Origin of the sequence: Arthrobacter sp. ZGTC131, from assembly GCF_002929275.1 — a bacterium.
GTDB lineage: Bacteria > Actinomycetota > Actinomycetes > Actinomycetales > Micrococcaceae > Arthrobacter.
Map to the genome: position 1 here is coordinate 1 of NZ_PJIK01000013.1, position 115,343 is coordinate 115,343.

The 115,343-nt window shown below is 66.6% G+C and carries 94 protein-coding genes, 1 tRNA gene, 1 other RNA gene and 2 pseudogenes (1 of these 98 running past the window's edge); 57 read left to right on the forward strand and 41 right to left on the reverse strand.

Annotation, left to right across the window (positions count from 1 at the left end):
• The 3 genes from CXQ90_RS15730 to CXQ90_RS15740 form a co-directional block, all read right to left on the reverse strand.
• A partial coding sequence (locus tag CXQ90_RS15730) for an efflux RND transporter permease subunit (protein ID WP_146068913.1) occupies positions 1 to 911 on the reverse strand: 911 nt, incomplete at its 3' end.
• Between the two features lies 1 nt (position 912).
• The gene (locus tag CXQ90_RS15735) at positions 913 to 1,254 is read right to left on the reverse strand and encodes a hypothetical protein (protein ID WP_258064554.1); all 342 of its coding nucleotides are present in this window, start codon (positions 1,252 to 1,254) and stop codon (positions 913 to 915) included.
• A 98-nt stretch (positions 1,255 to 1,352) separates the two neighbouring features.
• On the reverse strand, positions 1,353 to 4,523 hold the full coding sequence (locus CXQ90_RS15740; protein WP_308470556.1) for an efflux RND transporter permease subunit: 3,171 nt from the start codon (positions 4,521 to 4,523) through the stop codon (positions 1,353 to 1,355).
• Positions 4,524 to 4,989: 466 nt separating this feature from the next.
• On the opposite strand from CXQ90_RS15740, the gene CXQ90_RS22435 reads away from it, so the two are divergent.
• The 4 genes from CXQ90_RS22435 (at position 4,990) to CXQ90_RS15760 (ending at position 13,386) form a co-directional block, all read left to right on the forward strand.
• On the forward strand, positions 4,990 to 5,670 hold the full coding sequence (locus CXQ90_RS22435) for a DUF4232 domain-containing protein (RefSeq protein ID WP_181038586.1): 681 nt from the start codon (positions 4,990 to 4,992) through the stop codon (positions 5,668 to 5,670).
• A 157-nt stretch (positions 5,671 to 5,827) separates the two neighbouring features.
• Entirely contained in the window at positions 5,828 to 7,324 is a 1,497-nt protein-coding gene (locus CXQ90_RS15750; protein WP_104140429.1) for an FAD-dependent oxidoreductase, read from the forward strand.
• Between the two features lie 145 nt (positions 7,325 to 7,469).
• Positions 7,470 to 12,521 (forward strand): DEAD/DEAH box helicase, encoded by a 5,052-nt coding sequence (locus tag CXQ90_RS15755; RefSeq protein WP_104140325.1) that lies wholly within the window; start codon positions 7,470 to 7,472, stop codon positions 12,519 to 12,521.
• Positions 12,514 to 13,386 carry a DNA-formamidopyrimidine glycosylase family protein gene (locus tag CXQ90_RS15760; protein WP_104140326.1) on the forward strand — a complete coding sequence of 291 codons (873 nt, stop codon included), beginning with the start codon at positions 12,514 to 12,516 and terminating at the stop codon, positions 13,384 to 13,386. Before CXQ90_RS15755 ends, CXQ90_RS15760 begins: the two co-directional genes overlap by 8 nt.
• A gap of 61 nt (positions 13,387 to 13,447) precedes the next feature.
• Here CXQ90_RS15760 and CXQ90_RS15765 read toward each other — a convergent pair whose 3' ends face one another.
• A complete protein-coding gene (locus CXQ90_RS15765) occupies positions 13,448 to 14,116 on the reverse strand; it encodes a YitT family protein (RefSeq protein WP_258064555.1) in 669 nt (222 codons plus the stop codon).
• 60 nt (positions 14,117 to 14,176) lie between these two features.
• Here CXQ90_RS15765 and CXQ90_RS15770 point away from each other — a divergent pair, with 60 nt between their 5' ends.
• Positions 14,177 to 15,661: a PLP-dependent aminotransferase family protein gene (locus tag CXQ90_RS15770; protein ID WP_104140327.1), complete on the forward strand. Its 1,485-nt coding sequence runs from the start codon at positions 14,177 to 14,179 to the stop codon at positions 15,659 to 15,661.
• Between the two features lie 146 nt (positions 15,662 to 15,807).
• Here the strand turns inward: CXQ90_RS15770 and CXQ90_RS15775 are convergent, their stop codons facing one another.
• Together CXQ90_RS15775 and CXQ90_RS15780 are read right to left on the reverse strand one after the other, a co-directional pair.
• A complete protein-coding gene (locus CXQ90_RS15775; protein ID WP_104140328.1) occupies positions 15,808 to 16,500 on the reverse strand; it encodes an SRPBCC domain-containing protein in 693 nt (230 codons plus the stop codon).
• The gene (locus CXQ90_RS15780) at positions 16,493 to 17,170 is read right to left on the reverse strand and encodes a helix-turn-helix domain-containing protein (protein WP_104140329.1); all 678 of its coding nucleotides are present in this window, start codon (positions 17,168 to 17,170) and stop codon (positions 16,493 to 16,495) included. Before CXQ90_RS15780 ends, CXQ90_RS15775 begins: the two co-directional genes overlap by 8 nt.
• Before the next feature lie 160 nt (positions 17,171 to 17,330).
• On the opposite strand from CXQ90_RS15780, the gene CXQ90_RS15785 reads away from it, so the two are divergent.
• Positions 17,331 to 18,311 (forward strand): pseudouridine synthase, encoded by a 981-nt coding sequence (locus CXQ90_RS15785; RefSeq protein ID WP_104140330.1) that lies wholly within the window; start codon positions 17,331 to 17,333, stop codon positions 18,309 to 18,311.
• A 22-nt stretch (positions 18,312 to 18,333) separates the two neighbouring features.
• Here CXQ90_RS15785 and CXQ90_RS15790 read toward each other — a convergent pair whose 3' ends face one another.
• Positions 18,334 to 18,933, reverse strand: coding sequence for an O-acetyl-ADP-ribose deacetylase (locus CXQ90_RS15790; protein WP_104140331.1), 600 nt, complete (start codon positions 18,931 to 18,933; stop codon positions 18,334 to 18,336).
• Between the two features lie 78 nt (positions 18,934 to 19,011).
• On the opposite strand from CXQ90_RS15790, the gene CXQ90_RS15795 reads away from it, so the two are divergent.
• Positions 19,012 to 19,641, forward strand: a complete 630-nt coding sequence (locus CXQ90_RS15795; RefSeq protein WP_104140332.1) for a DedA family protein — start codon at positions 19,012 to 19,014, stop codon at positions 19,639 to 19,641.
• A gap of 42 nt (positions 19,642 to 19,683) precedes the next feature.
• Here CXQ90_RS15795 and CXQ90_RS15800 read toward each other — a convergent pair whose 3' ends face one another.
• The gene (locus CXQ90_RS15800; protein ID WP_104140333.1) at positions 19,684 to 19,989 is read right to left on the reverse strand and encodes a hypothetical protein; all 306 of its coding nucleotides are present in this window, start codon (positions 19,987 to 19,989) and stop codon (positions 19,684 to 19,686) included.
• A 235-nt stretch (positions 19,990 to 20,224) separates the two neighbouring features.
• Here CXQ90_RS15800 and CXQ90_RS15805 point away from each other — a divergent pair, with 235 nt between their 5' ends.
• From CXQ90_RS15805 to CXQ90_RS15855, 11 genes are all read left to right on the forward strand, one after another.
• Positions 20,225 to 20,554: a hydrogenase maturation nickel metallochaperone HypA gene (locus CXQ90_RS15805; RefSeq protein WP_104140334.1), complete on the forward strand. Its 330-nt coding sequence runs from the start codon at positions 20,225 to 20,227 to the stop codon at positions 20,552 to 20,554.
• A gap of 72 nt (positions 20,555 to 20,626) precedes the next feature.
• Complete coding sequence (gene hypB / locus CXQ90_RS15810) at positions 20,627 to 21,442, forward strand: hydrogenase nickel incorporation protein HypB (RefSeq protein WP_258064556.1); 816 nt, start codon at positions 20,627 to 20,629, stop codon at positions 21,440 to 21,442.
• A gap of 31 nt (positions 21,443 to 21,473) precedes the next feature.
• Positions 21,474 to 22,532 (forward strand): hydrogenase expression protein HypE, encoded by a 1,059-nt coding sequence (locus CXQ90_RS15815; RefSeq protein WP_104140336.1) that lies wholly within the window; start codon positions 21,474 to 21,476, stop codon positions 22,530 to 22,532.
• Between the two features lie 28 nt (positions 22,533 to 22,560).
• A complete protein-coding gene (locus CXQ90_RS15820) occupies positions 22,561 to 24,354 on the forward strand; it encodes a nickel-dependent hydrogenase large subunit (RefSeq protein WP_104140337.1) in 1,794 nt (597 codons plus the stop codon).
• Positions 24,355 to 24,359: 5 nt separating this feature from the next.
• A complete protein-coding gene (locus CXQ90_RS15825) occupies positions 24,360 to 25,385 on the forward strand; it encodes a NifU family protein (protein WP_104140338.1) in 1,026 nt (341 codons plus the stop codon).
• Positions 25,382 to 26,077 carry a DUF5947 family protein gene (locus CXQ90_RS15830; RefSeq protein ID WP_104140339.1) on the forward strand — a complete coding sequence of 232 codons (696 nt, stop codon included), beginning with the start codon at positions 25,382 to 25,384 and terminating at the stop codon, positions 26,075 to 26,077. The genes CXQ90_RS15825 and CXQ90_RS15830 overlap by 4 nt, the downstream gene beginning before the upstream one ends.
• On the forward strand, positions 26,074 to 26,730 hold the full coding sequence (locus CXQ90_RS15835) for a DUF6084 family protein (RefSeq protein WP_104140340.1): 657 nt from the start codon (positions 26,074 to 26,076) through the stop codon (positions 26,728 to 26,730). Before CXQ90_RS15830 ends, CXQ90_RS15835 begins: the two co-directional genes overlap by 4 nt.
• On the forward strand, positions 26,727 to 28,199 hold the full coding sequence (locus CXQ90_RS15840) for a hypothetical protein (protein WP_104140341.1): 1,473 nt from the start codon (positions 26,727 to 26,729) through the stop codon (positions 28,197 to 28,199). Before CXQ90_RS15835 ends, CXQ90_RS15840 begins: the two co-directional genes overlap by 4 nt.
• Before the next feature lie 112 nt (positions 28,200 to 28,311).
• The gene (locus tag CXQ90_RS15845) at positions 28,312 to 28,869 is read left to right on the forward strand and encodes a hydrogenase maturation protease (protein ID WP_104140342.1); all 558 of its coding nucleotides are present in this window, start codon (positions 28,312 to 28,314) and stop codon (positions 28,867 to 28,869) included.
• A 13-nt stretch (positions 28,870 to 28,882) separates the two neighbouring features.
• Positions 28,883 to 29,152, forward strand: coding sequence for a HypC/HybG/HupF family hydrogenase formation chaperone (locus CXQ90_RS15850; RefSeq protein WP_104140343.1), 270 nt, complete (start codon positions 28,883 to 28,885; stop codon positions 29,150 to 29,152).
• A 35-nt stretch (positions 29,153 to 29,187) separates the two neighbouring features.
• Complete coding sequence (locus tag CXQ90_RS15855) at positions 29,188 to 29,526, forward strand: hypothetical protein (protein ID WP_104140344.1); 339 nt, start codon at positions 29,188 to 29,190, stop codon at positions 29,524 to 29,526.
• Positions 29,527 to 29,537: 11 nt separating this feature from the next.
• Here CXQ90_RS15855 and CXQ90_RS15860 read toward each other — a convergent pair whose 3' ends face one another.
• Positions 29,538 to 30,311 (reverse strand): DUF6390 family protein, encoded by a 774-nt coding sequence (locus CXQ90_RS15860; protein ID WP_104140345.1) that lies wholly within the window; start codon positions 30,309 to 30,311, stop codon positions 29,538 to 29,540.
• 142 nt (positions 30,312 to 30,453) lie between these two features.
• Between CXQ90_RS15860 and CXQ90_RS15865 the strand changes: the two genes are divergently transcribed.
• Genes CXQ90_RS15865 through CXQ90_RS15875 form a run of 3 tightly spaced genes read left to right on the forward strand, consistent with a single transcriptional unit; the run spans position 30,454 to position 33,455 of the window.
• A complete protein-coding gene (locus CXQ90_RS15865; protein ID WP_104140346.1) occupies positions 30,454 to 31,602 on the forward strand; it encodes an ABC transporter substrate-binding protein in 1,149 nt (382 codons plus the stop codon).
• Between the two features lie 16 nt (positions 31,603 to 31,618).
• On the forward strand, positions 31,619 to 32,701 hold the full coding sequence (locus tag CXQ90_RS15870) for an iron ABC transporter permease (protein WP_258064557.1): 1,083 nt from the start codon (positions 31,619 to 31,621) through the stop codon (positions 32,699 to 32,701).
• Positions 32,694 to 33,455: an ABC transporter ATP-binding protein gene (locus CXQ90_RS15875; RefSeq protein ID WP_104140348.1), complete on the forward strand. Its 762-nt coding sequence runs from the start codon at positions 32,694 to 32,696 to the stop codon at positions 33,453 to 33,455. Before CXQ90_RS15870 ends, CXQ90_RS15875 begins: the two co-directional genes overlap by 8 nt.
• Before the next feature lie 219 nt (positions 33,456 to 33,674).
• Here the strand turns inward: CXQ90_RS15875 and ppc are convergent, their stop codons facing one another.
• The gene (ppc, locus tag CXQ90_RS15880) at positions 33,675 to 36,491 is read right to left on the reverse strand and encodes a phosphoenolpyruvate carboxylase (RefSeq protein ID WP_104140349.1); all 2,817 of its coding nucleotides are present in this window, start codon (positions 36,489 to 36,491) and stop codon (positions 33,675 to 33,677) included.
• Positions 36,492 to 36,817: 326 nt separating this feature from the next.
• Here ppc and CXQ90_RS15885 point away from each other — a divergent pair, with 326 nt between their 5' ends.
• The gene (locus tag CXQ90_RS15885) at positions 36,818 to 37,642 is read left to right on the forward strand and encodes a DUF1684 domain-containing protein (protein ID WP_104140350.1); all 825 of its coding nucleotides are present in this window, start codon (positions 36,818 to 36,820) and stop codon (positions 37,640 to 37,642) included.
• Between the two features lie 120 nt (positions 37,643 to 37,762).
• On the opposite strand, the gene CXQ90_RS15890 is transcribed toward CXQ90_RS15885, so the two are convergent.
• Both CXQ90_RS15890 and CXQ90_RS15895 read right to left on the reverse strand, forming a co-directional pair.
• Positions 37,763 to 38,971 carry an acyl-CoA dehydrogenase family protein gene (locus CXQ90_RS15890; protein ID WP_104140351.1) on the reverse strand — a complete coding sequence of 403 codons (1,209 nt, stop codon included), beginning with the start codon at positions 38,969 to 38,971 and terminating at the stop codon, positions 37,763 to 37,765.
• Entirely contained in the window at positions 38,968 to 39,837 is an 870-nt protein-coding gene (locus tag CXQ90_RS15895; RefSeq protein ID WP_104140352.1) for an SDR family NAD(P)-dependent oxidoreductase, read from the reverse strand. Before CXQ90_RS15895 ends, CXQ90_RS15890 begins: the two co-directional genes overlap by 4 nt.
• A 119-nt stretch (positions 39,838 to 39,956) precedes the next feature.
• Between CXQ90_RS15895 and CXQ90_RS15900 the strand changes: the two genes are divergently transcribed.
• The 5 genes from CXQ90_RS15900 (at position 39,957) to CXQ90_RS15920 (ending at position 47,390) form a co-directional block, all read left to right on the forward strand.
• Positions 39,957 to 41,417 (forward strand): glycoside hydrolase family 76 protein, encoded by a 1,461-nt coding sequence (locus tag CXQ90_RS15900; protein ID WP_104140353.1) that lies wholly within the window; start codon positions 39,957 to 39,959, stop codon positions 41,415 to 41,417.
• Between the two features lie 223 nt (positions 41,418 to 41,640).
• Positions 41,641 to 42,687, forward strand: a complete 1,047-nt coding sequence (locus tag CXQ90_RS15905; protein ID WP_104140354.1) for an iron ABC transporter substrate-binding protein — start codon at positions 41,641 to 41,643, stop codon at positions 42,685 to 42,687.
• Positions 42,688 to 42,691: 4 nt separating this feature from the next.
• On the forward strand, positions 42,692 to 44,284 hold the full coding sequence (locus tag CXQ90_RS15910) for an iron ABC transporter permease (protein WP_104140355.1): 1,593 nt from the start codon (positions 42,692 to 42,694) through the stop codon (positions 44,282 to 44,284).
• Complete coding sequence (locus CXQ90_RS15915) at positions 44,281 to 45,444, forward strand: ABC transporter ATP-binding protein (RefSeq protein WP_181038587.1); 1,164 nt, start codon at positions 44,281 to 44,283, stop codon at positions 45,442 to 45,444. The genes CXQ90_RS15910 and CXQ90_RS15915 overlap by 4 nt, the downstream gene beginning before the upstream one ends.
• Positions 45,445 to 45,509: 65 nt before the next feature.
• Entirely contained in the window at positions 45,510 to 47,390 is a 1,881-nt protein-coding gene (locus CXQ90_RS15920) for a glycogen debranching N-terminal domain-containing protein (RefSeq protein WP_104140356.1), read from the forward strand.
• Positions 47,391 to 47,475: 85 nt separating this feature from the next.
• Here the strand turns inward: CXQ90_RS15920 and CXQ90_RS15925 are convergent, their stop codons facing one another.
• Complete coding sequence (locus CXQ90_RS15925) at positions 47,476 to 49,137, reverse strand: glycoside hydrolase family 32 protein (protein ID WP_104140357.1); 1,662 nt, start codon at positions 49,135 to 49,137, stop codon at positions 47,476 to 47,478.
• A gap of 66 nt (positions 49,138 to 49,203) precedes the next feature.
• The gene (locus tag CXQ90_RS15930; protein WP_104140358.1) at positions 49,204 to 49,812 is read right to left on the reverse strand and encodes a YdeI family protein; all 609 of its coding nucleotides are present in this window, start codon (positions 49,810 to 49,812) and stop codon (positions 49,204 to 49,206) included.
• 85 nt (positions 49,813 to 49,897) lie between these two features.
• Between CXQ90_RS15930 and CXQ90_RS15935 the strand changes: the two genes are divergently transcribed.
• The 3 genes and pseudogenes from CXQ90_RS15935 to CXQ90_RS15945 all read left to right on the forward strand — a co-directional run bounded on the left by CXQ90_RS15935 (position 49,898) and on the right by CXQ90_RS15945 (position 53,289).
• A complete protein-coding gene (locus CXQ90_RS15935) occupies positions 49,898 to 50,638 on the forward strand; it encodes a hypothetical protein (protein WP_104140359.1) in 741 nt (246 codons plus the stop codon).
• Between the two features lie 67 nt (positions 50,639 to 50,705).
• A pseudogene (locus CXQ90_RS15940) lies at positions 50,706 to 50,795 on the forward strand (pyridoxal 5'-phosphate synthase lyase subunit PdxS); the annotation flags it as partial.
• 337 nt (positions 50,796 to 51,132) lie between these two features.
• Entirely contained in the window at positions 51,133 to 53,289 is a 2,157-nt protein-coding gene (locus CXQ90_RS15945) for a glycogen debranching N-terminal domain-containing protein (RefSeq protein WP_104140360.1), read from the forward strand.
• Positions 53,290 to 53,571: 282 nt separating this feature from the next.
• Here the strand turns inward: CXQ90_RS15945 and CXQ90_RS15950 are convergent, their stop codons facing one another.
• From CXQ90_RS15950 to CXQ90_RS15960, 3 genes and pseudogenes are all read right to left on the reverse strand, one after another.
• A complete protein-coding gene (locus CXQ90_RS15950; RefSeq protein WP_104140361.1) occupies positions 53,572 to 55,731 on the reverse strand; it encodes a glycogen debranching N-terminal domain-containing protein in 2,160 nt (719 codons plus the stop codon).
• Positions 55,732 to 55,782: 51 nt separating this feature from the next.
• On the reverse strand, positions 55,783 to 57,204 hold the full coding sequence (locus CXQ90_RS15955) for an MFS transporter (RefSeq protein ID WP_104140362.1): 1,422 nt from the start codon (positions 57,202 to 57,204) through the stop codon (positions 55,783 to 55,785).
• Positions 57,205 to 57,374: 170 nt separating this feature from the next.
• Positions 57,375 to 57,714: pseudogene (locus tag CXQ90_RS15960) on the reverse strand (RpiB/LacA/LacB family sugar-phosphate isomerase); the annotation flags it as partial.
• 276 nt (positions 57,715 to 57,990) lie between these two features.
• Between CXQ90_RS15960 and CXQ90_RS15965 the strand changes: the two are divergent.
• The 5 genes from CXQ90_RS15965 to tgt all read left to right on the forward strand — a co-directional run bounded on the left by CXQ90_RS15965 (position 57,991) and on the right by tgt (position 62,183).
• On the forward strand, positions 57,991 to 58,188 hold the full coding sequence (locus CXQ90_RS15965) for a hypothetical protein (RefSeq protein WP_104140363.1): 198 nt from the start codon (positions 57,991 to 57,993) through the stop codon (positions 58,186 to 58,188).
• 129 nt (positions 58,189 to 58,317) lie between these two features.
• Positions 58,318 to 58,857 (forward strand): NUDIX hydrolase family protein, encoded by a 540-nt coding sequence (locus CXQ90_RS15970; protein WP_104140364.1) that lies wholly within the window; start codon positions 58,318 to 58,320, stop codon positions 58,855 to 58,857.
• Positions 58,858 to 58,942: 85 nt separating this feature from the next.
• Positions 58,943 to 60,016, forward strand: a complete 1,074-nt coding sequence (locus tag CXQ90_RS15975; RefSeq protein ID WP_104140365.1) for a DUF6707 family protein — start codon at positions 58,943 to 58,945, stop codon at positions 60,014 to 60,016.
• A gap of 121 nt (positions 60,017 to 60,137) precedes the next feature.
• Positions 60,138 to 60,863: a hypothetical protein gene (locus CXQ90_RS15980; protein WP_104140366.1), complete on the forward strand. Its 726-nt coding sequence runs from the start codon at positions 60,138 to 60,140 to the stop codon at positions 60,861 to 60,863.
• Positions 60,864 to 60,896: 33 nt separating this feature from the next.
• On the forward strand, positions 60,897 to 62,183 hold the full coding sequence (gene tgt, locus CXQ90_RS15985; RefSeq protein WP_104140367.1) for a tRNA guanosine(34) transglycosylase Tgt: 1,287 nt from the start codon (positions 60,897 to 60,899) through the stop codon (positions 62,181 to 62,183).
• A gap of 136 nt (positions 62,184 to 62,319) precedes the next feature.
• Here tgt and CXQ90_RS15990 read toward each other — a convergent pair whose 3' ends face one another.
• Positions 62,320 to 63,030 carry a queuosine precursor transporter gene (locus tag CXQ90_RS15990; protein ID WP_104140368.1) on the reverse strand — a complete coding sequence of 237 codons (711 nt, stop codon included), beginning with the start codon at positions 63,028 to 63,030 and terminating at the stop codon, positions 62,320 to 62,322.
• Between the two features lie 375 nt (positions 63,031 to 63,405).
• The gene (locus tag CXQ90_RS15995) at positions 63,406 to 64,818 is read right to left on the reverse strand and encodes an MFS transporter (RefSeq protein WP_104140369.1); all 1,413 of its coding nucleotides are present in this window, start codon (positions 64,816 to 64,818) and stop codon (positions 63,406 to 63,408) included.
• 142 nt (positions 64,819 to 64,960) lie between these two features.
• Between CXQ90_RS15995 and CXQ90_RS16000 the strand changes: the two genes are divergently transcribed.
• On the forward strand, positions 64,961 to 65,818 hold the full coding sequence (locus tag CXQ90_RS16000) for a hydroxymethylpyrimidine/phosphomethylpyrimidine kinase (protein ID WP_104140431.1): 858 nt from the start codon (positions 64,961 to 64,963) through the stop codon (positions 65,816 to 65,818).
• An 81-nt stretch (positions 65,819 to 65,899) separates the two neighbouring features.
• Here the strand turns inward: CXQ90_RS16000 and CXQ90_RS16005 are convergent, their stop codons facing one another.
• Positions 65,900 to 67,204 (reverse strand): serpin family protein, encoded by a 1,305-nt coding sequence (locus tag CXQ90_RS16005; protein WP_104140370.1) that lies wholly within the window; start codon positions 67,202 to 67,204, stop codon positions 65,900 to 65,902.
• Positions 67,205 to 67,446: 242 nt separating this feature from the next.
• Here CXQ90_RS16005 and CXQ90_RS16010 point away from each other — a divergent pair, with 242 nt between their 5' ends.
• The gene (locus CXQ90_RS16010; RefSeq protein WP_104140371.1) at positions 67,447 to 67,806 is read left to right on the forward strand and encodes an iron chaperone; all 360 of its coding nucleotides are present in this window, start codon (positions 67,447 to 67,449) and stop codon (positions 67,804 to 67,806) included.
• A 120-nt stretch (positions 67,807 to 67,926) separates the two neighbouring features.
• Here CXQ90_RS16010 and CXQ90_RS16015 read toward each other — a convergent pair whose 3' ends face one another.
• Complete coding sequence (locus CXQ90_RS16015; RefSeq protein WP_104140372.1) at positions 67,927 to 69,675, reverse strand: pyruvate dehydrogenase; 1,749 nt, start codon at positions 69,673 to 69,675, stop codon at positions 67,927 to 67,929.
• 302 nt (positions 69,676 to 69,977) lie between these two features.
• Entirely contained in the window at positions 69,978 to 71,465 is a 1,488-nt protein-coding gene (locus CXQ90_RS16020) for a helix-turn-helix transcriptional regulator (protein WP_104140373.1), read from the reverse strand.
• Between the two features lie 179 nt (positions 71,466 to 71,644).
• Between CXQ90_RS16020 and aceA the strand changes: the two genes are divergently transcribed.
• Both aceA and aceB read left to right on the forward strand, forming a co-directional pair.
• Complete coding sequence (gene aceA, locus CXQ90_RS16025; RefSeq protein WP_104140374.1) at positions 71,645 to 72,976, forward strand: isocitrate lyase; 1,332 nt, start codon at positions 71,645 to 71,647, stop codon at positions 72,974 to 72,976.
• A 225-nt stretch (positions 72,977 to 73,201) separates the two neighbouring features.
• On the forward strand, positions 73,202 to 74,872 hold the full coding sequence (gene aceB / locus CXQ90_RS16030; RefSeq protein WP_104140375.1) for a malate synthase A: 1,671 nt from the start codon (positions 73,202 to 73,204) through the stop codon (positions 74,870 to 74,872).
• Positions 74,873 to 75,070: 198 nt separating this feature from the next.
• On the opposite strand, the gene CXQ90_RS16035 is transcribed toward aceB, so the two are convergent.
• The 7 genes from CXQ90_RS16035 to CXQ90_RS16065 form a co-directional block, all read right to left on the reverse strand.
• Entirely contained in the window at positions 75,071 to 76,264 is a 1,194-nt protein-coding gene (locus CXQ90_RS16035; RefSeq protein WP_104140376.1) for a CynX/NimT family MFS transporter, read from the reverse strand.
• Between the two features lie 161 nt (positions 76,265 to 76,425).
• A complete protein-coding gene (locus CXQ90_RS16040; protein WP_104140377.1) occupies positions 76,426 to 77,169 on the reverse strand; it encodes a ThuA domain-containing protein in 744 nt (247 codons plus the stop codon).
• Between the two features lies 1 nt (position 77,170).
• Positions 77,171 to 78,271: a Gfo/Idh/MocA family protein gene (locus CXQ90_RS16045; RefSeq protein ID WP_104140378.1), complete on the reverse strand. Its 1,101-nt coding sequence runs from the start codon at positions 78,269 to 78,271 to the stop codon at positions 77,171 to 77,173.
• A 54-nt stretch (positions 78,272 to 78,325) separates the two neighbouring features.
• Positions 78,326 to 79,102 (reverse strand): carbohydrate ABC transporter permease, encoded by a 777-nt coding sequence (locus tag CXQ90_RS16050; RefSeq protein WP_258064561.1) that lies wholly within the window; start codon positions 79,100 to 79,102, stop codon positions 78,326 to 78,328.
• Between the two features lie 125 nt (positions 79,103 to 79,227).
• Entirely contained in the window at positions 79,228 to 80,163 is a 936-nt protein-coding gene (locus tag CXQ90_RS16055) for a carbohydrate ABC transporter permease (protein WP_104140380.1), read from the reverse strand.
• Positions 80,164 to 80,165: 2 nt separating this feature from the next.
• Positions 80,166 to 81,461 carry an ABC transporter substrate-binding protein gene (locus CXQ90_RS16060; protein ID WP_258064558.1) on the reverse strand — a complete coding sequence of 432 codons (1,296 nt, stop codon included), beginning with the start codon at positions 81,459 to 81,461 and terminating at the stop codon, positions 80,166 to 80,168.
• Between the two features lie 404 nt (positions 81,462 to 81,865).
• Complete coding sequence (locus tag CXQ90_RS16065; RefSeq protein ID WP_104140381.1) at positions 81,866 to 83,080, reverse strand: ROK family transcriptional regulator; 1,215 nt, start codon at positions 83,078 to 83,080, stop codon at positions 81,866 to 81,868.
• 211 nt (positions 83,081 to 83,291) lie between these two features.
• Between CXQ90_RS16065 and CXQ90_RS16070 the strand changes: the two genes are divergently transcribed.
• The 4 genes from CXQ90_RS16070 (at position 83,292) to CXQ90_RS16085 (ending at position 87,218) form a co-directional block, all read left to right on the forward strand.
• The gene (locus CXQ90_RS16070) at positions 83,292 to 84,419 is read left to right on the forward strand and encodes a Gfo/Idh/MocA family protein (protein WP_104140433.1); all 1,128 of its coding nucleotides are present in this window, start codon (positions 83,292 to 83,294) and stop codon (positions 84,417 to 84,419) included.
• 1 nt (position 84,420) lies between these two features.
• Complete coding sequence (locus tag CXQ90_RS16075; RefSeq protein WP_104140382.1) at positions 84,421 to 85,422, forward strand: sugar phosphate isomerase/epimerase; 1,002 nt, start codon at positions 84,421 to 84,423, stop codon at positions 85,420 to 85,422.
• Positions 85,423 to 85,474: 52 nt separating this feature from the next.
• On the forward strand, positions 85,475 to 86,596 hold the full coding sequence (locus tag CXQ90_RS16080; protein ID WP_104140383.1) for a LacI family DNA-binding transcriptional regulator: 1,122 nt from the start codon (positions 85,475 to 85,477) through the stop codon (positions 86,594 to 86,596).
• Between the two features lie 88 nt (positions 86,597 to 86,684).
• Positions 86,685 to 87,218 carry a GNAT family N-acetyltransferase gene (locus CXQ90_RS16085; RefSeq protein ID WP_104140384.1) on the forward strand — a complete coding sequence of 178 codons (534 nt, stop codon included), beginning with the start codon at positions 86,685 to 86,687 and terminating at the stop codon, positions 87,216 to 87,218.
• Here the strand turns inward: CXQ90_RS16085 and CXQ90_RS16090 are convergent, their stop codons facing one another.
• Together CXQ90_RS16090 and CXQ90_RS16095 are read right to left on the reverse strand one after the other, a co-directional pair.
• Complete coding sequence (locus CXQ90_RS16090) at positions 87,219 to 89,351, reverse strand: glycogen debranching N-terminal domain-containing protein (protein ID WP_104140385.1); 2,133 nt, start codon at positions 89,349 to 89,351, stop codon at positions 87,219 to 87,221.
• Between the two features lie 44 nt (positions 89,352 to 89,395).
• Positions 89,396 to 90,484 carry a glycosyltransferase family 4 protein gene (locus CXQ90_RS16095; protein ID WP_104140386.1) on the reverse strand — a complete coding sequence of 363 codons (1,089 nt, stop codon included), beginning with the start codon at positions 90,482 to 90,484 and terminating at the stop codon, positions 89,396 to 89,398.
• 239 nt (positions 90,485 to 90,723) lie between these two features.
• Between CXQ90_RS16095 and CXQ90_RS16100 the strand changes: the two genes are divergently transcribed.
• Positions 90,724 to 91,443, forward strand: coding sequence for a DsbA family oxidoreductase (locus CXQ90_RS16100; protein ID WP_104140434.1), 720 nt, complete (start codon positions 90,724 to 90,726; stop codon positions 91,441 to 91,443).
• A 64-nt stretch (positions 91,444 to 91,507) separates the two neighbouring features.
• Positions 91,508 to 92,158, forward strand: a complete 651-nt coding sequence (locus tag CXQ90_RS16105; RefSeq protein WP_104140387.1) for a TetR/AcrR family transcriptional regulator — start codon at positions 91,508 to 91,510, stop codon at positions 92,156 to 92,158.
• A 3-nt stretch (positions 92,159 to 92,161) separates the two neighbouring features.
• Here CXQ90_RS16105 and CXQ90_RS16110 read toward each other — a convergent pair whose 3' ends face one another.
• Together CXQ90_RS16110 and CXQ90_RS16115 are read right to left on the reverse strand one after the other, a co-directional pair.
• Positions 92,162 to 92,836, reverse strand: a complete 675-nt coding sequence (locus CXQ90_RS16110) for a LytR C-terminal domain-containing protein (RefSeq protein WP_104140388.1) — start codon at positions 92,834 to 92,836, stop codon at positions 92,162 to 92,164.
• On the reverse strand, positions 92,829 to 93,128 hold the full coding sequence (locus CXQ90_RS16115) for a type II toxin-antitoxin system VapB family antitoxin (protein ID WP_104140389.1): 300 nt from the start codon (positions 93,126 to 93,128) through the stop codon (positions 92,829 to 92,831). The genes CXQ90_RS16110 and CXQ90_RS16115 overlap by 8 nt, the downstream gene beginning before the upstream one ends.
• A gap of 147 nt (positions 93,129 to 93,275) precedes the next feature.
• Between CXQ90_RS16115 and CXQ90_RS16120 the strand changes: the two genes are divergently transcribed.
• Both CXQ90_RS16120 and CXQ90_RS16125 read left to right on the forward strand, forming a co-directional pair.
• The gene (locus CXQ90_RS16120) at positions 93,276 to 94,208 is read left to right on the forward strand and encodes a hypothetical protein (RefSeq protein WP_104140390.1); all 933 of its coding nucleotides are present in this window, start codon (positions 93,276 to 93,278) and stop codon (positions 94,206 to 94,208) included.
• A 225-nt stretch (positions 94,209 to 94,433) separates the two neighbouring features.
• The gene (locus CXQ90_RS16125) at positions 94,434 to 95,909 is read left to right on the forward strand and encodes a stealth family protein (protein WP_258064562.1); all 1,476 of its coding nucleotides are present in this window, start codon (positions 94,434 to 94,436) and stop codon (positions 95,907 to 95,909) included.
• Between the two features lie 60 nt (positions 95,910 to 95,969).
• Here CXQ90_RS16125 and CXQ90_RS16130 read toward each other — a convergent pair whose 3' ends face one another.
• From CXQ90_RS16130 to CXQ90_RS23175, 3 genes are all read right to left on the reverse strand, one after another.
• The gene (locus CXQ90_RS16130) at positions 95,970 to 96,881 is read right to left on the reverse strand and encodes a phosphodiesterase (RefSeq protein ID WP_104140391.1); all 912 of its coding nucleotides are present in this window, start codon (positions 96,879 to 96,881) and stop codon (positions 95,970 to 95,972) included.
• Between the two features lie 174 nt (positions 96,882 to 97,055).
• A complete protein-coding gene (locus CXQ90_RS16135; protein ID WP_104140436.1) occupies positions 97,056 to 97,541 on the reverse strand; it encodes a glutathione peroxidase in 486 nt (161 codons plus the stop codon).
• 125 nt (positions 97,542 to 97,666) lie between these two features.
• A complete protein-coding gene (locus CXQ90_RS23175; RefSeq protein WP_308470557.1) occupies positions 97,667 to 98,986 on the reverse strand; it encodes a peptidoglycan DD-metalloendopeptidase family protein in 1,320 nt (439 codons plus the stop codon).
• 295 nt (positions 98,987 to 99,281) lie between these two features.
• Between CXQ90_RS23175 and CXQ90_RS16145 the strand changes: the two genes are divergently transcribed.
• The gene (locus CXQ90_RS16145; RefSeq protein WP_104140393.1) at positions 99,282 to 100,190 is read left to right on the forward strand and encodes an oxygenase MpaB family protein; all 909 of its coding nucleotides are present in this window, start codon (positions 99,282 to 99,284) and stop codon (positions 100,188 to 100,190) included.
• Positions 100,191 to 100,236: 46 nt separating this feature from the next.
• Here the strand turns inward: CXQ90_RS16145 and CXQ90_RS16150 are convergent.
• Positions 100,237 to 100,324, reverse strand: a tRNA-Ser gene (locus CXQ90_RS16150).
• 165 nt (positions 100,325 to 100,489) lie between these two features.
• Between CXQ90_RS16150 and CXQ90_RS16155 the strand changes: the two genes are divergently transcribed.
• From CXQ90_RS16155 to CXQ90_RS16175, 5 genes are all read left to right on the forward strand, one after another.
• The gene (locus tag CXQ90_RS16155; RefSeq protein ID WP_104140394.1) at positions 100,490 to 100,813 is read left to right on the forward strand and encodes a hypothetical protein; all 324 of its coding nucleotides are present in this window, start codon (positions 100,490 to 100,492) and stop codon (positions 100,811 to 100,813) included.
• 74 nt (positions 100,814 to 100,887) lie between these two features.
• An RNA gene (gene ffs / locus CXQ90_RS16160) (signal recognition particle sRNA small type) lies at positions 100,888 to 100,984 on the forward strand.
• Positions 100,983 to 104,576, forward strand: a complete 3,594-nt coding sequence (locus CXQ90_RS16165) for a DNA polymerase III subunit gamma and tau (RefSeq protein ID WP_104140395.1) — start codon at positions 100,983 to 100,985, stop codon at positions 104,574 to 104,576. Before ffs ends, CXQ90_RS16165 begins: the two co-directional genes overlap by 2 nt.
• Positions 104,577 to 104,677: 101 nt before the next feature.
• A complete protein-coding gene (gene recR / locus CXQ90_RS16170) occupies positions 104,678 to 105,277 on the forward strand; it encodes a recombination mediator RecR (RefSeq protein ID WP_056631186.1) in 600 nt (199 codons plus the stop codon).
• Positions 105,278 to 105,401: 124 nt separating this feature from the next.
• Positions 105,402 to 106,760, forward strand: coding sequence for an aspartate kinase (locus CXQ90_RS16175; RefSeq protein WP_104140396.1), 1,359 nt, complete (start codon positions 105,402 to 105,404; stop codon positions 106,758 to 106,760).
• Between the two features lie 16 nt (positions 106,761 to 106,776).
• Here the strand turns inward: CXQ90_RS16175 and CXQ90_RS16180 are convergent, their stop codons facing one another.
• Together CXQ90_RS16180 and CXQ90_RS16185 are read right to left on the reverse strand one after the other, a co-directional pair.
• Positions 106,777 to 106,983, reverse strand: coding sequence for a hypothetical protein (locus CXQ90_RS16180; protein ID WP_104140397.1), 207 nt, complete (start codon positions 106,981 to 106,983; stop codon positions 106,777 to 106,779).
• Between the two features lie 144 nt (positions 106,984 to 107,127).
• Entirely contained in the window at positions 107,128 to 107,352 is a 225-nt protein-coding gene (locus tag CXQ90_RS16185) for a hypothetical protein (protein ID WP_104140437.1), read from the reverse strand.
• An 82-nt stretch (positions 107,353 to 107,434) separates the two neighbouring features.
• On the opposite strand from CXQ90_RS16185, the gene CXQ90_RS16190 reads away from it, so the two are divergent.
• Positions 107,435 to 107,938: a MarR family winged helix-turn-helix transcriptional regulator gene (locus tag CXQ90_RS16190; protein ID WP_104140398.1), complete on the forward strand. Its 504-nt coding sequence runs from the start codon at positions 107,435 to 107,437 to the stop codon at positions 107,936 to 107,938.
• Positions 107,939 to 108,080: 142 nt separating this feature from the next.
• Here the strand turns inward: CXQ90_RS16190 and CXQ90_RS16195 are convergent, their stop codons facing one another.
• The gene (locus CXQ90_RS16195) at positions 108,081 to 110,522 is read right to left on the reverse strand and encodes a S8 family serine peptidase (RefSeq protein ID WP_104140399.1); all 2,442 of its coding nucleotides are present in this window, start codon (positions 110,520 to 110,522) and stop codon (positions 108,081 to 108,083) included.
• Positions 110,523 to 110,766: 244 nt separating this feature from the next.
• Here CXQ90_RS16195 and CXQ90_RS16200 point away from each other — a divergent pair, with 244 nt between their 5' ends.
• The 3 genes from CXQ90_RS16200 to CXQ90_RS16210 all read left to right on the forward strand — a co-directional run bounded on the left by CXQ90_RS16200 (position 110,767) and on the right by CXQ90_RS16210 (position 112,761).
• Positions 110,767 to 111,378: an SSI family serine proteinase inhibitor gene (locus CXQ90_RS16200; protein WP_104140400.1), complete on the forward strand. Its 612-nt coding sequence runs from the start codon at positions 110,767 to 110,769 to the stop codon at positions 111,376 to 111,378.
• 97 nt (positions 111,379 to 111,475) lie between these two features.
• Positions 111,476 to 112,396 carry a 3-methyladenine DNA glycosylase gene (locus CXQ90_RS16205; protein ID WP_104140438.1) on the forward strand — a complete coding sequence of 307 codons (921 nt, stop codon included), beginning with the start codon at positions 111,476 to 111,478 and terminating at the stop codon, positions 112,394 to 112,396.
• On the forward strand, positions 112,393 to 112,761 hold the full coding sequence (locus CXQ90_RS16210) for a serine protease inhibitor (RefSeq protein ID WP_104140401.1): 369 nt from the start codon (positions 112,393 to 112,395) through the stop codon (positions 112,759 to 112,761). The genes CXQ90_RS16205 and CXQ90_RS16210 overlap by 4 nt, the downstream gene beginning before the upstream one ends.
• 153 nt (positions 112,762 to 112,914) lie before the next feature.
• Here the strand turns inward: CXQ90_RS16210 and CXQ90_RS16215 are convergent, their stop codons facing one another.
• Positions 112,915 to 115,343: the 3' portion of a S8 family serine peptidase gene (locus tag CXQ90_RS16215; RefSeq protein ID WP_104140439.1), read on the reverse strand. Its footprint extends 667 nt past the window's final position; 2,429 of the gene's 3,096 nt are visible here — the last part of the coding sequence; its start codon lies beyond the right edge, outside the window; it ends in the stop codon at positions 112,915 to 112,917.

Consider the following 115,343-nt stretch of genomic DNA (forward strand, 5'->3'; position numbering starts at 1 on the left):
GTGTTGCCCCAGGGAAGTTTCTCAACAATAAGCATCAGCCCTGGACCCTGATTGATCACGGCGTCACCAATGAGCGGTTGATGATCTTCAACCACGTTGGCCACGTCACCCAAGCGGAGCGGCTTCCCGTTCCGTTCCTCGATCGTGATCTGCGCGAGATCCTCAGGGGTGGCGATGGGCAGCACGTGCTGGATGCTGAGCCGCTGGTTCGGCGTCTCAACGTGGCCGCCGGTGCCGATGACGGCCCCGGGCGTGTACTGCAGCAGGCCGGCATCCAGCGCATTGGCTGTGACATCCATGACCTGGTTCAGGGTGACGTCGTTAGCCTTTAGCTTCTCCGGGACCGCCTGCACCTGAAGCATTTGCAGACGTTCGCCCCAGATGGCGACGTTGGCCACGCCCGGGACACGCAGCAGGTGCTGCCGGATCTTCCAGTAGGAGATCATGGACATTTCAATCAGCGAGCGTTCATCCGACGTCAGGCCGATTTTCATGACCCGACTGGTGGATGACAGCGGCTGCAGCATCATCGGCGGCGACGCCCAGGTGGGCAACGACGGCGTGACGGTGGCGATGCGCTCCGAGACGAGCTGGCGGGCCTTGAGCAGGTCCGCCCCCGGAGCGAAAATCAGCACGATCGAGGACAGCTGTTCCACCGATTTGGAGCGGATCTCGTCCAGCCCTTCGACGCCGTTGAGGGCGTCTTCGAGCGGAACGCTCACCAGCTGTTCCACCTCGGCAGCGGTCAGACCAATGGCGATGGTCTGGATCTCCACCTTCGGCGGCGCAAACTCGGGAAAGACATCCACAGAGGCCGTGCTGAGCTGAACGCCGCCGAACGCCATCATTGCCACCGCGATGGCCACCACCAAGGCGCGGAATTTCAGGCTGAATCCGACAATCCGGCGCATGTCAGTGGCCCTTCGTGCCGAATTCGGCCCCGAACAGTTCCGCAGCACCCACGGTGACAACATCGGTTCCGGCCGGCGGACCGGACCGGAGCTGGACGTTGTCGGCGGCGATCCTGTCCACCGTCACTGCCGCCCGGATGTAAGTCCTTGGCTCCGGATTGGTGTAGACCCAGGTCTTGCCGGCGCCGTCATATATCAATGCCCCGTAGGGGACTTCCAGGGCACTGCCTTTGGTGACCTTCGCCGTGGTCAACCCGAGCCTCTCGACTGCCTTGTCCGTCAGTGTCAGCCGGTTCAGGTCCCCCACCTTCTCCATGCTGGCCGGAGCTTCCCCGGTGGGCACAGCAGCAGGTTTCACTGCCGCACAGCCGGAGAGGCCAATTGATGCTGCGCAGGCAAGCATGAGAACAGAACGCCAGCCCCCAAAACCACTATTGCTTTTCATGACACTTCCGACCTCTCTGGCAGAACCTGTCCGTTGTTAACCAATGAGCTCCCCCAGTCCGTGTTGGCAGCCGGCCCAAAACGCAGGAAGAGGACCGGCAGGACGTACAAGGTGAGCAGGGCCGACGTGATCAAGCCGCCCCACACAATCAGAGCCAGCGGCAGCAGCATGCCGGAGCCGACAGACCCGCCGAGCAGCACCAGCGGCACCAGCGCCAAGCCCGTTATGACTGCCGACAACACCGTCGGCTGAAGGCGTTCCGAAGCCGCCTGTTTCATCAGCACTCCCGAAGCCTCCGTTGGCGCCTGCCGTTGCAGGGACTGGTAGGTTCCCATCAACATGACAGTGTCTCTGACGGCGAAGGCCAGTACGGCAGCCAGGGCGACGAGGACGTAGAGCGATCCGAAGCCCCCAGTCAGCCAGGCTGCAATGATGCCTCCCAGCAATGCCACCGGCAGGAGCACAAACACGAGTGCTGCGAGGCGCCAGCTGCCGAGAACCGTCAGCAGCAGCACCAGGATGCCTGCTGCCGCCGCCGCCGCTAGCCACCCGATCAGTGAGCCGGCTGCCTGCTGCTCGCCGTACTGCTTGGGAATCTCGGCGTGGTACTCGACCGGGAACTGCATTCCCTTGATGGCCGCCTGAACGTCGGCAGTTACGTCTGCCAAGCTCCGGCCCTGGATGTCCGCCACAACATCGATGCGCCGGGACGTATCGTCGTGGTGGATCACCGTTTGGTTGGGGCTCAGCCTGACGCTGGCAACGTCACCGAGGCGTACCTGTCCGCCTCCGGGCTTGTCGACCAGCATGTTCTGGACACTGGTCAGGCTGTGGCGTGTTTCCGCCGTGCCCTTGACGATTACCTGGAACACCTTCTGCTGCTCGAACAGGTACCCGACCTCGATGCCCTGTAGAACAGTGGCCGCGGCACGCCGCACGTCGCCGGGCTTGACCCCTTCGCGCTGAGCCTTCGCAAGATCAACCTCGATCTCGGCGACGGGCTGTTCAGAAGTGGCTTCCACGGTTGGACTCACCACGCCACCCGTGCGGGACAGGACGTCTCGGATTTCGTTGGCCTTCTCACGCAGGATGGCCAAATCAACCCCGTACACGCGCACCCGGAACTGACGCTCGTCATGAGCCTTGGCCAAGGAAACTTGCTGCTCAGGGTAGGTGGTGACGTTTGCGTTCAGCCCAGGGTATCCCGCCACGATCGACTGGACATTGGCCCGGACATCGCCGATGTTGGCACCCTCGTCCATGGTGACCCAAAGTTCGCCGGCACTGACATTGGAGGACTGGTCCGAGGTGATGGCCCGGCCCGTATGGCCGCCGACTTTCGCCACGCCTTCTACAGCGCTAAGCTCCTCGCCGGCTGTGGTCATCAGGCGGTTCATGACGTCCGGCCCGGTCCCTGCCGCCGCATTCCACTCAACCAGCAGAGTGCGGTCGGGAACCGAGCCCACGACGGGCAGTTCCCTGGTCAATCCCGGCACTAGCGCCACCGCAACAATGGCCAGTACTGCCGCGACGGAAGCAACCAGAACGGCGCTCTTCTTGGCAAAGGATCCCGATGACCGGCGGTAGCGCTGTCCCAGCTTCTCCACCAGGGGGATGCTCCGCCGTGGCCGGCGGCTGGCCCGCAGCAGCAGGCTCCCCAGCGCCGGCGTGACTGTCAGGGCCACCAGCATTGCCACCGCCGTTGCCAGCAGATACGACAACACCAGAGGCTTCAGGAAGGCTCCGTCAACACCTGGAACGAACAACGCCGGCGCCACTGCCAGCAGCGCCACAAGGCCTGCAAACAGGACTGGCACCCGCGAACGCTGCAGCCCGTGGTGGAGCAGATCTTCGCGGGACATCTTCTCGTCCGAAGCGCCACTGCGGAAACTGTGCAGATCCGTGACGATGTCACCAATGACCACCACCAGCGCCAGGATCAGGCCGGCGAACGCCATGGTATTCAGGACGGCCCCTTGGAACTGCAGCACGAGGGCGGCAGCCATGGCAGCCACAGAAATGGCAACAAAGGCCAGCAGCGCGTACCGCCAAGACCGGAACGCCAGCCCGATGGCGGCCGTCACCACCAGCAAGCTCACGAGCAATGCCACACCCAGTCCGCTTGCAGCCGACTCCAGGAAGGATGCCGGACGGAACACGGTCGAATCGACGGTGATCCCTGACAGGCCGGGTCGCAGGCCGTCCAGAACTTCCTCAACGCCTGCGGTCACCTCCGCGACGCTGGTATCCGGGAATTTCTCGATCACCAACAGCAGTCCCGGGGTCTTGCCAGTGACGGCATCGCCGATCAGAGGCTGATGATCCTCGACCAAGCTGGTCACGTCGGACAGTTTCAGGGACTTGTTAGTGCTTCCCTCAACGCTGACCTTCCCCAGATCAGCCGGAGTACGGATGGGAAGAACATGCTGGATGCCGATGCGCTGGTTTGCGGATTCCAGGAACCCGCCGGTACCCGGGGTTGACGCCTCAAGGAAGCTCAGCGGTGAAACCCAGACTGCATTGCCCGCTGTCTCCACAACATCGTTCAGGGTCACGCCCTCCGCACGGAGCTTCGCAGGGTCGACCTGGACCTGCAACTGCTGCTCGCGCTGGCCGTATATGGAAACGTTGGCCACACCGGGAACACCCATAAGTGCGGGTTTGATGTCCCAGCGGGCCAGGACCGACATGTCGATCGGCGAGACGTCCTCGGAAGTCATCTGGACCATCATCACCCGGCTGGTCGAGGACAGCGGCTGCATCAGGACCGGTGGGGTGGAGACATTCGGCAGGGCAAACGCCTGCGTCAGGCGTTCAGCCACCAGCTGACGGGCACGCAGTATGTCCGTCCCGGGCTCAAAGACCATCTCAATGGACGACAGGCCGGGAACGGACACGGAACGGATTTCATCGAGCCAGGCGACCCCATTCAGCAGGTCCGCCTCCATGGGCGACGTAATGAGCTGCTCGACCTCCACGGCCGACAACCCAAGTGCTTCAGTTTGAATTTCCACATGCGGTGGAGAAAATTCAGGAAGATTATCCATTGGCATGGACGGCAGGCTCGTTAGTCCGAACCCTAGGATGCCGGCCGCAACGGCCAAAACGATCAAACGAAACTTAAGACTCCAGCGGACAAGCCAACCGGTCATAACCTCAGCCCCCATCGTTATTGGCTCGGGCTGCGTTGCCGGGGCCAATTACTGATGCGCCTATTCAGGATCGCCCGCAGCGGCGTTGCCGCGGACGAATGCCGAGCTGCCTCCCTACAACCCTGCGTGCCCCGGTATTAGAGGGCACTGCCGGCGGCGGCTGCTACGTTGCTGCCGGGCCGGACTATGAGCTATTAGCACCTGTTCGAATTAAAATTCATCCAAGTGATGGACAAGCGAGACCAAGTTCATTCTGGCACAGCGAAATCGCCTTATCAACGCAAAATTGCCCCGGAATTCCGCTATTTCTGGGGCCTAACGAAGGTTTATCGTTGCATCAACCGCACGAAATTATCGCCGCCGCCGAAAGCAGTTTCAACGGTCCGGTTTCGGCGGCCCGGACGTCACGATCCGGGCAACAAATTCGCGCGGCCGCCGTGCCTTCGTTGACTCCGGCAGGAACGGCCGTAAAGGTAAAGCCATGAGGCTTCAGCGAATCACCAACGGACTGACATGCACGACGGCGGCTGCCGCACTCGCGCTCCTGCTGACTGCCTGCGGGCCCAGCCAGCCGGCCGGGCAAGGGAGCGCGGAACCTGGTACGGGCTCCCCCAGCGCCAGCGGCAGCCAGCCTGCCCTCGAAACTTCAGCCCCGTCGTCGTCCTCTTCTTCTTCTTCGGTGGCACCATCCAGCCCTTCAGCGACCCCCCTCTCTGAAGCGCCCCAGGCCACCGCCGCCGCCGCCCAACTGTGCAAGGCCGGCGCGCTGAAAGCCACGACGGATGCCACCGGCGGCGGCGCGGCCGGCAGCGTCTACATGGAGCTGATTCTGACCAACACCGGCCAGGCCTCCTGCCAACTCAAGGGTTTCGCCGGCGTCTCGCTGACCAGTGGCCCCAACGGCCAGCCGATCGGGGCGCCGGCGCAGCGCGAAACATCGGTTCCCGTCGGCGACGTGCTGCTGGCACCCGGTAAATCGGGAACGGCCGTGCTCCGCTACACGCAGGCGGGCAACTACCCCGACTGCGTCAAGGCGCCTGCGGCGGGGTTCCGGGTTTACCCACCCGAGGACACGGCGTCGCTGTTCGTGGCACGTCCTTCGGATGCCTGCAGCAACGCCTCCATTGAGCTCCTGAGCATCGGGGCGTTCCAGGCCCGCTAGGTTTATGCACCGCACCGTTTGACTGTTCTGGCCCAGAGCCTGTTCCGGCCCCGAATCCGTAAGTACACTTGCGGATACTCAGGGTCTTGGTGTCCGCACCGGGCCGGCGCGGGATTGCCTCGCGGACTGGGCACGGGCCGAAGGCGGGTTGATATACGTGACGTCACTCTGGTTGGACCGCACCGATACTTTCACGGGCGACGAATTCAGCCAGGGGGAGGCCTACGACACCGTTGTCGTCGGCGCCGGCCTGACCGGGCTGGTCACGGCGCTGCTGCTGGCACGCTCGGGGCAGAACGTCCTGGTCCTCGAGGCGAGAAGCCCCGGAGCCGTGGCCACGGGCAACACCACCGCCAAAGTCACCCTGCTGCAAGGCACTGTCCTGTCCGGCCTCCGGCGTCAATACTCCGCCAAAATCGTTGACGCCTACGTGGCAGCCAACCGCGAAGGGCAGGCCTGGCTGCTGCGCTATCTGGAAACCCGCAGGGTGCCGTTCCAAAAGCGCGACGCATACACCTACGCCACTACGCCAAAGGGGACAGAGAAGCTTCGCGAAGAGCTTGCCGTGGCCTTGGCGGCGGGCCTGGAAGTGGACTTTGTCCGCGACGCCGGGCTGCCTTTCCCGGTGCATGGGTCCCTGCGCCTTGGCGGACAGGCACAGATAAATCCAATGGACGTCCTCCTTGCCTTGGCTGAGGACGTCCGCTCGCACGGCGGCACCATCGTCTCCGGCGTCCGCGTCCAGAACGTCAGCGGAACGAACCCTGCGAAAGTTGAGACCGACCACGGAACGGTGCATGCCAACGAAGTGGTGCTGGCCACCGGCACGCCCATCCTGAACCGCGGCCTGTACTTCGCCAAGCTCAAGCCCAACCGCTCGTACGCCGCGGCACTGGAATTGTCCGGCGACGCCGTGCCGCCGGACGGCATGTACCTGTCAGTAGAGCAGCCCGTCCGGTCGTTGCGGGACTATCCCGCCGACGGGCGGCGCCTGCTGCTGGTGGGCGGCAACGGACATCCCGTGGGAAAGGCGCGATCCGAACAGGCGCACCTGGACGAGGTGCTGGCCTGGGCGGCCTCACATTTTCCGGACGCGACGGTGACCCACACCTGGTCCGCGCAGGACTACCAGGCCACCAACCTCATGCCGTTCTTCGGCAAACTCCCCCGCGGACGGGGCCGAATCTACTTTGCCACGGGGTACAACAAGTGGGGCATGACCAATGCGGTGGCCGCATCCCTTGGCATCGCCGCGGACATCCTGGGAGGCCAATTGCCCTGGGCCAACACCATTCACCGCCGTGTGACGTCCCCTCCGGGTGCGGCATCCGCCGTGGCCCTCAACGCGGACGTTGCCGCCACGCTCGCCAAGGACTGGGGGCAGGCCGGGCTCAAGAAACTGCCTGCGGAATCCAGCACACCGCCGGCGGAGGGGACGGGAGCCTTGGCCCTGCGCGGCCGCAAGCCCGTCGCAACGTCAACCGTGAACGGAACCACGTGCACCCTGTCTGCCGTCTGCACCCACCTCGGCGGGGTACTCCACTGGAACGACAACGAAAAATCCTGGGACTGCCCGCTACACGGCTCCCGGTTCAGCCACGAGGGAAAGGTCCTCGAGGGACCGGCCACGCACGATCTTCCTGCCGCCGAGTGAACCGTCGGGCCTGACGCCGTTCCGAGCGGAGGCCGTGCGCCGTGCGGCGTGGGCCGTGCGCCGGGCCGAGGCCGCAGGCGTGGGCCGCGCGCTGCGGGCGGAGGCCGCAGGCATTACTGTCGGTGCCTTAGGGCATGATGGAGGCATGCAGTCGCAGGAGCCCGCCGGCACATCCGGCGGCACATCTACGGTGGACTCGATGGGCCAGTTCAGCCGGCCCACCCGGGAGTGGTTCCTGGGTGCCTTCTCCGAGCCCACGCCCGCCCAGCAGGGCGCCTGGGCGGCCATCTCCTCCGGTTCGCACGCCCTCGTGGTGGCACCCACGGGGTCTGGTAAAACCCTGGCGGCATTCCTCTGGGCGCTGGACCGGCTGCTGGTGTCCGGAGCGGCAATCCCCACGGAGCTGCCGGGCCTGGAGGAACCTCCCGCCGGAGTCGCGGGCGGCTCCCGGGCGGCCAAACAGCCCCGGGCCAGGAAGCCCAAGCGGAAAACCCGCGTGCTGTACATTTCACCGCTCAAGGCGCTTGGCGTCGACGTCGAACGCAACCTCCGCTCGCCCCTCATCGGCATCACGCAGACGGCCAAGCGGCTGGACCTGCCCGCCCCGCTGATCACCGTCGGCGTCAGGTCCGGCGATACACCGGCCTCGGACCGCCGCGCCCTGCTCAGCAACCCGCCGGACATTCTCATCACCACCCCGGAGTCCCTGTTCCTCATGCTGACGTCCAGAGCCCGGGAGACTCTGAGCGAGGTGGACACCGTCATCGTCGATGAGGTCCATGCCGTGGCCGGCACCAAGCGCGGGGCACACCTCGCGGTCTCGCTGGAGCGCCTCGATGCCCTGCTGCCCAAGCCCGCCCAGCGGATCGGCCTGTCCGCCACGGTGGAGCCGCGGGAGCTCGTGGCGCAGTTCCTGGCCGGTTCTGCTCCGGTCCAGATCGTGGCGCCGCCCTCCCGCAAGAACTGGGATCTTACCGTGTCCGTTCCCGTGGAGGACATGTCCGATCTTCAGGGCGCCGCCGGCGCCTTCGATTCCGGCCCCGCCTCAGGGCTACAGCCGCAGGCTTCGATCTGGCCCCACGTGGAGGAAAAGATCGTGGACCTGGTGCTGGCGAACCAGTCCACCATCGTCTTCGCCAACTCACGGCGCCTGGCGGAACGGCTGACGGCGCGGCTGAACGAGATCCACGCCGAACGGCAGCTCATGACGGTCGGCGGCGGCTGGGAGGACCCGTCACCGTCCGCGGCCGGGATCCTGCCGACGTCCACGGCCACACCCGCACATATGATGGCCCAGGCCGGGAGCACGGCAGGCGCCGATCCCCTGCTCGCCAGGGCCCACCACGGCTCGGTGTCCAAGGACCAGCGGGCGATGATCGAGGACGACCTCAAATCCGGGCGCCTGCGCTGCGTCGTGGCCACGTCCTCCCTGGAACTCGGCATCGACATGGGCGCGGTGGACCTGGTGGTGCAGGTGGAATCGCCGCCCTCGGTGGCCAGCGGACTGCAGCGGGTGGGCCGTGCCGGCCACCAGGTGGGCGAAGTCTCGCAGGGATATCTCTTCCCCAAGCACCGCGCCGACCTCGTCCACACGGCCATCACGGTGGAACGCATGCTGGACGGCAAAATCGAGCGCCTCAGCGTTCCGGCCAACCCCCTCGACATCCTGGCCCAGCAGACCGTCGCCGCGACGGCCCTCGGCAGCATCGACGTGGAGGAGTGGTTTTCCACTGTGCGGCGGTCCGCACCCTTTGCCACGCTCCCCCGCTCCGCCTTCGAAGCCACCCTGGACCTGCTCGCCGGACGCTACCCCTCGGACGAATTCGCCGAGCTCCGTCCGCGCATCATCTGGGACCGCAACGCCGGCACCATCGAAGGAAGGCCGGGGGCGCAGCGCCTCGCCGTCACCTCCGGCGGAACCATCCCGGACCGCGGCCTGTTCGGCGTCTACATCATCGGCACCGAAGCGGAAGGGGCGGCCTCCCCCGGCGGAGCAGCAGGGGACGGCAAGGCCTCCGGTACCGCGTCGCCGGCAAAAGGCGGCCGGCGCGTCGGCGAACTCGATGAGGAGATGGTCTACGAATCCCGCGTGGGCGACATCTTCGCCCTCGGGGCCACGAGCTGGAAAATCGAGGACATCACCCACGACCGCGTGCTCGTCTCGCCCGCCTTCGGCCAGCCCGGAAAGCTCCCCTTCTGGAAAGGCGACTCGCTGGGACGGCCGGTTGACCTGGGCCGCGCCCTCGGCGCGTTCGTCCGCGAACTGTCAGCGTCCGACGTCGGCCCCGCCACCGAACGCTGCAAGGCCAGCGGTTTGGACGACTTCGCCGCCAACAACCTGCTGCAGTACCTCAACGAACAAAAGCTGGCCACCGAGGTGGTCCCCAGCGATACGACCCTCGTGGTGGAACGCTTCCACGACGAACTCGGCGACTGGCGGGTCATCCTCCACAGCCCGTTCGGCATGCCGGTCCACGCGCCGTGGGCTCTTGCGGTGGGCCAGCGCCTGCACCAGCGCTACGGCCTGGACGGGTCCGCCATGGCGGCCGACGACGGCATTGTGCTCCGCGTCCCCATGATGGAGGACGAACCGCCGGGCGCCGAGCTGTTCCTGTTCGACCCCGAGGAGCTGGAGCAGATCGTCACGGCCGAGGTGGGCGGCAGTGCCCTCTTCGCCTCCCGTTTCCGCGAGTGCGCGGCCCGGGCCCTGCTGCTGCCGCGGCAGACGCCCGGAAAACGGCAGCCGCTGTGGCAGCAGCGCCAGCGGTCCGCCCAGCTGCTGGATGTCGCGCGAAAGTACCCTTCCTTCCCCATCGTGCTGGAAACCGTTCGGGAATGCCTGCAGGATGTGTACGATCTTCCGGCCCTGAAAGAAATCGCGGCATCCGTGGAACGCCGGGAACTGCGGATCGTGCAGACAACCACGCAGCAGCCGTCGCCGTTCGCGAAGTCGCTGCTCTTCGGTTACGTGGCGCAGTTCCTTTACGAGGGCGACTCCCCGCTGGCCGAGCGCCGTGCCGCCGCGCTGGCCCTGGACTCCACCCTGCTCAACGAACTCCTGGGCCGCGTGGAGCTGCGAGAACTCCTGGACGCCAGGGTCATCGAAGCCACCGAGCGCGAACTGCAGCGCCTCGCTCCAGACCGTAAAGTCCGCGGCGTCGAGGGCGTGGCCGACCTGCTGCGGCTCCTCGGTCCGCTGGCCCCGGAGGAAGTGGCCGCCAGGCTCACGCCGCTGACGGTTGAGCCTGCCGAAGCCGAGCGACCGCCGGTTGAGCCTGCCGAAGCCGAGCCTGCCGAAGCCGTGCCTGACGAGACCGTCGTCGCGGACGCCGTCGCACACCTCGCCGCGCTGCAGCGGGCCAACCGGGCCATCAAGGTCTCCATCGGCGGCGTCGAGCGGTTTGCGGCGGTTGAAGATGCCGCAAGGCTGCGCGACGCCATCGGGGTCCCGCTTCCCATGGGCGTGCCCCTGGCTTTCATCGAGCCGGTGGCGGATCCCCTGGGCGACCTCGTCTCGCGCTATGCGCGAACCCACGGACCCTTCACGGCAACGGAAGCCGCGGCCAGGCTGGGACTTGGCGTGGCCGTCGTCGGTACGGCCCTGAAGCGGCTCGCGGCGGACGGCCGAGTGGTGGAGGGCGAGTTCCGGCCCCACACCGAGCCAGCAGCCAACCAGACTGCCACGGCCCCAACTGCATCCGCACCCGCGCCTGACGCCCCTGCGCCCGCGTCCGCCACCACCGCCGCCGCCGGCAGCGAGTGGTGCGACGCCGAAGTCCTGCGCAAACTGCGGCGCCGTTCCCTGGCCGCACTTCGTGCCGAAGTGGAACCGGTGGATGCCACAGCCTACGGGCGGTTCCTGCCCGCCTGGCAGAACGTCCGCACCCCGGGAACCGGCCGCGGTCAGCCGGCGCTGCGCGGGCTGGACGGGATAGTGACGGCCATCGATCAGTTGTCCGGAGTGCCTGTTCCGGCGTCGGCGTGGGAACCCCTGGTGCTGGCCAGCCGGATATCGAACTATCAGCCGGCCATGCTGGACGAACTGATGGCAGCCGGCGAGGTTCTCTGGTCCGGTGCCGGCTCCCTGCCCGGCAATGACGGCTGGATCAGCCTGCATCTGGCGGACTCGGCTGAACTGACCCTGAACCCGGCGGTCGACTTCGAACCCGGGGACTCCCAGCAACGGTTGCTGGATTACCTCCAGACCAACGGCGGTGGCTACTTCTTCCGCCAACTGACGGAAGTGGCCGGCGGAATGGACTTGGTCCTCAGCGACCAGGAAGTGGTGTCCGCGCTGTGGGACCTCGCCTGGGCCGGCCGGGTAACCGGAGACACGTTCGCCCCCGTCCGGGCCTTGATCGCCGGCGGACACACCGCCCACCGGCAGGTTGCCCGGGCACCGCGCGCCCGTGCCCCGCGGATGAGCCGGCTGGGGCGCTCGCACGGAACCGGGCTGCTCGGTTCCCCCGGGCTCAGCGGTGGACGGTACGGATCAGTCACCGGTTCTGCCCCCACACCCCCGCTGGCGGCCGGGCGCTGGTCGGCGCTCCCGGCGCCTGAGCTCGACGCCACTATCCACGCCCGCGCCACTGCCGAGCTGCTCCTCGACCGTTACGGCGTGGTCACGCGCGGCTCAGTCATGGCCGAAAACATCCTGGGCGGGTTCGGGCTCATGTACAAGGTGCTGGCCCGGCTCGAGGAGGCCGGACGCTGCCGGCGCGGGTACTTCATCGAGCACCTCGGGGCGGCCCAGTTCGCAGTGCCCGCCACGGTGGACCGCCTGCGTTCCTATTCGGAGGACACCCAGCTGGCCAAACCGGAACCCGTGGCCCTGGCCCTCGCCGCCACCGATCCCGCTAACCCGTACGGCGCCGCCCTGCCGTGGCCCGCCCTCAGCGTCGAGGCCGGCAGCGGCCACCGGCCCGGGCGGAAGGCGGGGGCGCTTGTGGTGATGGTCGACGGCGCGCTGGTGCTCTACGTGGAACGCGGCGGAAAAACCCTGCTCGTCTTCACCGAGGACCAGCCCGTTCTCGCCGCCGCCGGCGCCGCCCTCGTGGACGTGGTGAAGCGGGGCGCCGTGGACAAACTCGTCATGGAGAAGGTCAACGGCCACGGCATCCTGGACACCCCGGTGGCATCCGCCCTGACCCACGCCGGGGCCTACTCCACTCCGAAAGGACTGAGAATCCGTGCCTGAGGGCGATTCCGTCTGGCGTGCGGCGAACCAGCTGCACGCGGCCCTTGCCGGGCAAATACTGCTGGCCTCCGACTTCCGCGTTCCCCGCTTCGCGACGCTGAACCTCCGGGACTGGACTGTCCAGGAAGTGGTGCCGCGCGGAAAGCACCTGCTCATGCGCCTGGTGGGTCCGGCCGACGACCGGCTGACCATCCATTCGCACCTCAAGATGGAAGGCAGCTGGCAGGTCTACCCGCCAGGCGGCCGGTGGCGCAAGCCGGGCTTCACGGCAAGATGCGTCCTCCGCACGGCGGCGGCAGACGCCGTCGGGTTCTCGCTAGGCATGCTCGAGGTCATCAAGACAGCAGACGAGGACAAGGCCGTCGGATTTCTCGGCCCCGACCTGCTCGGTCCGGACTGGGACCCTGCCGAGGCCGAACGACGCGTGGCGGCGGCGCCTGACGTTCCGGTCGGAGTTGCCCTGCTGGATCAAAGCAACCTTGCAGGCATCGGCAACATCTACCGCTGCGAGGTGTGCTTCCTGGCCGGGGTCCACCCGGCGTCCCCCGTCGCCGCCGTGACGGATCTGCCCGCCATGTTCGCGGATGCCAAGCAGCTCCTCGAGGCCAACCTTGGACCCGGCCGGCGCACCACACTGCTCAACGCGCGTGGCACTCCCGTGGGCCGCGCGGCCGGCCGGCCCGGTTACTGGGTCTACCGGCGTGAGCACCAGCCCTGCCTGCGCTGCCGGACCCCCATCCGACGCAGCGTGCTGGGCAAGACGCTGCCCGCGGGATCGGCGAGATCGGTGGATCTGGTCACCGAGGAGCGGGACATATACTTCTGCCCCAAATGCCAGCCGCTGATCGGTGTCGGCCAGCCCTGACGCACCGCTCACCATGTCCCGTAGGCCCGTCTCTTGCGCCGGGGGATGACGAGGTTGCGGCTCAGGAAGTGGCCACCGTTTCCCCGGCCTCTTCCGCAGCATTCTCCGTACGGGCCTGACCGGGGACCTGGGCGGGGGCCTGGGAAGGGATGGCCGCCGGGACCATGAAGCGCGGCAGCAGGAGCTGGACCAAGGGACCGATGGCCAGCGCATAGACGACGGTGCCCACCCCCACCGAACCGCCCAGCAGCCAGCCCGCGGCGAGGACCACCACTTCAATCAGTGTCCGGGACACCCGGACGGACCATCCCGTGCGCCGTGCCAGGCCGGTCATGAGTCCGTCGCGGGCACCCGGGCCGAAGCGTGCGCCGATGTAGCAGGCTGAAGCAATCGCGTTGAGCACCACGGCGCCTCCCAGCAGGGCAATCTGCCCGCCGAGGTGGGAGAAGGACGGGATCATCGCCAGGCCGACATCGGCGAACACCCCTACCAGCACGGCGTTGCAGAGTGTGCCGAACCCCGGCCACTGACGCAGTGGAATCCACAGCAGCAACACGAGGAAGCTGACGATGATCACCACTGCACCGATGCTCAGCCCGGTGCGTCCAGCCACGCCCTGGTGAAACACGTCCCAGGGGTCCAGGCCGAGTCCGGCACGGATGAACATGGCCAAGGAAATGCCGTACATGGCGAGGCCGGTGAAGAGCTGTACGAGTCTGCGAGTCATCATTGAACCATCCTGAAGGACAACTGGCCTTGTTTTCCATGGCCAGTTTGAGATACTGGCCTGATGACCAGCTCCCTGACTCCCACCGCCCTCGCACGGCTGCTCGGCCAGTGGCACCTCGGCGCCGGGCCCGCCTACCGCGAGCTGGCCGACGTCGTCCGCCTTCTGGTCCTGGACGGCCGCATCCCCCTGGGCACCGCACTCCCCAGCGAGCGGACCCTGTCCGCCACGCTCGCGGTCAGCCGCACTACAGTGACGGCAGCCTATGCCAGCCTGCGCGACCAGGGTTTCCTGAGCAGCGGCCAAGGCACGCGCGGCCGCACCTGCCTGCCCCGGACCGCAGGGCAGTCCACAGGACCAAGGGGTGAGGCGGGCGCAGGGCTGTCCGGGGCGCCGGGACTCGCGGTTCCGGACGGCGTCATCGACCTCGCCTATGCTTCCCTCCCGGCCAGCGGCGAAGCCGTGCACCGGGCGTTCGCCGCAGCCCTGACGGAACTGCCTGCCCTGTTGCCTGGATTCGGCTACGACGCCCTCGGCGTTCCGGCCCTCCGCGAAGCAATTGCCGGGAGGTACACCGCCGTCGGAGTCCCCACCTCGGCGGCGCAGATTTTGGTGACCTCGGGCGCCCAGCATGCGCTGAACATCGTGCTGCGCACACTCGTCGGCCGGCAGGACCGGGTCCTGGTGGAGCACCCCACGTACCCGAATGCGCTGGATGCCATCCGCGCCGCTGGCGGCAGGATGGTGCCGGTGGCGCTGCCGCCTGCACCCGAGACCGGCTGGGACATCGCCGCCACGGAAGCGGCACTGATGCAGCAGCGGCCCAAAATGGCCTACATGGTGCCAGACTTCCACAACCCCACGGGCCGACTGATGCCTGATTCCCAGCGCCGCCGGCTGGTCCGGGCAGCCGCTGCGGCAGGCACCATCCTGGTGGCGGATGAAACCCTTCGCGAGCTGAACCTCGACGGCGGCACCGCGGCGCCGATGGCCTCCTTCAGTCCGGCGGTGGTGTCCATCGGATCACTGAGCAAGTCCCACTGGGCCGGCATGCGCACGGGTTGGATCCGCGCCTCCGAAGGCATGATCCAGCGCTTCGCCGCCATCCGCACCACCATGGATCTCGGCGGGCCCGTGGTGGAGCAGCTCGCGGCCGCGCACCTGGTGCGCAATCTGGCGGAGCCGCTGCCCGGCCGGCTGGCCGCGCTGCGGAAGAACCGCTCGGCGCTGCTGGAACTGCTGCGCGGCCATTTGCCGCAGTGGCAGCCCGAACGGCCCGACGGCGGCCTGGCCGTCTGGTGCCGGCTCCCCGCTCCCAGCAGCACGGCCCTGACCGTGATCGCCCCGGAGCTTGGCATCCGCCTTGCGGCGGGCCCGCGCTTCGGCGTGGGCGGCGTCTTCGAAAACCATCTCCGCATCCCCTTCACGCTGCCGCCGGACCAGCTGGAAACGGCGGTCCTGGCCCTGCGCTCGGCCCAGGACAGGCTGGACGCCGCCCCGCAACTGCGCCGGACGCTCCGGAACTCCCCCGCCGTCGCCATCGCCTGACGCCGGAGTTGTCTGACGCCGGAATTGCCTGGTGACGCGCAAAATGCCCGGGACGCCGTAATTCCGTTGTCGCCAGGCATTTTGCGCGTCTTGGGATCGGTTGCGCGTCGCAGGGCAGGCTCGCCGTGTTCTGCCGTCGTGAAGTGCTACGCGTAGACCTTCGCGAGGAAGCCGCCCCAGGCCGTGGCCGTAGCCGATGAATCCCGGGTGCCGCCGAAGTCGTGCACGGTCATGCCCACCGGGGCGCCGAAGGAGTTGCGGCCAAAGAACCGGTACAGCGCATCCCCGGTCCGCAGGCCCAGGAAGTGCTCGTTGGAGAAGTCCACCTCCCCTGAAAGCCGCCCGACGCCGTCGAGCTCCACGTCTACGGCGTGGCCCGCCGACGCGCCTTCCACGCCGAGCGCCATCTTGAGCCGCACGAAGCCGTCCGGCGACTGGGACGTCGGCGGCGCCTGCACGTCCGTGAACACCACAGGCCTGCCGTCGAAGTGCCTGAGGTATTGGCCCAGGGTATGCAGGTAAAATTCGGTGTGCTTGCTGGCGCCGTCGTACTGCCCGTCCCAGTTGTCCACGAAGATGCCGCTGTGGACGTAGTGGAGTTTGGCGCGGCCGCCGTCGAGCGGTTCAAGGACATGCTCCAGCTGGTTGAACCAGCCGTCCGGCCCGTCCATGCGGGTCACCAGATGACGCGGGTACTCCTCCACCGTCTTCACTGCAGGCCACTGGTCCGTGGGGAACATCCACGCCGGGGTGTCCTTGGTGACGGCTTCCCAGACGCGCTCGGGGGTGCCGGGCAGTTCGGTATCGAAGACGATCTCGAATTCGCGGTTGTCAGTCATTGTCCTGCTCCTTAGCTGATATGGGCTTGGTTGATGATGTTCCGGTCGGTTTAAGCGTGGGGTGAAGGGCGAGGACGAGCCGGTGGTTGCGGCCGCGCGGGCCGCCGCCCGCCGCGGCGTTCACGGTCCCGGCGCCGCCCGCGGCAGCACCGCCGTCGTGATACTTGTCCACCAGCCTCGTGACGGCGACGCCCAGCTCCTCGGCGAAAGCGGCACGGTCGGCGGCGGAGCGGAACGTGATCTCGCCGTCGATCGCGAATGTGGCGAGTTTCTGCTTGGCGGCGGCGGCACCGGTGATGAGCTTGCCCACCTCCTGGACCGTCCGGCCCGCCAGCGCCAGGAGCCAGAATGCTGAAAACCGGTCCGAGAAGCGGTGCGGATCCGGCGCCACGGAGGCCAGCGCCACCGGCGAGATCAGGTAGGAAGCGGCCGTTGCCTGCACCACGCGCTCGGTGACGTTTCCCTTGCGGCGCTCCTCAACGAGCTCCACCAGCCCGTGCCGCTCCAGCGCCTTGAGGTGGTAGTTCACCTTCTGCCGCGGCAGGCCCACCCTGCCGGCGAGCTGCGTGGCCGACCAGGGCTCGGCCAGCTCGTGGAGGATCCGGGTGCGGATGGGATCCAGGGACGCCTCCGCGGCTGCCGGGTCCTCGATCACTTCGATGTCCAACATGCTTCCAGTGTGCCTACCGACAATTTTATTTGTCAAGAACTTTTTTGTCGTCGGTAGCCGTTTAGACGGTTCCCTGCCGGGTTCGACGACGGGCCGCGTCTAGCCCGCAAGGAATCGTCGAAACGGCGGGAGGAGAGGGCCCCGGTAGAATGGACCGGTGATGCAATCCCCCCTCCCCGTGCGCGACGGCGTGAACGCCACCCGCCTGCGCCTCCCGGACGAGGGCCCCTGGACCACCGCGATGGACTACATGATGCACCGCTGGGGGCACATCGACCCGCAGGGCATCGAGGACCGGTTCGACGCCGGCGAGATCGTGGGCGAGGGCGGCATCCCCCTGGACCGGCGCACCAGGCTCGAGGACCACACCTTCATCTGGTACTACCGCACGCTCCCGCCGGAGACCCGCCTGCCCGTGGAGCTGAACATCCTGCACCAGGACGATCACATCCTGGTGGTGGACAAGCCGCACTTCCTGCCCACAACCCCGGGCGGCACGTACATCCAGGAATCGGCGCTGGTGCGGCTCCGGAACCAGCTGAACCTCCCGGATCTCATACCGATGCACCGGCTGGACCGCATGACCGCCGGCATCCTCCTCCTCTCCACCAACCCGGAAACTCGAGGCAGGTACCAGGTGCTCTTCGAGAAGCGCCTGGTGCAGAAAGAGTACGAGTGCGTCGCCGCCGCCCGGCCCGCTGCCGGTCACGCCGCCGTCGACTTCCCCGTGGTGGTCCGCAACCGGATGACCAAGTCCCGCAGCTACCTGCTCGCCGAGGTGATCGACGGCGAGCCCAATGCGGAGACCCGCATCGACCTGATCAGGACGTTCGAGGCCGGAACTTCCGACGGCGGAGCTTCCGACGGCGGTCCGGCCGCCGCCGCGTCACCCGCTTCGGGTCCGCGCGGGCTGTACCGCCTCGAGCCGCATTCCGGCAAGACGCACCAGCTCAGGGTGCACATGGCCTCGCTGGGCCTGGGCATCCTGCACGACGCGTTCTACCCGGACCTGCTGGACAAGGCCCCGGACGACTACACCAAGCCGCTCCAGCTGCTGGCCCGCGGCATCCGGTTTGTCGACCCCATCACCAAGGAGCCCGTGGAGTACCGCAGCCGGCTTGAGCTGAGCGAAGTCCGCTGACACCGGCGGCACCGGGGCCGGACTAGCTCCGGCCCCCGCCCGTCTCACCGGCGGCGGGGTCATCGGCGGAGTGGCCAGCGGCGGCGGGCTCTGCGGCATCGCCGCCAAGGACGTCACGGAAAATGGCGGCCATCTCGGCGCTGAACAGGACGAACTCCGCCACTTCCACCCCGGGTTCCTTTGAGCGGGCGGCATACCCGCGGATGGCGTCGAGCGCCACCTGCGCAACCTGGCGGGCGTCCCAGCCGTAAACGCCGGCACCCACCGCGGGGAAGGCGACCGACCGCGCGCCGAGGCCCTCGGCGATCCGCAGGCTCTCGGTGAAGCAGGATGCCAGCAGCGCGGGGTTGGTCTGGCCGACGTGGCGGTTCGGACCCGCGGTGTGAATCACCCAGGTTGCCGGCAGCCGGAATCCCGGAGTGGCTACGGCCGCACCGACCGCAAGCCCGTTCTGCAGCTCGCCGGAGCGCAGCAGCCGGCAGGCTTCGAGCAGTTCCGGCCCCGCCGCCCGGTGGATGGCGCCGTCCACGCCGCCTCCGCCCAAGAGCGACGAATTTGCCGCGTTCACAATCGCATCCACAGGCCGCGCGGTGATGTCGCCCTGAACAATCTCGATCCTCATGCTGCCAGTGTGGCACCGCAACCCGTCCCGGCGAAGGGCTGAGCACCGTGCCGGCGCCAAGTGCGGTACGTTGTGCGAATGGACTTCGGCAACGCGGACACCTGGGGGGCCGCGATCTACTTCTGGATCATTCCGGCGGTCCTCGGCGATGCCATTTTTCCGCCCATCCCTTCGGAAATGGTCCTGATCACCGGCGGGGCACTGTCCGCGGAGGGCCGGGCCAACCTGCTCCTGATCGGCAGCCTGTCCGCCGCGGCCTCGTGGCTCGGCGACGTCATCGTGTTCCAGCTGTTCAAGCGCCGCCTCAGCCATGTCCTGGACCATTGGGCGTGGGGCCGGAAAGTCCACCGGGGCATCCACGAAGCCATCGCCAAGGCGGGCCGCTCGTCCACCTACGGGACCATCATCGGGGCCCGGTTCATTCCCGGCGGCCGGCTTGCCACCTCCGCGGCCGCCGGCATCGCCGACGTTTCCACCCGGGGCTTCAATCTTTGTGCGGGTCTGGGCGGGGTGCTCTGGGCGACCTGGCTGGTGGGACTCGGCTATTTCACCGGCTCCGCGACCGGGCTGCCGTTCTGGGCGAGCTCGCTGATCGGCCTGGGCGTGGGTCTGGTGATCGGGGCCCTAGTAGGGGTGATCGCCACGCGCCGGGGCGGGAGCCGGTCGCCCGTGGACGAGCCGGACGGCCCCGCCGAACCGCTCCGCTGAGCCGGCCGCCAACAGGCGGACCGGAAAGTCAGGCAGCAGCGGTCAGACCGGCGCCCAGCGGCCACGGCTGCGGCGGAGCACCGAAAGCGAGCCGGTCACCGCAACGCGTTCGACGGCGTCGCGCATCATCGCTGCCGATTCGCGCGCCTGGCGGTTCTCGCCGCTGTATTCCGTGGCCTCCACGAGGAACCGCAGGTTCAGTTGCGGCACGCCGCCCGCGAGTTCCAGCTGGTTGGATTCCACGTGATGGCGGGTGCCCAGGGCCTCCACCGCAGCCGCCATCACGGCCTCCGGAGGGTTGCCCGGCTTCAGCCCGGTGATCTTGAGTCTGGTCTGGAACGACGGCATCCTCCACCTTAACGTGTGCGCGAACACGCAGATAACGCCCACGGATCGTGCTTTTGAGGGCATTATCTGCCTGTTCGCGCCGTTGGGAGGAGCCTTAGATGACCGTTCGCGCGGGGTGCCGGGAGGGACGCCGGGGGAACTTCGTGGCCTGGTCAGCGAGGGCACATTCCCGCCTGAATTTGGGTGGTTGCGCTTTATCGGAGGCGAGCCTATCTTGGCAGGAAGGGGTGCCACCATGCACGAACTCTCCATCACGCAGGGCCTTGTGGACGCCGTTCTGGACCGTACAGGCGAACGGACGGTAACGGCGGTCAACCTCCGAGTCGGTGCACTCTCCGGCGTATTGCCCGACGCCATGCGCTTTTGCTTCGACGTGGTCTCCGCAGGCACGCCCCTGGCCGGGGCCCGGCTGTGGATCGACGAGCCGCAGGGGCTGGCCCGGTGCCGGACCTGCCAGGACGAATTCGAGTTGCCCGACCTGATCCTGCTTTGCCAATGCGGAAGTGCGGACGTCGAAGTTCTCCGTGGCCGCGAACTCATGCTGATGTCGGTGGAGGTGGCGTAGGAGATGTGTACAACGTGCGGTTGCGGTGATGAGTCCGGCACCCGGGTTTCGAGCCTTGAGGGAACTCACTACATGCCGGAGCATGAGCAGCTGCACGTCCACGCCGTTAACCACAGCCACCAGCACCCGCATGACCACGAGCACCCGCACGACCACGGTCCGGGCCATCACCATCAGTCCCCGCAGACGGAAACCATCTCACTGGAACAGAACCTGCTCGCCAAGAATGACCTGCTGGCGGCTCGGAACCGCGGCTGGCTCGCCGGCCGCGGTGTCCGGGCCTTCAACGTGATGAGTTCGCCCGGTGCCGGCAAGACCACCCTCCTGGTCCGCACCCTGGCGGATCTCGGCGAGCGCCTCCGCGCCGGCGTCATCGAGGGGGACCAAGAGACATCCCTGGATGCGGACCGCATCCGCGCGGTGGGCCGGCCCGTCATCCAGATCAACACCGGTGCCGGCTGCCATCTCGACGCCGACATGCTCCGGCGCGGGCTCGACGCCCTGGACCCGGAAACCGGTTCCACAGTCTTTATAGAAAACGTGGGCAACCTCGTCTGCCCCGCGCTGTTTGACCTTGGCGAAACAGCCAAGGTGGTGGTCGTTTCAGTGACGGAAGGTGATGACAAACCGCAGAAATACCCGCACATGTTCATGGCAGCCGACCTGGTGATCGTCAACAAGTCGGACCTGCTCCCCTATGTCGATTTCGACGTCGACGAGTGCCTGCGCCGCATCCGGCAGGTCAATCCGCGAGCCGATTTCGTGACAGTTTCGGCCACAACAGGCGAAGGTCTCGCCGCCTGGTATGACTGGCTCGACGGCATCACTTCCCGCTCAGACACATCCCGGTCAGACACCTTGACTGATTCGCTGACAGACGCCCACTGAGCCCCCGCGTGGGCCACCGAAAGAGGCAACAATGCCTACTGAAACATCCCTCAAGGCCGAAGAAGCCCTCATCCACGTGCTGTGGATTAACGCAGGACTCAGTTGCGACGGCGATTCGGTCGCCCTGACGGCGGCCACGCAGCCCAGCGTCGAGGAGATAGCGCTGGGCGCGCTGCCCGGCCTGCCCCGGATCGCCATGCACTGGCCCCTGATCGATTTCGAGTGCGGTCCCCAGGAAGGGGCCGACGACTTCCTGGAGTGGTTCCGCAAGGCGGACCGCGGGGAGCTGGAGCCGTTCGTCCTGGTGGTCGAGGGCTCCATCCCGAACGAAAAACTCCACGAGCCGGGCGGCTACTGGTGCGGGTTCGGCAACGACCTCGAGACCGGCCAGCCGGTGACCACGAGTGAGTGGCTGGACCGCCTGGCGCCAAAAGCCACCGCGATCATCGCCGCCGGCACCTGCGCAACGTACGGCGGCATCCACGCCATGGCGGGAAATCCGACCGGTGCCATGGGCGTCCCGGACTACCTCGGGTATGGCTGGAAGTCCAAGGCGGGCATCCCCATTGTGTGCGTCCCCGGGTGCCCCATCCAGCCGGACAACCTCTCCGAAACCATGACCTACCTGCTGTACCAGGCCACCGGCCAGGCCCCGATGATTCCGCTGGATGACAACCTGCGGCCCACCTGGCTGTTCGGCAAGACCGTCCATGAAGGCTGTGACCGGGCGGGCTACTACGAGCAGGGTGACTTCGCCACGGAGTACGGCTCTCCCAAGTGCATCGTCAAGCTCGGCTGCTGGGGCCCCGTGGTCAAGTGCAATGTGCCCAAGCGCGGCTGGATGAACGGCATCGGCGGCTGCCCGAACGTCGGAGGCATCTGCATCGGCTGCACCATGCCGGGCTTCCCGGACAAGTTCATGCCCTTCATGGATGAGCCGCCCGGCGGCAAGCTTTCCACGGGCTCCATCCGCCCCTATGGCTCCGCCATCAGGGCCCTTCGGGGCATCACCACCCACACCCTGGACCAGGAGCCAAAGTGGCGCCGGCCCGGACGCGAGCTCCTTACCGGCGCCCAGCGCACCTGGTAACCCCCCACTTCCAGACAGGCGAAGCACAATGACCTCCACGATTCCAATGAATTCCGGGAGCGGAACGGGCAACAACAACCTGGTGGAGATGAACTGGGACCCCATCACGAGGATCGTCGGCAGCCTCGGCATCTACACCAAGATCGATTTCGAGAACAACCAGGTGGTGGAGTGCAAGAGCACGTCCTCGATCTTCCGCGGCTATTCCATCTTCATGAAGGGCAAGGACCCGCGGGACGCCCACTTCATCACCAGCCGCATCTGCGGAATCTGCGGCGACAACCACGCCACCTGCTCCTGCTACACGCAAAACATGGCGTACGGCGTGAAGCCGCCGAACCTGGGCGAGTGGATTGTGAACCTCGGCGAAGCCGCCGAGTACATGTTCGACCACAACATCTTCCAGGAAAACCTCGTCGGTGTGGACTACTGCGAAAAGATGGTGTCCGAAACCAACCCCGGCGTCCTGGCCAAGGCGGAAAACACCCGGGCTCCCCATGAAGGCGACCACGGCTACCGCACGATCGCGGACATCATGCGCTCGCTGAACCCGTTCACCGGGGAGTTCTACCGCGAGGCGCTGCAGGTCAGCCGCCTCACCCGCGAGATGTTCTGCCTGATGGAAGGACGCCACGTCCACCCGTCCACGCTGTACCCGGGCGGCGTGGGTACGGTCGCCACCATCCAGCTGATGACGGACTACATCACCCGCCTCATGCGGTACGTCGAGTTCATGAAAAAGGTCGTTCCCATGCACGACGACCTGTTCGACTTCTTCTACGAAGCGCTGCCGGGCTACGAGCAGGTGGGCCTGCGCCGCACGCTGCTGGGCTGCTGGGGGTCGCTCCAGGACCCGGACTACTGCAACTTCGAGTACAAGGACATGACCGACTGGGGCCGGAAGATGTTTGTCACGCCGGGCGTCGTGGTGGACGGCAAACTCGTCACCACGGACCTGGTGCGGATCAACTTGGGCATCCGGATCATGCTCGGCTCCTCCTATTACGAGGACTGGGAAGACCAGGAAATGTTCGTCACCCACGATCCGCTGGGCAATCCCGTGGACCGCCGCCATCCCTGGAACCAGCACACCAACCCCAGGCCGCAGAAGCGGGACCTCTCGGAGAAGTACAGCTGGGTCATGTCCCCCCGCTGGTTCGATGGCCAGGACAACCTTGCGCTGGACACCGGCGGCGGCCCGCTGGCCCGGCTCTGGGCCACGGCGCTCGCCGGCCTCGTGGACATCGGCTACATCAAGGCCACGGGGAGGAGCGTCCAGATCAACCTGCCCAAGACGGCGCTGAAGGGACCGGTGTCCTTCGAGTGGAACATCCCGCAGTGGAGCAACACCCTGGAGCGGAACCGGGCCCGCACGTACTTCCAGGCCTACGCGGCCGCGGCGGCGCTGCACTTCGCGGAAAAGGCACTGGAGGAGATTCGCGCCGGCCGCACCAAGACCTGGGAAACCTTCGAGGTTCCCGAGGAGGGCATCGGTTGCGGGTTCACGGAAGCCGTGCGGGGCGTGCTGTCCCACCACATGGTGATCCGCGACGGCAAGATCGCCAACTACCACCCCTACCCGCCCACCCCGTGGAACGCCAGCCCGACGGACTCCGCCGGCGTTGCCGGACCGTACGAGGACGCCGTGCAGGGGCAGCCGATTTTTGAGGAGAATGACCGCGAGCACTTCAAAGGCATCGACATCATGCGCACCGTCCGCAGCTTTGACCCTTGCCTCCCCTGCGGTGTTCACATGTATCTGGGCAACGGCCAGACGCTGGAGAAGCTGCACTCCCCGACCCAGACGCTGACCGGCGAGTAACAGCAATGGAAGGCGGTGACCGGCCGCTGCAGACCGGCGACCGGATCGGCACTCTCCTCGACGCCCTCGGGGCAGGCGGGGCGGTGGCCCGCGGCCGGGCCGAGGACCTCGTCCGGCAGGTCACGGACCTTTACGGCGCCGGCCTGCAGCGGATCCTGGAGATCCTGCATGACCAGGGCAAGCTCGACGACGCCACGCTGGCGGCGCTGACCGCCGATGACCTCGTGTCCGGCCTGCTGGTGGTGCACGGGCTGCATCCGCTCTCCGTCGAGGCGCGCGTCGTCGCTGCGCTGGACAGCGTCCGTCCCTATCTGGGATCTCACGGTGGCAACGTCGAGCTGATGGACATCAGCGCGGAGGGCGTGGTCCGGCTGAAGCTGCTCGGCACCTGCCAGGGGTGCCCGTCGTCGTCCGTCACACTGAAGTTCGCCGTCGAGGAGGCGATTGAATCGGCGGCACCGGAGGTAACCGCGATCGAAGTCGTCGAAGAGGAAAAACAGGCCGCCACTCCTGCCCTGATCCCGGTGGACGCGCTGCTGGTCCGGGTCAATCATCCTGCGGAGGGGGCGGCGCCCGCAGATGCCTGGCACGAAATGAGCGGCGGCACCTGGGAGCCGGTGCCGGAGATCGCCGGGCTCGAACCTGGCGACGTCGCCGGTTTCCTCGTCGCCGGCTACGCGGTGCTGGCCTGCCGGACCGGGCAGGACGTCTATGCCTACCGCGACTACTGCCCGCGCTGCACCGGCTCCATGGCGGGCGCCACACTGCAGCGGGCACTCGCGGCCCCGGCCGGCGGAGGCCTGCTGTGCTGCCCCACCTGCCGCGGCCACTTCGACGTGCGGCAAGCCGGGTCCTGCCTTGAAGACAGGAACCTCCACCTGGATCCGCTGCCACTCCTGGTCCGCGGTGGCGTGATGTCCGTGGCCGTGCCCCTGCCGCAGGACGGGGCGGCTGACACGAACGGGGCCGCCGACATGAACAGGACGGCTGACGCGAACCGGGCGGCCGACATGAACAGGGCCCTGACATGAACCCAGCGCCCGGAACCGGTGACGCCGGGACCGGCCTGCCGGTAGCCCTGCTCCGCAGGATCGCCACCAGCCGGCCGGCGCCGGTGGCCGGCGAGCGCTGCGAGATGTGCGGCGAACCCATTGCGGACCAGCACCAGCACGTGGTGGACCTGGAGAGCCACGCCATGATGTGCACCTGCCGCCCCTGCTACCTCCTCTTCACCGACAGCGCAGCCCACCTCCGGTACCGCGCCGTGCCGGACCGGTACCTGTCCTTTCCGGACTTTGAACTGGGTCCCGGCCAGTGGGATGAGCTGGAGATTCCCGTCGGCTTGGCGTTCTTCTTCCGCAGCTCCAAGCTCGACCGGACGGTCGCCTTCTACCCCGGACCCGCCGGCGCGACGGAGTCGGAACTGCCCCTGGAGGCGTGGGGCGCCGTGCTGGCCCGCAACCCCGCCCTGGGAATGGCGGTGCCGGACACCGAGGCGCTGCTGATCCGCGGCCCGGGGCCGGACCGGGCCCAGGCCGACTGCCACCTCGTCCCGGTGGACGCCTGCTACGAACTCGTGGGGCAGCTGCGCCGCCTCTGGCGGGGGTTCGACGGCGGGCAGGAGGCCCGCGAACAGCTCGCCGCGTTCTTCGACCGCGTCCGCAGCCGCAGCAAACCGGTTCGCGAGGCTAACCGCAACACCCAGGCGGGTGGCCCGCCGTGACTGAGCTGACCTTCGCCGTCGTCGATATCCGGCCGGAGCCCTACGCAGCGGCCCCGCAGCTGACCGCCCGGCTGCGGGTGACCGAGGCCACCGGAGCCGTGGTTCACGCCATCGCCCTGCGCTGCCAGGTCCGCATTCTCCCCCAGCGCCGCGGCTACGCGGCCGAGGAGGAAACCGGACTGCTGGACCTCTTCGGCGACCGCGGCCGCTGGCCCACGACCCTCAAGTCGTTTCTCTGGATGCAGTGCAGCACCATGGTGCAGGGATTCACCGGGAGCACCGAAGTTGACCTGCCGCTGCCCTGCACCTTTGACTTCGACGTGGCGGCAGCCAAATACCTGCATGCCCTGCGCGACGGCGAGATCCCGCTGGAGCTGCTGTTCTCCGGCACGGTCTTCACCAAGGGCGAGGCGGGCTTCGGCGTGGAGCAGGTGCCCTGGGACCTCGAGGCCACCTACCGGCTTCCGGTGGCGGCCTGGCACCGGCTGATGGACCAGTACTTCCCCAATGCGGGCTGGATACGCCTGGACAGGGACGTCCTCGCGGCGTTGTCGCACTATAAATCGGCACGGGGCCTGACGTCCTGGGAAGCTGCCGTGGAGGCCCTGCTGGCCAAAGCGGCTGCCGGCGTGAGCGGAGACCAGCTCCGATGAACATGAGCCTGAGCCTCGCCCGCGCCGTCGCTGATGCCGTCCTCTACGAGGGCTATCTGCTGTACCCGTACCGCGCATCGTCGCAGAAGAACCAGGCACGCTGGCAGTTCGGCATCCTCGGACCGCCCGGTGCCGCGGATGCCGGCGCGGGCGAAGAACCGGCCATGTTCGCCGACTGCCTGCTGGCCCCGGGGCCGCAGGCCGAGGTGGAGGTCCATCTGCGCTTCCTGCAGCTTCAGTCGCGCAGCGCTGTAGAAGCGGACGACGGCGGCGGGTTCAGCCCGGTGGCTGAGCTCACCATCGGCGCCACTCGCTGGCTGAGCTGGGACGAGGCGGTCGGGGAGGAAGTCACCCTGGGACCGTTTTCCGTGGCACAGCTCAGGGAAGGCGGGCAGGTCCTGCCGGTGGCGGTTCCCGCGGGACTGGACGTTGAGGAACTCACTGACGGCAGCGGCCGCGTGGCGGGCCGGCTGGTGCGCCGGCGCCAGGCCCTTCGCGGGGAAGTCCGGCTGGCCGTTGCCGCCCTGACGGACGGGCTGCTGCGGCTGAGAGTGTCTGCGGCCAACACCGCCCCGGCGGTTGCGGTCGCCGACGGCAGGCCGGGTGCCATCGCGGCGTCCTTCATCGGCGCCCACCTGTTGCTGAGCCTGCGGGACGGCGATTTCGTCTCACTGCTTGAACCGCCCGACTGGGCCCAGGCGGCCGCGCGGTCCTGCTCCCAGCACCGCTGCTGGCCCGTACTGGCGGGCCCCGAGGGACAAACGGACGTGCTGCTGGTCTCGCCCATCATTCTGTACGACCACCCCGCTGTGGCGCCGGAGAGTTCGGTGGCGCTGTACGACTCCACGGAAATCGACGAGATCCTCACCCTGCGCGTGCTCACGCTGACCGACGAGGAAAAGGCGGAAGCACGCGCCACCGACCCGCGCGCGGCGGCGATAATCGACCGCTGCGAAGCGATGTCCGCGGAAGAACTGCAGCAGCTTCACGGGATCCTGCGCAACCCCCATGCTCTCGTGGGCCCGCCGGAGTTGGACTGGCCTACGGCCATCACTTCCGACGGCGGCGGGTCAGCGGACACCGCTACCGTCGCTTCAGCGGGCGGCAGCGTCGAGGACCGGCCCTGGTGGGATCCCGAAGCGGATGCCAGCGTCCAGCCGGACACGGACGCCGTCCTCATTAACGGCGTCCCGGTGGCGCGCGGCAGCCGCGTCCGCGTGAATCCCAGCCGGCGGGCTGATGCGCAGGATCTGTTTTTCGCAGGTCAGACCGGACGCGTCACGAGCGTCCATTTCGACGTCGACGGCAGCACCCATGTTGGGCTGGTGCTCGAACAGGACCCGGCCGCGGACCTCCACGAGGGCTACGGCAGGTCCTTCTACTACGCGCCCGAGGAACTGGAACCGCTCGAACCGATGCGGCCAGCAGCCAGTCCCGGGCTTCGGGAGGGAAAGGAAGATCCCCAATGAAAACTATAGGAACGGCGACCGTTACGGTGATGGCGGCGATGGCGCTCTGGGCTGTCTACACCGGGATCCGTGCGGTCCCGGATATCCGGCGCTACCTGAAGATCAGGAAGATGTGACCCCCGGCGACCGGCCCCGTCCAGCTTCCTCCGGGCCTTCCCCCACGGAATTCCCGGGGAACGCAGTCCGCGTCCTCGTGGCGGGCGTGGGCAACCTGTTCCTGCGCGACGACGGGTTCGGCCCGGAGGTCGCAGGGCGGCTGGCGGCGGAGGCAGTCCCGGCGGGGCGCGACGTCCGGGTTGTGGACTACGGTATCCGCGGCATGCATCTGGCCTACGACCTCCTCGGCGGTGTGGATGTCTTGGTGATCGTGGATGCCGTGCCGCCGGACGCACCAGGGAAAGCGGTCCCCGGAAGTCTCCGGGTGATGCGTGTCCGCAGCGAGGATCTGCACGGCGCCGCGTCCCTGGATCCCCACGGCATGGACCCGGCGGCGGTGCTGGGCCGGCTGCGCTCGCTGGGCGGCGAACTGCCCCTCACGTACGTGGTGGGCTGCGTGCCTGCCGACGTGACCGAAGGCATCGGTCTCTCCGCCCCGGTAGCCGCCGCAGTCCCGGAGGCGATCGCCGTCGTCGGCTCACTCTTGGAACAACACGTCCCCATCACCCCTTAAGGCGGTACCGTCCATGTGCCTCGGAATACCCGGCCAGGTCATCGAGCTCGTCGAGGGCTACGGCGGCCAGCTCGCCCTCGTCGATGTGGCGGGAGTGGCCCGGAAAATCAACATCGGCCTGCTCGACGACGGCCCGCCGGAGCCCGGCAGCTGGGTCCTCATCCACATGGGTTTCGCCCTGGAGCGGGTGGACGCAGCAGGGGCCGAGCAGGCTATGGGCGGCCTGGAACTGATGGGCCGTGCGAGAGAACCTGAAAGCGGGGCCGCCCAGGAGTCCCGCTGACAACCAGCCACAACAATCACAGCGAGGAGAGCAGGATGCCATCTACTGACCAGCCCCGTCCAGACGAACCGACGACGGGCACAGCCCCGGGCACGGCGCGTACCTTCGGCAGCGAACCGCCCCTGAAAGAGCCGGCACACCCCGGCCGGGACGAAACCCCCGAGGACGCTGCTCAGGCGCCGCCGGACGTTGGCGAGAGCACCACGCGCCGGGGCGAGGACGTCATCAAGCAGGAAGGCAAGGAGCCCGGACGCGAGGACACCGGAACCGATGCCGGGCCTGTTGAACGCCCCACGGGTGAATCGTCGCCCCGCGATGCCTCCGGCATCCAAACACCCGAGGATCCGGACACTGCGGCTCCGCAATCGCCGTAGCGCCTGCCGAATCAGCGTCCAAGCGCGATTGCCGCGCCACGGTGTTCAACGCCGCTGTTGGCAATCTTGAGGTGGCGCGCCGTAAAGTGCTTGAGCTGCTGCACCTGCTGCGGTGTGAGGCGGTCGCACACCCAGTCCCAGTGGAGGGACACGACGTCGCCCACGGCCAGGTCCGCCACGAAGCCCGTTCCGTTGACGGCGTACTTGGCCGATTCCGCCACGGGCTCGCCGACCCCCAGCGACGTGCCGTCCCACACCAGCGGCCGGGAAAGCACCACGGCCTCATCGCCCGTGATGGCCAACACCTGGCCCCACCGGATCCGGCACCGGTCCAGCACGTTCAACGCCGTGGCGTGCCGGCGTTCGTCGCGGAGCAGGCCCAGCCAAGGATAGATCTCGAAGACATGGAAACTGTGGTGCGGGACCCCTCCCGCCAGCACTCCCTCCACCAGATGCGGGAACTGCCGGCCGGTGCGGGCCCGGAACCGGTCCTCCATGGAGTTGCCGATGTTGGTGATGCCCACGGAGTCCAGCAGGCTGTTCCCTACCCAGTACGCCTCGACCACCCGGGCATCAAGAGGATCGGAGATGCCGTGCGAGCCGGCGATGAGTTCCAGATAGGGCCATGCTCCGGCAAAGCCCCGGGCCAGCTCGCGGAGTCCCTGATCCGTGACGCCGGACTGGCCGTAGTGGAGGAGGGCGTCGCTGTCCGGAGGCCCGCAGCTGCCGCGGGAATTCGGCGGATAGGCGTAGCGGACAAACAACTGGGCACCATCGATAACCATCACGTGGCCACCTTCTGCAAGCGTCCTCTGAAAGTAGCACCGGGGTGTGTCAGCGACAAGGGCGGTACCGCCGGACGAATGCGTTGACAGCCCTGCCCTTGAAGCGGATGCTGTGAAGAACCGACGCGCAGGAGGTCAGACTATGGGAGTCTCCAATCTGAACCGGCGCACTGCCCTCCACGTGCTGGTGGCGGGAGGTTCCGCGGCCTTCCTCGCCGGATGCGGCGCATCCGGCTCCGCACCGCCGTCGTCCCCGTCCGGCAGCAGCAGCCCCGGGACGCAAAGCATCCGTATCACCGACCAGCGCGGAAAAACGGTCACCTTCACCCGGCCCGTCACCCGGGTGGTGACCATTCCCATGCCGGCGGCGTCGCTGCTTGTCGCCGTCGACAGGACCGCAGACCATCTCGCCGCCATGCACAATGTGTCGTGGGTGGCCATGCGCGACGGCATCATGGGCACCATGTTTCCCCGGGCGCTGAGCGTCCCGCATGAAATAGCCACCCAGGACTTCACGGCGAACGTTGAGAGCGTGCGCGCCTTAAATCCCGACGTCGTGATCCAGTGGTCGGACGAGCAACTGATTGAACCGCTGGAAAAGGCAGGCCTTCAGGTGATCGGCCTGAAAAACACGGGCCGGCAGGAGGACGTGGACGCCTGGGTGACCATGTTCGCCGCCATGCTCGGCAAGCCCGCGCGGGCAACGGAGATCAAGGCGCGAAGTGACTCGGAACTGGCGGCGGTCAAGGCCCAGGCGGCCGGCCGCAGTGCCGATGGTCCCAGCATTCTCTACTTCAACCGCTTTACCGGCGGGCTCAAGGTTGCCGCAACGAACAGCTATAACGACTTCTACATCAAGCTAATAGGCGGTACCAACCCTGCCACCGGCAAGGATCCGCTGCCGGGACCGGGGATGGTGGGGCTCGACGTGGAGCAGGTCCTGAGCTGGGACCCCGAGGTCATCCTGCTGGGCAATTTCGATTTCGCCATGCCCCAGGATCTCTACTCGGATCCTGTATGGCAGAACGTATCCGCGGTGCGGTCCCACCGGGTGTACAAGGTGCCGCTCGGCGGATACCGCTGGGATCCGCCCGGGCAGGAGTCGCCGCTCATGTGGCACTGGCTGGCCGATATCGCCTTCCCCCAGCAGCAGTCGCCCCTGCGCGGCAAGGTCACTGAGTATTTCCGGTTCCTCTACAACCACGAGCTCACGGCAGTCGAGCTGGACAAGATTCTCTGGACCGCAGCGAACGGCGGCTCCGCTCATTATCAACAATTCAATGCTGGATGAGGCCAGGACCCCGGGCTTGAAAACCCCCCGCGCGCGGGCCGGGCGGAAGGCGTCCGTCCCGCGGCCGCGCGACCGGCGGCGCGAACCCGCCATCTTCGTTCCCATCGGGCTCACTGCCGTGTTGCTGATTGCCGCTGCACTCGTGGCGCTGGCGGTGGGCCGGTACAGCGTGCCGCTCTGGCATGTTGTGCAGATCCTGACGGCCCAGCTCATCCCCTTCCCCGTCGACGCCAGCGCCACCGAACAGAACGTGGTGCTGCTGGTCCGCCTGCCCCGGATCCTGCTCGCCCTGCTGGTGGGCGGCGGCCTGGCTATCGGCGGCGCCGCCCTTCAGGCCGTCTTCCGCAATCCGCTGGTCAGCCCGGACATCATCGGGGTTTCCGCGGGTGCGTCCTTCGGCGGAGCGCTGGCCCTGCTGCTCGGCCTTGGCTCGGTCCTCCTGGTCACTGGCTCGTTTGTGTTTGGCCTGGTGGCCCTCGGCACCCTGTTCCTGATCACCTCGGGCCGCTCGGGAACGCCCATGCTCATGATCGTGCTCGGCGGAGTGGTGACGGGCTCGTTCTTCTCAGCCCTGGTCGCGCTGGTCACCTATCTCGCGGACCCCAACACCACGCTGCCGGCCATCGTCTTCTGGCTGCTCGGCAGCGTGTCCACGGCCACCTTCACCAAAGTGATCGTCGCGCTCATCCCAATCCTCGGCGGCGCCGTGGTGCTGCTGGCCCTGCGCTGGCGCATCAATGTCCTCTCCCTGGGCGACGACGACGCCGCCGCACTCGGCGTGCAGCCCCGCCCGCTGCGCTGGGTGGTGCTCGTCGCGGTGGCGCTGATCGTGGCCGGCGCGGTCGCGGTCAGCGGCGCAGTCAGCTGGGTGGGGCTCGTGGTCCCGCATCTGGCCCGGATGTGGGTGGGGCCGGAGCACCGGGTGCTGCTGCCGGTGTCCTTCCTGCTCGGCGGAGCCTACATAGTGCTGGTGGACACAGTTGCCCGCACCGCCACCGCTGGCGAGATTCCGTTGGGCGTCCTCACCGCACTGATCGGCGCCCCGGTATTCTTCCTGCTCCTGCGGCGGAACCGGGAGAGGATCTGGGAAAATGCTTGAGCTCGACGGCGTGGGCTTCGGCTACACCTTGGAGAACTGGGTCTTCCGCGGCGTCAGCTTCCGCGTTCCCCCGGGCACCGCCACTGCCGTGCTGGGGCCCAACGGCAGCGGCAAGACAACGCTGGTACGCTGCGCTGCCGGGCTGCTGGCGCCCGGGGAAGGGACTATCCGGCGGACCGAAAGCGCGGGGTACGTGCCTCAGGCCCACGGCAGTGCCTTCGCCTACAGCGCGGTGGACATGGTCCTGATGGGGCGCGCGCGGCACGTGGGTGTCTTCCGGACACCGGGATCGGCGGACCGCGCCGCTGCCGCGGACGCCATGGACAGGGTAGGTGCCGCAGGGCTGCGAGACCGGCTTTTCCCCACGCTGAGCGGCGGCGAGCAGCAGCTGATCCTGATCGCCCGGGCCATCGCGGCCGGATCCCCTGTCCTGGTGCTGGACGAGCCCGCCACGGGCCTCGACCTGAAAAACCAGGTGCGGGTCCTGACGCTCCTGCGCGAACTGATGGCGGACGGAATGGCCCTGCTGCTGAGCACCCACCAGCCCGACCACGCCCTGCACCTTGCCGACCGCGTGGTCCTGCTGGGCCGGACCGGCGCGCGGACCGGCCCGGCCGCGGAACTGCTCACCGAAACCGAGCTTTCCGGCCTCTACGGCGTACCGGTCAGCACGGTCTCCTATTCCGACGACGGCACGCGCCGGCGGACCATCGTGGTGCACTACGGCGGCCCAAAGGCGGAGCACTCCGGTTGAACCTCACGGCCACGACCCTCTCTCACTTCCTGCCGCCTAAACGCACACCCTCTCCCACTTCCCGTCGCGTAAACACCAACGCTCTCTCAGCGCGTGAGAGAGCGTCGGAGGTAAACCCGCGGGAAGTGGGAGAGCGTTGGGGAAAAGCCCGCGGGAAGTGGGAGAGCGTTGGGGAAAAGCCCGCCGGAAGTGGGAGAGCGTCGGGGTCCGCCGTTGGGCCTAGCCGGTGTTGCGCAGGCCTGCCGCTACTCCGTTGACGGTGATGAGCATGGCCCGCTGAAGGCGTTCGTCGACCTCGGCGCCGGAGATGGTCCCCTCCTGCGCACCCTCCCGCACGCGGCGAAGGAGCTCCACCTGGAGGTAGCTGATGGGGTCGAGGTACTGGTCACGGATTTCCAGCGAGCGCTTCAGCGTGGGCTGGGCGTCCAGGAGCACGTTCTCGCCCGTGAGGTTCTGGATTTCGGCGACGGTGAGCGCATATTCCTCCCGGATGGCCCGGAAGAGGTGGTGCAGTTCCTCCGGAACCAGGGTGTCCACGTAGTAGCCGGCGATGTCCATGTCCGTCTTGGCCAGCGTCATCTCCACGTTGGACAACACCGAGCGGAAGAAGTGCCAGCCGTGCATCATCTCCACGAGCTGGGCCGAGTTGCCGGCTTCACGGGCCGCCTTCAGCCCGGAGCCCACGCCGAACCAGCCGGGCACAATCTGCCGGGACTGGGTCCAGCCGAACACCCACGGGATGGCCCGCAGGCCGCCGAGGCCCGCTCCGGAATCGGGACGCTTGGACGGGCGCGAACCAATGTTCAGCGAACCCAGCTGCTCCACCGGGGTGGAGGCCAGGAAGTACGCGGGCAGGTCGGGGTCGTCGATCAGGCTGCGGTAGCGGGCAAAGGCGGCGTCGGAGATGGTCTCCATGACGTGCCCGAAGCGCTCCCGCTGGTCATCGGACGTGCGCGGGGTGCGGTGCAGGGCGGAACCCTGCATGACGGCGGCCAGGGACAGCTCCAGGTTCTCGCGGGCCAGTTCCGGCAGCGAGTACTTGTCCGAGATGACCTCGCCCTGTTCGGTGAACTTGATTTCGCCTTCGAGGACGCCGTTCGGCTGGGCCATGATCGCGTCATAGGTGGGTCCGCCGCCGCGGCCCACCGAGCCGCCGCGGCCGTGGAACAGCCGGACCCGGACCCCGTGCTTGGCCGCAATGTCGCGGAGCTTGCGCTGGGTCTTGTGGATCTCCCACTGGCTGGTCATCACGCCGGACTCCTTGTTGGAGTCCGAGTAGCCGAGCATGACTTCCTGGACGTCGCCGCGCAGCCGGACCAGTTCGCGGTAGGAAGGATCGGACAACAGCTGGTCCACGATCTCGGCCGAAGCACGCAGCTCCTCCACGGTCTCCAGCAGCGGCGCGAAGCCGATCTTGGCGTACGGGGCATCCCCGAAGAGGCTGACCAGCCCGGCCTCGCGGGCCAGGACGGCCGCGGCCAGGACGTCGTCCGCGCCGCGCGTCATGGAGATGATGTACGTTTCGATGACGTCGGGGCCGTAGGTGCGCAGGGCGCGCCGGATCTCACGGAAAACGTCGTACGTGCCGTCAGCGACGCCGTCGAGCTTGATCGGGTGGCCGGACAGCGGACGGCGGGACGCCAGTTCCGCGCTCAGTACCTCGAGGCGCTCGTCGCGGGTCAGTTCCGCGTACCGGATGCCGGGCCCGCCGAGGCGGTCCATGAGCTGCCCGACGGCGTCATGGTGGTGGTCGGCGTGCTCGCGGATGTCCAGCGTGGCCAGGTGCAGGCCGAAGGACGCGATGGCCCGCCGGACCCGGGCCAGGGCGCCGTCGGCGGCGAGGGACGCCGAGTGGTTCCGCAGCGAGAGTTCCAGCAGCTCCAGCTCCGAGATGAGTTCCTCGGTGGACATGTAGTCCCGGCCGGGCTGGTGGGCGGAACCTGCAGCCACGCGCTTGCCGGTGTTGATGAGCTTGGCCTTGATGCAGGTCAGCTTGAGCCGGTACGGTTCCTGGGCGTTAAGCTCCAGGATGCGCCGGTCCAGGCCCGGCAGTTTCTCGAGGTCGGCGTCGATCGAATCGAGCAGCGTCTCGTCGGCGCCCGCCAGGGCAGTGGAGTTGGACAGGATGGAGATGAGCTCGTCGATCATGGCGATGCTGATCCGGACCGCGTGCTGGTTCTGCAGCTGGAGGATCTCGTGCGTGACCGCGGCAGTGACGTTGGGGTTTCCGTCGCGGTCACCACCGATCCACGAGCCGAACTTGATGGGGGCGTTCTGGGCCGGCAGGGTAACGCCGTGCTCACCGAGGAGCTCGGACAGGTCCGTGAGCATCTCCGGCAGGGCGTCGGTGAGGATGCTGCTCAGGTAGTAGATGGCGTTGCGGGCCTCGTCCACCGGCGTGGGCCGGACCTGGCGGAGCTCGTCCGTCTGCCACATCTGGTCGATGATCTCGGACAGCTGGCGGTCCTGGCGGCGGCGGCCCGACGTGCCTTCCTCGGTGGGCTCGGCCAGCACGTCGGAGAGCTTGCGGATCTTGTCCAGCACGGAGCGGCGCGAGGCCTCGGTGGGATGTGCGGTGAAGATGGGGCGCACATCGAGTTCATTGACCACGTCCTGCAGCACGGCAGGGCCGGCCTGGCCGGCGATGTCAGACACCGCCTTGGCCAGCCAGCCATCCTTCTCCTGCCGCGTGCGCAGGCCGCGGACCCGGTGGACCTGTTCGGCGGCGTTGGCCAGGTGGAAGTAGAAGGCGAAGGCCCGGACAAGGTCGGTCGCCTGCTCAAGCGGCAGGGAGGCGAGCAGTTCGCGGACCTGGGCAACGACGTCGTGCGCGCTCCACGGTCCGGTGGCGTCCGCGCCGCCCCGGGCGGCCTCCTTCGATTCCTTGGTAAGCAGGCGCACCTGTTCCACCAAGTCGAGGAGTTCGGGGCCGTGCTGGCGGACCAGCGACTCGCCCAGCAGGGTGGAGACGCGGCGCACGTCGGCGCGGAGTTCGGCGGCGAGATCTGTTTCTGAATTCATTGCAGTGTCAGCCATGGAAACTATCTTTCGAGGGTTCGGACTTGGCTCGTACACTGCGCTGGATACTGTGAGCCGGGTTACTTGTTCCTATGGGATGTTACCCGCAGCCGGCAGGAGGCCGGGAATATGTCTCAGATGCTGTCGCGCCCTTGAACATCTGCGGCGGGCCGCGGTAAGGGGCCGCGGCTAACTTCATCCGGCGTGGGTAATGGCCCATTTCCAAGGCTACGCAGCCAGCCGCCGGCCCGGCAGGGCCAAACAGGCGGCAGCGGCGGAATGAAGTCCCGCCGCTCCGGGTTGACCCCTAAGCTGGCCAGATCGACACCCACGTTGGAGGAACCATGAGCACCGCACCGGACGCCCTGCTGGAACGCTGGCGCCGCTTCCGCAGCAGCCGCAACACCGCCCTCGCCGCGGACTACGGCTGGCTGACGCTGACGTCATTCCAGTGGCTGGAAAGCCAGCCGTCCGCCGTCGACCTCGCGCCCGGTTTGTGGTCAACGGACGGCACGACGGCGGCGCTCACCGCCGCGGCGGCGGATGGGCTCACGCTGGTGGAAACGGGAGAGCCCGTGAACGGCACCGTCACCGCGCAACTAGCCGACGAGGAGTCCCTGATGTGGGTGCAGTTCGGCGGCGACGACGGCAAACAGGTGATGGTGGAGCTGGCCATGCGGGCCGACAAGTATGCCATCCGCACGCGCGATTCGAAGTCGCCGGTGTTCACCGAGTTCGACGGCGTACCCACCTTTGATTACCGCCCGGACCTGGTGGTTGAGGCGCGGTTTGAGGCGTTTGCCGAGCCGGAGGACGTTCCGATTGCGACCGCGAACCCGCTGGTGGACGGCGTGCACCGGAGCGTCGGCGAGCTGGTGTTCCGGCTGCCCGGCAAGGACCACGAATACCGGCTTCACGCCGAGGAGGAAAAGCTCGGAGCCCTGACCGTCACGTTCCACGACGAAACCAACGGCGAAATGACCGACGAGTGGCGCAAGGTATCCACCGCGCGCCCCAGGCCCGACGGAACCGTCATCCTGGACTTCAACCGCGCTATCAACTACCCCAGTGCCTTCACGCCCTACGGCACCTGCCCCATGCCGGTGAAGAACAACAGCCTGGACGCCCGGATCGAAGCCGGCGAAAAGCAACCAGCCCTGACCGACTGAGCGCGAACGGACATCTAAGCCCCCGCCTCCTGAGCGCGAACTGGCAGCTGATGACCTCAAACCCCGGTTTTGAGGTCATCAGCTGCCAGTTCGCGCCGGTCCCGGGCCGCGTGCGGAGGCTCAGACGATCGCGGACACTCCGGTGACGGCGCGGCCCACGATGAGCGTGTTGATTTCGTAGGAGCCCTCGTAGGTGTAGATGGCCTCGGCGTCGGCGAAGATCTTGGCCATCCGGTAGTCCGTGACGATCCCGTTGCCGCCCAGCAGAGACCGGCCCATGGCCACGGTTTCGCGCATCCTGGCCGAGGTGTACGACTTGGCCAGGGCAACCTGTGCCATGTCCGCCGCGCCGCGGTCCTGCAGCTGCGCGATCCGCACCATCATGCCCATACTGGCGACGGCGTTGCCCAGCATGGTGACCAGCTGCTGCTGGATGAGCTGGAACTTCGCGAGCGGTCGGCCGAACTGCTGGCGCTCGACGGCGTACTGCCGGGCGACGTCGAACGCGGCCAGCTGCTGCCCCACCGCCTGCCACGCCACCATGATCCGCGACCCGCGGAGGAGGGCGTTGGTGTCCTCGAAGCCGTTGATTCCGGCAAACCGGTCTGCCTCGGCGACGCGGACATCCTCGAACACGATGTCCGCGTTCTGCACCGTGCGCAGCGCAATCTTGTTCTCGATCCGGCTCCGGCTCACGCCCGGCAGGGCTGCATCCACAATGAAGCCGCGGATGGCGCCGTCGGCCTCGTCCCTCGCCCATACCAGCATGTAGTCGCAGAACGTCCCGTTCCCGATCCACCGTTTGGCGCCGTTGAGCACCCAGCAGTCACCGCCGTCGTCGGCAGCTCCCGTCAATCCCGATACCCGGCGCGCCCGGGTTTCCATGCCGCCGGCGACGTCCGAGCCGTGCCCGGGCTCGGTCAGGGCGAAGGCGCCCGTGGTCCGCAGGTTCGAAGCGTCGTCCAGCAGGCGCTTCTGCTGATCCTCCGAGCCGAATTCGTAGAGCGACTCCACGAAGAGATCGTGATGGACCAGGAAGAATGTGGCGATCGAGGTGTCCACGCGCGTCATTTCCGCGATCACCACACCGGCAAACAGATGGCTGTACCCGCGCTGGGCCGGCGTGCTCAGCTCCAGCGCAGCGAGCTTCGGCAGTATGTGTGCGGGGAACTCGGCCCTGTTCCACCATTCCCCCGCGTACGGTGCGATCTCCGTGGCCAGGAACTCCCGCAGCTCCTGGAGCTTCCGCTGTTCGGGGACGCTGAGCAGCGACTCGTAGTCGAAGAAGTCGGCAGTGGGCAGGGCCTCAACCCCGGTGGCCTGCGTCACTTCGGGCCCATCCGGATGGCGCCGTCAAGGCGGATGGTTTCGCCGTTGAGCATGGCGTTGTCCACGATGTGCGCGGCGAGGTTGGCGTACTCGGCCGGCCGGCCCAGGCGCGACGGATGCGGCACCTGCTTCCCCAGCGAATCCTGCGCTTCCTGGGGCAGGCTGGCCATCATGGGCGTCTCGAAAATGCCCGGCGCGATGGTCACCACGCGGATCAGGGAGCGGGCCAGTTCGCGGGCCAGCGGCAGGGTCATGGCCGCCACCGCGCCCTTCGAAGCGGCATAGGCGGGCTGGCCGATCTGGCCGTCGAACGCGGCCACGGAGGCCGTGTTGATGATGACGCCACGCTCCTCACCGCCCAGCTCCGTGACAGCGGGTTCCGTCGCCGCCATCGCCGCGGCTGCCAGCCGGACGACGTTAAAGGTGCCCACGAGGTTGATCTGGATGACGCGGTTGAAGGTTTCCAGCGGCAGAACGCCGTCGCGCCCCAGCACCTTCCCTGGCGTGGCCACACCGGCGCAGTTCACCACGATGCGCAGCGGACCCAGTTCTGCCGCGGCGTCGACGGCGGCCTGCACCTGGCGCTCGTTGGTCACGTCCGTGGGAACAAAGACTGCAGTGTTTCCGGCAGCCGCGCCGGCCTGCCCGGCGGTGCCGGTCTGCCCCGCAGCGGCCGCGCCGGCCTGCTCGTCGGCGTCCGTGCCGGCGCTGCTCGCGTTCAGTTCGGCGGCATAGGCGGCTCCGGCCGAGGACCCCAGATCCGCGAGCACGACAGACGCACCGGCATCGAACAGCCTCCGGGCCGTGGCGGCGCCCAGGCCGGACGCCCCGCCCGTGATCAGCGCGACGGAACCCTTGATGTCCATACATCCTCCTTGATGTGGAACCGGCCTCCGGCCGCGAACATTAGTTAGTGCATGTTAACTGAAAGTGCACCCGGGCGCACCCTCGCCCTGCGGTTGCGGCCATTCGCTAGGCTGGCATCATGACGCAGCCCGACGCCGAGTCCGCCCGCGGAGCCACGGCTCATCCGGACCAGGCCGGCCCTGCCGCCGAACCCGGAACCGGCCAGCCCGACAACACAGTGGCCACAGCCGCCGGGAATCAGGCACCGGCGGACCAGGCGCCCGGGAACCAGGCACCCGCGGATCAGGCTCCCGAGAAGGAGCCACCCGCACCGGCGGACCAGGCGCCCGCGCCCGCCGCTCCTGCGGACTGGGCAGCGCGCGCCGACACAGCCGCCCGCTCGGTGACCAGGCTGTTCGGCCAGCGGCTGTTCTTCCTGCCCGGCACCCACATCGCCGCCATCACCCGCCCCTCCAGCCGCCTGAAAAACCTCGCCCGCCCGTGGCACTACTGGTGGCAGGCACACTATGTGGACTGCCTCGTGGACACCGGCCGCCGCGAACTCGGAACCGCAGGCCAACCGCCGTCGAAGTTCGACGGCGAACGCTGCCCCGGTGCGGGCCGGCTCGCTTCGCGCCTGGTCACCGGCATCCGGCTGCGCAACTTCCTGACATACGTCAACAGCTACTACGACGACATGGCCTGGCTGGCACTGGCCAGTCTCCGGCTGGAGCACTTGGCGGAGGAGAGCCGCAGGCCAAGCCGGTGGCGCCACGGCCGCATCCGGAAGAGCCTGACGCTGCAGTTCGATTCAGCATCCACGGACGACCTCGGCGGCGGCACATTCTGGAGCACGAAGAGGGACTTCAAGAACACCCCCGCCACGGCACCCGTAGCCCTGTACTACGCCCGCACGGGCAACCCGGTCAAGGCACAGGCCCTGCTGGACTGGCTCGATGCCAAGCTATTCGATCCCGGCCGCGGCCTCTACCTGGACGGGCTCCGGATCAACGCCGCGGGCGAAGCGGTCCTGGTGGACGCCGTCTACACCTACAACCAGGGCCCGGTCCTGGGCGCCCTGCTGGAACTCGGCGGCACCGCCAACCTGGCACGGGCGGCGGAAGTGGTGGACGCCGTGGCGCGGCACCTCACCATCCCCGGAGGCGGGACACCGGAGGCCGGGGCAACGGATGCCGGAACAGCTGCCGACCCTGCGGGCACGGACGCACCATTCACCGGAACTTCAGGCTCCGCCGTCCTCCGCTGTGACGGGACGGGCGACGGCGGCCTGTTCACCGGGATTTTGGCGCGGTACCTGGCGCTCGCCGCCCGCGACGGACGCCTGCCCGAGCCGACCCGGGCAACCGCCGCGCAACTGGTTCGGGACACCGCCGAGGCATTCTGGGCCGGCCGGAGAAGCATTTCCCCCGGCGAAGCGCTGGCGAAACACGGCCGGCCGGACAGCCTGATCTTCTCGTTCGAGCCGGCGCTGCCGGCGAGTTCCACCTATCCGCCGGGCGCCGCCGTCGAACTTTCCACCCAGCTCCAGGCGTGGATGACGCTCGAAGCGGCAGCGTCCATGTCCACCGGCGTGCGCTAGCCGCCGCGCGCTAGGCGGAGCCCGCCCGCCTATGCCGCCAGCGGGCGCCGGGACCAATTACGGCACGCAACAGTTACGTAATTGATGTGATCCTCCTCACTTAAGTCCTCAGCGGCTTGGATGCTTAGGTTTGGCTAACCTACAGTTTTCGAAGTGAGCTATGCCTAACTTCCCCAGCTCATCAGGACCCCGGTCCACCAGACTTTTGCAGAAAGAAGCCCCGATGAAGATCCGCAACAACGCGCTGGCCGGCATCGCACTCGCAGCCACCGCAGCCCTCGGCCTGTCTGCCTGTGGCGGCTCCCCCGCCCCCGCCGGCACCGCCTCCCCAGCAGCCACCAACGGCGAGATCACGGTCTACAACGCCCAGCACGAAAGCCTCACCAAGGAATGGGCCGACGCCTTCACCGCTGAGACGGGCATCAAGGTCACGCTGCGCCAGGGGTCGGACACGGAGATGTCCAACCAGATCGTCCAGGAGGGCGCTGCTTCCCCGGCCGACGTGTTCCTCACCGAGAACTCCCCCGCGATGGCGCAGGTGGAAAACGCCGGTCTGTTCGCCGACGTCGACAAGGACACCATCGCCCAGGTTCCCGAGGAATTCCGCCCCTCCACCGGGAAGTGGACCGGGATTGCAGCCCGCTCCACGGTGTTTGTCTACGACAAGACCAAGCTGACCGAAGACAAGCTGCCCAAGTCCATGCTTGACCTGGCCAAGCCGGAGTGGAAGGGCAAGTGGGCCGCATCGCCCGCCGGCGCCGACTTCCAGGCGATCGTCTCCGCCCTCGTCGAGCTCAAGGGCGAAGCCGCAGCCGAGGCATGGCTCAAGGGCATGAAGGAAAACTTCACCGCTTACAAGGGCAACAGCACCGCGATGAAGGCAGTGAACGCCGGCGAAATTGATGCCGCGCTCATCTACCACTACTACTACTACGGCGACCAGGCCAAGACCGGCGAGAACTCCAAGAACGTCACGCCGTACTACTTCAAGAACCAGGATCCGGGCGCCTTCGTTTCCGTGTCCGGCGGCGGCGTGCTGAAGTCCTCCAAGAACGCAGAGAAGGCCCAGGCATTCTTGAAGTTCGTCACCGGCAAGAAGGGCCAGGAAGTCCTGCAGAAGGGCACCTCCTTCGAATACGCCATCGCTTCCGAGGTCCCGGCCAACGAGAAGCTGGTCCCCATCAAGGACCTCCAGGCCCCCACGGTGGACCCGGCCAAGCTGAACTCCCAGAAGGTCACCGATCTGATGACCAAGGCAGGACTGCTGTAATTCAGTGACCACCGATCTATCGGCGCCGGAGACTTCCGGAAGCACGACGACGGCGGGCAGGGGCAAGCGCCCCCGCCCGCCTTTCGGCGTTTCAGCGGTAGCCGTCCTGGCCGTGCTGATCGCCCTATTTTCGCTCGTTCCGCTCGGCTACGTCGTCTTCATGACCGCCGCCACCGGCTGGGAAACCGCCGCCGGACTGATCTTCCGCGAACGCGTGGGAGAGCTGCTGCTGAACACCGTGCTGCTGATGCTCCTCACGGTTCCGCTGTGCCTTGTGCTGGGGGTCGGCGGCGCCTGGCTCGTGGAGCGGACCAACCTGCGCGGCAACAAGATCTGGGCCGTGCTGCTCGCGGCTCCGCTGGCCATCCCCGCCTTCGTCAACAGCTACGCGTGGGTGTCCGCCGTGCCGTCCCTGCAGGGCCTGTTTTCCGGCGTTCTGATCGCCACGCTGTCCTATTTCCCGCTCGTCTACATCCCCGCCGCGGCCACCCTCAGCAGGCTAGACCCGGCCGTGGAACAGTCCGCAGCTTCCCTGGGGCTCGGGGCCTGGCGGGCGTTTTTCCGCGTCGTCCTCCCGCAGCTCCGCATTGCCATGACGGGCGGGGCGCTGCTGGTCGCGCTGCACCTGCTCGCAGAATACGGCGCGTTCGCCATGATCCGCTTCGACACGTTCACCACCGCCATCATGGTGCAGTACCAGTCCACGTTCAACGGAACGGCCGGAAACATGCTGGCCAGCGTGCTCGTGTTCTTCTGCCTGCTCCTGCTGCTGGCCGAGGTCCGCAGCCGCGGCACCGCCAGGTACGCCAGGGTGGGCTCGGGCGCCCAGGCCAAGGCGCTCAGGCTTCCGCTGCACCTCTACGAGCTCCCTGCCCAGTTGTTCCTGCTTGCGCTCACCGCCCTGGCCTTCGGGCTTCCGCTGGTCTTTGTGCTGCGCTGGCTCATCGCCGGCGGCGCTGACATCTGGACCGCCGACGAATTCATCCCCGCCCTGCTGCAGACCCTCGGCTACGGCCTGGCCGGCGCCGTAGTGACCACCGTCGTCGCGTTCCCCATGGCGTATCTCGCCGTGCGGCACGCCAGCTGGTTCAGCAAGGCGCTGGAGCTTTCCAACTACGTCACAAGCTCCATGCCCGGAATCGTGGTCGGCCTCGCCTTCGTCACGGTCAGCATCCGGCTGGTCCCCGGCGTGTACCAGACCTCGGGGGTCCTGATCGCGGCCTACGTGCTCCTGTTCCTTCCGCGGGCCCTCGTGAACATCCGTGCCGGGCTGGCCCAGGCGCCCAAGGAGCTTGACGAGGCGGCCCAGGCCCTGGGCAGTCCGCCGCTACTGTCCTTCCTCCGCGTCACGCTGCGGCTGACGGCCCCGGCCGCGGCGGGCGGCGCGGCGCTCGTCTTCCTGGCCATCGCCAACGAGCTCACGGCCACGCTGCTCCTCTCCCCCAACGGCACACGAACGCTCGCCACGGAGTTCTGGAGCAAGAGCAGCGAAATCGACTATGCCGGCGCCGCGCCCTATGCCCTGCTCATGATCGTAATCTCGGCCCCCATGACCTATTTGCTCTTCCAGCAGTCCAAGAAAGTAGCGGGACAGTGACCGAACAATCCCCGTCCAGGCTCCCGGAACCACGGATCTCAGCATCAGTGGCGCCCAGCACCAACAGCCACCTGGAGATCGACTCGGTCACCAAGAACTTCGGTTCCCAAGCCGTCCTGAAAGGCGTCAACCTGTCCGTGGCCAAGGGCGGGACCACCGCCATCGTGGGCCCCTCCGGTTCCGGCAAGACCACCCTCCTTCGCCTAATCGCAGGCTTCGAACACCCCGGCACCGGCACCATCATGCTGAACGGCAATCCGGTAGCTGGCAACGGCGTCTGGAAGCCGGCTCACAAGCGCCACGTCGGATACGTGGCCCAGGACGGTGCCCTGTTCCCGCACCTCACCGTGGGCCAGAACATCGCCTTCGGGCTCAGCGCCGCAAAGCTCGACGGCGGCCGCCGCGCCGTTTCGGCCCGGGTCAACGAGCTGCTGGAAATGGTCTCCTTGGACACCGCCATGGCCAAGCGGCGCCCGCACCAGCTGTCCGGCGGCCAGCAGCAGCGGGTGGCCCTGGCACGCGCCCTGGCCCGTGAGCCCGAACTCATGCTCCTGGACGAGCCGTTCTCCGCCCTGGACGCCGGCCTCCGGGTGGCCACGCGCCGGGCCGTGGCCAAGGTGCTCAACGAGGCCGGCGTGACCACCATCCTAGTGACCCACGACCAGGCGGAAGCCCTGTCCTTCGCCGACCAGGTGGCCGTCATGCGCGGCGGCAAGCTGGCGCAGATCGGCAACCCGTTCATCGTCTACACCCGCCCGGCGGACCGTGCCACTGCCGAATTCCTCGGTGACGCCGTGATCCTCGACGCCTGGATGGAGGGCTCGCTGGCCACGTGCTCACTCGGCGGCATCCCCGTCCGGCGCCCCCCGGCTCAGGGCCGCGTCCAGCTGATGCTCCGTCCGGAGCAGATCCGCATTGCCGAGGACGGGCCCATCCGCGGCGTGGTGGTGGACACCGACTACTTCGGCCCCGAAACCACCGTGCGCCTGAAGCTGGCCGTGCCGCCGAAGCTGGCCGGAGCCATGCCGGACCACCGTTACCCCGGCGGCGGCGAAGTGATCACCATCCGGCACTGGAACGCGTCGATCGCCCAGCCCGGCACCGAGCTGTGCCTGCGCGTGGTGGGCGAAGCGGTGGCGTTCCCCATCGACGCCGACTGAGCCCGTTCCCGCCAGTTGAGGCTGTCGAAATCCCTGCGCCAGCGGGTCCCGCGTAGGCTGGGCGCATGAGCGTTCAGCTGGGTCTCCATCGCCAGTACTGTTCCGTGGCCGCGCCAACCCAGCTGTGGCTCGATGCCGACGGCCGGCTTTCCGGGGGCTCCACCTTTAGCGGCCTACTCCATGGGGACACGCGCATGCTCTGCCAGGCATCAGTTACCGTGAACGGACTGGAGCCCGAGCAGGTTTCTGTTGACCCGGCACCCGGCGGCGTCCTGCGGGTCCGCGGCCTCATCTGGGGCATCGCGGGGCAGGCGGCAGATCCCGCCATCGAAGTTCTCCAGACCTGGACAGTGACACCGGGCGTGGTCCGCCACACGCTGCGCATAAGTACTTCACTGGAGGAGCTCGCCGCCGAGGTCGCCGTGGAGTTCTCTGCCGATTTCACCGACCTGGCAAACATCCGTCTGGGCCGTTTCCGGGATCCCCAAGAACCGGCCGCGGATGACACGGTGCTGCGCTGGCACGACGACAGCAGGAGCCTTACCGTCTCGGCCCCCGGCAGTGCCGGGTCCGGCCGCCGGTTGGTTTGGCGGGGTACCGCCGGACGAGGCCGGCCCTACGAAGCGGAATGGCAGGCCGTCCTGGATGACCACGGCAGTGTCCTCGTGCCCGCCGCGCCCGCCTCCCTCACCTTCCCGTCCCATGCCGTCCCCACCGGAGCCCTGCATACCCTCCTCGAGAACTCACTGGACGAGCTCGACGGCCTGCGCCTGGCAACGCGCCAACTGCCCGACGCGCCCTTCATCGCCGCCGGCGCCCCCTGGTACTTCACGCTCTTCGGCAGAAGCTCATTGTGGACCGCGCGCATGCTGCTGCCCCTCGACGCGGCACTGTCCGCGGGCACGCTCCGCGTACTCGCGGAGTTCCAAGGCACTGAGTCCGATCCGGAGGCTGCTCAGGAGCCCGGAAAGATCCTGCACGAACTGCGCTCCAAGGAGCTCGTTCTGGAAAGCGAGGGGCTCCGCCTTCCGCCCCGGTATTTCGGCGCTGTGGATTCCACGCTCCTCTGGCTCTGCCTGCTGGCCGAACTGTGGCATACCGGCAAGGAAGACGACGTGGTCCGTGCCCTGCTGCCAAACGCCCGGAGGGCTGTGGAGTGGCTTCTCACCGCCGGCAGCCCCGACGGGCGAGGCACCGGCTTCCTGACGTACTTGGACACCGCCGGCAACGGGCTCCGCAACCAGGGCTGGAAGGACTCCGCGGAGGCCCTGCAGTTCCGGGACGGCCGCCGGGCTGGCGGCCCCATCGCCCTGGCCGAGGTTCAGGGCTACGCCTATCAGGCAGCACTCGCCGCTGCGGAGCTCTTCGAAGCCACCGCTGGGGAAGTTGGCGATCCTGTTTCGCATGCCCTGCGGGATTTTGCGTCAGGCCTGCAGCAGCGGTTCCGCGAGCGCTTCTGGGTGGTGGATGGCGCCGGAAGTTTTCCGGCCATGGCATTGGACGGAAGCGGCACGCCGCTGGACGTCCCCGCTTCCAACATGGGCCACCTGCTCGGCACGGACCTCCTGTCGCCGGAGGAGGCGCGGCTCGTTGCCGACCGGCTCCTCGGCGCCGAACTCTACACCGGCTACGGCCTCCGCACGATGTCGAACCGGGCCGCCGGCTTCTGGCCCTACAGCTACCACTGCGGTTCTGTGTGGACCCACGACACCGCCATAGCTATCCGAGGACTCCTCGCTGAAGGCTTCACGTCAGAGGCCCGCACGCTGGCGGAAGGCCTGCTGACGGCATCGGAATCCTTCGGGAACCGTCTGCCTGGACTCTTCGCCGGAGTTCCCGCGTCCCAGACCGGATATGCGGTGCCGTTCCCTGCGTCCTGCCGTCCGCAGAACTGGTCGTCAGCCGCGGCCGTGGTGGTGGCGCAGGCGCTCGGCGCCTTGGCCTGAGGGGCAGCTCTGGCCTGACCGGCACGCGCCGGGACCTGACGCCCATTCGCCGCGGTCTGACTCCTACCGGGCGGGGGCCCGACTCCTACCGGGCCGTTGCCAGCGGCGTGTACTTGAACGATTTCAGGGTGACCTTGCCGCTGGTGGTGGCTGCGCTGACCGTGTGCTGTCCCTCCCGGGGGAACACCAGCGAGGTCAGGGTCTGCTCCCCGCCGTTGACGAACACCTCCACCGAGGAATAGTCCACGAAGACGGTCAGCTCCACGCTCCCCCGGCCCGGGGCGTTCGAGTTGGGCGGCGGGCTCTGCGCGGTTCGCCGGTCGGTGAAGACCGGGCCCAGCGCCTGCGCCCCGGGCACGACCGCGGCCCTGGACAGCGAGGCCGTGCCGTCCGCGAAGTTGTACCCGACTGTGGCGAAGTCCGCCGCGCCGCTGCCCAGCTTCAGCAGAGCCTCCGCACCGTCGTCGGCCTGCGTCCTTTCCAGGGTGACATCCAGCCGGTAGGCGCCGCTGCCGGGGGCCGGAAGGTCCCCGGCACCGCCGGGAGTGACGGGCCGGTTGTCCGCTGTCTTGGAGGTGCCTTCCAGGGCCGACATGGCGCCGGTGGGCGCCGAGACCAGGGAGGGCCTGCCCTGGACGGTCTTGAGGCGGATGTCCCGCACGATCGAGTTGGCGCCGCCCTGCCAGTCGGTGGTGGGTAGCTGGCGGGCGTAGGTCCAGTTGTTCATCCAGCCGATGGCGTGCCGGGACGCCGTCCGCTCGTTGTCCGGAAGCCGGGGATCATCCCAGGTGACGGCCGCGTAGAAGTCTGATCCGGCGTCGAGCCACTGATGTTTCTCGTCAGCCGGGGTGAAGGTGGTCCCGTCCCAGGTTCCGGTCCAGTAGGCCACGCCCGTGGTCCGCCCCTCCCCGGAGCCGTTGGCACTCGCGGCCAGGACCCAGGTGCGCTTGGCCGGGTCGCCGTCGAGATCCAGCTGGAAGAGATCCGGGCATTCGAGGATGCCGAGGCCCTTGCGCTCGAAGCCGGAAACATAGCGCCAGTCTTTCAGGTCGGGCGAGGTGTAAAGGCCGATTTTCTCGCCTTCGGCCAGCGCCATGACCCACTGGTCCCTGGCCTCGTCACGGATGATTTTCGGGTCGCGCCAGTGCTCCTTGCCCGGGTTGTCCATCACGGGATTCCGGTCATACGCCTTGAACGTGTAGCCCTTGTCCGTGGAGTAGAACAGGGACTGGCGCTGAATGCCCTGGTCCTGCTGCGTCATCACGGCCACTACGGCACCTTTGCCGAAGCCTGCCGTGTTGTCATGGTCCACCACGGCGCTGCCCGTTTCGATGTCGCCCAGGCCGTTCTTGAACTTCTCAATGGCCACGCCTTCGTCCTTCCAGTGCACCAAGTCGGTGCTGGTGACGTGGTACCACTCCGTGCCGTTACCCTCCGGGTGGTCGGCGTTGTAGAGGTAGTAGTAGTGCCACACGCCGTCCAGCATGAACGGCCGCTGCGGATCGTTCATCCATTCCTTCGCGGGCGTCAGGTGGTAGGCGGGGCGGAACTGGGACGCCCCCTCGGGCCTGCTGAACGACTGCTGGGCGGGCGCGGGCGACGACTGGGCTGGCCCGGTCCTCTCCTGCTGGCCGGGCCAGCCGGCCAGGCCGACCGCCATGGCCACGGCCAGCACTGCCGTGAGGGCCGCCGCCACCGCAATCCAGGTGGCACGCGGGCCGAGCTTGCGTGGGGAAAACCGCTGCATGTCCGCCGATCGTTTTGGGAGTGGCATCAATTTTAGCGCGGCGGAGCTGGCCCTTCCCGTTCCGGTTCAGGCGCCCGCCTGGCCGGCAGGGCGCTTCTTCTGTGGATACACAGTCTCGCCCCGCGCCAGCATCTCCACGAATCCCGCAATTTTCCGCTCACGTGTGGACGCCTGTTTCACCGAGTTGGTGCGGTAGATCAGGGCGTAGCGGTTGACGGACGTCAGGACGTCGAACATAGCCTGGGCCTCCGGGACGGCGGCGATCGCGGCGGCAAGATCGGCAGGGACTTCCGCTGACGCCTGCCCCGAATACGCTGCTTCCCAGCGGCCGTCCGCCTTGGCGGCGTCGACGGCGGCCCGGCCCGCCGCCGTCATCCTGCCGGCGGCTTCGAGGTTCTCGATGCGGTCCACGTTCCGTGCCGACCAGACACTCTTGGGCCCGCGGCGCGTCATCCGCTGGAGGGAACTGTCGTCGTCGCGCCGTTTGCCCTGGCCGTCGATCCAGCCGAAGCACAGCGCCTCCTGCAGGGCGGCTTCGTAGTCCAGCTCCGTGATGCGGCCGCCCTTCTTGTGCAGCACCAGCCACACGCCCGGACTGGTGTCATGGTTCTGCTCCAGCCACGTGCGCCATTCAGCAGCATCCCTGACCAGGAGTTCCTCGAGTTCAACAGCCATGCGCCTATTCTGCCCCCGGTGCCACACGAATCAAGTCATGGCATTATGGCCATGTCTGCGCCGTTTCCGAATCCGAGGAGATCCCATGCTGCGTGTCCGCCCCATTCACTTCACTTCCCGGATGGAACCGTGGGAACGGCTCCTCACCGACCTGGGCTTGGCCAAAGCCACGGATGACGGCTCCTGGCGTGAGTTCGACGCCGGTTCGGGCCGGCTGGCGCTCCATCAGGCCGAGGCCGGCGCGGCGGAGGACGGCAGCACGGTCTTCGGCGTCGAAGTGGGCGACCTGGAGGAATTTGCCCGCCGAACGAATGAGGCCAGTGCTGAAACAGGCACCGCACCCGCCGAGCTCGTCCGGGCGGACCACGGCGATTCCTGCCGGATCATGGGGGCGGACGGGTTCAGCTTCTTCGCGGACAAAGCCGCCCACGGCGCCAACGGCGCGGACGCTGATCCGGCGCTCGCCGTCGTCGAAGTCTGGTTCACGGAGGACGCTGCCGCAGCCGCCAACACGCTGCGGAGCATCGGCGCCCGGTTCCGCCCCGTCCCCGACGACGACGAAACTGCCGACTTCACCGCGAAAAACGGCGGGGTACTGATGGTGCGCGTCGGTTCCGGCCCTGCGCGGTCCGGCCTGGGCTTCGAGTACGACGGCGACCTGGACACCTTGCGGGACCGCCTTGCCGCCGCGGGCCACGACGTCAGCATGACCGAGGAAGCCTTCGGGCGCACGCTGCATGTGGCCAACCCGGACGTCGCCGGCGAACCCGCTTCGGGTTCCCACGTGCCGCCCACGCTCTGGGTGTCAGCCAGGCGTCCGGCGTAGCCGGCTGCAGGTCAGTCAGCATCACGCCGTTGCAGAGCCGGCTGACCACTTCGGTGTGCATGGCCAGGCCGATATCCGGACCCAGGGCGGCGTGTCCCGCATGTCCGATCCGGACATGATCGACAAGATCATCGACGCCGTCTCCGTCCCGGTCATTGACGCCGCCCTGAGCATCTCCGCCATGCCGCGCTTGACGCGGCTGCTGCCTGCTAGGGGTGGAACCTGCGGACCAAGTTGAATCTTTCACCTTGGGAGGACGGTCTCTGTATCGGGGCCGCTGGGCCGGCTGTATGGCACGAAGAGCGTTGCAGCTGCGTATTACCCTGGAACCTGCGTGACGCGCTTTCGCGTGCGTTACGAGGTGGATGAGACAACGGAGGTCTGGCATCCGAGAGCTGGCAAGCGTAGCGTCGATCTGAGAATTGGTGGTGACGGCGGCAGCCTGACCTTCAGGGTCCATGGCACGCTGGTGCGGGTTTCTTGAGGGGGCCGGGATGGCTGGATGGAATGCCGACACCGGGGCCGGACCGTTGGGGGCCGGGTCGGTCACCTTGGTCGAGGGGTCGTCTTTCTGCATCTCCTTGCCGAACGGGGATATCCATCCCGAACATCCACATGGATTTTTCTTCCAGGACACGCGGATGCTGTCCGGCTGGAGCCTCACCGTCAATGATCGGCCGCTCGAGCCGCTGACCGCACAGACCCAGGAACCCTACCGGGCGCTGTTTGCCGGACGCGTTCCCCGCTCGGACGGGTACGCCGATAGCCCACTGATCGTGGAGCGGCTTCGCGAAGTGGGTGCCGGGATACAGGAGCAGATCACCGTCCGCAATTACTCCCCGCAACCGGCCGAATGCCTGATCTCCCTGAGGATTGAGGCGGATTTTGCGGATCTTTTCGAGGTCAAGGATGCCCGGATCCAGCGGCGCTGGGACGAAACCCGCCACGCGGACGGCGATGCGCTGACCATCCGGGCTGTCTGGCAGGATGTCCGAAAGGGCGTGGTTGTGCAGGCCCCTGGAGCAGACGTTGTGCCGGAGGCCATCACGTACCGCGTTTCCGTCGAAGCCCACGGCCAGTGGAGCTCTGTCCTCACGGTAATGCCAAGCGCTGAGGGTGTCAGTCCCGAGGACTTATTTGCCCGTGCTGACGGGGAAGGAATGTCCCCGCGGGACCGGCGCCGGCAGGAATGGGTGGCCAAGATCCCGGTGCTGCACATGGGAAACCGCTCCATCGAACGGACTTTGCGGCGCAGCTATGACGACTTGGGTGCCCTCCGCATCGAGGATCCGAACCATCCGGACCGCGTGGTCGTGGCCGCGGGCGCTCCCTGGTTCATGACCCTGTTCGGGCGCGACTCGCTGTGGGCCTCGGAAATGGCCATGCCGGTAGACCCCTCTCTGGCCTTGGGTACGCTGCAGACACTGGCAGACCGCCAGGGCGCCGTGGTGGACCCTGTGAGCGAGGAGGAACCGGGCAAAATCCTGCACGAGGTCAGGCTGGATGTTTCCAGCGGGCTATCCCTGGGAGGAAAGTCCACCTACTACGGCAGCGTCGACGCCACCCCGCTGTTCGTGCTGGTGCTCGGATCGGTCAGCCGCTGGGGATTCGCCGCGGACGCTATCGCCGCCCTGCTGCCGCACGCGGACCGCGCCCTGGAGTGGATACGTGATTACGGGGACAAGGACGGCGACGGGTTCGTCGAGTATGAGCGCCTCAACGACCGGGGGCTGATCAATCAGGGCTGGAAGGACTCCTGGGACGGGATCAACTTTGCCGACGGCCGCCTGGCCGAGCCGCCCATCGCGTTGTGCGAGGTGCAGGCGTATGTCTATGACGCTTACATGGCGCGCTCATGGATGGCGTACGACGCCGGCGACGTGGCTTTGGCGCGCGATTTCGCCGACCAGGCAGCGCGGTTGAAGAAACGTTTCAACGAACAATTCTGGATGCCGGACCGCGGGTACTACGCCATCGCGCTGGACCGCGACAAGCGCCCCGTCGATGCCTGCGCGTCCAACATGGGCCACTGCCTGTGGACAGGTCTGGTGGATGAGGATAAGGCCGGGCAGGTGGCCGAGCGCCTCATGTCCCCGGAGATGTTCAGCGGCTGGGGAGTGCGGACCCTCGCGAGCGACATGGGCGCCTACAATCCCGCGAGCTACCACAACGGATCGGTGTGGCCCCATGACAATGCTGTCATCGTGGCCGGTCTGATGCGCTATGGTTTTGTGGCGGAGGCGCAGCGGATCTCCACGGCCCTGCTGGAGGCAGCCGAGTATTCGGGCGGCCGGCTCCCGGAGCTGTTTTGCGGCTTCGGCCGGGACCAGTTTCCCGAGCCTGTCCCCTATCCGACGGCGTGTTCACCCCAGGCCTGGGCAGCGACCACACCGATCCTGCTGGTGACGAGCCTGATGCGCTATGACACCCACGTTTCCCGCGGAGGCTTCTGGATGGATCCCGTGCTCCCGGAGTCCTACGGCGATCTGCATATCACCAACGCGCCGATGGCCGGCGGCCGGATCACCATCGACATTGCCAACTCCGTCCCGTCCGTCCAGGGCCTGCCGGAAGGGATGGTGTTCCACCGCGGGCACCGGCCGTGGCTGACAGAACTCGTGGAGCAGGCCGGCCGGCGCGAAAAGGCTTAGCGCACCCGCCGGGCTGAGGACCGCCCCGAATCGCCGTCGACACCGTCGAACCGGCGGCAGTCCCCGCGGCTTGCCGGCTGCGACCAGCCCGCTCATCTCCGGGCTGGAGCCGCCACGCTTATGGTCCCTCACCTCCACGTCCTTTTATGAGCGCTACGACGCCTGATTCCTACCGATGACGGCCGCTGATAGCCACGGTTACGTCGTCTTTGGGCCGGCTCTGCCACAAGGTGGCCGGCGAAAGGTCCGTTTTGGGCGTTCAGAAGGACAGAAGACCAGGAGCTAAGCCTCTCGGTGTAAGCCGGCTTGCTCCACCAGTTCTGTCAAGTAAGGCCGTTGCCCCGGACGCAATTTAATTCCTTCTGGCAGCCCTTGAACAGAGGGGACGGAGTTGGCTATGTCGATGGTGATCCGGCCCCCAGCCACAGGGGCGTTGCTGATGTGCAGGTCGCCGTAAGACTCGGGCAGTACTGGATCCACCCATAGCCCGCCGAGGGAAACATGGGTGTCGTACCGCATCAGATTCGTCACCAGCCGGATGGGTGTGGTGGCCGCCCACGCCTGGGGCGAGCAGGCCGTCGGGTAGGGTACAGGCTCGGCAATCTGGTCCCGGCTGAAACCGCAGAACAGCTCCGGCAGGCGACCGTCGGAGAAATCAGCCGCCTCCAGCATGGCCGTGGAGATCCGCTGTGCCTCAGCTATGAAGCCGTACCGTAGCAGGCCGCTTGCGATGAGCGCATTGTCGTGTGGCCAGACCGAGCCGTTGTGGTAGCTGGCGGGGTTGTAGGCGCCCATGTCGCTCGCGAGGGTCCGCACGCCCCAGCCGCTGAACATCTCCGGAGACATCAGCCGTTCCACGACAAGCGGTGCCTTGTCCTCGTCGAGGAGGCCGTAGACCAGGCAGTGGCCCATGTTGGAGGCACAGGCGTCGACCTGACGCTTCTTGCTGTCCAATGCGATCGCGTAGTACCCGCGGTCAGGCATCCAGAATTGTTCGTTGAAACGTTTCTTCAACAGCGCTGCCTGGTCGGCGAAATCGCGCGCCAAAGCCAAGTCACCGGCGTCGTACGCCATCCATGCGCGCGCCGTGTACGCCGCATAAACGTAGCCTTGCACCTCGCAAAGCGCGATGGGGGGCTCGGCCAGGCGGCCGTCGGCGTAGTTGATTCCGTCCCAGGAGTCCTTCCAGCCCTGATTGACGAGCCCCCGGTCGTTGAGGCGCTCATATTCGACGAACCCGTCGCCGTCCTTGTCTCCGTAATCCCTGATCCACTCCAGCGCTCGGTCGGCGTGCGGCAGCAGGGCTGCGATGGTGTCCTTGGCGAATCCCCAGCGGCTAACCGATCCAAGCGCCAGCACGAACAGCGGAGTCGCATCCACGCTGCCGTAATAGATGGATTTTCCGCCTAGCGCCAAGCCACTGGAGACATCGAGCCGGACTTCGTGCAGGATTTTGCCGGGCTCCTCCTCGCTCATGGGATCCACCACGCTGCCTTGGCGGTCCGCCAACGTCTGCAGCGTACCCAAGGCCAGGGAGGGGTCCACCGGCAACGCCATTTCCGAGGCCAACAGCGAGTCGCGGCCGAACAGGGTCATGAACCAGGGCGCCCCGGCAGCCACCACAATGCGCTCGGGATGATTCGGGTCCTCGATGCGAAGGGCACCCAGATCGTCGTAGCTCCGCCGCAGAGTCCTTTCGATGGACCGGTTTCCCATGTGCAGCACAGGAATCTTCGCAACCCATTCCTGCCGGCGCCGGTCCATGGGAGACAATCCATCCTCATCCACATTATCGAACGACGGCGGGGGCGGACTTGCCGTTTCGTCGCTGGGCACGGCGGTGAGGAGCGTGCTCCACTGAGTGTGCGGCGCGATGGAGAGACGGTAGGAAAGGCCTTCCGGTGTGACGGCGGCACCGGGAGCCTGGACAAGAATGCTCTTCCGGATATCCTGCCAGGCACCCCTAATGGTCAGTGAATCACCGTCAACGTCCCGGGATTCATCCCAGCGCCGCTGGATCCGCGCCTCCTTGACTTCGAAGAGATCGGCGAAATCCGCCCCGATGCTCACATATATGACGCATTCGGCCGGGTCCACGGAGTAATTGCGGATAGTGACCTGCTCCTGGATGCCGGCGCCCACCTCACGCAGGCGCTCCACGATCAGCGGGCTGTCAGCGTACCCGTCAGAACGAGGGACGCGCCCCACAAACAGCGCCCGGTACGGCTCCTTCATCTCGGCTGCCAGGGCCTCAAGCGGCTGGCCGTTAACGGTCAGGTTCCAGCCGGACAATATCCGCGTGTCCTGAAAGAAGACCCCATGGGGGTGTTCGGGATGAATATCCCCATTGGGCAATGAGATACAGAAGGAGGATCCCTCTACCAGGGTGACCGTCCCGGCCCCTAACGGGCCGGCCGCTGTGTCAGCGTTCCATCCAGCCATCCCCGGTTCCTCCAACAAATTTGACCGCAGGTTTGAAAGGTGAGGGTTTAGCTAGGCCAAGCTGCCGTGGCCGCGGTTGCCCCTTGGCGAGGTGGTCGGCGTCGGACGTTGACTCACCTGCTCGGCGGTATCCCTCGAGGCATCCTCGATCAGCGTCAGATCGCGGCCGCGCGTTTCGGGCACCAAGAAAGTAGTAGCAAACGTAATGACGGACAGCACGAAGACGTAGGTCGCCACCGGCCACCACGCACCGCCGCTGATGCTGATCAACCACGCGCCCGCCACGGGCGCGATCCCGCCGGCAAGCACCGCGCTGAATTCACGGGCGGTAGCGACACCGATGTAGCGATGGCGGTTGCCGAAGAGCTCGGGCAAGAGAGCACACTGCGAACCCAGCATCGTATTGACTCCGAAGCCAATAGCCACCGTGATAACCAGGATGATGACCAAAGGATTGCCCAGGGACAGCAGCCACCAACCGGGGAACGCCAGCACCAGCAGAACACCGGCTCCGAAACGGTAGACCGGAATCCGACCGAAACGGTCCGACAGAGCACCGGCCCACGGGACCGAGACCATGCCAACGAGCGAGCCGACGGCGACTGCCAGTGGACCGATCCAGCCCTCCACGCCGACTGTGGTGACCACGAAGCTGACGGCAAGGGTATTGAAGAGGTACGAGCCGCCGTTCTCCGCCATCCGCAGCCCGATGCCGCGCAGCACGTTGACCAAGGACCGACTGAACACTTCACGCAGCGGGCTGTGAGAGATCTGTTCCTGCTCTTCGAGCACGATGAACGTGGGGCTCTCTCTAAGGCGGAGGCGGATGAACAATGCGATAGCGATAAGCAGGATAGAAGCCAGGAAAGGAATCCGCCAGATCCCTGAGAGCAGCACATCCGTGGGCAGGGTCCCAAGGTAGATGAAGACGCCGGCAGCCAACAGGGTGCCGGCCTGTATACCGATAAACGGCAGGGCGGCGTAGAACCCCCTACGACGCACCGGCGCATATTCGGCCATCAGTACAGTGGCCCCCGCCTGCTCCGCCCCCGCCCCAAAACCCTGCAGAAGCCGCATCAGGACCAGAAGGGCCGGCGCCCAGATGCCGATCTGGTCGTACGTTGGCAATGCACCCACCAGTGTGGAGGCCCCGCCCATCAGCAGGATGGTGGCTACCAGCACCCATTTCCGGCCAAGCTTGTCACCGACCGTGCCGAAGAACAGTCCGCCCAGGGGCCGAGCAACAAATGCGACCCCGAATGTGGCGAAGCTGGCAACAGTTCCCGTGGCAGGGTCAAGGTTGGAGAAGAAAACCCTGCTGAAGATTAGGGCGGAGGCAAGCCCGTAGAGGGCAAAATCATAGTACTCCAAGGCGCTTCCCACGCTTGACGCGAAGGTTGCCCGGCGAAGATTGGTCGCGTACTCAGGATCAGTGGACCCCTTGTGGGTGCTTGCTGCTGCACCGGAATTCAAAGTGACCTGCCTCCGACAGATGACCTCGGAGTGCCGGCTGTCCGATGAAAAGTCACCGCTGATTCGAGGCTTCGGCCCACGGACGACTATTGCCCGATAGCAGCAATATAAGACGATCCAGAACCGTATTCAATGCCTCCAGTTCGTTGACAGCGGGCTGTCCCTGGGCATCACTCGACGACCTCGCCGGTGGTCTCGTAAGTGGCGATTTTGCCGATCCGGCGCATGTGGCGTTCGTCGTTGCTAAGGGTTCCTGCAGGAACGCCTTGATGAGGGCCGTGGCTTCCTCCACGCTGTGCTGGCGTCCTCCCACTGCCACCACATTCGCGTCGTTGCGCTGGGCGCGAGGGTGGCGGTGGAGTGGTTCCAGGCGAGGGCTGCGCGGACGCCCTTGACCTTGTTGGCGGCGATCTGTTCCCCATTCCCGGAGCCGCCCAGCACGCTGCCCAGCGCATGCACCCCGGCCTGCTGGTCCGCCACGACGGCCAACGCCGCGTTGAGGCAAGCTGATTCGTTTGCTGCAGCCCACCGGACCCTGCACCTCTTCCTGAACAAGCGGCCGCCGGCTGCCACGATGGACGAACTCCAAGCCCACATCGACGTGTTCGACCGGTACGACAACACTGAACGCGAACACCAGTCGCTGCCTCCCGGTACTACTCCGATCGAGGCCTGGGACGCGACTGGAAAGCCGAGCCGCCGCAGCCTCCGGCGCCGGAAACCATCACGGCCTCGCCGCGCCGCAGCGTCCGCCGAATCGCCAATCTCAGAGGCGAAGCAACTGTTGTGGGCACCAGATTTAAACTCGGCAAGGCATACATCGGCCAGGAAATACACGTCCTCTACGACGACGAAAGCATCATGTTCTTCGATTCCCGCGGAACAGAAATCATCAGCCATCAACGCCCGCCACGGCCTCTGAACTACGTCGGCAACAATAAACCCCGCGGATTTCTGGCCACCCAAACGTCCACGAAGTCCTGAGCCATGAAACGTCCACGATCACTTGAGACATGAAGTGTCCACGATGTGCTGAGACATGACAGCATCCGCTAAGAGCTGAGATCTCACGCATCGGCGGCCGGACGGGTGGGTATGGGGTAGAACTTAACCATGAACGTGCGCACCCCCGACCCCAATCCCGGCTGGCTGTCCGACGAAGACCTATTCGAGGCCCGCGGAAGGCTTCCCATGGTCTATGTGGAAGCTGTGCCGGTCCGACTCGATCCCCTCGGGTTTGTGAATGAGGTGGGCACCCTCCTCCAGGCGGACGAGGACGGCACCATGGTCCGGTCCCTGGTCTCCGGGCGCGTGCTCTACCGTGAAACCATCCGCGCCGCCCTGCTTCGCCACATGGAGAAGGACCTCGGCCCGCTGGCCTTCCCGCAGCTACCCATCAGCCCCGTGCCGTTCACCGTGGCCGAATACTTTCCGGCGCCGTCGCACACCGGCTTCACCGACGACCGCCAGCACGCCGTCTCGCTGGCTTACATCATCCCCGTGACCGGCGAGTGCGAACCGCGCCAGGACGCCCTGGAACTCACGTGGATGACCCCGCAGGAAGTGCTCAGCGAAGGTGTCCAGCTGGAATTCAGCGGGGGCCGCGGGGCGCTGGTTCGGCAGGCCCTGGCTTACGCCGGCGTAGGCAGCTGACGCCCGGGCGTCCGCGCCTCCCCGACATCGCACTCGCTCCTTTGTAGACTGTTGGGCGGACCGCAAGAGAACTTAAGGACTCCCGATGAACCACCCACCAGCTGCCCAGAACTCCCACGAAAAGCAGGCTGGATCTCTGCAGGCGGGCGACCACCTTCTCTTGCCGGACGGCCAGCGGTCCGCGGAAATTCACTCCGTGGAAGTCGAAAACGACGACTTTGGCACTCCTGCGATCGTCCTTGCCACGCTGACCGGGGGCGGCATGCTCCGCATCGCCGCCGGGTCCTCCGCCCGGATCGCCGGGCCGCAGCCCGTCCCGGGCGGCTCCCCGCTCAGCATCGCCCCAGTAGAAGTCGCCCCGGAGAACAGGGCCGGAGCGAACATCCCCGGGGAGGACAGCGCCTCCAACGAGTCCGACGCCGCCACCCCGCTTCAGGCTGCTGAGAACCCCGGCGGCGGGACGGCTGTGCCCCCGGCGCCTGCCGCCGTCGTCGTGCCTCCCCTGCCGGCCACAACGCCGGCGGTGATCGGGCCCAGCGCCGAAGACCTCGCCCTCATCCCGGAGCCGGCCGGGACGCCCGAGTCGGTAGTGGAGGCCGTCGCTGAAGCGCATCCGGACTCCGTGGGCGTGCTGCTTCTGGCCGACAAGCTGGTCAAGGGCATCAACACGAAGTCCGGCAGCTGCCTCAAGGATCTCAGCGACCTCGCGCACGAACTTTTCATCATGCTCAAGGACCCCGACGCCGCGCTCACTGTGGCGGATCTCCTCAACGTGCTGCCCTTCGATGGCAACCCCGGCCGCTGGGCGTCGGTTGAGGCGTCACTCTCGCTTTCCACCTACATCTGCCGCCAGACGGGGCAGAAGGACCGCGCGGCCGTCTACGAGAAGCTGCTCCGGGCCCCGGAAAACCAGGAAACGGACGCCTTCAAGGCGCGCATGCAGGCCAGGGTGCGCCAGCGGTCGCTGAACGAGCCCAACCTGTACGACAAAGAGATTTTCCGGTCCATGGACAATTCCAACCACGAGGCCGAGCGCGAATGGCGCCTGCTGCGCCTCGAGTCGCTGCTGTTCCTGCGCGCCCACGGCGGGTCACAGACCATCAGTGCCGGGGAGCTGGAACGGCGGATCGCCAATGAACTGGAATCCGTCCGGGCCTAGCCCCTTCGGAGTGCTAGCCCCTTTGTAGTACTGGGCGCGGGCCCGCGGCGGACCCGTAACGAGTCCCGAAGATTGGCCCTTTCCTCTAGCCCGGGCTGTGCCGAAGTTGTAGATTCAGGCCATGACGAACAATCTGAGCGTTGTGATCAACTCGGACGCCCCACAGGTTTGGACGATGCTGCGTGAACCCTCCAAGGTCGCCCAGTGGCATGGCTGGGAGGCGGACGACCTCGCGGCGGAAATCAATGAGATCTACTTCAACACCACCGTGGTCGAGGGCGCAGACCACACCATGCTGACGGTCGACGGCGGTGACATCTTCACCCTGAAGCCGGTGCCCACGGGGACGGAGGTCAGCGTCACGCGCGCCGCGATGGACCACAACTCCGAGTGGGCCGCGTGGGACGAGGACATCACCCAGGGCTGGCTCACGTTCCTCCACCAGTTGCGGTTCGCTCTGGAGCGGCACCCGCACGGCAAGCGGCGGACCTGCTTCTTCTCGGTGCCGGGCAGCGGAGGCTCCGCGATCGAGAAGCTGGGCCTGAAGGACGTCCCCGCCCCGGGCGAGAATTATTCGCTGACCCTGGCCACCGGCGAGGAAATCTCCGGCAAGGTCTGGTACAAATCCAACCATCAGGTGGGGCTCACCGTGCACAGCTACGCGGAGCACGGCGAGGGCCTGCTGATCGTGGCGGACCAGCCTGTCATCCCGGAGGTCAGGCCCGACGGCGGCTCGATGGTGATCCTGTCGACGTACGGTCTGGGGGCGCACAGCCTGGAAACCATCCGCACACTATGGGACGACTGGCGCTCTGAGAACTACCCCACATCGGAACCCATCCACTGAGGTTTCACGCGGCGAAGCTGGCACACTTGAACCGTGCCAGCCAATCCTGAACCAGAGCCGCCAGCCCGTCAGTCGGAGTTCTCCTTCCGCGTGGGCAAACGGCTCGCTGAGTCCTGCCGCCCGTCCGCCGAACAGGTGTCCGCCAACGGTGGCGAGTTCCTCGGCAGGACCGGCACCATCACGACGCCGCACGGCGAGATCCAGACGCCAGCCTTCATCGCCGTCGGAACCAAAGCGACCGTGAAGTCGGTGTTGCCCGAATCCATGGCGGAGCTCGGAGCGCAGGCCCTGCTGGCCAACGCCTACCACCTGTACCTCCAGCCGGGTCCGGACGTTCTGGACGAGGCCGGCGGTTTGGGCGCCTTCATGAACTGGCCTGGCCCCACATTCACGGATTCGGGCGGATTCCAGGTCATGAGCCTGGGCTCGGGGTTCAAGAAGGTCATCGACATGAAGTCCGTGGACCAGTCCGGGCCCGACGATGCCGTGGCCGCCGGCAAGGAGCGCCTGGCCCACGTGGACAACGACGGCGTGTGGTTCAAGAGCCACCTCAACGGGGACCGGCACCGCTTTTCCCCCGAGATCTCCATGCAGGTGCAGCACCAGATCGGCGCGGACATCATGTTCGCCTTCGACGAGCTCACCACCCTGCAGAACTCCCGTGGCTACCAAGAGGAGTCGCTGGAGCGGACCCGGCTGTGGGCCCTCCGCTGCCTGGATGAGCACTTCCGGCTCACGTCGGAGCGCGCGGGCAAGCCGTACCAGGCCCTGTTCGGCGTGATCCAGGGCGCGCAGTACGAGGACCTGCGGCGGAAGGCCTGCCGGGATCTCGGTGCCATGAACTTTGACGGGTACGGGATCGGCGGGGCGCTGGAGAAGGAGAACCTGGGCACCATCGTGCGGTGGTGCAATGAGGAACTCCCGGAGAACAAGCCCCGGCACCTGCTGGGCATTTCCGAGCCGGACGACATTTTCACGGCCATCGAAAACGGCGCCGACACCTTCGACTGCGTCTCGCCCACCCGCGTGGCCAGGAACTCGGCGTTCTACACGCCCACCGGCAGGTACAACCTGTCCGGCGCCAAGTACAAGCGCGACTTCGGCCCGCTCCAGGAAGGCTGCGACTGCTACGCCTGCCTGAATTATTCCCGCGCCTACATCCACCACCTGTTCAAGGCAAAGGAGATGCTCTCCGCCACGCTCATCTCCATCCACAACGAGCGCTTCGTGGTGAAGATGGTGGACGACGCCCGGCTGGCCATCGAATCCGGGGACTTCTTCGAGTTCAAGGCGGAGACCCTGGCTCAGTATTACTCCTAGGGGCTGACGCGTCCGTCCGGCGCGCCCCGCCGTTTCGACGGTTCCCTGCGCGCTCGACGTATCGCCGCGTCGAGCGGGGCAGGAACCGTCGAAATAGCGGCGACCCGGGCGGGAACGTACGACGGCGGGTGGCCGGCTACGCTGCCTGGGTCACTGCCCCGTAGCTCGGCTCGCGCTTCTTGACCCAGCCGATCACCAGCGTCGTCACGGGCACAAGGAGGAACTCCACGAGGGTCTTGTAGAGGAACCCAGCCACAACGTAGTTCACAAACATGCCGAAGTCAGTGATGCCGATGACGGACGCGGCAATGCTGCAGAAGATCAGCGTGTCCACGAACTCGCCGGCCACCGAGGAACTCATGATCCGCGCCCACAGGGATTTCTCGCCGGTACGCGCCTTCATTCTGACCAGAATCCAGGAGTTGATGGTCTGTCCAGCGAGGAATGCCAGCATGGAGGCCAGCACGATCTGCGGAACCGGGCCGAGCGCGCCCTCCAAGGCTGCCTGCTTGGATGCGCCGAACTCGTCGTCGAACCCCGGGAGCGCGATGATGATCCAGTAGCAGACGGAGGCGAACACCGAGAGCGCAAACGTGGTGATGATGGCCTTGCGCGCCACTTTGAAGCCGTACACCTCGCTGATGACATCGCCCAGGATGTAGGCCAGCGGGAACAGGAAGAAGCCGCCGTCCGTCACGATTGGGCCCAGCACCACGCCTTTGGACGCGCCGATGTTGGAGAGAATTAGCACCACGGCCATGATGGCGAGCATGATGCCGAAGTACGGCGAGCCGACCGAGGCGAACCTGGGCGGAGCTGCGGCGGGGAAAGTCTTGGCGGAAGTCATGGGTGTTCCATTCATAGTGGTTCGCTCGGTGCCCGCGTCCTGCCAGAGGAACGCGCGGCCAGCCGGCTGTATTAGCACTGGACGGTCCGCTGCGGACTGACCGCCGGAACCGCCCTCCATTCTCTCACCTTGGCCGCAGCGTTGTCCGGGCAGCCGCGGACAGGAGTGATAGCGGCCGTCACTGCCACTCCAGGTCTACCGACGGGGCAGTCTAACGACAGGCGGTTTAACGACGACGGCGGGCGGCCGGCGCCCGGACCCGAAGTCCGGTAGCCGGCCACCCGCCGTCGTCCTTGTCCATTTCGATGGTGCCCTGCCGCACTCGATGCTTCGCAGCGTCTTGTGTGCAGGGAACCGTCGAAACGGCGCGCGGGCCTAGCGGCGCGAGGCGTCGACGAGGTCCTTGTCGTCGTCCCTGCGACCAGCGTCCGTGCCGCCGTCCGGGACAACAGCTGCCGACCAGGCGTCGCCCTGCTCGCGGTCAAGGTGCGTGGCCTTCTTGTTCTTCAGCGCGAAGACGTAGACCAGCAGCGAGATCGCGATGGCTACGGTGACGTAGGTGAAGAACAGGTCCACGCGCTCGGCCTTCTGGAACGCGGCACCCAGCAGCGGAACGGTCCCGCCGAAGAGCGAGTTGGCGATCGCGTAGCCGAGTCCGACGCCGAGCGCACGGATGGAGGCGGGGAACAGCTCGGCCTTCACGAGGGCGTTGATGGACGTGTAGCCGCCCACGATCAGCAGGCCGCCCATCATGAGCAGGAACGCGGTGAGCGGATCCTTGGTCCCGGCAAGTGTGGACAGCAGCGGCCAGGTGAAAAGCACGCCGGTGATGCCGAACCACAGAAGGAGCGGCTTGCGGCCCACCTTGTCCGAGATAATCCCGTAGACCGGCTGGAGCAGCATGAAGATGAAGAGGGCCCAGAAGTTGATCACCGACGTGTCGGTCTTGGCGATTCCGGACGTATCATTCATGAACTTCAGGATGAAGTTGGTGTACGTGTAGAACGCCACCGTGCCGCCGAGCGTGACGCCGATGCAGATCAGCAGCGGCTTCCAGTACCCGGTGAACAGAAGCTTCATGGTGCCCGGCTGGGCCTCGCCGGCGGCGGGGGCCTTGGCGGCCTCGACCTGTTCCGCGGACACGGTCTCTTCCATGGAGCGCCGGAGCCACAGGACCACGAGCGCTGCCACGCCGCCGATCGCGAACGGAATGCGCCAGCCCCACTCGGTCAGATCACCCTGGGGCATGACATTCTGCAGGATCACGAGGACCAGCAGGGCCAGCATCTGGCCGCCGATCAGGGTGACGTACTGGAAGCTGGAAAAGAACCCGCGGCGCTTTGAAGTGGCGGCCTCGGACATGTACGTGGCGCTGGTGCCGTATTCGCCGCCGACCGAGAAGCCCTGGACCAGGCGTACGAGGATGAGCAGGACTAGCGCCCAGACGCCGATCTGCTGCGTGGTCGGAAGGATGGCGATGGCGAAGGATCCGGCGGACATGAGGGTCACGCTCAGCGTGAGCGCGGCCTTCCGTCCCTTGCGGTCGGCGTAGCGGCCGAAGAACCAGGCGCCGATCGGGCGCATCAGGAACGACGTCGAGAAGACGGCCATCGCCTCCAGGCCGGCCTGCAGCTCGTCCTTGGAATTGAAGAAGTGCGACTGGAAATAGGCCGCGAAGACTGTGTAGACGTAGAGGTCGTACCACTCTACGAGGTTGCCGGAGGAGCCTTTGAGGATATTGCTCACCGCCCGCCGGGTCTGGGCTGCTTCGGACAGTTGGGTGCTCATCAGTGAACCTTCCTGGATTCGGCGCCGCAAGAAAGCAGCGCCGTCCGCCACCCTAGTTCCCGTGACCGGGGCCACCCTTCTTTTGGTCATACTGTTCATGAGCACAATGCGGGACGTCCGCGCCCGGTGGCAGGATGGGACCATGACCACTGCTGAAGCTGCTGCGACCCCTGACCGGACCACTCCCGCCGTCGTTCTGACGATTGCCGGCTCCGAGGCGACCGGCGGTGCCGGTGCCCAGGCGGACCTCAAGACGTTCCAGGAGCTGGGCGTCTTCGGCATCGCCAACCTCACCTGCATCGTGTCTTTCGATCCCTCGGACAGCTGGAACCACCGCTTCGTGCCGGTGGACCAAGAGGTTATTGCGCACCAGTTGGAGGCGACGACGGCGGCCTACGGTGCCGCTTCCGGCGCGCCTTCCGTGCTGGACACCGTGAAGATCGGCATGCTGGGCAGCCCCGCCACGATCGAAACCGTTGCCTCGGCGCTGGCCGGCGGCGGGTTCACCAACGTGGTGCTCGATCCCGTACTGATCTGCAAGGGCCAGGAGCCGGGGCACGCACTGGACACCGACCAGGCCCTCAAGGCGCAGATCCTGCCGCTGGCCACGTTTGTCACGCCGAACCACTTCGAGGCCGAGTCGCTGTCCGGGCTGGAAATCACGGACCTCGACTCGCTCAAGGCCGCGGCCATTCGCATCCATGAGATCAGCGGCGCCGCCGTGCTGGCCAAGGGCGGCGTGCGGCTGGCCGGGCCCGACGCCGTGGACGTCTTCTACGACGGAGAGACCCTCGAGGTCCTTTCCGCCCCGAAGGTGGGCGAGGTGGCCGTCTCAGGCGCAGGCTGTTCGCTGGCCGCCGCCGTGACGGCGGAGCTGGCCAAGGGCGCCGCACCTGTTGAGGCCGCCCGGACGGCGAAGGCGTTTGTCACGGCTGGTATCCGCAACCGCGTGGCGTCGGGCGCCCCGTTCGATGCGCTGTGGCAGGGTGGGGCCGTCTAGCCGCGGGGACGCGGGCGCGTTCCGAGGATGCGCGTTCCCGGGGTGCGTCCCGGAGGCGCGTTCCCGGTGTGCGTCTTCGCGTCAGCGAGGGTCGGCTATCGTACCCATGAACAGCGGCAGGCCTGTCTCGGCGTGAAGGATCTGGTAACGGAACGGCCTGTCGAACTCGATGGTCCGTTCCGGCTGCGGCGGGGCGCTAGTAACCATGCCGTTGATCTGGGTCACCGCGGCCGCCACCGTGCCCTTTTCCGCGACGGTGATGTTGGCGGCCTGCGCAGCCTGTGTGACCATCATTTTGGGCTGGATGGCGTCGAAGTCGGTGTCCGTGCTCAGCGTCTTTTTCAGTCCCATTGCTCCCAGGACTTCGCGGAGATCGAAGCTGCACTTGTGGTCCCAGCGCGGCAGCTGGATCTGGACGGTTTCCTGCCGGGCGGAATCCATGGTTCGGGCGATCTGGGCCAAAGTTTCCGCGCTCAGCACCGTGCCGGTGTTTGTACCTGCGCCCTCGCCCGTGCTCCTATTGGCCACGGGGTCCGGCAGGACCAGCCGCATCACGAAGCCCTCGGCATAGGGCAGGTCCACGCCCCGCCAGCCCCGGCCTTCCGCGTACTTCATGGGCAGCAGGTTGTGCATGGCAGGGGCGGTGATCTCCTTGCCCTCGGCCGTGGTGAACGGCAGGTCGGAAGTGTTGTTGGGATCGAACGGAACACTCCATGCGGCGGCGAAGTACAGCGCATTGAGGAGGCTGAAGGTGTTTCGGCGGTCGTATTCCGCGGGGGCCTCCTTGATCCGGCCGCCGGAGTTCTTATCCACCCATGCGTCGATGGCAGGTTTGGTGGCTGCCTCGTCGCCGAAGTCCACCGGATACACACCCGTGCCGTAGTGCCGGGCCAGCGTGTCAAGGTAGGCCGCACCCGTAGTGACCCCTGTGTCCACAAACAGGCCGTTCGCCGGGTGCATGACCGGCTTCCGCGGCGGGTTCCCTTCATCAACGGAGCCGGGATCGCCGTCGAACTTTTCCAGGGAAGCGAGCAGCGCGTTCAGGGCTTCATCGCGGTGGTCGGCGGGAAGCCCGAGGACGTCGTCCATCTCGGCAGCCGCCTCCCCCGACGCACCGGCGCGAAGCATGGCGAGTGCGATGAGCAGGCTGCCCGGCGAGGAGACGGTGTTGCCGTTGGCGCCGTCGCCGCCATCGGCCAGCAGCGCCTCCCCGAGTGTCAGGGCGGAGTCTCGGAGGGACCGCAACTCCGCGCCGTAGTCGGCGAGTTGCACCGAGACGCGTTCGACGCCGTCCGCCTTCAGGAGTCCGGGCTGCGGCGCAGAGCACGCTGTCAAGGCCGCCACCGCAGATACTGCCACCAATTTAGCCACTCGAATCCTGTTCATTGCCGCCCCTCAGACAAACCGCGGAAAACCGCCTATTCACAGTCAACCAGCAGGGTCTGACAGTAACGATGCCTGTCCGGTCACGGTTTGTCGTCGTTTAGGTCTCGCGCTCCGACGCTCTCCCACCGTTCGCAACGTTTTCGCCAACGCTCCCTTACTTCCTGCATGTTCCGGGTCAAGGCTCTCTCAGGTTTGTGGCACCGGCGTATCCTCTAGACACACCGGAAGCGGAGGAGCGAAGGATGCCACAGCACTTTTCTAGCGTTGACGAGTACATCGCGTCGTTCCCCGCCGACGTGCAGCCAATCCTCCAGCAGATCCGCAGCCACGCCCATGCGGCGGTGCCCGGCGCTGGCGAGATGATCAGCTACGGCATCCCCACGATCACGCTAAATGGGCACTACGTGGTGTACTTCGCAGCCTGGAAACACCACGTTTCCGTCTATCCGGTTCCCCGCGGGGATGAGGCGCTCGAGCGGGAGATCGCACCATATCTGGTGGCAAAGGGCACGCTGAAGTTTCCGTTGGGGAAGCCTATTCCCTACGAACTCATCGGCAGGGTGTCGGCGAGGCTGGCGGCGGAGCGGCACGGCGGAAAGTAGGACCTCCCCGCGGATCCCGTCCCCAAGCCGTGGCGGCAGCGCCGCCGTCGGCCGTTCCTCAAACTGCCGCCGCCGGCCGTTACGCAAATCAGCGCCGTCCGCCCCCGCCGGCGCGGCCAATCAACGCCGGGGGATGTTGCGCAGGTTGCTCCGGGCCATGCTGACGGCCTCACCGGCGCCACGGTTAAGGACCACTTTGGACATCGCCGTGGCGAAGCCCAGGACCTGCGCCCCCTTGATCTTCGGCGGAATCGAGAGCGCTTTGGGATCGGTGATGAGTTCCACCAGCGACGGTCCCGGATGGGCGAATGCCTCGCGGTAGGCCTCCTCGATCCGGGCCGGATCCGTGACGCGGACCGAATGGAACCCGAGAGCCTGGGCGACCGCCGCGTAGTTGGCGTCCGGCACATCGACGCCGAAGTCGGGCAGGCCGTCCACCAGCATCTCAAGCTTGACCATGCCCAGGGTGGAGTTATTGAACACCACCACGTTTACCGGCAGCCGGTAAGCGGCGACCGTGATCAGCTCGCCGAGCAGCATGGACAGTCCGCCGTCGCCCGAGACCGAAACCACCTGGCGCCCGGGATAGGCCAGCTGCGCGCCGATCGCATGCGGCAGGGCATTGGCCATGGAGCCGTGCAGGAACGATCCGATCAGCCGGCGGGTGCCCAGCGGGTTGATGTACCGCGCAGTCCAGACGTTGCACATCCCTGTGTCGGCGGTGAAAATGGCATCCTCCGCCGCCACCTGGTCCAGCAGGGACGCGGCGTACTCCGGGTGGATCGGCTGCTTCTTTTCCACTTTGCGGGTGTAGGCCCCGACGGCCTTGTTCATGAGCCGGTCGTGCTTCTTGAGCATCTGGTCGAGGAAGCGGCGGCTCTTTTTCAGCGTCAGCAGGGGCATCAGCGCCGCGAGCGTGGGCAGCACGTCACCATGGACGGCAATGTCGACGTCTGTCCGCCTCCCCAGTTTGTGGGCGGCGCGGTCCACCTGGGCCGTGCGCGTGCCGGGAAGGAACTGGTCATACGGAAAATCGGTGCCGAGCAGGATCAGCAGGTCCGCGTCCTCGATCCCCTCAGCGGCGGCACCGTAGCCCAGCAGCCCGGTCATTCCGATGTCGTATGGGTTGTCGTACTGCATGAAGTCTTTGCCGCGGAGCGAGTGGCCGATCGGTGCCCGGATCAGCTCGGCCAGCGCAATGACCTCATCGTGGGCGCCCTGCACGCCGGCACCGGCGAAGATGGCCACCTTCTCGGCCGAGTTGATGGCATCAGCCAACTGCTGGACGCTCTCCGGCGCCGGCACAAGGGTTGCAGGTACGAACGCTGCAGGAAGCGGGGTGTCAGTTGTTGCTTCGAGTCCGGCGATATCGCCGGGAACGGTCACGACGGCGACGCCTCCTAATGCAATGGCGTGCTGGATCGCGCTGTGCATCACCCGAGGCGCTTGCTCTGCCGTGCTGACCAGTTCCGAGTACACCGAGCATTCGTTGAAGATCCGGTCGGGGTGGGTTTCCTGGAAGAATCCGCTGCCGATCTGCTTGCTGGGGATGTGCGAGGCGATGGCCAGGACGGGCGCCCCCGACCGGTTCGCGTCGTAGAGCCCGTTGATCAGGTGCAGGTTCCCCGGGCCGCACGAACCCGCGCAGACTGCGAGCCGGCCCGTCAGCTGGGCTTCGGCCGCCGCGGCGAAGGCGGCCGCCTCTTCATGCCGGACATGGATCCAGTCAATGCCGCCCTTGGAGGCGCCGCCCGTTTGCCGCACGGCATCGACAATCGGATTGAGGCTGTCCCCCACGATCCCGTAAATTCGCTGCACTCCGGCAGCCTGCAGCTGTTCGATGAGCTGGTTTGCAAGTTCCTTGGCCATGAGTGCACGCTCCCGCGATCGGCTTGATGTGCTGACAGGGCCAATATAGTCCGCCCGCCTTGGGACGGTTTCCAGGTTTTCAAACGGACGACGGCGGCGCGCGGCGCCGGGGCCGGCGCCGCGACGCGACGCGGGCAGGACGTGGGAGAGCGTCCGGGCGAAACCCGCAGGAAGTGGGAGAGCTTCCGGCGGAAACCCGCAGGACGTGGGAGAGCGTCCGGCGGAAACCTGCGGGAAGTGATATAGCGTCGATCAGGTCGGGCGCGTCCGGGACGAAGCGCCCAGGCCCGTGCAGGGCGCCCCTAGCTCCCCGAGTGCGCCTGCAGGAACGTGTACACCTCGGTCTCGTCCACGCCGGGGAACGCGCCGGGAGGCATGGCAGCCAGCAGGTGGGAGTGAGCCCGGGCGGACGGCCAGGCATTGCCCGCCCACTCCGACGTCAGCGAGGCCGGAGGCCGGCGGCAGCAGTTCTCATCCGGGCAGGTGGACTTGGACCGCTCGGTGGTCTCCCGGCCGCGGAACCACTTCACCTGGGCATAAGGCACGCCGACGGACAGCGAGAAGTCGCCGTTCGCGGAGCGTTCGGTCCGGGCCGTGCACCAGTAGGTCCCGGCCGGGGTGTCCGTGTACTGGTTGTACGCGCTGAACTTGTCCGGCACGTCGAAGACCACCCGCGATGTCCAGTTCTTGCACGACGGCTGGCCCTCAATGGCGCCGGTGTGGTCCTGAGGGAACGTCACGCCGTCGTTCTCGTAGGCCTTGTAGATGATGCCGCTCTTGTGGGTCTTCTGGAAGTGCGTACGGATGTCCAGGTGCTGTGTGGCAAGGTTCGTGAACCGGTGCGCGGCGGTTTCGTAGGACACGGCGAAGGCGTCCCGGATGTCCTCCACGGCTATTTCCTTGGCCTGCTTGGCACGCTGCAGGAACTCCACGGTGGCCTGCTCCGGGAGCATGAGCGCGGCGGCGAAATAATTCGTGGCCACGCGCTGCATCAGGAAGTCACCGTAATTCGACGGCGTCTGGTGGCCCAGGACGTAATGCCCCAGCGCCTGTAGCAGCACCGAACGAGGATCGTGATCGGTGCGCTGGTTCTGCGTGAGATAAATTCGGCGGTTTTTAAGATCCGTCACGGAACGGGTTGAATGCGGCAGGTCGCCCACGTGGTGAAGGCTGAAACCGAGGTGCCCGGCGATGTCCGCAATGACGTGGTGCGACAGTGGACCGCTGGTGTGCCCCACCGACGCCAGCACCTTCTGGGCCTCGGCCTCGTACTCCGGGAAATAGTTGTTCCGCTCCCGCATCATGGCGCGCAGTTCGGCATTGGCGCGGCGCGCCTCTTCGGGCGTCGCCACCTGATCGTTGAGCCTGCGCTCCAGCTCATGCTGCAGCCCCACCATCGACTCGAGAACATCCATCGGCAGCCGCGAGCTGATGCGGATTTTCGGCAGGTTCAGCGACTCGTAGAGGGGGCTGCGCTGGTACCGTTCCAGCTCGATCTCCAGGGCCGCGCGCCGGTTGGGCGGCTCGGCGCCGAGCAACTGGTCGATGCTGACATTCAGAGCCGCCGCCAGCTGCTGCAGCAGTCCCAGTTTGGGCTCGCGCTTGCCGTTCTCAATCAGGCTCAGCTGGCTGGGGGCGGTCCCGACGGCGGCACTCAGGTCATCGAGCGTCATGCCCGCCGCTTTGCGCAGGTGGCGCACGCGGCGGCCCAGGCTGATGACGTCCAGTTCGGGGGCCGCAGGGGACGACGGCGGGGTGGCGGCTTTGCGATTCCAGCTCGTAGGCGACATTTATGCAGAATACGCGAAGAAGTGCATTTCTTTCCAGCATTCTTATCTAGAAAGTCTCTTGAAAGTGCAGAAAAGTAGGTGTCACGGAAAGAAACACCGCACCGGTCCAGCCAGCCGGAACTGCAAGGACGCAGGGACAGCCGGCCCGGACAACCCGGAGCACAAACGAGGAGACAAAGATGACTGCAGCATTTGAGCCCACCCAGCAGACGCCCGAACAGCAGGCCGCCGCACTGGAGCTCGAGTGGGCTGCCGACCCGCGCTGGGAAGGCGTCACTCGAGACTACTCAGCCTCCGACGTCGTCCGCCTCCGCGGCCGCGTCTCCGAAGAACACACGCTGGCTCGGCGCGGCTCCGAGAAGCTGTGGAAGCAGCTCACCGAGGAGCACAAGGAAGGCAAGTACACCAACGCCCTGGGCGCCCTCACCGGCAACCAAGCCGTGCAGCAGGTCAAGGCCGGCCTCCGCGCCATCTACCTCTCCGGCTGGCAGGTGGCCGCGGATGCCAACAACTCCGGCCACACCTACCCGGACCAGTCGCTGTACCCGGCAAACTCGGTTCCCACGGTGGTCCGCCGGATCAACAACGCCCTGCTCCGTGCCGACCAGATCGAGTTCTCCGAGGGCATCCAGACCGTCGAGGACTGGCTGGTGCCGATCGTCGCCGATGCCGAGGCAGGCTTCGGCGGCCCGCTCAACGCCTACGAGCTGATGAAGTCCATGATCCAGGCCGGCGCCTCGGGCGTCCACTGGGAGGACCAGCTCGCCTCGGAAAAGAAGTGCGGCCATCTCGGCGGCAAGGTCCTGATCCCCACCCAGCAGCACGTCAGGACCCTGAACGCAGCCCGCCTGGCCGCCGACGTCGCCGGCACCCCCTCCGTGGTCATCGCCCGCACCGACGCGGAAGCGGCAACCCTGATCACCTCCGACGTCGACGAGCGCGACCAGGAATTCATCCTCCGCGAAGGGGGCCAGCCGGTCCGCACCCCGGAAGGCTTCTACAAGGTCCGCAACGGCATCGAACCCTGCATCGCCCGCGCCAAGGCCTACGCCCCGTACTCCGACCTCATCTGGATGGAAACGGGCACCCCGGACCTCGAGCTGGCCCGCAAGTTCGCGGAATCCGTCAAAGCGGAGTTCCCCGACCAGATGCTCTCCTACAACTGCTCGCCGTCGTTCAACTGGCGCAAGCACCTGGACGACGCCACCATCGCCAAGTTCCAGCGGGAACTCGGCGCCATGGGCTTCACCTTCCAGTTCATCACCCTGGCCGGCTTCCACGCCCTGAACTACTCGATGTTCGACCTCGCCCACGGCTACGCCCGTGAAGGCATGAGCGCCTACGTCGAGCTGCAGGAGAAGGAATTCGCCTCCGAGTCCCGCGGCTACACCGCGACCAAACACCAGCGCGAAGTCGGCACCGGCTACTTCGACGACATCGCCACCGCGCTCAACCCGAACGCATCCACTTTGGCTCTCGTGGGATCCACGGAAGAGGGCCAGTTCCACTAACACTTCCCGCTCGACGGCGGACTGGTCCCCTCCGGCCTTCGGACCGGCATTGCTCTGCCTGCTATTCCCCATGCCCGGGTCCGACCTCGCTGAGCGAGGACGGACCCGGGCACAGGGCCCCTTTTACGCAGGCTGCCGCAATACCGGCACCTTCGGCCTTGTGAGTAGCGCACCTTTGGCCCCTCCCGCCGTCGAACTTCCCTTTTCGTCTTTAAGGAGACAGAAATGAACAGCTTCACCGACAACTTCACTATTAACGGGATCACCCTGACCGCCCAGCCCATCTGCCGGCAGGGCGAGGTTCTGACTCCGGATGCTCTGGCCTTCGTTGCGCAGCTGCACAAGGCCACGGCGGGGCGGCGCGAGGAGCTGCTGCGGGCGCGCAGGGCACGGCGGGAGCAGATCGCCGCCGGCCAGGACCCGCGGTTCCTCCGCGAGACCGAGTCCGTCCGCAACGATCCCAACTGGCGCGTCGCTCCGCCGGCACCGGGGCTGGAGGACCGCCGGGTGGAGATCACCGGGCCGGTGGACAAGAAGATGACCATCAACGCGCTGAACTCCGGCGCCAAGGTATGGCTCGCGGACATGGAGGACTCGTCCACGCCGTCCTGGCGCAACGTGATCCAGGGCCAGCTCAACCTCACGGATGCGCTGGAACGCCGGATCGATTTCACATCCCCGGAGGGCAAGGACTACAAGCTGCGCCCGGCCGAGGACCTGCCCACAATCGTGGTCCGTCCCCGCGGCTGGCACCTGCCCGAGAAGCACATGCTCATCAACGGCACCCCGGTGGCCGGCGGCATCGTGGACTTCGGCCTGTACTTCTTCCACAACGCCCGCCGCCTGCTGGCCCAGGGCAAGGGACCGTACTTCTACCTCCCGAAGATCGAGAACCACCTCGAGGCACGCCTCTGGAACGACATCTTCATCCTGGCCCAGGACCTGCTCGGCATTCCGCAGGGCACCATCCGCGCCACGGTGCTGATCGAAACCATCACGGCCTCCTTCGAAATGGAGGAGATCCTGTACGAGCTGCGGGACCACGCCTCCGGACTGAACGCCGGCCGCTGGGATTACATCTTCTCGCTGATCAAGAACTTCCGGACCCGCGGCCCCCGGTTCGTGCTGCCGGACCGCGGCCAGGTGACCATGACGGCCCCGTTCATGCGCGCCTACACCGAGCAGCTGGTGCGCGCCTGCCACAAGCGCGGCGCCATGGCGATCGGCGGGATGGCCGCCGCCGTTCCCAACCGCAAGGACGAGGCCGCCAACGCCAACGCCTTCGAGAAGGTCCGTGCTGACAAGACCCGCGAGGCCGCCGACGGCTTCGACGGTTCCTGGGTGGCCCACCCGGACCTGGTTCCCGTCTGCCGCGAGGTGTTCGACGCCGTGCTCGGCGACCGGTCCAGCCAGCTGGACCGCCTGCGCGAGGACGTTATCCCGGACGACCGCGCACTCATCAACGTGGCGGCGACCCAGGGCACCATCACCGAGCAGGGCATCCGGAACAACATCGAGGTGGGCATCAGGTACATCGAATCCTGGCTCCGAGGCAACGGCGCCGTGGCCATCCACAACCTCATGGAAGACGCCGCCACCGCGGAGATCTCCCGCTCGCAGCTGTGGCAGTGGATCTACTCACGCGCTATCACGGACCACGGCGAGATCATCAGCCGCGAATGGGTCGAGGACATGCTGGACGAGGAGTTCGCCGCACTGGAACGCTTCGACGGCGACCGCTTCGCCGATGCCCGCGACATCTTCGAGGAAGTCACGCTGAGCGACACGTTCCCCAGCTTCCTCACCGTTCCGGCCTACGCCCGCTACCTGCACGAAGCCCGCGAGGGCATAGACGCCACGGCCGAGGCGATCGAGGACGAGCTCGTCGCCGCCTAGCCCCTGGCCCTAGATTTCCGTCCGCCGGGCTGCCACGCCTTCGCAACAGCACCCCCGAAATCCGGGGAGGCAGCCCGGCAACGGAACCCACCTTTCATAGCTGCGAACTGGCAGCTGATGACCGCAAACCCAAGGTTTGAGGGCATCAGCTGCCAGTTCGCGCTGGTGTGCGCGGGAAGTACGACGGCGGCGCTTGCCTTAGCGCTGTTTCGGCACCTTTCGGACTGACAGCGTGGTTCCGACGATGAACAGGAGCACGGAGCCCAGGATAATCAGCAGCGGGCCGTCCCACGAACCTGTGGCACCCTGCACGTAGCCCAGCAGCGTGGGCGCCACCGCGCCGAAGCAGTACCCTGTGCCCTGGACGACTGCCGACATCCGTCCCGCCGAGGCCTGGTCGCGGGCCAGCTTGATGATGGCGATGAAGATCAGGGTGATGCCGCCGCCCTGGGCGATGCCGCCGAAGGAGGACCACAGCCACCACAGCTGGGGCGCGAACAGCAGGCCCAGCGGCACGGTCAGCCACATGGCACCCAAGGCGAGCGCCACCGCCGTCGTACTGGCAAACCTGGCCACCAACGGAACGCCCATGCCGCCCGCGATGGCGAGAATCTGGAAGAGGGATGATCCCGCTCCGGCGGCAGCCGGAGCCATCCCCAGCTCGTCCGCCAGCAGGGTGGGGAGCCAGGCGGTGACGCCGTAATAGGAGACTGCCTGGCCGGCGAAACCAACAGTCAGCCCCACCGTGATCCAGCGTGAAGCGGGGCGGCCTGGGGCCGGAGCGCCGCCCGAGCCGTCGTCCGGTGCCGGAACAATGGCCCCGCGGCCCGCCGCGAACACCCAGAAGCCCATGGCGGCGACGGCGAATACAGCACTGGCCGCGAGGGCGGGTCGCCAGCCGGCAGCCTCGGCCAAGGGTGCCGTGACCACGGACGTGAGGAACGAGCCGATGTTCAGGGCCGCCGTATACATGCCCATCGCGGTGCCCTGGCGGCGCGGCGAAAAATCCCGGCGGATGATCAGCGGCACCGCGATGTTTCCGATCGTGATGGCCACGCCCAGAATGACCGTGCCGAGCATCACCAGCGCGCCGCCTCCGGCGGAGCGGACCACGACGCCGGCAAGGACACCCAGGAGGGTCAGGGTGATGGCCACTTCCGCTCCCAGCCGGCGGCCGGCGAGCGAGGCGAGCGGCGCGGCCAGGGAGAAGCACAGCACCGGAATTCCGGTCAGCAGCCCCAGCTCCACGGGCGAGAAGCCCAGGTCCCGCTGCATGGCCGCCGCCACGGGGGCGACCGCCACGAACGGGCCCCGCATGTTCAGTGCGATCAGCCCGATGCAGGCGAGAAGAATCCAGCTGCTGGGAACCTTGGACCCCGGGTGGGCCTTCATACGGCGGCGGGGGCGGCTGGCGGGGGCATGGTAAGGGGGCTCATCACTTTCATTGCTATCACGCCGCGGCCAAATCGATGGAAAAAGTCGGCGGGCAGGAGCGTATGCCCGTGCCCGCCGGAACCCTATTGAGATTCACATCATTCAGTTACGCGGCGCGCTCAGGCCAGGTACCAGTCCCGCTGGGCGTTGGCCACGCCGGGCGCTTCGCGGAACTGCTTCGGCTGCGCCACCCAGCCGACCCCGTTGGCGATGACCCGCTGGATCTGGGGCTGGTGGTAGACGGGATACTCCTGGTCGCCCGGGCTGAAGTAGAAGATCCGGCCCTTGCCGCGGGAGAACGTGACTCCCGAGCGGAAGACTTCGCCGCCTTCAAACGAGCTGATGAAGATGAGGTCGTCAGGCTCGGGAATGTCGAAGAGCTCGCCGTACATCTCCTGCTTCGGGATCACGATCGGGCTTTCCACGCCGGCGGCAATCGGGTGCGAGGGCTTCACCGTCCACACCAGTTCGCGTTCGCCGTCGTTCCGCCACTTGAGCGAGCACGTGGTGCCCAGGAGACGGGTGAAGATCTTGGCAAAGTGCCCGGAGTGAAGGACGATCAGCCCCATACCGCCCAGCACGTGCCGCTGCACGCGCTCCACCACTTCGTCGCTGACCTCGGCGTGTGCCACATGGCCCCACCACAGCAGCACATCCGTCGCGGCCAGGGTTTCCTCCGACAGCCCGTGCTCCGGGTCCGCCAGGGTGGCCGTGGTGATGCCGGAATCCGGGTAGAAGCCCTTCAGCCCGTCGGCGATGGCTCCGTGAATGCCCTTGGGGTACATCTCCCCCATGGTTTCCGGCTGGTTCCGGGCCTCATGGACGCCTTCATTCCACACCAGGATGTTGAGTTTGTCGGTCATGTCAGAGCCTCACTTCGCGCTGTTCGAGGGCGGACTTGTAGCAGGCATCGAGCACCAGTGCGCGGCTCAGTGCCAGGGCGCCGTCGTGGGCACCCCACACAGTCTCGCCTCCGCGCACGGCTTCCACAAAGTCTTCCACGACAGCCTGGTGCGCGCGGCCGGGTTCGGCCACCACTTCGTAGTCCGCGTTTTCGCCGTCCTTCTCCTTGAAGATGCGGAGGTCCGCAACGGGGGCGTTCGAGGCGCCGACGGCGCGCAGTTCGGCGCCGCCGTCGGTCCCGTACACGGTGAAGTCCATCAGGTCGTCCTCATCCCGGTACGCCGCCCAGCCGGCCTCGAGGATCAGCGTGCCGCCGCCCTCCAGGCGGATGAACGCGGACGCGAAGTCTTCAACTTCGAACTTGTGGGCCGACTTCATGGCGGTGTACCGGGCGTTGCCGCCGAGGCCGCGGGGGCCCAGCTCGGAGTGCGTGGAGGCCGAGACGGACAGGACCTTCGGTTCCCCGAGGAGGTGCAGCGAGTAGTCCAGGACGTGCACGCCGATGTCCGCCAGCGGTCCGCCGCCTGCCAGCTCAGGGTTCGTGAACCAGCTTCCCAGCATGGGGATGCCCTGGCGGCGGAGCCATGACGCCTTGGCGTAGTACGGGCGGCCGAGTTCGCCGTCGTCGATGATGCCCTTCAGCTTCTGGATATCGCCCCGGCGGCGGTGGTTGAATGCGACGTCCAGGACGCGGCCGGCCTTCTGCGCGGCCTCGACCATCTGCCGGCCCTCTTCGCCGTTGCGGGCCAGCGGCTTTTCGCTCAGGACGTGCAGCCCGCGCTCGAGCGCCGCGATGGTGATCGGCGCGTGCAGGAACGTGGGCACCGCGACGCTGACGGCGTCGAGTCCCTCCAGTTCGATCAGGTCCTCCCAGCGGGCAAACGTGTGGGGGATGCCGTACTCGGCCTTGAGGCTGCTCAGGAGGTCCTCCTCCATGGCGGCCACGGCCACGAGTTCGACGCCCTCAATGTCCTTGTAGGCCTTGATGTGCTGTTGTCCGGCCCATCCGATGCCGACAACCCCGACTTTCAGGGGTGCGGGCTGTGCCTGCTGCATGCTCACTGGAAATTCCTTCTCTTTACTTTTGGGTTGTTGAGCTTGGTTAAAGAGGGCGGGTCAGCCCTTGACGGCACCTGCGGTCATCCCGGCCACGATCCGCTTCTGGCAGACGAGCACCAGGATCACCAGCGGAATGGTGATCAGCACCGACGCCGCGCTGATGGCGCCGATCGGCTGATCGTATTCGCTGGTGCCGTTGAAGAAGGCGATCGCCACCGGCACCGGCCGGGACTCAGGGGACGTCGTCAGCGTGACGGCCAGCAGGAATTCATTCCACACTGAAATGAACACCAGGATGGCCGTGGTGGCAAGCCCCGGAACGGCCAGCGGCAGGATTACTTTCCGGAAGGCCAGGAACGGCGACGCTCCGTCGATGTATGCCGATTCCTCCAACTCCTTGGGGATTTCCCGGAAGAAGGAGGTCAGCGTGTAGATCGCCAGGGGTAGGGCGAAGGTGAGTTTGGGGATGATGAGCCCGATCAGGGTGTCGTAGAGGCCGATCTCCCGCCAGATGGAGAACATCGGCGCCGCGATGGCGATGGCCGGGAAGGTGGTGACGGAGAGGATCAGCGTCAGGAGCAGGGCCTTCCGCTTCATCTTCAGCCGGGCCAGGGCATAGGCGGCGAAGGAGGCGAAGACGAGCGCGACAGCGGTGGTCACCACGGCGATGATGACCGAGTTCCGGAGGGCCAGGAAAAAGTCCGGATTCCGGAACACGACGAAGTAGTTGTCCAGCGTGGGCTGGCTGGGAAACAGTTCCCCCGCGCCCAGGCTCTCCCCCGCCTTCAGGGAGGTGTTGATGAGCCAGTAGAAAGGCACCAGCGAGAAGGCCATCACGGCCAGGACGAAAATCCAGGTCACGGGGTGGAGCCTGGACTCCCCGCGGCGGAGCGGCTTCCCGGTGCGCCGCGGGCCGGGACCCGCCTGAACCGCGGCGCGGCGTTCTTCGAGGACCGTACTCATTGCTTCTCCTGGGCGGCTGCGCGGATGTTCCCGCCGGCGAACCTGATGTAGATGACGGAGACCGCCATGACGGTCAGGAAGGTGAGGATGGACAGGGCGGACCCTTCGCCGACCAGCCGGTTTTCACGCAACTCGGTGTAGGCCAGCATGGACATCGATTCCGTTCCGTTGGCGCCGCGCGTCAGGACGAACGGCAGGTCGAAGACCCGCAGGGCGTCCATGGTGCGGAAGATTGCGGCCAGCACGATCGCCGGCTTCAGCAGGGGCAGGGTGATATTGATGAACGTCGTCCACTTGGTGGACCCGTCCAGCTCGGCTGCCTCGTAGACCTCGTCAGGGATCACCTGGAGGCCCGCGAGAACCAGCAGGGCAACGAACGGGGCGGTCTTCCACACATCCGCCAGCACGATCACCGCCATGGCATAGCCGGACTCGCCCAGCCAGACGATGTCCCCGCCTGGCAGGCCCAGTCCCCTGAGAACCGTGGTGACGAGGCCCAGGGTCGGCTCGAACATGGTCTGCCACGTGATGGCGCTGACCACGGTCAGGATCGCGTAGGGCAGCAGCACCAGGGTCCGCAGTAGCCCCCGTCCCCGGAACGTCATGTTCAGGAGCAGCGCCATGGCCGTTCCGAGGACGAGTTCCAACGACACAGAAGCCGCGGCGAACGTGAACGTCTGCCCGAAAGCTGACCACCAGGCGCCGCTGCTGAGCGCGTCCAGGTAATTGTCCAGCCCGACGAACCGTGACAAGCCGGCCTGCCGCACACTGAATTGGTGAAGCGACAGCCAGACGGCGTAGCCGATGGGAACGGCAGCCACCAGGAACATCAGGATCAACGAGGGCGCCACCATCCGGACCGCCAGCCGGCGTTCCGCGCGGTCGTACCCGAAAGTCCTCGGCCGTTCGGCCAACTTCTGTGCCGATGTCATGGCTAGAAGCTGTCCTGTGCTGTCTTGATGTCCTCGGCCATCTTCTTCGCGGCCTCATCCGCAGTTGCCGAGCCGGACAGGACGGCATGCACGTTCTTGTAGATCGCCTGGGAGATCTGTGGGTAGACCGGTGACTGCGGACGCGGCTTGGCGCCCTTGACGGATGCCAGCAGCTCCGGCGCGAACGGCATGGCCTTCAGGACCTCGGGGTCGGAGTAGGCTGCCTCGTTGACGGGAGCCTGCGAGTTGTCCATGGCCACGTGCTTCTGCCACTCGGGAGTGGTGGCGAAGTTGATGTATGCCAGCGCGGCACCGCTGTTCTGGGAGAAGGCGGAGATCGCAAAGTTCCATCCGCCCAGTACGCCGCTCGCCGCGGACTTGCCGTTGAAGGACGGCAGCGGCGAAACGTCGAACTTGCCTGCCAGCTTGGTCTTGTTCAGCAGTCGGTAGACGTGCGGCCAGTTTCGCTCGTACCCGAAGTTGCCGGATTCGTACGCCAGCCGTGTCTCGTCTTCCTTGTAGGTCATGACCGCGCGGTCGGCAGAACCGTTCTTGATGCCGTCGGCCATGAACTGGAGAACTTCGCGGGTCTCCGGGGAATCGATCTTGACCTCGCCCTTGTCGTTCACTGCCTCGCCGCCTGCGCTGTAGAGCAGTTCCAGGAAGTTGACCGTGAGGCCCTCGTACTGCTGCGCCTGGTACACGAGTCGGTTGCCCGGTGCCTTGGCGGCCTCGGCGTAAAGCTGCTGCCACGTGGCCGGCTTGGCCACCTTGTCCTTGGCGGAGTAGATGAGGCCGGCGTTGGTGTAAAACGGGGTGGCCCAGTACTTGCCGTCGTACAAGGCGGTCTGCGCGGTCGACGGGATCAGGCGATCCTTGATCTTCTCCATCACCGGAGTCTGGTCCAGCAGCCAGTTCTGGGCGGCGAATTCAGGCGCCCAGGTGACATCCATCATGAAGATGTCGCATTCCGTGGACTTGCCCTCCAGGCGCTGCACCGTCTGCGTGCGCTGCTGGTCCGTGCTCGAGCCGATCTCGACGTACTTGGCGTTCATGGTCGGGTTCGCCTTGTGGAAGGCCGCGGTGGTGTTCTTGTGGATTCCGCTGGCATCCTTGCCGCCGCAGATGGTGATGTCGCCTTTGGCGCCCTCCGCACTTTTGAGGTCGACGGCGGCAGCCGCGGAATTCGGGGAGTTTGCCGGGGTGCCGCCACAGCCGGTGAGCAGAACGCCCACGGCCAGGGTGGCCACAACACTCTTGGCCAGACGACGCCGTCCGGCTGGCATGGATGCCTTCACGAGTTTCCTTTCGATATGCCTGCCCCTGGTCCCGCCAGCGGCTTCGCTGGCTGGCAGGGACGGCCGCGTTGATATGACATGGTGACGAAGATTTCAAACCGGGCTTCTAACTTTCGCATTGCAAAAGCCTGCAATTCCTCGGCTGTAAGTAAAGCTTTCATGCGCATCTGGACGTGTCAATGAGCTAAGCGCATTGATTTTCGGCTTTTATCAACTCGTTTCAGACACGCTGAACGTGCCTAGCGACGCGACTCTGGAGGGGAGGCGGCAAAAGCACGCGGGCTTTAGGCGGCAAAAAGCGCCTGGGCTTTACGGCTCAGCGCCGAAGCTCCCGGGGCTATACGGCTCCGCGCGGAAGCTCCGGGGATCCGTGGCCCGGCGTGCTGCTGGTGGCTCGGGTCCCGCTACGGGCGCGCGGCAGCCGCTACGGCGGATTCAACGACGGCCGGCGACAGCACGTGCTCGATGACCATTCGGCTGGCGCCGAGGATGGCGGCGTCCGTCTTGGCGCGCGACTGCTCAATCCGCAGCCGGGCCGTAGCGAGCGGCAGGGACCGCCCGTAGACAGCTTCCCGGATCCCGGCCAGCAGCTGGTCGCCGGCCCGGGACAGGCTTCCGCCCACCACAATCACGGACGGGTTGAGCATGTTTACGCAGATTGCGAGGACCTCGCCCACGTCGCGGCCGGCCTGCCGCAGGGCATGGATGGCGTGGACATTCCCCTGGGCAGCCAGGTCCACAACGTCCGCCCCCGAACTGGCGTCAATTCCCAGGCCCTGCAGTTTCCGGGCCAGCGCGGGACCGGAGGCCAGGGCTTCCAGGCACCCCGCGTTGCCGCACCGGCACAGCACGCCCTCGCCGCCCGGCACGCGGACATGGCCGAGGTCCCCGGAAGTGCCATCAGCGCCGCGCTGGAGTTCGCCGCTGCTGATGATTCCCGCTCCTACGCCGGTGGCCAGCTTGATGAAGAGAACATCGGCATACTCGCGCCAATAGGCATGCCGCTCCCCCAGGGCCATGATGTTCACGTCGTTGTCCACAAGGACTTCAGCATCTATGTCCCTGCGGACGTATCCGACGACGTCGAATCCGTCCCAGCCGGGCATGATGGGAGGCTTCACGGGCCGGCCGCTGCCGTGTTCCACGGGGCCGGGAAGGCCAATGCCGATGCCGGCGATGTCAGCCTCGGTCCGGCCCACCTGAGAAAGCAGTTCCCGTCCGCTGTGGAGGACCCAGTCCAGCACTGCCTCGGGCCCCCGCGCCACGTCCAGCGGTTCCGAGTGCCGGGCCAGCACGCTGCCGTTGAGATCAGTCAGTGCGGTCGCGGCGTGGCTGGCGCCGACGTCGGCGGCCAGGACCAGCCGCACCTCGGCGTTGAAGGCGAATTTCGACGGCGGCCTGCCGCCGGAAGAGGCTGCCTCACCGGCCGGACCCACCAGCCCGAGGGCGGTCAGGGCATCGATGCGCGCGGCAACAGTGGTCCGCGCAAGACCCGTCTGTTCGGCCAGCTCGGCCCGCGTCCGGGCCCTGCCGTCGCGGAGCAGCTGAAAGAGATCCCCGGCGCGGGCCAGGACGCCCGCGTCGGCGGGCCGTTCCTGCCGCTCGATAGTCGTCACCATGATTAAGGAATAGCACACGTTCCCGGGAAACCATCGGGCTTAATGCAAGCTCTTACATAACTTTTGATTGACTATCGACAAAAGTCGCCGTAGGTTCGAGTGAAACAGCAGCCGTCCCTGAGGAACCGACATGCCTTTTCCAGAATCCGCGCGGCGCCAGGGCGATGACGCGCCTGCGGCGGCAGCGTCCGTCCGTCCGCTGGGCGTAGCGATGATCGGCTACGCGTTCATGGGCAAGGCCCACTCCAATGCATGGCGGAACGTCGCCAGCTTCTTCGACGTCCCGGCCTTCGAACAGAAGGTCCTCGTGGGCCGTGACGCGGACAGTGTCGCCGCCGCCGCGGCGAAATACGGCTGGCGCGAGTCCGCCACCGACTGGCGGGCGGTGGTCACGCGTGACGATATCGACGTGGTGGACATCTGCGCCCCGGGCTGGATGCACGCCGAGATCGCGATTGCCGCGCTCGAAGCCGGCAAGCACGTCCTCGTGGAAAAGCCGCTGGCTAACACCCTGGCCGAGGCCGAGGCCATGACCTCCGCCGCCCGTGCTGCCCGGGAACGAGGGGTGCAGTCGATGGTCGGGTTCAACTACCGCCGGGTCCCGGCCCTCGCGCTGGCCAAAGAGCTGATTGCGGAGGGCCGGCTCGGGTCCGTCCGGCACGTCCGCGCCGCTTACCTTCAGGACTGGCTCTCCGACGAGGAAAGTCCCATGACGTGGCGGCTGCGGAAGGAAACCGCGGGCTCCGGGGCGCTGGGCGACATCGCCTCCCACGCCATCGACCAGGTCCTGTTTCTCCTCGGCGATCCCGTCACCGAGGTGTCCGGGCGCCTGCGCACCTTCGTCCCCAGCCGCCCCGGCGCGGACGGACCGGAGGACGTGACGGTCGACGACGCCGCCTGGGCAACGCTGTCGCTCGCCTCCGGGGCGGTCGCCTCGGTCGAGGTGTCTCGCGTGGCTACCGGCCAGAAGAATTCGCTCAGGCTCGAGATCTACGGCGACAAAGGCTCCCTACTCTTCGACCTCGAGGCCCTGAACGAGCTCGGCTTCCTGGACGCCACCCTCCCGGTGCGAGAGCAGGGCTTCCGCCGCATCCTGGTCAACGAACCCGACCACCCCTACCTGGACGCGTGGTGGCCCCAGGGCCATATCATCGGCTGGGAGCACACCTTCACCCACGAGATCCGGGATTTCCTGACCGCCATCGGCAACGGAACCGCGCCGCAGCCGTCGTTCGATGACGGCCTGGCCGTCCAGCGCATCCTCGCTGCCGTGGAGGAAAGCTCCGCAGCGAAAAGCTCCACCATCCAGCTCACCGATTCCCCCGCGCAAGGAGCCTGACATGCCCCGCCCTTACACCCTGTTCACCGGCCAGTGGGCCGACCTGCCCTTCGAGGAAGTCGCGCGCCTGGCTTCCGGCTGGGGCTACGACGGACTGGAAATCGCCGTCTCAGGTGACCATCTGGACGCCTGGCGCTGGGACGAACCCGGCTACGTGGAGTCCAAGCTCGCGGTCCTGGAGAAGTACAACCTGAAGGTCTGGGCCATCTCCAACCACCTCAAGGGCCAGGCCGTGTGCGATGACCCCATCGACTTCCGCCACGAAGCGATTGTTGGCTCCAAGGTCTGGGGCGACGGCGACCCCGAAGGCGTCCGCACCCGCGCCGCCGAGGAAATGAAGCACACCGCCCGACTCGCCAAGGCCCTCGGCGTGGACACCGTCGTCGGGTTCACCGGCTCCTCCATCTGGCAGTACGTGGCCATGTTCCCGCCCGTCCCTGCCGCGGTCATAGACGCCGGCTACCAGGACTTCGCCGACCGCTGGAACCCCATCCTGGATGTCTTCGACGAATGCGGCGTCCGCTTCGCCCACGAAGTCCACCCCTCCGAAATCGCCTACGACTACTGGACCACCGTCCGCACCCTCGAGGCCATCGGCCACCGCGAAGCGTTCGGGCTCAACTGGGACCCGTCCCACTTCATGTGGCAGGGCATCGACCCCGTCTCCTTCATCTGGGACTTCAAGGACCGGATCTACCACGTGGACTGCAAGGACACCAAGCTCCGCCCCACCGGCCGGAACACCGTGATGGGCTCCCACCTGCCCTGGGGCGACCCCCGCCGCGGCTGGGACTTCGTCTCCGCCGGCCGCGGCGACGTCCCCTGGGAATCGTCCTTCCGGGCCCTGACCGCCATCGGCTACACCGGCCCCATCAGCGTCGAGTGGGAAGACGCCGGCATGGACCGACTCCACGGCGCCCCCGAAGCCCTGGCCGCGCTGAAGAAATTCGACTTCCCCGCCTCGCAGACCAGCTTCGACGCCGCCTTCAGCAGCAAGGACTGATACGGAAACGCCGGCTCGGACGCGAATAGAATCCCCTGCGGAAAGGAGCTCCATGGCCAAGAAGCCCAGGGTCTATGACGTCGCCGAGCGGGCCGGGGTTTCCATCGCCACCGTGTCCTTCAGCTTCACGCAGCCGCATCGCGTCCGCGAATCCACCAGGGAAGCAGTGCGGGACGCTGCCCGGGCGCTGGGTTACCTGCCCAGCGCCAGCGCCCGCGGCCTGGCCCGAGGCAAGACGGGAGCCATCGGGCTGTTTTCGTTCGACTACTTTGGCCGTTCCAGCACCGAGGCCGCGCGCAATGCGGCCGTGCGGACCGCGAGGGGCCCCGGTCAAGCCAGCCACGACCGGGACTCCCTGTTCTCTGACGACGCCAACCAGGATTTCCGCCTGTTTCCGCTGTACCACGACGAAGTGCAGCGCGGAGTGGAGATGGAGTGCCGGCGGCGCGGTTACGTGCTCATGATGGGCGAAGGCCACGGCGCCAGCACGGAAGCAGACATCGCCGAGATCGCAGGCCGCGTTGACGGGCTGGCGGTCTTCCCGAACAGCCTCCCGAGCGACATACTGCGCCGCATTTCCCAACGGATTCCCGTGGTCGAACTGTCCAACCCAGCAGAGGACGCCGGGTTTCACCGGGTGTCGGTGGAAAATGCCGCCGGCATGAAGCTGCTGGCCGGGCACCTGATCCAGGACCATCGGCTGCGCCACATCATTTTCGTGGGACCTGAGGGTTCACCGGACAGGGAGCACCGGTTCCGTGGCTTCGCGGAGCTGATGGGCGGTGCCGGGCTGGACATCCGCACGCTGCCCCGGTCCGGCCCCACGGACCCTGCAGCCGACGTCGACCGGACCATCCACAGACTGCGGGCTGCAGATCAGCTTCCGCAGGCCTTCGTCTGTGCCGTTGACGCCGAGGCGCTGCTCTACATGGACGCCCTGGCCCGGGCGGGGATCGATGTTCCCGGTCAGGTGGCGGTGACGGGCTTCGACGGCCTGGTGGCAGGCCTTGTCAGCCGTCCGACGCTCACCACCATCAGGCAGCCCATGGTGGAACTGGGCAGCACGGCGGCCTCAATCCTCATCGACGCCGTCACCAAGCCCAGCCCCGTGCCGATCGCCAAGGAGCTCACGGTGAAGCTCACGGTGCGGGAAAGCTGCGGCTGCGGGTCCTGATCCCGGGCCGCTCAATCCCGTGGGTGGCTCAATCCCGGGCGGCGGTACACGCTAGGGTTTTTGTAACCAACCCTGACCGGAGGCGATCATGACGCACACCATCCGCAAGGCAACAGCGGACGACGCCGGCCGGCTGGCTAAGCTGGCGGCCGTCACCTTTCCGCTGGCCTGCCCGGCGGGATCCTCGCCCGCGGATATCGCCGCGCACATTCAGAACACCCTCAGCGAGCGCCACTTCCGTGCGTACCTGGCCGATCCCGCCGTGACAGTCCTGGTCATCGATGCCGGAGGCGCGTTGCGCGGCTACAGCCTGCTGGTGGATCACCCGGCGCAGGATCCCGACGTGGCCTCGGCCCTGACCATCCTCCCCTCGGCCGAGCTGAGCAAGTGCTACGTCCACCCGGACCACCATGGACTCGGCGCCGCCGCGGAACTCATGCATGCGAGCATCGAATCGGCAGCCGCAACCGGCGCCGCCGGTATGTGGCTCGGCGTCAACAGCGAGAACGCCAAAGCCATCCGCTTCTACGAAAAGTCCGGCTTCAGCCGGGTCGGAACCAAATCCTTCAGGCTGGGCAGCACGGTGGAACACGACTTCGTCATGGAGCGGGGGCTTGGTTAGTTACACGCGCAGGTCCACGTGAAGGGGCGGGCGGGGCTCATCCAGGAGCTTCAGCTGAGGAGGCAATCCATCCACGCTTCCCGTCCTGCCACGGGCATGCATGGCGATCCTGGAATGGCCCAAGAGTACGTTGTCTGCCCGGAAGTCGCCGAACTCTTCAGGCAGGATCGGCGCCAGGTGGACCACATTCCGAGTGAAGTCGGGATCAAAACGCAATAGGATGCGGGCCAGCTGCACCGGAGCAGCCGCTGCCCAAGCCTGAGGAGAGCACGCCGTCGGGTACGGCACCGGTTCCGTGAAGTCGGCCCGGTCAAAACCGCAGAAAAGCTCGGGCAGTTGTCCATCAAAATGTGCTGCGGCGGCAAAGAGCCCGCTTGCGATTCGGGAGGCCTCGTCCACGAAGCCGTAACGCATAAGCCCGGTGGCAACTAACGCGCTATCGTGCGGCCAGACTGAGCCGTTGTGGTAACTGGCGGGATTGTAGGCACCCATATCCGAGGCCAATGTCCTGATCCCCCAGCCGGTAAACATCTCCGGTGACATAAGGCGCTCGGCGACTAGGGGCGCCTTGTCCTCGTCAACAATCCCAACCCAGAGGCAGTGGCCCATGTTCGAAGTGCAGGAATCTACCGGCTGCTTGTCCTTATCCAGCGCGACGGCGAAGTACCCCTTGCCTGGCAGCCAGAACCGCTCGTTGAACGAGGTCTTCAAGCCGGCGGCACGTTCAGCCCAATGGTGTTCCAGGTTGCTGTCTCCCGCCGACCGGGCAAGCAATGACCGGCCAACGTACGCGGCATAGGTGTAAGCCTGAACCTCACACAGGGCTATCGGCGGCTCGGCCATCCTGCCGTCAGCGAAATTTATACCGTCCCATGAGTCCTTCCATCCCTGGTTGATCAGTCCGTGGGTATTTGGTCTGAGGTACTCCACGAAGCCGTCCCCGTCGCGGTCCCCGTAGTGCTCAATCCATTCCAAGGCCCGGTCTGCATGCGGCAGCAGCGAACCGATAATGTCGTCGGCCAGCCCCCAACGGCTAAGTTCACCCAACAGGCTCACGAAGAGCGGCGTCGCGTCGGCCGTGCCGTAGTATGCGGCGCCGCCCAAGGCCAGGCCAGCGGTGACACCAAGGCGCACTTCGTGGGGGATCCGGCCCGGTTCTTCCTCCGAGTCCAGGTCCACCTTCGTTCCCTGGATTCCGGCCAGGGTTTGCAGCGTCCCGGCGGCCAGGTTCGGGTCGACCAGAAGGGCCATGTAGGAGGAAAGAAGCGAATCCCGGCCGAAGAGCGCCATGAACCATGGGGCACCGGCGGCAACTGCAGCCCGGTCAGGGTGTTGGGCATCAAAAATCCGCAGGGAACCCAAATCGCTCTGGCTGCGGTTCAGGACGTTTTGAACGTTCCGGTCCGTGACTGTAACTCGCGGTACATGCTCCTCCCACGCAACATGCCGCTTCACACCGACGCGGTACTGGGGTGACGCGGTCTCAGAAAAGGGCTCCTCCGGACCCTCCCCATTGATCAGCGGCACCACGATGACGCTCGTGGACCATTGCCCCCGGGGCAGAATCTGTGCCCGGAAAGTCAGTGCATCACCGCGGACGAGTGCTCCGGTTGCGCGGATTGCCGTGCCCCGGCGCTGGCCATTGCGCTCGGCTTCGATGTGGAGCTCCCCGCTTTGGACGGTCCTGCGGACAAGCGCCTCAGCGTCCACCCGGCCGGCTTTGACGTCGAAGAGATCTGCCAGGTCGGCTTCGAGGCTAAGTTCGATGTCGCAGTCGGCTGGCTCGGACGAGTAGTTGCGGATGGTGATATCGTCCCGCAGTCCAGGCCCCACATGCCGCTGATGTCGCACGACCAGTGGGCTATCGAATCTCCCGCCGACCCACATTGCCCTTCCGACGAAGGTCGCCTGGAACGATGTGGGCGTCCGCGCCACCAGCGGCTCACGAAGGGATCCGTTGATTCGGAGCACCCAGCGGGAAATGATCCGCGTGTCCTGATAGAAAACGCCCTGCGATCCGCCCGTGATGATGTCGCCCGTGTGGGATGAGATACAGAACGAAGACCCTTCGACGACGGTGATCGCGCCCGTTTCAGATGGACCCGCTGCAGTGTCTTCGTTCCAGGCATTCACGGGGCAGATCCTTTCCCTTCAGGCAGACGTCGCCGAGGCCGGGATCATGCACCTAGCTCCAGCGAGTGCTCTATCTGATTCTCATCCACCGCGCGCGGATCGGGAACCCCGAGGGGCAAACCCTGCTCCAGAATCTGCGCGAACAAGTCCAGATGGTCAGCAACCATGCGATCAGAACTGAACCGTTCCTCGACGGAGGCGCGGCAGGCTGCCCGGCTGAGCCCCCTGGCCTGGGTCAGAAGCGCCGGCAGCTCCTCCAGGGAAGCCAGATACCCAGTGGCGCCGTGCTTGACGACTTCCGGTGCTGAGCCGATTGGGGTGCCTACCACCGGGGTCCCCGTGGCCAGGGCTTCAATCATGACGAGGCCGAAAGGCTCAGACCACTGTATGGGGTTAAGGAAGGCGAAGGCGCCGCCCATAAGCGCGTACTTTTCGGCATCCCTGATCTCGCCAATAAATTCCTCATTGGACCCCAGAAGCGGCTCAACAACCTCCCGGAAATAGCGCAACTCCTCCGGTTCGCGCATTTTCGACGCGATACGCAGCGGAATTCCGGCTTTTCGGGCAATGGCGATCGCTTCAACCGGCCCCTTATCCGGGCACATCCGTCCCACAAAACACGCGTATCCCCCTTGGCCCGTGCCTTTCGGGACGGTGGACAGGTCCAGCCCGTGGTGGATAACACGTGCGATTGGCACGTCAGGGGTACGACTGACCTGGTCACGGGAAATGGCGATGATGCCGGCTCTTCTCCCTATTGCCCGGTAGATGTCCGCTGCCGGAGGAGTCAGCTGGCAGTGAATTGTCGTGACCACAGGCACCGAGGACGGGCGGTGCGCGTACAGAGGGCCGGCCAGTGTGTGGTCGTGGATGACGTCCACTTCCCGCATCCCCCGGTAGGCGCGTACCACGTGGCTCAGTTCCGAAAGAGTGGACCCCAGTTCGGCAGGTTCCGAGCTCCTCATTTCGGGGACTCGGGGGACCGGACATTCGCTGTCGGAGGGGACAGCCAGCATGACCTCATGGCCGGCGGCAGCAATTCCACGGGCAAGGCTGTCCACAACCCTCTCGATCCCACCGTAAGCTGGCGGCGGAACCGGAATCCATGGGCCCGCTATTAGTCCTATCCGCATCCCTGGCCTCCCAGGCCACAGGGCAGAACGCTCCCGCCCGCCGGTGGAAGCGTCTGCCTCGGCGCATCGTGGAAATTTTCACGCGTTTACGAACGTCATCCAATGGATGACTTCATAACTTATATCAAACGATATGGTGCGCCGTGGCACCGGGCAAGGCCTGGAACATCCACGCTCCCTGTGGCCAAACCAACACCGCCGCAGGGAATGCCATCGCGCTGATCGAGGTTGTGGCAAGCATGAAGATTGAAATCTGGTCAGACGTCGCGTGCCCGTGGTGCTACATCGGCAAGCGCCGGTTCGAGGCCGCCCTGGCCGAGTTCCCCCACCGCGAATCCGTGGAAGTAGAATGGCGCAGCTATCAGCTGGATCCCTCCCTGCCGGAACGCTATGACGGCACCGAGCTGGACTACCTCAGCACGCGCAAGGGCATGGCCCCGGAGCAGGTCGCGCAGATGTTCGACCATGTGGCAGCCCAGGCCAAAGGCGAGGGGCTCAACTACCGGTTCGACGCCGTGGTCGTCGCCAACAGCTTCACGGCCCACCGACTCATCCACCTCGCCGCCGCGCACGGCAAGCAGGACGCCGCCAAGGAGCAGCTGCTCAGTGACCACTTCGAGCACGGCAAGGACATCGGCAGCCGGGACTACCTCACCGTGCTCGGCGGAGAGCTGGGCCTGGACGCCGCCGACGTCGCCGACCTGTTCAGCACGGACAACTACGCCGACGACGTCCGCCACGACTTCGCCGAGGCACGCGCCCTGGGCATCAGCGGTGTGCCGTTCTTCGTGATCGACCGCAAGTTCGGCCTCTCCGGGGCCCAGCCCGCCGCTACGTTCAGCATGGCGCTCGAACAGGCCTGGCAGGACTCACATCCGCTGGTCATGGTCAGCGCCGACGGCGCGGGCGCGCGCGCAGCAGAGGGAGAAGCCTGCGGCCCGGGCGGCTGCACCATCTAAGACTCTGACGTGGGAGACTGGCTAAATTCCATGGTTTACTGACAGATCGCGGTAAAGTGTGCGTATGCCACGGATCTCGGCCCCCAGCAATGCTGCGCAGCGCGCCGAGACCCAGGGCCGCATCCTGAAGGCCTTTGGCGAGCTTCTTTTCACGCACGGGCTGCCCGGACTCACCATGACGGATGTCGCGCGGCACGCGGGCATCGGCCGCACTGCCGTCTACAACTACTACGCCGACATCGAAGAGCTGCTGATCGCCTACGCCCTGGTCGAGACCGAGCGGTTCTTGGCAGAGTTGCGTGAATCGCTGAGCCGCTTGGACAACCCGGTGGACCGGCTCGCCCTGTATGTGCGGGCGCAGGTCGAGGACCTTAGCCGCCGCCACCTGCCGCCCGGGCCCGCCATGGGTGCCGTCCTGTCGCCCGCGTCCTTCGCCAAGCTCGCGGACCATGTGGGCGGCCTCAGCGACCTGCTTCAGGACATTCTGCGTGACGGGATGGAGCAAGGCTACTTGCCGGTCGTGGATGCCCGGCAGCAGGCGCAGCTGATCCACGGAACCCTGTCGTCCAGCGCAGCCCGCGGCAGCGACGAACCGGAGGATCTGGAGGAGCGAATTACACGGACTGTCCGGTTCATCCAGTTGGGGGCCGGAGCCAGCTTTGACGACGGCGGCCGCCCTGTGCGGCTTGGCCCTCCGCCCGCCGCGGTGAGCTGAGGATCAGGGCTTGGCGCTGCCGGTGGGAATGACCGGCGGCGCGGAGTCATCGGCAACGCGCCGGCTTTCGCGCGGGCAGCTGAGCTTGCCCGGTGTCTGGTCTACGAGCGCGGGCTTGATCAGGCCGCGGTAGTCCCCGGTCAGGATGACGTCCACGCTGGCATCGGAGCGGCCGTCCTGGAAGTAATCAGACCCCGGCACGTTCCGCTGGACGCTGAAGGCCGCAGCCTGCCCGGCCGCCCCGGAAACCACGGCTGCCACGCCGCGGTAGCCGCTCTCGGTGTTCCCCACGGCGCCGACGACGAATTTCCGGGCACGGAACTCGTTGGCCGCGGACTTGGCAAGGCCCGCCCGGCTCGTTGAATTGAAGACGTTGACCTTGACCTTGGCGTTGGGCGTGTAGTTGAACGTGGCGTCAGGGCAGAGGTCCGCCGTGTCCTGGGTCTGTATGGCGGTCGGGAACTTGATCTGGCCGTTCATGACGCCCACGGCGCCTAGGATGCCTGCGACAATCAGGCCGAATAGCAGCACGAGCACCACGCCGTGCAGGATGCGTCGTCGCAGCCGGCCCGGGTCGTCCGGAGTGTCGTCCGGCTCCTCGAAAGTGGCCCGAAGCTCGGGGCCTGTGATGACGCGGTGTCCGTGCAGGACCGTGACGTCCTTGGGTTTTCTAGCCATCGATCACCAACACCCGGGCGTGAATGGCAGTGCGCTGGTGCAGGGCCGTGCGGACGGCCCGGTGCAGGCCGTCCTCCAGATAGAGCGTGCCCTTGTACTGCACAACATGCGGAAAGAGGTCGCCGAAGAATGTTGAATCCTCAGCAAGGAGGGCTTCAAGGTCGAGGGTCCGCTTGGTGGTCACGAGTTCATCCAGGCGCACCGGCCGCGGCGGAAGGGCGGCCCAGTCCTTGGGGGTGCTGAAACCATGGTCGGGGTAAGGGCGTCCCTCGCCCACAGCTTTGAATATCACCTTGTAAGCCTAAGCACGTTGCCCGTTCAGGGGAATGTGCAACCGGCCCCGTCCCGAGGTTGTAGCCAAACAGTAACCATGTGTCACATCCCGCTGACTTGCGCCCGGCTCAGCCGGTCCGACGGCACCGGCTGTCAGAATGGAGGCATGACTGCACCCCCTGCGAATGCTGCCGCCGCCGGCTTTGGCGCCCACACGCCGTCGGCCCCTGCCCTTGCCCTGCTCCTGGACGTCGACGGTCCGGTGGCCAGCCCTGTAACGCGGGACGTGAAGCCGGACATCATCTCCGACCTCGTGGCACTGGCCGCCGCAGGCGTCCCGGTTATCTTCAACACGGGCCGCTCGGACGCGTTTATCCGCGAACAGGTGATGGATCCGATGATCGCTGCGGGCATGCCGGCCGGGACGCTGATCCACGCCATCTGCGAAAAAGGCGCCGTCTGGTTCAGCTACACCGCTGCCGGGCCCGGTCCGGTCCACGTGGACCACGAGCTGGCCGTCCCTGCGGCGTACGGGGACGACGTCCGGCGGATGGTGGCCGAAGACTACGCATCGCACATGTTCTTTGATGAGACCAAGCGCGCCATGGTGTCCGTGGAGCAGCACATCGAGGTGCCCAGCAGCGAGTACCTCGCCGAGCAGCAACTGTTCGATGCAGAGGCGATGGAGCTGATGGAGCGCCACGGACTGGGCGTCGTCCGGCTGGATCACCACGCGCCGAATTCCGATGACCAAATCGACTACCGCGTGGACCCAACCATCATCTCCACGGATATAGAGTCCATCCGCCTCGGCAAGGACCTCGGCGCGAGCCGGGCGGTGGAGCTGCTGGCGGCACAGCGCATCATGCCGCAGGCCTGGCGGACAGTGGGCGATTCCCGGACGGACTACGCCATGGCAGACTGGCTGCACCACAACGACCACCAGGTCAAGCATGTGGACGTCCGTCCCGCGGACGGTGTTCCGGTCAAGCCCTATGACATCCTCACGGCCGCTGACCTGGGCCTGGACGCAACGGTCATTCACGACGACGCCGGAGGGGCCTTCCTTCGCAGTTGGAGGGAAGCGCTGGCCGGCTGAGCCCGCTGCCGCCGCGAAGTTGCGCCCGGTACTTTTTTCCTGCAGTTTTTTCGGCAGGACTATCATGCAAGTAAGACCCCACCCAGAACAGCACGGAGAAACACCATTACAGACGTAACGGTTCAGGATGACATTTACTACGGCGGCCAGGCATCCGAGGACGTACCCGCGCTTGCGGAAGTAACGTCGCCGGCTGCTGTTGCGCGCCTCAAGCACCGCCCCGACATCGTGCGCCGCTCGGGCCGGTATGCGCTGATCAACGAGACCCGGACGCCGTACCAGGCGATGGTGGAGGATCTGCTGTTCCTGCGCAACGTGCTGGCCGCGGCCGGGCTGGATTACCTGCTGGTCCGGGGCAACAACGACCGCCCGGTGATCGCCTTGGACTGGAAGAACCGCAAGAAGCTGCGCACCGCCCTCGTGGATGCCTGCCGGAACGAACCGTTCTACTCGATGACCGTGGACGCCAAGAGGAAAACGTCCGTGCTGGTGGCCGACGGCGAACTCTCTACCAACCGGCAGGCGCGGATCTTCCGGCTGTACCGTCCCCGCGTGGAACCCAACGGCGGCTTCGAATTCGGTGCGTCGGCCGGCGTACAGGTGGAGCTATGGAGCTTCCAGGGCAACGAAGTGATCCTGCCGATCGAGAATTCGCTCACGCGCCGCACCATGATGGCCAATGACGCCGTCCGCGGAACCGTTGAGCGCTACGGCCACACCTGGCCCACCATCGAGAACATGTTCGCGGACCACGCGAGCGACATCAGTTTCGACATCGACCTGGTCTTCTCGTGGGTGGACGGAAGTTCCCCCGAATACATCGCGGCCCGGCGGGCACGGATGGCCGGAGCGGTCGTGGGGGAAGGTGACGACCATGAGGCGCGCTACCGCCAGATCAACGAGCTCAAGTATGCGCTGCGGTCCGTTTACATGTTCGCCCCCTGGATCCGCCGCATCTTCATTGCCACGGACTCTCCCGCGCCGGAATGGCTGGCCGACCACCCGTCGGTGACGATTGTCCGGAGCGAGGAGTTTTTCGCCGACCCCGACGTGCTCCCGACGCACAACTCCCAGGCCGTAGAGTGCCAGCTGCACCACATCGGCGGCCTGTCCGAGCACTTCCTGTACTCCAATGACGACATGTTCTTCGGCCGGCCGGTCGGACCGGACATGTTCTTCACGCCGGGCGGGATCACCAAGTTCATCGAGGCAGAGACACGCATCGGCCTCGGTGACAACGACGCGGAACGCAGCGGATTCGAAAACGCCGCGCGGGTGAACCGCAAACTGCTGTGGAACCGCTTCGGCCGGATCACCACGCGGCACCTTGAGCACGCGGCAGCGCCGCTGCGGCGCAGCGTGGTGGCCCAGATGGAGCAGGAGTTCCCCGCGGAGTTCGCCAAGACGGCCGCAAGCACGTTCCGTGCCGCGGACAACATCTCTGTGACCAATTCCTTCTACCACTACTACGCCCTGCTCACCGGACGCGCTGTCACCCAGACCGCGGCCAGGGTCAGGTACGTGGACACCACCGCCCGCGCCGGCCTGAACTACCTCCCGAAGCTGCTGGCCAAGCGCAACATGGACTTCTTCTGCCTCAATGACGGCAGCTTCCCGGAGGTCCCGGCCGCGGAGCGGGCGGAGCTCGTCACCGATTTCCTGGAAAAGTACTACCCCATCAAGGCGCCCTGGGAAAAGTAGCCGGGAGCGCAGGCGGTGCCCCCGGCTACGGGTAGCCGGGGGCGGGGCAGGCTGGTCAGCCTACTTGCTGGTCAGCACCGGGCGCTTTGCGTGCTCGGGGATGCGGATTCCGGCAGCGGCCAGCCGACGTTCCGTCTCTTCCGGGCTGACGTACTCCCCTACTGTCGGCGCAGTTCCCAGGGGAACCACCGAATGCACGATCGTGTGCTCATAGACGTGCACGAGGTTGAAGGCCTGCCCGGCGTCGCGCCCGCGCGTGCCCCCCACCGGGACGTTCAGGTCCTGGGTATAGCACGTGGCGGAGGCCACCGACACCGGTATGCCGGCAAACGTCCCCGTTGTGGAATAGTGCAGGTGCCCGGCAAGGATGGTGCGGACATCCGAGTTGCGGACCACTGCGGCCAGGGATGCCTGGTCGCGGAGCTCCACGAGCACGGAGAGGTCCAGGACAGAAGGCACCGGAGGATGGTGGAGTGCAAGGATGGTTCCGTCCGGGGCCGGGGTCTCCAGCTGGGCGGCAAGCCAGTCAAGCTGATCGTCGCTAAGCTCACCGTGGTGGTATCCCGGCACGGAGGTGTCCATGGTGATGACACGCAGGCCATTCACGTAGTAGCTGTGGTCCACAGGATCGTCGTTGCCCGGCTGGTCCAATAGGCCGGCCCGGAAGTTGGCCCGGTTGTCATGGTTACCCATGGCCCAGATGACCTTGGCACCGAGGTCCCTGCATGCCGGTTCAACGATCGCACGAAGCTTGGCGTAGGCCTCGGGGTCACCTTTGTCTGCCAGGTCACCGGTAAAGATCACGGCTTCCGGGCGCGCGCCGGAGGCTTGGACCTCGTCGAAAAGCTGGATCAGGCGGGCTTCGCTGTCAACGGCGCCATAAAGGGGGTCCGGACCTCCCAGCAGGTGGGGGTCACTCAGGTGGAGTAGAAAATGACGTGGCCGGGGGTGCTCGGCCTCGATGAGCTCCATTGCTGCCTTCGCGGTAGTTAGGAAGCGGGGCGCCTCCAGTGTCCCTCTCAGTACGCTCCATCCAACCAGATATAAAGCGAACTTAGGGGAAACTGGAGTTGGCATGTTGAAAAATTACGGCTGCGCCGCCGCCTTCGGTCTACCTTCCTCGCTTTCGTTTCCTGACGGCAGGCATCACGCGATGACCGCCTCGATGGCTTGCCGCAGCTCCGGCGACGCCGGATCCACGGCGGAGGCGAACCGCCCCACAACTTCACCGTCACGGTTGACCAGGAACTTCTCAAAGTTCCACCTGACGGTGCCCGGCAAAATGCTCTTCTTGAACTTGGTCAGCTCGCTGTAAAGGGGGTGCTGTTCTTTGCCGCGGACATCAGTCTTGGCGGTCAGGGGGAAGGTTACGCCGAAGTTTCTCTCGCAAAAGTCTGCGATCTCCGCGTCGTCGCCGGGTTCCTGCCCGCCGAACTGGTCGCAGGGGACGCCCAGGACCTCGAGTCCCCTGCTGCGGTAGAGCCCATAGAGCTCCTCAAGGCCGGCGTACTGCCGCGTGAAGCCGCACTCGGAGGCTACATTCACCACCAGCACCGCGTTCCCTTTGTAGCGTCCAAAATCTATTGCGGTTCCGTCAATGAGTGTCAACGGAATCGTGTGGAGGGAAGTCACATGATGCTCTCTGGCCGGGTGCATAGCTGTCATTAATGACAACGGTGTTGATTGCCGCTGCATTCCTTCGACCTCCTCACCCGGCTAGTTAAGCCAGCCGGACGGCGGGCAACCGCCCGCCGCACCTACGGCGCGGCGTCCGGCTCCGCCGTCACCACACCTTCAGGCACGGCCTCTGTGGCGGCAGCCACGGGGGCTTCAGTTGGAACAGCCAGCGACGACGTCACGGGCGTCGGATCGGCCGTGGGAACCGGCTCAGGCTCGACGGGAGCCAAGGTCTCCGTGGCCGACGGAGTCGGAATCGGATCCGTCGCAGGCGGCACGGGATCCGTTGGCGCCGGTTCCGCCGTCGGGACGGGCTCCGCTGGAGGAACCGGGGCAACGGGCGCCGGTTCCGCAGTCACGGGCGGCTCCACCGGAACCGGTTCAACCGGAGGCGGAGTCGGCTCTGCGGGAGGCGGAGTCGGAGTGGGAGTTGGCGTGGGGGTCGGGGTAGGCGTGGGGGTGGGAGTAGGCGTTGGCGTGGGGGTAGGCGTGGGCTTTGGCGCCGCCTTCGGCGTTGTGGGGGCCGTCGGCTTGGGGGGTGCGGTGATGGTCGGCGTCGTGGCCGTCCGTGTCGACGACGAATTCGGCACCAGTGTGGTCCCTGCTGCGGCTGCGGTGGTCCGCGGCTTGGCGGCTGCAGCGGCAGCAACGGGCGACAGTCCGTCGTCGGTGTTTCCGGGCAGATACGGGATCGCCCAGCCGGAGGTCACAGCGGCGCCGGGGTCGAAACTGGTCAGGACCGCCGGCGTCAGCCGGTCGACTTGCCGGGTGGGCAGCAGGGTCCAGTCCAGCGGGTCCTGGTGCTGTCCGTCTTTGACAACTTCGAAATGCAGGTGGCACCCGGTTGAGGATCCGGTGCTGCCCACTTCTGCAATGACCTCGCCAACGCGAACCTCATCGCCTTTTTCGACGGCTATTCCCTGCAGGTGGTTGTACGTGGTGATCAGTCCGTTTCCGTGGTCGATCTCCACCCGGTTGCCACCGCCCCAAGGGTGCCATCCGGCTGCCCGGACCACCCCGGAGTCTGCTGCGTAGACGCGGGTTCCGCAGGCCGCGGCGTAGTCCTGCCCCCAGTGGAATTCACCATCTTCGCCCGTCAGCGGGTTATGCCGCAGCCCGAACCCGGAAGTTGAGGTGAGTAGTTCGAGCGGCGCCATGAGGAAGCCTGCCCGGGGCCGCTGTAATGCAGTGGACGCCACTCCGGGCGTTCGCGGTTTGGCTGCCTTCTTGGCTATCGACGTACCCACGACCGTACGGCCGGACGGGATCCTGGTGAGGGCGTCGGGGGCTGGCTCGCCCAGCGTATGTCCTTGATTCGCGCTGTCCGGATCAAGGAGCGTCGGGCCCACGACTCCGGAAGGAGCTGTCAGCGGGACAGCGTCCCCGGCAGGTTGCTGCATTGAACTGGCTGGTCCCTGAAACCCAAAGGCGAAGACGGAAAACCCGACGACCACAGCCGCGGAGAGACTCCGCAAAGCAATCCGGCCGGGTCCAACTACCCCCGGTGCACGTCCGTTTCCCCCATGAGTTGCCAATGAAATCTCCTGAATTAGGACCCGCCAAACTCCTATCTCGACGAGCGTGTCCTCCATTGTGGCCACAGGCCAGGCCGGCAGGAAACCCCTAAAACTGGGGGGCTAATACGATGCTATTCATAGGCTTAAGCAGCCAGCATTCCTGGGCAAGAATATAAACATGCGGAATTTCCCTAGGGAATGGCGGGCCGAAGTTAGGCGGACGCTTACCGGAAGTCCGGACGTGGCGCCCGAATGGTCACTGGCGTTTGCGCAGGGAGACGACCCCGGCTACTACCTTCCTGGTTCTGCAGTGTGGGCCGTGCATGGGGGCATGCCCACATTAATCGCAGGCATTCGGTCATTGCTCATGCAGTCGCTTCACCCCGGCGTCCTTGCGGGCGTCCATGACCACTCGAACTTCCGCGAGGACGCCGTGGGCCGACTCGCCAACACAACCCGCTGGATTCACGCCGTCACCTACGGTTCCAAGGCGGACGCCCTTGCCGCGAGCAGGCGCGTGCAACGGCTCCACGAATCGGTGCGCGGAAAATACATTGATGGGCACGGCGATGTTCAGGACTATTCGGCGAACGATCCCGAACTACTCGGGTGGGTCCACCTCACTTTCACCGACTCGTTCCTCTGCGCCCACAAGATGTGGGGCGGGCGCATCCCGGGCGGTCCCGATGCGTACGTCCGGGAATGGGCACAGGCAGGCAGGCTCATGGGCGTGGACTCGCCTCCGCTGAGAGAGTCCGAACTGAAGCCACAACTGGACGCCTGGTATGCATCGGGCAGCCTTCGTTACGACGAGCGCGTAGCAGAAACCGTGGCTTTCATCCGCAATCCGCCCCTGCATCCGTTCCTGAAGCCCGGCTACAGAGTCCTGTTCGAGGCCGCGGTGCTCAGCCTTGAGCCCCGCTACCGCGCGATGCTTGGCCTGCGGACGGCCCGGCTTGGTCCCTTGCCGCTGCCGGTGACCATCGCCGCGCGGGTGACTCTCGCCGTCGTGCGCCTTGCGCTGGACCGGGCGGGGCCGAACGAGCAGGCGGCACGGGCGCGGCTCCGCCGGCTGGGAGTGGCCTAGGAAACAGAAAACCCGGTTCCGACAATGTCAGAACCGGGTTTTCCGATGGCGGAGAATGGGGGATTTGAACCCCCGAGGGCGTTAACCCAACACGCGTTCCAGGCGTGCGCCATAGGCCGCTAGGCGAATTCTCCAGTAGCTTCTGAATCAAAAGCAGATACTAGAATACCTGAACTTTTCGGCATCGCCCAATTGGGCGTTTCGGGACCCTCGCACGGCCAGCTGTTCGCGGCCCTGCGGCCGCCCGCCCGGCCTTTGCGACCGATGACGCTAGGGTGCCAGGCTGGGAGGATGGTGCCATGCCCCAGCTCCACGCCCTCGTTGCCTATGTACCCGAAACCCATGCCGAAGAGGTGCTTGCCGCCATCGGGGATGCCGGCGCCGGCAGGCTGGGCAACTACTCGCACTGTGCGTTTACTTCTGCGGGCACGGGACGGTTCACGCCCCTCCCCGGAGCCGAGCCCTTCATCGGCGCACGGGGCGTGCCGGAGCAAGTGGCCGAGGTCCGGATCGAGTGCGTCGTGGAAGAGGAAGTGCTCGACGCCGTCATCCGGGCCCTGCGATCGGTCCATCCTTACGAGGAGCCTGCCTTCATGAGCTGGCCCGTCAACGGGCATCGGTGAGGGGCTTGGTATCGGGCCCGGGCGGCAGGTCCCGAGCCGATTCGGGGCACACCGAAACTTCGGGTAAACTGTCTGACGGCCCCTCATGTGGCGTCATCCTGTTGAACTCCCCCAGGACCGGAAGGTAGCAAGGGTAAACGGGCTCTGGCGGGTGCATGAGGGGTCTTTTATGTCAGTCCCGATTGGTAGGGTTTTCTCTGTGACTGTTACTACTGCCCTCTACCGTAGATACCGCCCCGATTCGTTCGCGGACGTTATCGGGCAGGAACATGTCACGGAGCCGCTCATGACGGCGCTGCGGAAAAACCGGGTGAACCACGCCTACTTGTTCTCCGGCCCGCGAGGCTGTGGCAAGACCACATCCGCCCGCATTCTGGCCCGCTGCCTCAACTGCGCCAAGGGCCCCACCGACACCCCTTGCGGCGTGTGCCCCAGCTGCGTGGAACTGGCCCGCGGCGGCTCCGGGTCACTCGATGTGATCGAGATCGACGCCGCCAGCCACGGCGGTGTCGACGACGCCCGGGACCTCCGCGAGCGCGCCACCTATGCTCCGGTGCGGGACCGCTACAAGATCTTCATCATCGACGAAGCCCACATGGTCACGTCGGCCGGCTTCAACGCGCTGCTGAAGATTGTCGAAGAGCCCCCGGAACATATCAAATTCATCTTTGCCACCACGGAACCGGAGAAGGTCATCGGGACCATCCGGTCCCGCACGCATCACTACCCCTTCCGCCTGGTGCCGCCCGAGCCGCTGATGGCCTATCTGGAACTTCTCTGCAAGCAGGAGAACGTGCCCGTAGCGCCGGGCGTGCTGTCGCTGGTCATCCGCGCCGGAGCCGGGTCCGTCCGCGATTCCCTTTCCGTCCTTGACCAGCTGATGGCCGGCGCCGGCCCCGATGGCCTTGACTATGAGCTCGCCGTCGCGCTCCTTGGCTACACGCACGCTTCACTCCTGGACGACGTCGTCGAGGCGATCGCAGCCTCTGACTCCGCAACTGTCTTCCGGGCGGTGGACCGCGTCATCCAGACGGGGCACGATCCCCGCCGCTTCGTGGAAGACCTCCTGGAGCGGTTCCGGGACCTCATCATCGTCCAGGCAATGCCGGAGAGCGCCCAGTCCATCCTTCGCGGCATGCCCGCAGACCAGATTGCCCGGATGCACAACCAGGCGCACAACCTCGGCGCGGCGGAGCTTTCCCGCGCGGCCGACGTCACCAACACCGCGCTGACGGAAATGACCGGCGCCACGTCACCGCGGCTGCACCTCGAACTCCTCTGCGCCCGCATCCTGCTGCCCAGCGCCGAACAGACCGAACGCGGGATCGCAGCCCGGATTGACCGTGTGGAACGGAGGCTGAACTACGCGGGGAACGACGTCGGCGCTCCCGCCGCCGTTCCCCCAGCCCCGGCGGCGGCTGCTACTCCAGCGGCTCCCGTTCAGCCGGCGGCGGCTGCTACTCCAGCGGCTCCGTCTGCACCGGCTGTTCCGGCCGCACAGCCTTCCCCTGTCCGGCAACCGGCTGCTGCGCCCGTCACTGCGCAAGCCGAACGGGAGCCCCTTGCTGCACCCCGGATCAGTACCAATGACTGGCCGGTTGATGAGTCACCTTCGGGCGTCCGCAGGGCGGCTTCGGAGCCGTCGCCAGCGGCAGCCGGACGGGAAGCTGCTCCGCCGAGCCGGCCCGCCCAGCCCGCGCAAGAGCCCCGGCCCGCTTCCGGTGAGCAGGCCGTACCGCCTGTCCAGCCAGCGCCTGTTCAGCCGGCGCGTGTCCAGTCGGCGTCTGTCCAACCGGCGCCGCCCGCGAGCGACTCACGGCCGCTTCCTGGCACGCCGACTGCCCGGGGTCCGGAGTCACGGCCGGAACCGGCCGCGGCCCAGACCGCTCCGCCGCAGCGTGCGGTATCCGCACCAGCGGGCCCAGGTGCCGACGTCGAGGTTCTTCGCCGCGCCTGGCCGGAGATCCTGCAGACCCTCACCAAGATCAAGCGCAGCACATGGGCCCTCGTGGAGCCGAACGCCCAGGTTGGCCAGTTCGACGGCCAGGTGCTTACCCTCGTCTTCACGACGTCCGGACTGGCCGGGGCCTTCGGCCGGGCGGACCACTCCGAGAACTTGCGGCAAGCCATCCACAAGACGATCGGCATTGACTGCCAGATCACTGCGGTGGCGGCCGGATCCAGCAGCGCAGCGAGCTCTGAGCCAAACCCAAAAGCTCCTACCAGCCGGGACATCCCGGCTACCACAACTGATGCGGACTGGGGGCTCGCCCCCGCCACACCGGATACAACGCAGGCTTCAGCGCCGGCTTCACAGAGCCGCGCCGACTCCGTTGCCTCCGCCGCGGATCGTTCCGACGCTGTTCCCTCAGCTGGCGGTCCTTCCGACGGAGTCCCCTCAAATGTGATTCCGGCGGGTGCGCAACCAGCGGCTGCGGACCCGGTGCCCGCAGCGAGCCCGGCCGATTCCGCGCCTGCGCCGTCGTCGGCTGCGGCCTGGTCGGCAGCCGCCGCCCCATCGGCGGACCCTGCGGACGCCTCCCGCTCGGCCGAATCAGGCCCGGCGGACCCTGCGGCCGCCTCCCGCTCGGCCGAATCAGGCTCGGCCGACGTCGCCCGTGCTGACGTCGCCCGTACTGAAGCAGCCCTGCCCTCTGGTGGGGACGCCCGCAGCGCAGCTGGCAGCCAGCCGTCGCACGGCCACGGGCAGGATTCGCCCGGGCACACGTTTGACGCCCCGCAGGCCGGCGCCTATTCCTACCCGGATGACGACTGGGGCCCCCCTCTCGACGAGGACGCTCCGCCCCTGGATGAAGAACCGCCCATGGACTGGGAACCTGCAGGCCAGGCTCCCGCACGCCCTGCCCTGTCGTCGCCCGACCATACCCGCACAGCACCCGCTGGCGCCGCCCCCGCTTCCGTCGGGCCGGCCTCCGCCGCCTCCGGTGGCCGCACTGCCGCGCGGGAGACGTCTGATGATCCGTGGACGCGGGCCGTGGAACAGGCTCCAGGGGTGTGGCTCCTCGGTTCCGAATCCAACGTCGGCAAGACGCAGGGCGAACCCGGCGGTGCGTCGGAGACGGTTCCCCCGGCGCCAGCCGCCCCGAGCTACGAGCCGGCAGCAGCGCAGGTTCCCCGCACCGAACGCCCGGTGCCGACCGTCCCTGACGCTGCACCGTTCCCCGCGGCCGGCCCGGTTCAACCGCCGGACAGCGGCGGCGCTCCCCCGCCGGCCGTAACGCCCCAAACGGACGTGCCCCAGTTCGCCCCCGCTTATGCCATGGCAGGCGCCCCGGCGTCCGGCAGCCATGACTACGGTGTCCCGGCACACGGCATTCAGCCACACAGCGTTCCGGCACCCTCCGCGCAGGCCGTCGGCGCACAAACAGCTGCCGGTGCCCAAACACAGGTGCGGGTGCCGGCCTTCGCGCCGAGCGCTGCTCCGGTTAAGCAGCCCGGCGCGGCCACCGCTACAGTCCACTCGGCTGGAGCGGCTACGGCAGCGCCGCCGGCACCCGGCAACGGAAAGCTGAGCCTTTACCAGCGGCTGTCCAACAGCCCCGAGGCCGAGGCAGGACGGGCCAAGGCGCCTGCCCGGCAGGCCGAGTCCGCGGCGCCCTTCGTGCAGGACATTCCCAGTGCGGACGACGAAACGATCGAGGAGTCCGGCGTCTTTGGCCGGGCCGCCGTCGAGCGTATTCTGGGCGGAAAGCTCATTGAGGAACGGTCGCTCGACGGAAGCCCGCTGCTGCCCCGCTACTAGGCCCAACTGATCACCGCCTGACAGCCGGGCGTCCCTGCCCGGCGTTCCGCCGCGCCGGCCTTGCCGGCCGGCGGCCTTCCAACCAAGTAATCGAGGACATTGTGTACGAGGGTGCAGTTCAAGAGCTGATCGATGAGCTCGGACGCCTCCCCGGCGTGGGGCCGAAGTCGGCCCAGCGGCTGGCCTTCCACATTCTGGAGGCCGACCCCCAGGACATGAAGCGGCTGGTGGAGGCCATCACCACGGTGAAGGAGCGCGTCAAGTTCTGCACAGCCTGCGGCAACGTGACAGAGCAGGAATTGTGCAACATCTGCCGGGACCCGCGCCGGGACCCGTCCGTTATCTGTGTTGTGGAGGAATCCAAGGACGTGTTGGCCGTGGAGCGCACCCGGTCATTCCGCGGCAGGTACCACGTGCTGGGCGGCGCCATCAATCCGATCGCGGGCATCGGCCCCGAGCAGCTGCGGATCCGCGAGCTCCTCACCCGGCTCAATGACGGCGCCATCCAGGAAATCATCATTGCCACCGACCCGAACCTGGAGGGCGAAGCGACCGCAACGTACCTGGCACGGATGCTCAAGTCGATCGGCATCACTGTCACCCGGCTCGCCTCCGGACTGCCGGTTGGCGGCGACCTCGAATACGCCGATGAAGTCACCTTGGGCCGGGCCTTCGAAGGCCGCCGGAACGCCCTGAGCTGACCGCCCAGGGTCACAATTCAACGCGAGACGGACGGCGGCGATAAACTGTTGGCATTAGTTACGCCGTCGCGCCGCAAGGCCGCCTGGCCTCCAAAACTCCGATTGATCCAGTGAGGGTGCACGCATGAGTATGCCCAGTACCGATGTGAAGACCGAACCTCAGCCGCAGGAGCTGGCCGTCAGTGACACCGTCACCACGCAGCTCATTGTGCAGAAGTTCGGCGGCTCCTCGGTGGCCGACGCTGACGGCATCAAGCGGGTTGCGAAGCGAGTCGTAGATGCGCAGAGGGCCGGCAACGAAGTGGTTGTCGTCGTCTCGGCCATGGGCGACACAACCGACGAACTCCTTGACCTCGCCGCGCAGGTCACCGACTCTGCTCCGGCTCGGGAGATGGACATGCTCCTCTCCGCCGGTGAACGCATCTCCATGGCCCTGCTGGCGATGGCCATCAACAAGTTCGGCGCGTCCGCGCAGTCCTTCACCGGTTCCCAGGCGGGCATGATCACCGACGGCATCCACGGCAAAGCCCGGATCATCGACGTCGACCCGCACCGCATCCGGACGGCCCTGGATAAGGGGCACATCGCCATCGTGGCCGGCTTCCAGGGCATGAGCCGCACCACGAACGAGATCACCACCCTGGGCCGCGGAGGTTCGGACACGACGGCGGTGGCCCTCGCCGCCGCCCTCGAGGCCGACGTGTGCGAGATCTACACGGACGTGGACGGCATCTACACCGCTGATCCCCGCGTTGTTCCGTCCGCGCAGAAAATCGACCGCATCTCCAGCGAGGAGATGCTGGAACTGGCCGCCTCCGGCGCCAAGATCCTTCATCTGCGGTGCGTGGAATACGCCCGGCGTTTCGGCGTGCCGCTGCACGTCCGCTCCTCATTCAGCCAGCATGAAGGCACCTGGGTCCTGCCCGGCGCCGATGACAAGATCACGACTCAAGAGGGAGTTGCCTTGGAGCAGCCAATCATCTCCGGCGTTGCACACGACCGCTCGGAAGCGAAGGTCACCGTTGTGGGTGTACCGGACATTCCCGGCAAGGCTGCAGCGATTTTCCAGGTGATCGCCGACGCGCATTCGAACATCGACATGATCGTCCAGAACGTCTCCACGCACGGCACCGGGCGCACGGACATCTCGTTCACCCTTCCCATCGTCGAAGGGGCGGATGCCCTGGCAGCCCTCCGTGCGGCCCAGCCGGAGATCGGCTTCGAGAGCATCGAGTACAACGAGCAGATCGGCAAGCTGTCCCTGATCGGCGCCGGCATGCGTTCACACCCGGGCGTCTCCGCCACGTTCTTCAAGGCACTGTCCGCTGCCGGCATCAACATCAACATGATTTCCACGTCGGAGATCCGCATCTCCGTCGTGACGCACGCAGACCTCCTGGATGACGCTGTCCGCGCCATCCACAAGGCCTTCGATCTGGACAGCGAAGCAGAAGCCACCGTTTACGGCGGCACGGGCCGCTAAACACCGGCGGGAAGCCCTACCTGGTGTCGCTCTTACGGACTGCGTAGTGGTGCCCCTCGGAGTCTGTCTCGACTTCAAACTGGGCCAGATCGTCCTCTGAAGCGTGCTCAAATTCGTCGTGCAGGTGAACCACCGGCATTGTCGGATCGCCCTGCGTGGCAGGGCCGAATATGAACCGCAGCCTGTCGGTTATGTCCATGAAGCCAGCAAGCACATGTGCCACAAGTCCCACCCCCTTCCTTGATCGAAGGCGGAGAGCAACTGCTCTTCCATACTGCCAGTGCCCTTATTTTACGCCGGGACCACGAAAATGGCCCCCGCATAACGGTCGGGGGCAGGCGAAGGGCGCAGGTGATAGGTACCGGATCTAGCGCAGGGACTTGTCGTCCGGGTTGCGCGGCACCACATAGGTGCTGCCGTCCGGGCGCTTCACTGTTTCCCACTGCCGGGTCTCGGCCTCGCGCTGGGCGAGCAGCTTGCGGTTCTCCTCGGTCATGTCATGCCCCAAGGAACTGCGGTTGGCCGGGCCGAAGATCGCCCTGAGCTTGCCGGTCGCGCGCATGAACCTCTGCGATGCGTTCTCTTTCTCCACGGAATCCACCCTCCATCTCAGGACCACTGCCAGAATCAACGATACACTAATCATTAGTGCACTAACTATCGAAGGGATGCCCATGACCGGCCGACCGGAAGCCCACGTCACTTCCTCCGCCACAGGGCCAGCGGCAGGCGCCGAAGCACTCGAGGACGACCTCCTGCTGGAGCGCCAACTGTGCTTCGCGCTGACGGTCGCTTCCCGCAGCGTCGTCGGCGCGTACAAACCGGTGCTGGACAAGCTGGGGCTGACGCATCCCCAGTACCTGGTCATGCTGTGTTTGTGGGAATCCAGTCCCCGCTCGGTCCGTGACATCAGCGATGCGCTGGCCCAGGAGCCCGCCACCATCTCGCCGCTGCTCCGCCGCCTGGAAACGGCCGGACTCATCACCAGGCGCCGCGTGAAAGGAAACGAACGCGCCCTGGCCGTAGCGTTGACCCCCGCCGGAACCGCCCTGCGCCGGCAGGCCACCGAGGTTCCGGGCATCATGATGGCCAGGCTGGGCCTGACCCGGGAACAGGTGGAAAGCCTGCACCGCGCCATGACGGACCTCATCGCCGCCACCGGTTCCGCCCGGAACTAGCGCTTCACCGGCGCCAGCGCCTGCCCAACAGTCAGCGAAACTGCCACACGCACGACGCCGGCCCTCACCACGTGCGGTGAGGGCCGGCGTCGTCCGTTGTTACCCGGATGCCTTGCCGCCCTCCCCGGGCGGCCGCTGGCCGCTACGGCGCCACGGGCCGCACCGCCACCGGAGAGCGGACGCTGTTCTTGGACGAGGTCCATGTCAGCGACCCCATGGAATACGCGTTCAGCGGTGCTCCGGCGGTGGTGAAGGTGACCGTGAAGGTTGCGCTCTCACCTTTAGCCAGGGTCACCTCGGCAGGGCTTACCGTCGCGGTGATGCCGGGAAGCGTGACGGCCGCCCGGTAGGTTCCCGCCGTCAATGCCGTGACTCTGCGGGTGACGGTTTGGCTGCCGGCCAGTGCACCAAGTGCCACTGACGGCACGTTGACATCCTTTGCGGCGATCGGCGCCACACCCAATGCGAATCCCTGCCCTTGGAGGAACCCCATCCAGTCGGCGATCCCAGCGTCGTAGACGAGCCCCGGCGAAGCGAACTTAGCCGGATCCACGTGACCGGCGCCCTGGGCGAAGACGTCGTGCACAGCGGCACCGTTAGCGTTGACCAGGTCGTAGGCGGTGGTCATGATGGCGGACTTTACCGCCATCGGGGACCACTGCGGGTTCTTTCCGAGCAGGAGGGCTCCGGAGCCCGCGATGTGCGGCGCCGCCATGGAGGTGCCGGACAAGAACCCGAAGTCCTCACCCTTGAACCCGACCGGCGAAACGGCCGCGAGCACTGCCACGCCCGGAGCCGTGACGTCCGGCTTCAGCAGGTCGCCGTCGGATGCCAGTGTTGGCCCGCGGGAGGAGAACTCCGCAATCTGGGGCACCGGCGGCAGCTTCGCGCCCGTGGTGTCAGTGGCCTTAAGGCTTGCAGTCAGCCCCGGATTCGCCGTCACCACGTCCTTCACCTTGGGGTCGTCAACGTGAACCGTGGGGACACTGTGCAGGTCCGCGTCCAGTGAGCCCGGAGTAAGGTTGACCAGCACCATGCCCACGCCGCCGGCGCGCTTCACTTCGTCACTCTTGGCGACTCGCGGCACCACACCCCGGTCACAGACCACGATCTTTCCGGCCGCCTTGGCCGGGTCCAGTGTGTCCGGAGCGCAAAGGGCCGCGTTCGCGGCCACGGCAGCGGCCGCCTTCACCGTCACCGCAAGGACGATCGGCTTCGAGTTCACCTCGGAGCCCATCACGCTGGCCCCGGCAAATTTGTCGCCGGTGGAAAGCTCGGCGGTCCCGCGCAGGGAGTTGTCGAACGTGGAGGCCGCAACGCTGGTCAGCCAGGGACCCGCATGGTTCACAGTGCCTGCGCCCGGCCCGGCGTTGCCTGCCGACGTCGCCACGAACACCCCTGCCGCTGCAGCGTTAAGGAAGGCCAGGGACACGGCGTCGATCGTTGAATCATTGTTGCCGGAAATGGAGTAGTTCAGTACGTCGACGCCGTCCAAGACGGCATCCTGGATGGCGTTGAGGATGTCGGATTCCAGGCAGCCAGTTGCCTCCGGGACCGTGCCTTCCCAGCAGACCTTGTACACGGCCAGCTTCGCCGCCGGCGCCACGCCCGAGCTCTTGCCGAAGTCCCGTCCGCCCGCCACCTGGGTGATACCGCTGTTCCCGGCGGCAGTGCTGCCCGTGTGCGAACCGTGGCCGTTGACATCCAGCGGGGAAAACTGTTCCGCCGGCGACCGGAACTCAGGGGGCACCGCGGCCTTGTAGGCCTGGTCGTAGAACCGGGCCCCGAGCACCTTGCTGTTGCACTCGGTGCCGTCGAAGCCGTCACCGCTTACGCAGTTGCCCACGAATGTTCCGCCGTTGGCCTTCCGCATGCCAATGACGTTGCCTTGGAGCCGGAAGGGCTCGCCCACCCCGGGAGTGCCGGAGATCGCCTGCACCTCGTCACCGGCGAAGAACGGGTTGTCCGGGGAGTAGCCGGTGTCCAGCACTCCCACAACCACGCCTTTGCCGGCTTTGCTTGCGCCGCCGAATTGCTTTTTCCAGACACCGTCCCCGCCGGGAAGGCCGAGGAAATCGGTGGTGGAGTAGTCAGGCTTGCGCAGGCTGTCAGGGACCACGGCCAGCACGTTTTTGTCCCCGGCCAGCCCCTGCACCTGTGCCGCCGAGAGTGCGGCGCTGAAGGCGTTGACGGCCAGGGTGAAGCTCCTGTTGATTGTCACGCCCTTCGCAGCGGCCGCCTGCCTCTGCTTGGCCTTGAGGTGCGCGTCGTACTTACGCGAGTTGGGGCCGGAGGGGTTCAGTTTCTTGCCCTTCGGAACGGCCGTGCCAGGAATGCCCGGCACGCCGCCCGAGTAGGTGGCCAGCGGCTTGTCCTTGAGCATCACAATGTAGCGGCCGTCGTCGAACGAGGAGTCGCCGGAGCGGACGGGCGCCAGTGCGGCCGCCTGTCCGGAGGACGGTCCCGGTGCTGCCGCCGTCGGCACGGCGAGGCCCTGGCTGACGACCATTGCAAGTGCGGCGGCCAGTACTGCGGGCAGCCGCCTGCGTAGTCCGGGGCGGGAAGTTTCTGGATGGGGGGTCATGGGGAGATGCCTTCCTTTGTTCTTGGACCTGTAGACCATCGGTCCCACGAACTGGACGCTCTGCCCCCCATGGGCGTCATCACTCTTTGGTTGTAGCCGCGCACCCGTCGATGTCAGAAAGATACCGCGGACGCCGCCAAGAATCGATACCCTTCCGTTAGCAATCGCCGGCGACCGTTACCGGCCCGTTCCGGCGACCGGAAGCCGCCGACGGTAGAATAGGAAAAACTTGAGGAGACCCGGCATGCGCAAGCAACTGATTTCTGTGCTGCTCGCCCTCGGAGCGATGGGCGGCCTAGCCGCCTGCACCCCTGACACCGGAACCGGCCAGCCTTCGCCGACGCCCACCAGCGAATCCCCCGGCACCGGAACGCCGTCACCGGAAGCCACGCCCGGTCCGGGAACGTCCTCCCCCGCCAGCCCGGCTCCGGGCACTACACCGCCCGACGCCGAGACCACCGTTCCCGCTCCGGCGCCACCGAGCGCTGCGCCGCTGCCGTCAGGCCCCGGAACCGGTGACGCCGAGCTTTCCATCACTGTGAAGGCCTCCAAAGACGCAACGGCCGTCAACTACACGCTGGTGTGCAAGGGCGGGGCCCCTGTGGCCGAAAGCGAGCACCCCAAGGCCGCTGCCGCCTGCACGGCACTGAAGAAGAATGCGGCCATCCTGAACCGAATTGCACCAAACAAGGACGTCTCCTGCACACAGCAATTCGGCGGCCCACAGGTTGCCACCGTGACCGGAGTGGTCGACGGCACGCCGGTCGAGACAACGTTCGCCTTGCGGGACGGCTGCGAAATCGGCGCATGGAACGCCGCCCAGGACATCCTGGGTTCCTCCAGTGGGTCTGTATAGCACTGTGGACCTATCTACTGCCGTGGATCTGGCTAATGTTGTGGAGCAGGCCAAGAAACTGCCGGACCCGGCGTTGACGACGCCCGCCCGCCCGCTCGTGCTTCCTCCCGGCGACTGGAGTGCACGTGAAGCCGCCCACGCTGAGCGCGTATCCCGTTACGCCGACCCCTACCTCGCACGCCGGTCAGCTGGCCGCAAGCATCCGGTGGAGGATTTTCTCTTCACCTACTACACGCAAAAGCCCGGCCAGCTCATGCGCTGGCACCCAGGGGACGGCACTGTGCTCACCGGCGCGGAGGCAGCCGCACGCACAGGCTGGAAGTACTACCGCGCAGTCAGCGCCGACGAACTAGCCGCCGCCGGGCTGCCGGCGGGCACCATTGCCGTGACCCTCGACCGAACCTTGTTCCTGGCCGAGCGTCGGGATGCGGTGCTTTTCGCCCAGGTCATCCTGGCGGGCACAGCCGCTCGCCCGGCCCAGTTCGGATGCTTCGGCCTTCATGAGTGGGCCATGGTCTACCGCCAGGAAAAATTCGAACTCCGCCACGAATACCTGACCCTGCGGCTGGGGGCCTCCGGCACCGACAGGGTGGTCGAGGACAACAGGATCCGCTGCTCGCATTTTGACGCCTTCCGGTTCTACACCCCGGACGCTGTGCCGCTGAACCAACTCGAGCCAAGCAGGGAGAACCAGCGGACCATGGAGCAGCCCGGCTGCCTGCACGCGAACATGGATCTATATAAGTGGGCCTACAAGCTCTCACCCGCCCTGCCCAGCGAACTGGTGATGGACTGCTTTGAGCTATCCTGGCGGGTGCGGGCCATGGACATGCAGGCCTCCCCCTACGACCTCACGGAGTGGGGCTACCCGCCGATTCCGATCGAGACGACGGAGGGCAAGGCCGCCTACGTGGAGCACCAGCGGGCTTTCTCCGCCGAGGCCCAGGCGCTCCGGACCCGGCTATTGGCGGAGCTGGCGCCGCTGTTCGCGGCCCTCGGGCCGGAGGCGCGGCAGTGAACAGCACAGAACCGGCTCCCGACTTCGACCTGACCGTCACCCTGACCGAGGCACCCGGCGGTTCTGCCCACGTCTTCACGCTGGTCTGCCACTCCGGCCGGCTCGCCGAATCAACGCTGCCGGACCCGGCAGGGGCGGTTGCCGCCGTCGAACGCTTCGGTGAACGGATCTTCTTTCCCAGGCCTGGCCCGCCCAAACTCTGCACGCAGCAGTACGGCGGTCCGCAGGTGGCAGTCGTGACCGGCCACTTTGGCGGACGCAGCGTCCATTCGCGGTTCTCCCTGACGGACGGCTGCGAGATCGCGCGCTGGCGCGCACTGTCCCCGCTCTTGGGCGGCATTGCCGGCTCTACCGGGGCCATCTGAGCCTGGCACCCTTTGGGGGCCGTGCGGGTGCAGCTGGCCGTGCGTGTGCGGCTGCCGTCTCAGCGACACTGCCGCTTAACGGCAATGGCCGGCGGTGTTAACCGCCGGCCATTGCTGTCAGGAACCCTTGGGGAACCCGGATCCGGGACCTTCCTAGATGGAGTTATCCGGTGTCCGCGTCAGGTCGTCATTGACAACCTTCCCCGTTTCCTTCTTTTTCTTCGGATCTTCCGAAGCCGGCGGAACGGCAGCAGTCCCCGGTGCCACCACCACACTGACGAATGTGGGTGCACTGGCACCGTCGAACGTCACCCGGCCGATGTAAGAACCGGGCGTGAGGTTTTTCCAGGCGAGGGCGAGCTTGCCGGCCTTGCCGTTGGCGAGCCTCAAGGGGTCAGGGGTGACAGTTGCGTTGCCCTCGTTAGCGCCGAGGACCGCAGCATCCACGGATGCCTTGGTTGCCTGGCCGGTGGGGTTGTCGTAGAGGTTCACGAACACTTGGTACGTGCCCACGGCCGGGTTGGGGATGGAAACCGATTCGCTGGCCGCGGCCGTGGCAACAACGATCGCCTGGCCGCTTGGCGTGACCACCACCATGTCGAAGTCGGCACGTTCATCCGCGGAGGTTACGGACAGCCTGGCCAGCGGAACATTGGCCGGGACCTCCACAGTCTTGACGAAGTTCGAGGCATCCGCCGCGTACTTGAACGGCCCGGGAACCAGTTCAATGGCTGAGGAATCCGCCTTGGACAGTCCGTCCAGCGTCACGTTCGTCGGCGAGTTGGAACCCGAGACAATGCTGATGTTTCCGGTCCCGTTGCCTGCCGCAGAGGTGAACGCGACGTTCTTGGGCGCCACGACCGACTGCGGACGGACGGCGATCGGCGAAGCCACGTTCTTGTTGGCGCCCTGCCAGGTGAGCGAACCGGCGACGAACTGCCCCAGCTTTGCGCTCTGGTTTTCGAAGGACACCTTGAACGTGAGCTTTTCGCCGGCCGCGCCGAACGTCAGGATGGACGGGGTCACCGTGACCTTCACTCCCGGCACGCTGGCCTTGGCGCGGTAGACGCCCGGCGTCAGCGCCGTCACCGTGCGGGTGACTTCGATCTTGCCGGCAAGGTTGCCCAGCGAGAAGGAAGGTACGTTCATGTCGCGCGGCCTAGTGGCACCGAGGCCGGGCATGCCCAGGTCCACGCCGGTGCCCTGGATGAACCTCAGGTAGTCATCGCCGTCGGCATCATAGACCAGTCCCGGATCCAGTACCCGGGCGGGATCAACCTGCCCGGCGCCGGTGGCCAACACATCGGTGTTCTTCGTGCCGTCGGCAAGCTTGATATCGCCAGCTGTGGTCATCATGGCCGATTTTACGGCTGCCGGAGACCATGCCGGGTTCTTGCCCAGGATGAGGGCGCCGAAACCGGCCACGTGGGGTGAGGCCATGGACGTGCCGGACATGAATCCGAAGTTATCGCCGCCTGCGCCGATCGGTGAGACACCGGCCAGGACAGCAACGCCGGGCGCTGCGACGTCGGGCTTGAGCAGGTCCGAGTCCGTGGCGATCAGCGGTCCGCGGGAGGAGAAGCCGGCGATCTGCGGCTGCGCCTCGGCCGGCAGTCCCGTGGTGTCCTTGTTGACGAGGGAGACCGTGATGGCCGGGTTTGCCGCCACCTTGGCCTTGATCGTTTCGGTGGCCGGCGGGTTGACGTGGACGGTGGGGACGGAGTGCTTGTCCGCGTCGAGCGACGATGCGGTCACGTTCACCAGGATCATCCCGACGCCGCCGCCGCGCGCCACCTCGGCGCTCTTGGCCACGCGGTCATAGGTGCCGCGGTCACAGACCACCACCTTCCCGGCGATTTTCGACGGGTCCAGCGAGCCCGGGCCGCACAGCCGCGGAGCCGCATCCTGCCCGGAAGCAGCGTCGGCGGCGATCACGACGCCGGCGCCGGCAACCTGGCGGTTCATGATGCTGGCGCCCCGGAACTTGCTGCCGTCGGAGAACTCCACCGTGCCCTGCAGCTCCTGGGAGAAGCTGCTGGCGGCCACGGTGGTGACCCACGGCTCCCCGTGGTTCACCGTGCTGGCTTCGGGGCCGGAGTTACCAGCCGAGGCCGCCACAAAGATCCCCGCGGACGCTGCCGACAGGAACGCCAGGGACACCGGATCCGTGGTGGTGGAGGTGGTTCCGGAGATGGAGTAGTTCAGGACGTCGACACCGTCCAGCACGGCCTGGTCGATCGCGTCGATGGCCGCGGAGGTGTAGCAGCCGCCTGTGCCGGGGTCATTGTCCTCCCAGCAGATCTTGTAGATAGCGAGCTTGGCTGCCGGGGCAATTCCGCTCGTGAGGCCGAAGCTGCGCCCGTCCACGAAGGTTTCCACGTTGGCGTTGCCGGCGGCGGTGCTGGCGGTGTGCGTTCCGTGGCTGCCGACGTCAACGGGGGAAATGAGCTCCTCCGGTGCGCGGTCTTTCTTGGCCACGGTTGCCTCAAAGCCCTCGGAAAAATAGCGGGCGCTCAGGATCTTGGAGTTGCAGGCGCTGCCGTCGAATTTTTCGCCCGCCTGGCATTCACCTTCGAAGGTGC

Bases quoted from the DNA above. Each gene is read 5' to 3' on its own strand.
- CXQ90_RS15825 (WP_104140338.1), top strand. From the start codon at position 24,360: ATGGAAGGCGGTGACCGGCCGCTGCAGACCGGCGACCGGATCGGCACT.
- CXQ90_RS16075 (WP_104140382.1), top strand. From the start codon at position 84,421: ATGCCCCGCCCTTACACCCTGTTCACCGGCCAGTGGGCCGACCTGCCC.
- CXQ90_RS23175 (WP_308470557.1), bottom strand. From the start codon at position 98,986: ATGCAGCAACCTGCCGGGGACGCTGTCCCGCTGACAGCTCCTTCCGGA.
- CXQ90_RS16110 (WP_104140388.1), bottom strand. From the start codon at position 92,836: ATGGCTAGAAAACCCAAGGACGTCACGGTCCTGCACGGACACCGCGTC.
- CXQ90_RS15800 (WP_104140333.1), bottom strand. From the start codon at position 19,989: ATGCCGTCGTTCCAGACCAGACTCAAGATCACCGGGCTGAAGCCGGGC.
- CXQ90_RS15775 (WP_104140328.1), bottom strand. From the start codon at position 16,500: ATGACTGACAACCGCGAATTCGAGATCGTCTTCGATACCGAACTGCCC.
- CXQ90_RS15945 (WP_104140360.1), top strand. From the start codon at position 51,133: ATGGCTGGATGGAATGCCGACACCGGGGCCGGACCGTTGGGGGCCGGG.
- CXQ90_RS16200 (WP_104140400.1), top strand. From the start codon at position 110,767: ATGCGCAAGCAACTGATTTCTGTGCTGCTCGCCCTCGGAGCGATGGGC.
- CXQ90_RS15820 (WP_104140337.1), top strand. From the start codon at position 22,561: ATGACCTCCACGATTCCAATGAATTCCGGGAGCGGAACGGGCAACAAC.
- CXQ90_RS15765 (WP_258064555.1), bottom strand. From the start codon at position 14,116: ATGATGACTCGCAGACTCGTACAGCTCTTCACCGGCCTCGCCATGTAC.
- CXQ90_RS16055 (WP_104140380.1), bottom strand. From the start codon at position 80,163: ATGACATCGGCACAGAAGTTGGCCGAACGGCCGAGGACTTTCGGGTAC.
- CXQ90_RS15815 (WP_104140336.1), top strand. From the start codon at position 21,474: ATGCCTACTGAAACATCCCTCAAGGCCGAAGAAGCCCTCATCCACGTG.
- CXQ90_RS15980 (WP_104140366.1), top strand. From the start codon at position 60,138: ATGACGAACAATCTGAGCGTTGTGATCAACTCGGACGCCCCACAGGTT.
- CXQ90_RS15850 (WP_104140343.1), top strand. From the start codon at position 28,883: ATGTGCCTCGGAATACCCGGCCAGGTCATCGAGCTCGTCGAGGGCTAC.
- CXQ90_RS15885 (WP_104140350.1), top strand. From the start codon at position 36,818: ATGAGCACCGCACCGGACGCCCTGCTGGAACGCTGGCGCCGCTTCCGC.
- CXQ90_RS15865 (WP_104140346.1), top strand. From the start codon at position 30,454: ATGGGAGTCTCCAATCTGAACCGGCGCACTGCCCTCCACGTGCTGGTG.
- CXQ90_RS15740 (WP_308470556.1), bottom strand. From the start codon at position 4,523: ATGGGGGCTGAGGTTATGACCGGTTGGCTTGTCCGCTGGAGTCTTAAG.
- CXQ90_RS15895 (WP_104140352.1), bottom strand. From the start codon at position 39,837: ATGGACATCAAGGGTTCCGTCGCGCTGATCACGGGCGGGGCGTCCGGC.
- CXQ90_RS15785 (WP_104140330.1), top strand. From the start codon at position 17,331: ATGCAATCCCCCCTCCCCGTGCGCGACGGCGTGAACGCCACCCGCCTG.
- CXQ90_RS15920 (WP_104140356.1), top strand. From the start codon at position 45,510: ATGAGCGTTCAGCTGGGTCTCCATCGCCAGTACTGTTCCGTGGCCGCG.
- CXQ90_RS15975 (WP_104140365.1), top strand. From the start codon at position 58,943: ATGAACCACCCACCAGCTGCCCAGAACTCCCACGAAAAGCAGGCTGGA.
- CXQ90_RS16155 (WP_104140394.1), top strand. From the start codon at position 100,490: ATGCCCCAGCTCCACGCCCTCGTTGCCTATGTACCCGAAACCCATGCC.
- CXQ90_RS16020 (WP_104140373.1), bottom strand. From the start codon at position 71,465: ATGTCGCCTACGAGCTGGAATCGCAAAGCCGCCACCCCGCCGTCGTCC.
- CXQ90_RS15990 (WP_104140368.1), bottom strand. From the start codon at position 63,030: ATGACTTCCGCCAAGACTTTCCCCGCCGCAGCTCCGCCCAGGTTCGCC.
- CXQ90_RS15875 (WP_104140348.1), top strand. From the start codon at position 32,694: ATGCTTGAGCTCGACGGCGTGGGCTTCGGCTACACCTTGGAGAACTGG.
- CXQ90_RS16145 (WP_104140393.1), top strand. From the start codon at position 99,282: ATGCGGAATTTCCCTAGGGAATGGCGGGCCGAAGTTAGGCGGACGCTT.
- CXQ90_RS16100 (WP_104140434.1), top strand. From the start codon at position 90,724: ATGAAGATTGAAATCTGGTCAGACGTCGCGTGCCCGTGGTGCTACATC.
- CXQ90_RS16175 (WP_104140396.1), top strand. From the start codon at position 105,402: ATGAGTATGCCCAGTACCGATGTGAAGACCGAACCTCAGCCGCAGGAG.
- CXQ90_RS15925 (WP_104140357.1), bottom strand. From the start codon at position 49,137: ATGCAGCGGTTTTCCCCACGCAAGCTCGGCCCGCGTGCCACCTGGATT.
- CXQ90_RS15790 (WP_104140331.1), bottom strand. From the start codon at position 18,933: ATGAGGATCGAGATTGTTCAGGGCGACATCACCGCGCGGCCTGTGGAT.
- CXQ90_RS15905 (WP_104140354.1), top strand. From the start codon at position 41,641: ATGAAGATCCGCAACAACGCGCTGGCCGGCATCGCACTCGCAGCCACC.
- CXQ90_RS16015 (WP_104140372.1), bottom strand. From the start codon at position 69,675: ATGGCCAAGGAACTTGCAAACCAGCTCATCGAACAGCTGCAGGCTGCC.
- CXQ90_RS15840 (WP_104140341.1), top strand. From the start codon at position 26,727: ATGAACATGAGCCTGAGCCTCGCCCGCGCCGTCGCTGATGCCGTCCTC.
- CXQ90_RS16105 (WP_104140387.1), top strand. From the start codon at position 91,508: ATGCCACGGATCTCGGCCCCCAGCAATGCTGCGCAGCGCGCCGAGACC.
- CXQ90_RS15755 (WP_104140325.1), top strand. From the start codon at position 7,470: ATGCAGTCGCAGGAGCCCGCCGGCACATCCGGCGGCACATCTACGGTG.
- CXQ90_RS15855 (WP_104140344.1), top strand. From the start codon at position 29,188: ATGCCATCTACTGACCAGCCCCGTCCAGACGAACCGACGACGGGCACA.
- CXQ90_RS15780 (WP_104140329.1), bottom strand. From the start codon at position 17,170: ATGTTGGACATCGAAGTGATCGAGGACCCGGCAGCCGCGGAGGCGTCC.
- ppc (WP_104140349.1), bottom strand. From the start codon at position 36,491: ATGGCTGACACTGCAATGAATTCAGAAACAGATCTCGCCGCCGAACTC.
- CXQ90_RS22435 (WP_181038586.1), top strand. From the start codon at position 4,990: ATGAGGCTTCAGCGAATCACCAACGGACTGACATGCACGACGGCGGCT.
- CXQ90_RS15795 (WP_104140332.1), top strand. From the start codon at position 19,012: ATGGACTTCGGCAACGCGGACACCTGGGGGGCCGCGATCTACTTCTGG.
- CXQ90_RS16065 (WP_104140381.1), bottom strand. From the start codon at position 83,080: ATGGTGACGACTATCGAGCGGCAGGAACGGCCCGCCGACGCGGGCGTC.
- aceA (WP_104140374.1), top strand. From the start codon at position 71,645: ATGACTGCAGCATTTGAGCCCACCCAGCAGACGCCCGAACAGCAGGCC.
- aceB (WP_104140375.1), top strand. From the start codon at position 73,202: ATGAACAGCTTCACCGACAACTTCACTATTAACGGGATCACCCTGACC.
- CXQ90_RS15970 (WP_104140364.1), top strand. From the start codon at position 58,318: ATGAACGTGCGCACCCCCGACCCCAATCCCGGCTGGCTGTCCGACGAA.
- CXQ90_RS16050 (WP_258064561.1), bottom strand. From the start codon at position 79,102: ATGGCCTTCTCGCTGGTGCCTTTCTACTGGCTCATCAACACCTCCCTG.
- CXQ90_RS16195 (WP_104140399.1), bottom strand. From the start codon at position 110,522: ATGACCCCCCATCCAGAAACTTCCCGCCCCGGACTACGCAGGCGGCTG.
- CXQ90_RS16000 (WP_104140431.1), top strand. From the start codon at position 64,961: ATGACCACTGCTGAAGCTGCTGCGACCCCTGACCGGACCACTCCCGCC.
- CXQ90_RS16095 (WP_104140386.1), bottom strand. From the start codon at position 90,484: ATGCGGATAGGACTAATAGCGGGCCCATGGATTCCGGTTCCGCCGCCA.
- CXQ90_RS16005 (WP_104140370.1), bottom strand. From the start codon at position 67,204: ATGAACAGGATTCGAGTGGCTAAATTGGTGGCAGTATCTGCGGTGGCG.
- CXQ90_RS15860 (WP_104140345.1), bottom strand. From the start codon at position 30,311: ATGGTTATCGATGGTGCCCAGTTGTTTGTCCGCTACGCCTATCCGCCG.
- CXQ90_RS16120 (WP_104140390.1), top strand. From the start codon at position 93,276: ATGACTGCACCCCCTGCGAATGCTGCCGCCGCCGGCTTTGGCGCCCAC.
- CXQ90_RS16165 (WP_104140395.1), top strand. From the start codon at position 100,983: ATGTCAGTCCCGATTGGTAGGGTTTTCTCTGTGACTGTTACTACTGCC.
- CXQ90_RS16010 (WP_104140371.1), top strand. From the start codon at position 67,447: ATGCCACAGCACTTTTCTAGCGTTGACGAGTACATCGCGTCGTTCCCC.
- CXQ90_RS16190 (WP_104140398.1), top strand. From the start codon at position 107,435: ATGACCGGCCGACCGGAAGCCCACGTCACTTCCTCCGCCACAGGGCCA.
- CXQ90_RS16080 (WP_104140383.1), top strand. From the start codon at position 85,475: ATGGCCAAGAAGCCCAGGGTCTATGACGTCGCCGAGCGGGCCGGGGTT.
- CXQ90_RS15830 (WP_104140339.1), top strand. From the start codon at position 25,382: ATGAACCCAGCGCCCGGAACCGGTGACGCCGGGACCGGCCTGCCGGTA.
- CXQ90_RS15995 (WP_104140369.1), bottom strand. From the start codon at position 64,818: ATGAGCACCCAACTGTCCGAAGCAGCCCAGACCCGGCGGGCGGTGAGC.
- CXQ90_RS15805 (WP_104140334.1), top strand. From the start codon at position 20,225: ATGCACGAACTCTCCATCACGCAGGGCCTTGTGGACGCCGTTCTGGAC.
- CXQ90_RS15900 (WP_104140353.1), top strand. From the start codon at position 39,957: ATGACGCAGCCCGACGCCGAGTCCGCCCGCGGAGCCACGGCTCATCCG.
- CXQ90_RS15930 (WP_104140358.1), bottom strand. From the start codon at position 49,812: ATGGCTGTTGAACTCGAGGAACTCCTGGTCAGGGATGCTGCTGAATGG.
- CXQ90_RS16070 (WP_104140433.1), top strand. From the start codon at position 83,292: ATGATCGGCTACGCGTTCATGGGCAAGGCCCACTCCAATGCATGGCGG.
- CXQ90_RS15770 (WP_104140327.1), top strand. From the start codon at position 14,177: ATGACCAGCTCCCTGACTCCCACCGCCCTCGCACGGCTGCTCGGCCAG.
- CXQ90_RS16040 (WP_104140377.1), bottom strand. From the start codon at position 77,169: ATGACCGACAAACTCAACATCCTGGTGTGGAATGAAGGCGTCCATGAG.
- CXQ90_RS16130 (WP_104140391.1), bottom strand. From the start codon at position 96,881: ATGGAGCTCATCGAGGCCGAGCACCCCCGGCCACGTCATTTTCTACTC.
- CXQ90_RS15935 (WP_104140359.1), top strand. From the start codon at position 49,898: ATGCTGCGTGTCCGCCCCATTCACTTCACTTCCCGGATGGAACCGTGG.
- CXQ90_RS15950 (WP_104140361.1), bottom strand. From the start codon at position 55,731: ATGGCTGGATGGAACGCTGACACAGCGGCCGGCCCGTTAGGGGCCGGG.
- hypB (WP_258064556.1), top strand. From the start codon at position 20,627: ATGCCGGAGCATGAGCAGCTGCACGTCCACGCCGTTAACCACAGCCAC.
- CXQ90_RS16085 (WP_104140384.1), top strand. From the start codon at position 86,685: ATGACGCACACCATCCGCAAGGCAACAGCGGACGACGCCGGCCGGCTG.
- CXQ90_RS16035 (WP_104140376.1), bottom strand. From the start codon at position 76,264: ATGAAGGCCCACCCGGGGTCCAAGGTTCCCAGCAGCTGGATTCTTCTC.